Annotated in this window: 106 protein-coding genes and 1 tRNA gene (1 of these 107 only partly in view); 77 read left to right on the top strand and 30 right to left on the bottom strand. The window is 44.8% G+C overall.

Features of this window, described 5'->3' with window-relative positions:
• Positions 1 to 183: 183 nt before the first annotated feature.
• A complete protein-coding gene (locus JT26_RS04830; RefSeq protein WP_052110359.1) occupies positions 184 to 945 on the bottom strand; it encodes a DUF5715 family protein in 762 nt (253 codons plus the stop codon).
• A 272-nt stretch (positions 946 to 1,217) separates the two neighbouring features.
• On the opposite strand from JT26_RS04830, the gene JT26_RS04825 reads away from it, so the two are divergent.
• The 8 genes from JT26_RS04825 to pyrB all read left to right on the top strand — a co-directional run bounded on the left by JT26_RS04825 (position 1,218) and on the right by pyrB (position 11,248).
• Positions 1,218 to 2,522 carry a dihydroorotase gene (locus JT26_RS04825; RefSeq protein ID WP_036846920.1) on the top strand — a complete coding sequence of 435 codons (1,305 nt, stop codon included), beginning with the start codon at positions 1,218 to 1,220 and terminating at the stop codon, positions 2,520 to 2,522.
• 20 nt (positions 2,523 to 2,542) lie between these two features.
• On the top strand, positions 2,543 to 3,631 hold the full coding sequence (locus JT26_RS04820; protein ID WP_235300021.1) for a carbamoyl phosphate synthase small subunit: 1,089 nt from the start codon (positions 2,543 to 2,545) through the stop codon (positions 3,629 to 3,631).
• A 7-nt stretch (positions 3,632 to 3,638) separates the two neighbouring features.
• A complete protein-coding gene (gene carB, locus JT26_RS04815; RefSeq protein ID WP_036846906.1) occupies positions 3,639 to 6,821 on the top strand; it encodes a carbamoyl-phosphate synthase large subunit in 3,183 nt (1,060 codons plus the stop codon).
• Between the two features lie 14 nt (positions 6,822 to 6,835).
• Positions 6,836 to 7,582, top strand: coding sequence for a dihydroorotate dehydrogenase electron transfer subunit (locus tag JT26_RS04810; RefSeq protein WP_036846903.1), 747 nt, complete (start codon positions 6,836 to 6,838; stop codon positions 7,580 to 7,582).
• Positions 7,576 to 8,487 carry a dihydroorotate dehydrogenase gene (locus JT26_RS04805; protein WP_036846900.1) on the top strand — a complete coding sequence of 304 codons (912 nt, stop codon included), beginning with the start codon at positions 7,576 to 7,578 and terminating at the stop codon, positions 8,485 to 8,487. The genes JT26_RS04810 and JT26_RS04805 overlap by 7 nt, the downstream gene beginning before the upstream one ends.
• Positions 8,488 to 8,525: 38 nt before the next feature.
• Positions 8,526 to 9,227, top strand: coding sequence for an orotidine-5'-phosphate decarboxylase (gene pyrF / locus JT26_RS04800; protein WP_036846897.1), 702 nt, complete (start codon positions 8,526 to 8,528; stop codon positions 9,225 to 9,227).
• A gap of 276 nt (positions 9,228 to 9,503) precedes the next feature.
• Positions 9,504 to 10,145, top strand: a complete 642-nt coding sequence (pyrE, locus tag JT26_RS04795) for an orotate phosphoribosyltransferase (RefSeq protein WP_036847104.1) — start codon at positions 9,504 to 9,506, stop codon at positions 10,143 to 10,145.
• On the top strand, positions 10,130 to 11,248 hold the full coding sequence (gene pyrB / locus JT26_RS04790; RefSeq protein ID WP_369794004.1) for an aspartate carbamoyltransferase: 1,119 nt from the start codon (positions 10,130 to 10,132) through the stop codon (positions 11,246 to 11,248). Before pyrE ends, pyrB begins: the two co-directional genes overlap by 16 nt.
• Before the next feature lie 806 nt (positions 11,249 to 12,054).
• Here pyrB and JT26_RS04785 read toward each other — a convergent pair.
• Complete coding sequence (locus JT26_RS04785; RefSeq protein WP_036846891.1) at positions 12,055 to 12,429, bottom strand: helix-turn-helix domain-containing protein; 375 nt, start codon at positions 12,427 to 12,429, stop codon at positions 12,055 to 12,057.
• Positions 12,430 to 12,716: 287 nt separating this feature from the next.
• On the opposite strand from JT26_RS04785, the gene JT26_RS04780 reads away from it, so the two are divergent.
• Positions 12,717 to 13,460 (top strand): DUF3944 domain-containing protein, encoded by a 744-nt coding sequence (locus tag JT26_RS04780; protein ID WP_036846887.1) that lies wholly within the window; start codon positions 12,717 to 12,719, stop codon positions 13,458 to 13,460.
• A 103-nt stretch (positions 13,461 to 13,563) separates the two neighbouring features.
• Here the strand turns inward: JT26_RS04780 and JT26_RS04775 are convergent, their stop codons facing one another.
• Both JT26_RS04775 and JT26_RS04770 read right to left on the bottom strand, forming a co-directional pair.
• Positions 13,564 to 14,799 (bottom strand): DUF438 domain-containing protein, encoded by a 1,236-nt coding sequence (locus JT26_RS04775; RefSeq protein ID WP_036846885.1) that lies wholly within the window; start codon positions 14,797 to 14,799, stop codon positions 13,564 to 13,566.
• A gap of 3 nt (positions 14,800 to 14,802) precedes the next feature.
• Positions 14,803 to 15,138, bottom strand: a complete 336-nt coding sequence (locus JT26_RS04770) for a cupin domain-containing protein (protein WP_036846882.1) — start codon at positions 15,136 to 15,138, stop codon at positions 14,803 to 14,805.
• A 146-nt stretch (positions 15,139 to 15,284) separates the two neighbouring features.
• Between JT26_RS04770 and JT26_RS04765 the strand changes: the two genes are divergently transcribed.
• Positions 15,285 to 16,823: a PepSY-associated TM helix domain-containing protein gene (locus tag JT26_RS04765; RefSeq protein ID WP_036846880.1), complete on the top strand. Its 1,539-nt coding sequence runs from the start codon at positions 15,285 to 15,287 to the stop codon at positions 16,821 to 16,823.
• Positions 16,824 to 16,833: 10 nt separating this feature from the next.
• Here JT26_RS04765 and JT26_RS04760 read toward each other — a convergent pair whose 3' ends face one another.
• The 8 genes from JT26_RS04760 to JT26_RS04725 all read right to left on the bottom strand — a co-directional run bounded on the left by JT26_RS04760 (position 16,834) and on the right by JT26_RS04725 (position 24,292).
• Positions 16,834 to 17,613, bottom strand: coding sequence for a hypothetical protein (locus JT26_RS04760; RefSeq protein WP_036846877.1), 780 nt, complete (start codon positions 17,611 to 17,613; stop codon positions 16,834 to 16,836).
• A gap of 109 nt (positions 17,614 to 17,722) precedes the next feature.
• Entirely contained in the window at positions 17,723 to 18,790 is a 1,068-nt protein-coding gene (gene mutY / locus JT26_RS04755; RefSeq protein ID WP_036846875.1) for an A/G-specific adenine glycosylase, read from the bottom strand.
• A gap of 9 nt (positions 18,791 to 18,799) precedes the next feature.
• A complete protein-coding gene (locus JT26_RS04750) occupies positions 18,800 to 19,741 on the bottom strand; it encodes a ribose-phosphate pyrophosphokinase (RefSeq protein ID WP_036789478.1) in 942 nt (313 codons plus the stop codon).
• 538 nt (positions 19,742 to 20,279) lie between these two features.
• Entirely contained in the window at positions 20,280 to 21,692 is a 1,413-nt protein-coding gene (locus JT26_RS04745) for a Gfo/Idh/MocA family protein (RefSeq protein WP_036789481.1), read from the bottom strand.
• A gap of 122 nt (positions 21,693 to 21,814) precedes the next feature.
• The gene (locus tag JT26_RS04740; protein ID WP_036789482.1) at positions 21,815 to 22,399 is read right to left on the bottom strand and encodes a Maf family nucleotide pyrophosphatase; all 585 of its coding nucleotides are present in this window, start codon (positions 22,397 to 22,399) and stop codon (positions 21,815 to 21,817) included.
• 17 nt (positions 22,400 to 22,416) lie between these two features.
• Positions 22,417 to 22,938 (bottom strand): HAD family hydrolase, encoded by a 522-nt coding sequence (locus JT26_RS04735; protein ID WP_036789483.1) that lies wholly within the window; start codon positions 22,936 to 22,938, stop codon positions 22,417 to 22,419.
• Complete coding sequence (locus JT26_RS04730) at positions 22,931 to 23,734, bottom strand: Rossmann-like and DUF2520 domain-containing protein (RefSeq protein ID WP_036846871.1); 804 nt, start codon at positions 23,732 to 23,734, stop codon at positions 22,931 to 22,933. The genes JT26_RS04735 and JT26_RS04730 overlap by 8 nt, the downstream gene beginning before the upstream one ends.
• Positions 23,735 to 23,746: 12 nt before the next feature.
• Positions 23,747 to 24,292: a nitroreductase family protein gene (locus tag JT26_RS04725; protein WP_036846867.1), complete on the bottom strand. Its 546-nt coding sequence runs from the start codon at positions 24,290 to 24,292 to the stop codon at positions 23,747 to 23,749.
• 789 nt (positions 24,293 to 25,081) lie between these two features.
• Here JT26_RS04725 and JT26_RS04715 point away from each other — a divergent pair.
• The 38 genes from JT26_RS04715 (at position 25,082) to rplQ (ending at position 52,780) form a co-directional block, all read left to right on the top strand.
• On the top strand, positions 25,082 to 25,861 hold the full coding sequence (locus JT26_RS04715; RefSeq protein ID WP_036846865.1) for an SDR family oxidoreductase: 780 nt from the start codon (positions 25,082 to 25,084) through the stop codon (positions 25,859 to 25,861).
• 221 nt (positions 25,862 to 26,082) lie between these two features.
• Entirely contained in the window at positions 26,083 to 27,729 is a 1,647-nt protein-coding gene (locus tag JT26_RS10160; RefSeq protein WP_081966388.1) for a DNA/RNA non-specific endonuclease, read from the top strand.
• A 48-nt stretch (positions 27,730 to 27,777) separates the two neighbouring features.
• Positions 27,778 to 29,451, top strand: coding sequence for a fimbrillin family protein (locus tag JT26_RS04705; RefSeq protein ID WP_036846862.1), 1,674 nt, complete (start codon positions 27,778 to 27,780; stop codon positions 29,449 to 29,451).
• Positions 29,452 to 29,753: 302 nt separating this feature from the next.
• Complete coding sequence (locus JT26_RS04700) at positions 29,754 to 32,183, top strand: hypothetical protein (protein ID WP_052110357.1); 2,430 nt, start codon at positions 29,754 to 29,756, stop codon at positions 32,181 to 32,183.
• 60 nt (positions 32,184 to 32,243) lie between these two features.
• Positions 32,244 to 33,419, top strand: a complete 1,176-nt coding sequence (locus JT26_RS04695; RefSeq protein ID WP_036789508.1) for an OmpA family protein — start codon at positions 32,244 to 32,246, stop codon at positions 33,417 to 33,419.
• Positions 33,420 to 34,513: 1,094 nt separating this feature from the next.
• Complete coding sequence (gene rpsL / locus JT26_RS04690; protein WP_036789510.1) at positions 34,514 to 34,894, top strand: 30S ribosomal protein S12; 381 nt, start codon at positions 34,514 to 34,516, stop codon at positions 34,892 to 34,894.
• A 244-nt stretch (positions 34,895 to 35,138) separates the two neighbouring features.
• Positions 35,139 to 35,615, top strand: coding sequence for a 30S ribosomal protein S7 (gene rpsG / locus JT26_RS04685; RefSeq protein ID WP_036789512.1), 477 nt, complete (start codon positions 35,139 to 35,141; stop codon positions 35,613 to 35,615).
• 159 nt (positions 35,616 to 35,774) lie between these two features.
• Entirely contained in the window at positions 35,775 to 37,898 is a 2,124-nt protein-coding gene (fusA, locus tag JT26_RS04680) for an elongation factor G (protein WP_036846859.1), read from the top strand.
• Positions 37,899 to 37,931: 33 nt separating this feature from the next.
• Positions 37,932 to 38,243 (top strand): 30S ribosomal protein S10, encoded by a 312-nt coding sequence (rpsJ, locus tag JT26_RS04675; RefSeq protein ID WP_036789519.1) that lies wholly within the window; start codon positions 37,932 to 37,934, stop codon positions 38,241 to 38,243.
• A gap of 27 nt (positions 38,244 to 38,270) precedes the next feature.
• Complete coding sequence (gene rplC / locus JT26_RS04670) at positions 38,271 to 38,888, top strand: 50S ribosomal protein L3 (protein WP_052079362.1); 618 nt, start codon at positions 38,271 to 38,273, stop codon at positions 38,886 to 38,888.
• 2 nt (positions 38,889 to 38,890) lie between these two features.
• The gene (gene rplD, locus JT26_RS04665; RefSeq protein WP_036846856.1) at positions 38,891 to 39,520 is read left to right on the top strand and encodes a 50S ribosomal protein L4; all 630 of its coding nucleotides are present in this window, start codon (positions 38,891 to 38,893) and stop codon (positions 39,518 to 39,520) included.
• Positions 39,521 to 39,539: 19 nt separating this feature from the next.
• Positions 39,540 to 39,833, top strand: coding sequence for a 50S ribosomal protein L23 (rplW, locus tag JT26_RS04660; RefSeq protein WP_036789532.1), 294 nt, complete (start codon positions 39,540 to 39,542; stop codon positions 39,831 to 39,833).
• An 8-nt stretch (positions 39,834 to 39,841) separates the two neighbouring features.
• Positions 39,842 to 40,666 (top strand): 50S ribosomal protein L2, encoded by an 825-nt coding sequence (rplB, locus tag JT26_RS04655; protein WP_036789534.1) that lies wholly within the window; start codon positions 39,842 to 39,844, stop codon positions 40,664 to 40,666.
• Between the two features lie 23 nt (positions 40,667 to 40,689).
• On the top strand, positions 40,690 to 40,959 hold the full coding sequence (rpsS, locus tag JT26_RS04650) for a 30S ribosomal protein S19 (RefSeq protein ID WP_036789537.1): 270 nt from the start codon (positions 40,690 to 40,692) through the stop codon (positions 40,957 to 40,959).
• A gap of 48 nt (positions 40,960 to 41,007) precedes the next feature.
• Entirely contained in the window at positions 41,008 to 41,415 is a 408-nt protein-coding gene (rplV, locus tag JT26_RS04645; RefSeq protein ID WP_036789539.1) for a 50S ribosomal protein L22, read from the top strand.
• 6 nt (positions 41,416 to 41,421) lie between these two features.
• The gene (rpsC, locus tag JT26_RS04640; protein ID WP_036789540.1) at positions 41,422 to 42,153 is read left to right on the top strand and encodes a 30S ribosomal protein S3; all 732 of its coding nucleotides are present in this window, start codon (positions 41,422 to 41,424) and stop codon (positions 42,151 to 42,153) included.
• A 23-nt stretch (positions 42,154 to 42,176) separates the two neighbouring features.
• A complete protein-coding gene (gene rplP / locus JT26_RS04635; RefSeq protein WP_036789542.1) occupies positions 42,177 to 42,608 on the top strand; it encodes a 50S ribosomal protein L16 in 432 nt (143 codons plus the stop codon).
• Positions 42,609 to 42,614: 6 nt separating this feature from the next.
• Entirely contained in the window at positions 42,615 to 42,812 is a 198-nt protein-coding gene (gene rpmC / locus JT26_RS04630) for a 50S ribosomal protein L29 (RefSeq protein ID WP_036789544.1), read from the top strand.
• Positions 42,813 to 42,824: 12 nt separating this feature from the next.
• Positions 42,825 to 43,079: a 30S ribosomal protein S17 gene (gene rpsQ, locus JT26_RS04625; protein ID WP_036789548.1), complete on the top strand. Its 255-nt coding sequence runs from the start codon at positions 42,825 to 42,827 to the stop codon at positions 43,077 to 43,079.
• A 2-nt stretch (positions 43,080 to 43,081) separates the two neighbouring features.
• Positions 43,082 to 43,447 (top strand): 50S ribosomal protein L14, encoded by a 366-nt coding sequence (gene rplN / locus JT26_RS04620; RefSeq protein WP_036789550.1) that lies wholly within the window; start codon positions 43,082 to 43,084, stop codon positions 43,445 to 43,447.
• A gap of 38 nt (positions 43,448 to 43,485) precedes the next feature.
• Positions 43,486 to 43,806: a 50S ribosomal protein L24 gene (gene rplX / locus JT26_RS04615; RefSeq protein ID WP_036789556.1), complete on the top strand. Its 321-nt coding sequence runs from the start codon at positions 43,486 to 43,488 to the stop codon at positions 43,804 to 43,806.
• The gene (gene rplE / locus JT26_RS04610; protein ID WP_036789559.1) at positions 43,806 to 44,366 is read left to right on the top strand and encodes a 50S ribosomal protein L5; all 561 of its coding nucleotides are present in this window, start codon (positions 43,806 to 43,808) and stop codon (positions 44,364 to 44,366) included. Before rplX ends, rplE begins: the two co-directional genes overlap by 1 nt.
• A gap of 11 nt (positions 44,367 to 44,377) precedes the next feature.
• Entirely contained in the window at positions 44,378 to 44,647 is a 270-nt protein-coding gene (gene rpsN, locus JT26_RS04605) for a 30S ribosomal protein S14 (RefSeq protein WP_036846851.1), read from the top strand.
• An 87-nt stretch (positions 44,648 to 44,734) separates the two neighbouring features.
• Positions 44,735 to 45,130, top strand: a complete 396-nt coding sequence (gene rpsH / locus JT26_RS04600; RefSeq protein ID WP_036789571.1) for a 30S ribosomal protein S8 — start codon at positions 44,735 to 44,737, stop codon at positions 45,128 to 45,130.
• 16 nt (positions 45,131 to 45,146) lie between these two features.
• Positions 45,147 to 45,698 (top strand): 50S ribosomal protein L6, encoded by a 552-nt coding sequence (gene rplF, locus JT26_RS04595; RefSeq protein ID WP_036789573.1) that lies wholly within the window; start codon positions 45,147 to 45,149, stop codon positions 45,696 to 45,698.
• Between the two features lie 26 nt (positions 45,699 to 45,724).
• Positions 45,725 to 46,069, top strand: coding sequence for a 50S ribosomal protein L18 (gene rplR, locus JT26_RS04590; protein ID WP_036789575.1), 345 nt, complete (start codon positions 45,725 to 45,727; stop codon positions 46,067 to 46,069).
• 20 nt (positions 46,070 to 46,089) lie between these two features.
• Positions 46,090 to 46,596, top strand: a complete 507-nt coding sequence (rpsE, locus tag JT26_RS04585) for a 30S ribosomal protein S5 (RefSeq protein WP_036789577.1) — start codon at positions 46,090 to 46,092, stop codon at positions 46,594 to 46,596.
• A gap of 5 nt (positions 46,597 to 46,601) precedes the next feature.
• Positions 46,602 to 46,781 (top strand): 50S ribosomal protein L30, encoded by a 180-nt coding sequence (gene rpmD, locus JT26_RS04580; protein WP_036789580.1) that lies wholly within the window; start codon positions 46,602 to 46,604, stop codon positions 46,779 to 46,781.
• Positions 46,782 to 46,793: 12 nt separating this feature from the next.
• Entirely contained in the window at positions 46,794 to 47,243 is a 450-nt protein-coding gene (rplO, locus tag JT26_RS04575) for a 50S ribosomal protein L15 (protein ID WP_036789582.1), read from the top strand.
• Between the two features lie 6 nt (positions 47,244 to 47,249).
• Positions 47,250 to 48,584, top strand: a complete 1,335-nt coding sequence (gene secY / locus JT26_RS04570; RefSeq protein ID WP_036846844.1) for a preprotein translocase subunit SecY — start codon at positions 47,250 to 47,252, stop codon at positions 48,582 to 48,584.
• A gap of 9 nt (positions 48,585 to 48,593) precedes the next feature.
• Positions 48,594 to 49,379 carry a type I methionyl aminopeptidase gene (gene map / locus JT26_RS04565; RefSeq protein ID WP_036846842.1) on the top strand — a complete coding sequence of 262 codons (786 nt, stop codon included), beginning with the start codon at positions 48,594 to 48,596 and terminating at the stop codon, positions 49,377 to 49,379.
• 15 nt (positions 49,380 to 49,394) lie between these two features.
• Entirely contained in the window at positions 49,395 to 49,613 is a 219-nt protein-coding gene (infA, locus tag JT26_RS04560) for a translation initiation factor IF-1 (protein ID WP_036789590.1), read from the top strand.
• 24 nt (positions 49,614 to 49,637) lie between these two features.
• A complete protein-coding gene (rpmJ, locus tag JT26_RS10435; protein ID WP_081964525.1) occupies positions 49,638 to 49,754 on the top strand; it encodes a 50S ribosomal protein L36 in 117 nt (38 codons plus the stop codon).
• A gap of 44 nt (positions 49,755 to 49,798) precedes the next feature.
• Positions 49,799 to 50,179: a 30S ribosomal protein S13 gene (gene rpsM, locus JT26_RS04555; RefSeq protein ID WP_036789593.1), complete on the top strand. Its 381-nt coding sequence runs from the start codon at positions 49,799 to 49,801 to the stop codon at positions 50,177 to 50,179.
• 14 nt (positions 50,180 to 50,193) lie between these two features.
• The gene (gene rpsK, locus JT26_RS04550; RefSeq protein ID WP_036789598.1) at positions 50,194 to 50,580 is read left to right on the top strand and encodes a 30S ribosomal protein S11; all 387 of its coding nucleotides are present in this window, start codon (positions 50,194 to 50,196) and stop codon (positions 50,578 to 50,580) included.
• Positions 50,581 to 50,695: 115 nt separating this feature from the next.
• Complete coding sequence (gene rpsD, locus JT26_RS04545; protein ID WP_036789600.1) at positions 50,696 to 51,295, top strand: 30S ribosomal protein S4; 600 nt, start codon at positions 50,696 to 50,698, stop codon at positions 51,293 to 51,295.
• A gap of 8 nt (positions 51,296 to 51,303) precedes the next feature.
• On the top strand, positions 51,304 to 52,299 hold the full coding sequence (locus tag JT26_RS04540) for a DNA-directed RNA polymerase subunit alpha (RefSeq protein WP_036846841.1): 996 nt from the start codon (positions 51,304 to 51,306) through the stop codon (positions 52,297 to 52,299).
• Positions 52,300 to 52,303: 4 nt separating this feature from the next.
• Positions 52,304 to 52,780, top strand: a complete 477-nt coding sequence (gene rplQ / locus JT26_RS04535; protein ID WP_036789603.1) for a 50S ribosomal protein L17 — start codon at positions 52,304 to 52,306, stop codon at positions 52,778 to 52,780.
• A gap of 198 nt (positions 52,781 to 52,978) precedes the next feature.
• Here the strand turns inward: rplQ and JT26_RS04530 are convergent, their stop codons facing one another.
• On the bottom strand, positions 52,979 to 53,314 hold the full coding sequence (locus tag JT26_RS04530; protein WP_160217636.1) for a hypothetical protein: 336 nt from the start codon (positions 53,312 to 53,314) through the stop codon (positions 52,979 to 52,981).
• A gap of 238 nt (positions 53,315 to 53,552) precedes the next feature.
• Between JT26_RS04530 and JT26_RS04525 the strand changes: the two genes are divergently transcribed.
• Positions 53,553 to 57,413, top strand: a complete 3,861-nt coding sequence (locus JT26_RS04525; protein ID WP_152566990.1) for a zinc ribbon domain-containing protein — start codon at positions 53,553 to 53,555, stop codon at positions 57,411 to 57,413.
• A 284-nt stretch (positions 57,414 to 57,697) separates the two neighbouring features.
• Here the strand turns inward: JT26_RS04525 and JT26_RS04520 are convergent, their stop codons facing one another.
• The 3 genes from JT26_RS04520 to JT26_RS10815 form a co-directional block, all read right to left on the bottom strand.
• On the bottom strand, positions 57,698 to 57,952 hold the full coding sequence (locus JT26_RS04520) for a hypothetical protein (RefSeq protein ID WP_036846829.1): 255 nt from the start codon (positions 57,950 to 57,952) through the stop codon (positions 57,698 to 57,700).
• Complete coding sequence (locus tag JT26_RS10820) at positions 57,952 to 58,137, bottom strand: hypothetical protein (protein WP_152565484.1); 186 nt, start codon at positions 58,135 to 58,137, stop codon at positions 57,952 to 57,954. The genes JT26_RS04520 and JT26_RS10820 overlap by 1 nt, the downstream gene beginning before the upstream one ends.
• Before the next feature lie 76 nt (positions 58,138 to 58,213).
• A complete protein-coding gene (locus JT26_RS10815; protein WP_160217635.1) occupies positions 58,214 to 58,375 on the bottom strand; it encodes a hypothetical protein in 162 nt (53 codons plus the stop codon).
• Positions 58,376 to 58,663: 288 nt separating this feature from the next.
• Here JT26_RS10815 and JT26_RS04515 point away from each other — a divergent pair, with 288 nt between their 5' ends.
• From JT26_RS04515 to JT26_RS04435, 16 genes are all read left to right on the top strand, one after another.
• Complete coding sequence (locus JT26_RS04515; RefSeq protein ID WP_036846823.1) at positions 58,664 to 59,395, top strand: energy-coupling factor ABC transporter permease; 732 nt, start codon at positions 58,664 to 58,666, stop codon at positions 59,393 to 59,395.
• Positions 59,382 to 59,657: an energy-coupling factor ABC transporter substrate-binding protein gene (locus JT26_RS04510; RefSeq protein ID WP_036846821.1), complete on the top strand. Its 276-nt coding sequence runs from the start codon at positions 59,382 to 59,384 to the stop codon at positions 59,655 to 59,657. Before JT26_RS04515 ends, JT26_RS04510 begins: the two co-directional genes overlap by 14 nt.
• Complete coding sequence (locus JT26_RS10155; protein ID WP_052110356.1) at positions 59,654 to 61,660, top strand: ATP-binding cassette domain-containing protein; 2,007 nt, start codon at positions 59,654 to 59,656, stop codon at positions 61,658 to 61,660. The genes JT26_RS04510 and JT26_RS10155 overlap by 4 nt, the downstream gene beginning before the upstream one ends.
• Positions 61,661 to 61,662: 2 nt before the next feature.
• Positions 61,663 to 63,186 (top strand): uroporphyrinogen-III C-methyltransferase, encoded by a 1,524-nt coding sequence (gene cobA / locus JT26_RS04500; RefSeq protein WP_036846819.1) that lies wholly within the window; start codon positions 61,663 to 61,665, stop codon positions 63,184 to 63,186.
• Positions 63,187 to 63,217: 31 nt separating this feature from the next.
• Positions 63,218 to 63,928 carry a dipeptidase PepE gene (gene pepE, locus JT26_RS04495; protein ID WP_036846812.1) on the top strand — a complete coding sequence of 237 codons (711 nt, stop codon included), beginning with the start codon at positions 63,218 to 63,220 and terminating at the stop codon, positions 63,926 to 63,928.
• Positions 63,894 to 66,806, top strand: coding sequence for a pitrilysin family protein (locus JT26_RS04490; RefSeq protein ID WP_052110355.1), 2,913 nt, complete (start codon positions 63,894 to 63,896; stop codon positions 66,804 to 66,806). The genes pepE and JT26_RS04490 overlap by 35 nt, the downstream gene beginning before the upstream one ends.
• A gap of 833 nt (positions 66,807 to 67,639) precedes the next feature.
• The gene (locus JT26_RS04480) at positions 67,640 to 70,936 is read left to right on the top strand and encodes a DUF2723 domain-containing protein (protein ID WP_052110354.1); all 3,297 of its coding nucleotides are present in this window, start codon (positions 67,640 to 67,642) and stop codon (positions 70,934 to 70,936) included.
• A gap of 10 nt (positions 70,937 to 70,946) precedes the next feature.
• Positions 70,947 to 71,582 carry a polysaccharide deacetylase family protein gene (locus JT26_RS04475; RefSeq protein WP_036789624.1) on the top strand — a complete coding sequence of 212 codons (636 nt, stop codon included), beginning with the start codon at positions 70,947 to 70,949 and terminating at the stop codon, positions 71,580 to 71,582.
• A 15-nt stretch (positions 71,583 to 71,597) separates the two neighbouring features.
• On the top strand, positions 71,598 to 72,575 hold the full coding sequence (gene queG / locus JT26_RS04470) for a tRNA epoxyqueuosine(34) reductase QueG (protein WP_052089685.1): 978 nt from the start codon (positions 71,598 to 71,600) through the stop codon (positions 72,573 to 72,575).
• A gap of 652 nt (positions 72,576 to 73,227) precedes the next feature.
• The gene (locus tag JT26_RS04465; RefSeq protein ID WP_036789626.1) at positions 73,228 to 74,157 is read left to right on the top strand and encodes a dihydrodipicolinate synthase family protein; all 930 of its coding nucleotides are present in this window, start codon (positions 73,228 to 73,230) and stop codon (positions 74,155 to 74,157) included.
• A gap of 11 nt (positions 74,158 to 74,168) precedes the next feature.
• Positions 74,169 to 75,347: an AGE family epimerase/isomerase gene (locus JT26_RS04460; protein WP_036846802.1), complete on the top strand. Its 1,179-nt coding sequence runs from the start codon at positions 74,169 to 74,171 to the stop codon at positions 75,345 to 75,347.
• Positions 75,348 to 75,397: 50 nt separating this feature from the next.
• Positions 75,398 to 78,652 carry a TonB-dependent receptor gene (locus JT26_RS04455; protein WP_081966387.1) on the top strand — a complete coding sequence of 1,085 codons (3,255 nt, stop codon included), beginning with the start codon at positions 75,398 to 75,400 and terminating at the stop codon, positions 78,650 to 78,652.
• Between the two features lie 20 nt (positions 78,653 to 78,672).
• On the top strand, positions 78,673 to 80,169 hold the full coding sequence (locus JT26_RS04450; protein ID WP_036789630.1) for a RagB/SusD family nutrient uptake outer membrane protein: 1,497 nt from the start codon (positions 78,673 to 78,675) through the stop codon (positions 80,167 to 80,169).
• Positions 80,170 to 80,261: 92 nt separating this feature from the next.
• Positions 80,262 to 81,524 carry an MFS transporter gene (locus tag JT26_RS04445; protein ID WP_036846799.1) on the top strand — a complete coding sequence of 421 codons (1,263 nt, stop codon included), beginning with the start codon at positions 80,262 to 80,264 and terminating at the stop codon, positions 81,522 to 81,524.
• Positions 81,525 to 81,545: 21 nt separating this feature from the next.
• Positions 81,546 to 81,998 (top strand): YhcH/YjgK/YiaL family protein, encoded by a 453-nt coding sequence (locus JT26_RS04440; protein ID WP_036846796.1) that lies wholly within the window; start codon positions 81,546 to 81,548, stop codon positions 81,996 to 81,998.
• 223 nt (positions 81,999 to 82,221) lie between these two features.
• Entirely contained in the window at positions 82,222 to 83,235 is a 1,014-nt protein-coding gene (locus JT26_RS04435) for a hypothetical protein (RefSeq protein WP_152566989.1), read from the top strand.
• A 626-nt stretch (positions 83,236 to 83,861) separates the two neighbouring features.
• On the opposite strand, the gene JT26_RS04425 is transcribed toward JT26_RS04435, so the two are convergent.
• Both JT26_RS04425 and JT26_RS10810 read right to left on the bottom strand, forming a co-directional pair.
• Positions 83,862 to 83,932 (bottom strand) — tRNA-Cys (locus JT26_RS04425).
• Positions 83,933 to 84,184: 252 nt separating this feature from the next.
• Entirely contained in the window at positions 84,185 to 84,322 is a 138-nt protein-coding gene (locus tag JT26_RS10810; RefSeq protein ID WP_160217634.1) for a hypothetical protein, read from the bottom strand.
• A gap of 156 nt (positions 84,323 to 84,478) precedes the next feature.
• On the opposite strand from JT26_RS10810, the gene JT26_RS04420 reads away from it, so the two are divergent.
• From JT26_RS04420 to JT26_RS04400, 5 genes are all read left to right on the top strand, one after another.
• Positions 84,479 to 85,522 carry an NAD(P)-dependent oxidoreductase gene (locus JT26_RS04420; RefSeq protein ID WP_200879742.1) on the top strand — a complete coding sequence of 348 codons (1,044 nt, stop codon included), beginning with the start codon at positions 84,479 to 84,481 and terminating at the stop codon, positions 85,520 to 85,522.
• A 598-nt stretch (positions 85,523 to 86,120) separates the two neighbouring features.
• Positions 86,121 to 87,740, top strand: a complete 1,620-nt coding sequence (locus JT26_RS04415) for a PL29 family lyase N-terminal domain-containing protein (protein ID WP_081966386.1) — start codon at positions 86,121 to 86,123, stop codon at positions 87,738 to 87,740.
• Between the two features lie 34 nt (positions 87,741 to 87,774).
• On the top strand, positions 87,775 to 89,250 hold the full coding sequence (locus tag JT26_RS04410; RefSeq protein WP_081966385.1) for a BACON domain-containing protein: 1,476 nt from the start codon (positions 87,775 to 87,777) through the stop codon (positions 89,248 to 89,250).
• Between the two features lie 9 nt (positions 89,251 to 89,259).
• On the top strand, positions 89,260 to 91,992 hold the full coding sequence (locus tag JT26_RS04405) for a S8 family serine peptidase (RefSeq protein ID WP_036846782.1): 2,733 nt from the start codon (positions 89,260 to 89,262) through the stop codon (positions 91,990 to 91,992).
• 4 nt (positions 91,993 to 91,996) lie between these two features.
• A complete protein-coding gene (locus JT26_RS04400; RefSeq protein WP_036846779.1) occupies positions 91,997 to 92,950 on the top strand; it encodes a hypothetical protein in 954 nt (317 codons plus the stop codon).
• 270 nt (positions 92,951 to 93,220) lie between these two features.
• Here JT26_RS04400 and fabD read toward each other — a convergent pair whose 3' ends face one another.
• Positions 93,221 to 94,102, bottom strand: a complete 882-nt coding sequence (gene fabD, locus JT26_RS04395) for an ACP S-malonyltransferase (RefSeq protein WP_036789652.1) — start codon at positions 94,100 to 94,102, stop codon at positions 93,221 to 93,223.
• Positions 94,103 to 94,289: 187 nt separating this feature from the next.
• Here fabD and JT26_RS04390 point away from each other — a divergent pair, with 187 nt between their 5' ends.
• Entirely contained in the window at positions 94,290 to 95,189 is a 900-nt protein-coding gene (locus JT26_RS04390) for a mechanosensitive ion channel family protein (RefSeq protein ID WP_036789831.1), read from the top strand.
• Between the two features lie 83 nt (positions 95,190 to 95,272).
• On the opposite strand, the gene JT26_RS04385 is transcribed toward JT26_RS04390, so the two are convergent.
• Complete coding sequence (locus tag JT26_RS04385) at positions 95,273 to 96,154, bottom strand: 4-hydroxy-3-methylbut-2-enyl diphosphate reductase (protein WP_036846776.1); 882 nt, start codon at positions 96,152 to 96,154, stop codon at positions 95,273 to 95,275.
• Positions 96,151 to 96,876 (bottom strand): (d)CMP kinase, encoded by a 726-nt coding sequence (cmk, locus tag JT26_RS04380; protein ID WP_036846773.1) that lies wholly within the window; start codon positions 96,874 to 96,876, stop codon positions 96,151 to 96,153. The genes JT26_RS04385 and cmk overlap by 4 nt, the downstream gene beginning before the upstream one ends.
• 58 nt (positions 96,877 to 96,934) lie before the next feature.
• Between cmk and JT26_RS04375 the strand changes: the two genes are divergently transcribed.
• A complete protein-coding gene (locus tag JT26_RS04375) occupies positions 96,935 to 97,651 on the top strand; it encodes a hypothetical protein (protein WP_036846770.1) in 717 nt (238 codons plus the stop codon).
• An 8-nt stretch (positions 97,652 to 97,659) separates the two neighbouring features.
• Here the strand turns inward: JT26_RS04375 and JT26_RS04370 are convergent, their stop codons facing one another.
• The 3 genes from JT26_RS04370 to JT26_RS04355 form a co-directional block, all read right to left on the bottom strand.
• On the bottom strand, positions 97,660 to 99,603 hold the full coding sequence (locus JT26_RS04370; protein ID WP_036846767.1) for an ATP-dependent DNA helicase RecQ: 1,944 nt from the start codon (positions 99,601 to 99,603) through the stop codon (positions 97,660 to 97,662).
• The gene (recJ, locus tag JT26_RS04365; RefSeq protein WP_036846764.1) at positions 99,603 to 101,354 is read right to left on the bottom strand and encodes a single-stranded-DNA-specific exonuclease RecJ; all 1,752 of its coding nucleotides are present in this window, start codon (positions 101,352 to 101,354) and stop codon (positions 99,603 to 99,605) included. The genes JT26_RS04370 and recJ overlap by 1 nt, the downstream gene beginning before the upstream one ends.
• A 759-nt stretch (positions 101,355 to 102,113) precedes the next feature.
• Positions 102,114 to 103,076 carry an endonuclease/exonuclease/phosphatase family protein gene (locus JT26_RS04355; protein WP_036846758.1) on the bottom strand — a complete coding sequence of 321 codons (963 nt, stop codon included), beginning with the start codon at positions 103,074 to 103,076 and terminating at the stop codon, positions 102,114 to 102,116.
• 145 nt (positions 103,077 to 103,221) lie between these two features.
• Here JT26_RS04355 and rfbD point away from each other — a divergent pair, with 145 nt between their 5' ends.
• From rfbD to JT26_RS04340, 3 genes are all read left to right on the top strand, one after another.
• Entirely contained in the window at positions 103,222 to 104,118 is an 897-nt protein-coding gene (gene rfbD / locus JT26_RS04350) for a dTDP-4-dehydrorhamnose reductase (RefSeq protein WP_036847074.1), read from the top strand.
• 74 nt (positions 104,119 to 104,192) lie between these two features.
• The gene (locus JT26_RS04345; protein ID WP_036846755.1) at positions 104,193 to 105,773 is read left to right on the top strand and encodes a peptide chain release factor 3; all 1,581 of its coding nucleotides are present in this window, start codon (positions 104,193 to 104,195) and stop codon (positions 105,771 to 105,773) included.
• A 96-nt stretch (positions 105,774 to 105,869) separates the two neighbouring features.
• Entirely contained in the window at positions 105,870 to 106,346 is a 477-nt protein-coding gene (locus JT26_RS04340; protein WP_036846751.1) for a Dps family protein, read from the top strand.
• A gap of 159 nt (positions 106,347 to 106,505) precedes the next feature.
• Here the strand turns inward: JT26_RS04340 and murI are convergent, their stop codons facing one another.
• From murI to JT26_RS04310, 6 genes are all read right to left on the bottom strand, one after another.
• Positions 106,506 to 107,360, bottom strand: a complete 855-nt coding sequence (murI, locus tag JT26_RS04335; RefSeq protein WP_036846745.1) for a glutamate racemase — start codon at positions 107,358 to 107,360, stop codon at positions 106,506 to 106,508.
• A gap of 7 nt (positions 107,361 to 107,367) precedes the next feature.
• Positions 107,368 to 108,615 carry a nucleoside recognition domain-containing protein gene (locus JT26_RS04330; protein ID WP_036846736.1) on the bottom strand — a complete coding sequence of 416 codons (1,248 nt, stop codon included), beginning with the start codon at positions 108,613 to 108,615 and terminating at the stop codon, positions 107,368 to 107,370.
• 25 nt (positions 108,616 to 108,640) lie between these two features.
• A complete protein-coding gene (locus tag JT26_RS04325; RefSeq protein ID WP_036846733.1) occupies positions 108,641 to 109,468 on the bottom strand; it encodes a nitrilase-related carbon-nitrogen hydrolase in 828 nt (275 codons plus the stop codon).
• Between the two features lie 36 nt (positions 109,469 to 109,504).
• Positions 109,505 to 110,074, bottom strand: coding sequence for a 1-acyl-sn-glycerol-3-phosphate acyltransferase (locus JT26_RS04320; protein WP_036846730.1), 570 nt, complete (start codon positions 110,072 to 110,074; stop codon positions 109,505 to 109,507).
• The gene (locus JT26_RS04315; protein WP_052110351.1) at positions 110,071 to 110,862 is read right to left on the bottom strand and encodes a YjjG family noncanonical pyrimidine nucleotidase; all 792 of its coding nucleotides are present in this window, start codon (positions 110,860 to 110,862) and stop codon (positions 110,071 to 110,073) included. The genes JT26_RS04320 and JT26_RS04315 overlap by 4 nt, the downstream gene beginning before the upstream one ends.
• Before the next feature lie 71 nt (positions 110,863 to 110,933).
• Entirely contained in the window at positions 110,934 to 112,547 is a 1,614-nt protein-coding gene (locus tag JT26_RS04310; protein WP_081966383.1) for a DUF4139 domain-containing protein, read from the bottom strand.
• Positions 112,548 to 112,699: 152 nt separating this feature from the next.
• Here JT26_RS04310 and JT26_RS04305 point away from each other — a divergent pair, with 152 nt between their 5' ends.
• A complete protein-coding gene (locus tag JT26_RS04305) occupies positions 112,700 to 115,210 on the top strand; it encodes an outer membrane beta-barrel family protein (protein WP_036846722.1) in 2,511 nt (836 codons plus the stop codon).
• Between the two features lie 36 nt (positions 115,211 to 115,246).
• On the top strand, positions 115,247 to 115,343 hold the 5' portion of the coding sequence (locus JT26_RS04300) for a hypothetical protein (RefSeq protein WP_036846718.1). Its footprint extends 536 nt past the window's final position; 97 of the gene's 633 nt are visible here — the first part of the coding sequence; the start codon lies at positions 115,247 to 115,249; the stop codon falls past the right edge of the window.

Raw genomic sequence — 115,343 nt, 5'->3', positions numbered from 1 at the left:
CTCGTTTAGCGTTTTGGCTTAACGAGTATCGGAATTTGTGTTAATAAGATGAGGTGAATTTAACAGTTCGGCCGCGCTCTGAAAACGAGGGGTGCGAACAAAATAGAGAGAGCAAAAACAGGGGAGAAGCACCGGGATGGAATATATAAAAATGAATATCCCCTCGTTTTTCTCATCGGGTTGTCATCGTACCGTGATATGGAAGCAGGGTTGTTTGCGTTCGTGTTTCACGAAACAGCGATCCGCTTGCCGAAGTTCATCGAGCACTTGTGCCAGCACTCCTTTGAGTTGTTCCGGCGAGAGGTCTTTCTCTCCATTGATCGCTGTGTAACCGGAGGGCGGATCCACGAACGTAGCCCACGAAATATCTATGGTTGTCCCGTAGAGGTGCGTAGAGTTTGGGGTGGAGTTGACATTGTTTTTCGCCAGACTTTTGACATCCGCAATGGTACGAGTGATACTTGTTATCTGAAGGCGATACGGTTTTTGCCCATAGAGATAGAGCTTTTCCGAAAATCTTGCACCGATTTCGTCCAACAGATTTTTGGCTTTCGGCACCAGGAACGGTACGGAGTGGGAGAGAGTGGCAAGGCTGTAGTTTTGGGTGTCTTTCACCTCTACCAGATCGCTCCTTCTGCTATCCAGATCCTCTCTGCTCTGCATCGGCTCTATGCCCAACCGCTGTGCCACGATCAGCTGCTCTTCATTGAGGTCGTTAAAGGCGGTGTTGTACCGTCCCTTGTAGCTCATCAGCTTCAGCCCTTCTTCGGGAGAGACTCTCTCCATCTCCTTATAATAGTAGGGCGTGATAGAGCTGGTCGAAACCTTTCTCACGACATAAATGGTGCCTGTCATAAGGAGAATGAGCGGGAAGATATACCTTAAAATGTATGGAGACCAACGGATTTTCCGTAGGGTGGAATAGTCCATTATTTTCGTCATCATGAGCTAACTCTTTTTGTCCTTTCACAAAGATAATGAAAAGAGTATTTCAGGCTTGCGCAACCCAAAAGTTTGCACTACCTTTGTAAGAGCAAATCATATAGTACACAATGGAGAGACTAAGGAGTCATACAGGGATGCAGTGTAGCCTTGCCCAAGTCTGTAACACGGGCGGATCTTGCTCCTTTTCCTTTTTTACTCTTACGATATTTCCTCAATTTACTGTTAGGGTAGCCGAGTTGTTCGGTTACCCTTTTTTGTATTAAAGAACCAAGATGAAGAGATCAAGAACAATCTACAAGAATGCAACTGTGTACCGCACAGATAAGAAAGAGCTGGGACGCTTCGACGTAGCAGTGAGAGACGGAAAGATAGAGGCTGTGGAGGCGGTGATAGAACCTATGGAGCCGGAAGAGCAAGTGATAGATCTTTCCGGTCTTACGCTGTTGCCCGGCTTGGTGGATGTGCATGTGCACATGCGTGAACCCGGATTTTCCGAGAAAGAGACCTATGCCACCGGAACGGCAGCTGCGGCTCATGGCGGATTTACCGCTGTCTGTCCGATGCCTAACCTCAATCCTGCTCCGGACAGCAGCGAGACGCTGGCGGTACAGGAGCGCATGATAGAGGAGCAGGCTGTGGTAAAGGTCTATCCGATAGGTTGTATCACGATGGGACAGAAGGGTGGAGGAACTCTTGTGGACTTTGCCGGGATAGAGGCCAGAGTGGCAGGATTTTCCGATGATGGCAGAGGCGTGCAGGAAGATGCCTTGATGGAAGAGGCGATGCGCCGATGCGCCGTGGTGGACAGACCCATTGTGGCTCACTGCGAAGTGGAAGAGCTGATAAAGGGAGGATATATCCACGATGGAGAGTACTGCAAAGCTCACGGACACAAAGGGATCTGCTCGGAAAGCGAGTGGCTTCAGGTCAAGAGGGATATAGAGTACAGCGAACGCACCGGCTGTCAGTATCATGTTTGCCATGTCTCTACAAAAGAGAGCGTGGAGCTTATCCGACAAGCCAAAGCAAAAGGTTTGCGTGTGAGTGGAGAGACGGCTCCGCACTACCTTCTTCTTACCGATGTGGAGATAGAAGAGGATGGAAGATTTAAGATGAACCCGCCTATCAGAAGCAAAGAAGACCAAGAAGCACTCTTCAAAGGTGTTATGGATGGCACATTGGAGTGTATTGCCACGGATCATGCACCGCATACGGCAGAGGAAAAGAGCCGTGGACTGGCAGGAAGCAATATGGGTATCGTCGGACTGGAAACGGCATTCCCTCTGATGTACAAATACTTCGTCGTTACCGGAAAGATGTCTCTCGAACATCTTATGGACTTGATGGCAAACAATCCTCGCCGTCTGTTCCGCATAGATGGCGGTACAGCCGTGGGAGACAGCGCAGACTTTGTGGTGATGGATCTGGAGGCGAAGTACAAGGTGGACCCCGAAATATTCCTCTCCAAAGGTAGAGCCACTCCGTTTACCGGATGGGATGTACAGGGTAAAACGATGCTCACCGTAGTTTCGGGTAAGCATGTCTATGTAGATAACAAGATGTCAGAAAGACTTTAACAGATATATTTTTTCAGAAGATGACGACAACGATAAAGCCATACACCGCAAAGATCGTCCTCAGCGACGGCAGGGAGTTTTATGGTTACGGCTTTGGAGCCAAAGTAGAAGCAATCCGGGAGTTGGTCTTCGATACTGCCATGGTTGGTTATCAGGAGATCCTCTCCGATCCGGCTTACGTGGATCAGGCGGTGGTGCTTACATACCCACTTATAGGAAACTATGGCGTGGCGGATGAAGACTATGAAGCAAAGTATCCTGTAGCAGGAGGATTTGTGGTAAGAGAGTACAACGACTCTCCCAGCAACTTCAGATATACCAAAACGCTGAGTGAAGTGATGGAGGAGTACAATATTCCCGGAATAGCGGGAGTGGATACCCGTGCCCTGACACGCATAATAAGACAAGAGGGTGCACAGAAAGTGCTCTTTACTTCACCCGATACACCGGTAGAAGAGGCTAAGGCAAAGTTGGACGCTTGGGCGCTTCCGACAGACGGTGTTTCTCGTGTAAGCTGTAAGAAAAGATGGCTGACCCGTACACCCGGACATATCTACGATGTGGTCGTGCTCGATTTGGGTGTTAAGTATAACGTCATCAGAAGTCTTAACAGACGAGGCTGCAATGTTACGATAGTGCCTTTCGATACAACGGCGGAAGAGATTCTCGCCTTTGCTCCGGACGGTATAGTCCTTGCCGGCGGACCCGGTAATCCTGCCGATCTTCCAAGTGTGCTGGAGACGATAGAACAGCTCAAGGGGAAAGTGCCGATGCTGGGAATCTCTCTCGGACATACGCTCATCGGACACGCTTATGGTGCAACATCTTACAAGATGCGTGTGGGTCATAGAGGATCTTTCCCGGTTAAGGATCTACGAACAGGCAGGGTAAAGATGGCAGCGGAAAATCATGGATATTCCATGAGAGAGGGTAGCCTGATGGGCACAAAGCTTGTGGCTACTCACCGCAATGTGGTACTGAAGGATATTGAGGGGATGATCTGCGAAGAGGATAAGGTGATGACAACACAGTTCTGCCCGGAAAGTAATCCGGGTCCAACAGATTACAGAGAGGTGTTTGACGGTTTTATAGATCTGATGAAAAAATAAGTAGAAGATGCCAAAGAGAACAGACATAAAGAAGATAATGGTGATAGGCTCCGGTCCTATCGTGATAGGTCAGGCTGCGGAGTTCGACTACGCAGGAACACAAGCCTGCATCGCCTTGAAAGAAGAGGGGTATGAAGTGATTCTTCTCAACTCCAATCCGGCAACAATCATGACGGATACCAACATGGCAGATAAAGTCTATATGGAGCCTCTTACACTGGAATATGCCGCAAAGATTATTCGTTACGAGAGACCCGATGCCCTTCTTCCAAGCTTGGGAGGTCAGACGGGGCTTAATCTTTCCATGCAGCTTGCCAAGAAAGGTATATTGGACGAGTGTAAGGTAGAGATGCTCGGCACTTCTCTCACCTGTATAGAGAGAGCGGAAGACAGGGATCTCTTTAAGGAGTTGTGCAAAGGGCTGGGTGAACCGGTGCTTCCGTCCAAGATCGCTCACACGATAGAAGAGGGAGTGGAAGTGGCTGCGGAGATCGGATATCCGGTGGTGCTTCGTCCTGCATTCACACTCGGAGGTACCGGCGGTGGTTTTGCGGATGATGAAGATGAGCTTAGAGAGCTTATGCGCAATGCACTGTTCCTCTCTCCCGTTCATCAGGTTCTTATAGAGAAGAGCATCAAAGGCTACAAGGAGATCGAGTTTGAAGTGATGCGAGACAGCAACGACACCGCAATGGCAATCTGTAGCATGGAGAATATAGATCCGGTAGGCGTACACACGGGAGACTCTATCGTGGTAGCACCAAGCCAGACACTGACCAATAAGGAGGTGCAGATGTTGCGAGACAGTGCCCTTCGTATCATCCGCGAACTGAAGATAGAAGGAGGATGTAATGTCCAGTTTGCTTTGGATCCACTCTCTTTCAACTACTATTTGATAGAGGTCAATCCTCGTGTTTCTCGCTCTTCGGCTTTGGCTTCCAAGGCAACAGGCTATCCGATAGCTCGTGTTACGGCAAAGGTTGCTGTGGGAATGCATCTGGATGAAATCCTTATCAAGGATCTGCCGGCTTGCTGTGAGCCTACGATAGACTATGTTGTAACAAAGGTGGCTCGCTTCCCATTCGATAAGTTCAGCGATGCTTCCAATGTACTCGGTACGCAGATGAAAGCCACCGGAGAGGTGATGAGTATCGGACGTACCATGGAAGAGTCTTTCCTTAAGGCTATCCGCAGTTTGGAGCAGGGCGTATGCCACGTTCACAAGAAAAGCTTCGACGACAAAACCTCTGCGGAACTTCTTGAATACATCAAGACTCCGACCGATGAACGTATCTATGCCATAGCTCAACTTATCCGAAACGGCGTAGACCTTTCTCTTATCTACAACAATACGAAGATAGACTTGTTTTTCCTTGAGAAGTTCAAAAACATAGTGGAACATGAGGCTTTGGTCCGTAATAATGTCAGGGATGCCGCTGTTCTGAAAGAGGTGAAGAAGCTGGGCTTTAGTGATCAGTATGTGGGAATGCTCTGGAACATGAGTCAGGAAGAGATGTATCTTTTCCGCAAAGAACACCGCATCTATCCGGTCTATAAGATGATGGATAGCTGTGCAGGGCAGACCGATAGGGATATTCCTTACTTCTATTCTACTTATGAGAACGAGTCGGAATCCACTCCGAGCGACAAGAAAAAGATTCTCGTATTGGGTTCAGGTCCTATACGTATCGGGCAAGGAGTGGAGTTTGATTACTCTACCGTTCATGCCGTGTGGTCTATCAGAGAAGCCGGTTATGAGGCTATCATCATCAACAATAACCCGGAAACCGTATCTACGGACTATACTACAAGCGATAAGTTATACTTTGAACCGCTCACGGTGGAAGATGTCATGAATGTGTACGATCTGGAAAAACCTGTCGGCACTATCGTGTCTCTCGGAGGACAGACAGCGATTAACCTTGCAGAGCCACTACATAAACTTGGTGTGCCCATTATCGGTACCGATGTGGAGGCAATACGCAACGCAGAAGACCGTGGATGCTTTGAGCGCATCATGGAAGAGCTGAAAATCCCTCAACCGGAAGCGGAAGCCGTAACCAACATAGAGGATGGTGTGAAAGCAGCAGCACGCATAGGCTATCCGGTACTCGTGAGACCGAGCTACGTTCTTGGTGGTAGAGCCATGCAGATAGTATCCAATGAGGAGAGACTGCGCCACTATCTCCAAAATGCGGTAGAGCTTAACACCGATCAGCCGGTGCTTGTGGACAGATATATTATAGGTAAAGAGCTTGAGATAGATGCCATCTGTGATGGAACGGATGTCTTTATACCGGGTATCATGGAGCACGTGGAGAGAACAGGTATCCACTCCGGAGACTCCATTAGTGTCTATCCGACATTTTCGGTGAGCCAGAAAGTGAAAGAGACCATTCTCGAATACTCCAAGGAGTTAGGCTTGCGAATAGGCATAAAGGGACTGTTCAATATCCAGTTTATCGTGGACGATAAAGAAGAGGTTTATGTCATCGAGGTTAATCCTCGCTCTTCACGCACCGTGCCGTTCTTGTCCAAAGCAACCGGAATCCAGATGGCTCACTTGGCTACACAGGTTATGCTGGGCAAGAGTCTGAAAGAACTCGGATTCAGCTCCGAGTATCCGGCGGAAAAGAAACGTTGGTATGTGAAAGCTCCGACATTCTCCTTTGCCAAAATAAGGGGTATGGACTCTTATCTCAGCCCGGAAATGAAATCCACCGGCGAAGCTATCGGATACGACAAAACGCTTACTCGTGCGTTGTATAAAGCTCTCCAAGCTACGGGAATGAATGTGGCAAACTACGGAACCGTGATTGTTACACTTGCCGATGCCGCTAAAGAGAAAGCTCTTCCACTCATAAGACGTTTTTATAACCTTGGCTTTAACATAGAAGCCACTACCGGTACGGCAAAATATTTGAGAGAAAACGGAATCCGGACACGCACACTGCACAAGCTGAGCGAAGGCAGCACAGAGATTATAGACTCTCTAAGACAAGGTTATGTGAGCTATGTGATCAACTCGATAGATGTAAATCAGCACAATACCCGTCTGGATGGCTACGAAATACGTAGAGCCGCTGTGGAGAACAACGTTACCGTCTTCACCGCATTGGAAACCGTGAAAGTGTTGCTGGATGTGCTGGAAGAGATCACTCTTAAAGTTTCGACCATAGATGCCGAATAAATAAAACGAATATAATGTACAAGAAAGGAAGATATACTATCCTTAGTAATGTCAATATCGCCAAGGATGTCTGGCAGATGATATTGGAGGGAGATACCCGATACCTTTCCCGTCCCGGTCAGTTCGTCAATATCCTTGTTCAAGGGCATTTCCTGCGTCGTCCCATCTCTATATGCGACTATGATGACGGCACTATGACCCTTATATATAAAGTCTTTGGCTCCGGTACGGAGGCACTCTCCAAGATGAATGCAGGAGCCGAGCTTGACCTCCTGACAGGTCTTGGTAACGGCTTCGATATATCTGTATCTGCTTCCCGTCCGCTTCTTGTGGGGGGGGGAGTGGGTGTACCTCCTCTTTACAGGCTTTGTAAGGATCTTTCCGATAATGGAGCTGCGCCAATCGTAGTGCTGGGCTTTAATACGGAGAAAGAGATCTTCTATGCCGATAAGTTTGCCGAGATTCCCGGAACAACGGTATATGTCGCCACGGTGGATGGCAGCCATGGATTCAAAGGATTGGTTACGGAGCTTATCATGGACAGCCCGGAGTGTCGGAGTGCAGACTATCTTTTCACCTGCGGACCGACACCCATGCTGAGAGCTCTCCATGCTCTGCCTTTCACCGGACAGTTCTCTTTTGAAGAGAGAATGGGCTGCGGCTTTGGAGGATGTATGGGATGCACACACAAGACAACAGAAGGATACAAGCGAGTTTGCTTGGAAGGTCCTGTATTCAGAAAGGAGGAGATCGTATGGTAGACTTATCTGTAAATCTTAGCGGAGTGGAGTTGGATAATCCCATCATTCCTGCAAGCGGAACATTCGGGTTTGGTCAGGAGTACGCTCTTTTCTATGATCTCAACATTCTTGGCTCCATATCTTTCAAGGGAACTACGAAAGAACCTCGATTCGGTAACCCTACCCCTCGCATTGCAGAGTGCACGGAGGGAATGCTCAATGCGGTGGGGCTGCAAAATCCCGGTGTTCACAAGGTGATAGAAGAGGAGCTTCCCCGATTGGCAAAGATCTTCAAGAAACCAATGGTGGCTAATATCAGCGGATTTTCATTGGAAGAGTATGTCTACTGCACCGAGTTGATGAGCGAAGTGGAGCAGGTCGGCATCATCGAGATCAACGTCAGCTGCCCCAACGTCAAGCATGGAGGGATGAGTTTTGGCACTTGTCCCGATCAAGCCGCACTCGTAACCAAGCATGTGAAAGCCGTAAGCAAAAAACCGGTTTATATCAAATTGAGCCCGAACGTTACGGATATCGTCTCCATCGCAAAGGCATGCGAAGCGGAAGGTGCAGATGGTCTTTGTCTGATCAATACGCTTTTGGGCATGCGTTTCGACCTCAAAAAGCGTCGTCCTGTCCTTGCCAACGGCACGGGCGGATTCTCTGGCCCTGCGATATTTCCCATAGCTCTTCGCATGGTGTACCAGACACACAAGGCGGTCTCCATCCCCATCATGGGATGCGGAGGCGTGATGACGGCGCGAGATGTTCTGGAAATGATGATGGCAGGAGCTACTGCGGTGCAGGTCGGATCCGCCAATCTCATCAATCCCTATGCCTCTAAGGAGATCATCGAAGCGCTTCCGGCGGAGATGGAGAAGCTGGGCATCTCATCCCTCAGGGAGATTATCGGTGTGGCAGAATAAGAGTAAAAGAACACTATTATAGTCAGAAACAGAACAACATGGCAAAAGATGTAATCATAGCTTGCGACTTCGAGAGCGCAGAGGCTACGCTCCGTTTCCTGGATCTTTTCCGGAACGAGAAGCCTTATGTCAAGATCGGGATGGAGCTTTACTACGCTGCAGGTCCCGAAATCGTAAGAGAGATAAAGAAGCGCGGACACAAGATTTTCTTGGATCTCAAGCTCCACGACATACCCAACACCGTAAAGAAAGCGATGACTGTCCTCTCCAAGCTGGATGTGGATATGACCAACGTGCATGCCGCCGGCACGGTGGAGATGATGTGTGCTGCCGTTGAAGGTCTCACCAGACCGGATGGTTCTCGTCCGCTGCTCATTGCTGTAACGCAGCTTACATCCACTTCGCAGGAACGCATGAACGAAGATCTGCTCATACAAGGCGACATCAACGACGTCATAGCTCACTATGCAAAAAATGCCGAGCGTGCCGGACTCGATGGCGTGGTCTGCTCTCCGCTCGAAGCGGCGGGTGTGAAAGAAGCAACACACCCCTCTTTCCTGACCATCACGCCCGGTGTACGCTTTGCTGATGGGGATAAAGGCGATCAGGTACGCGTAACCACCCCCGAACGTGCTCGCGAAATCGGGTCGGACTATATCGTGGTGGGGCGTCCCATCACTGCAGCTCCCGATCCGGTGGAGGCTTATCGGAAGGTCTGTCGAGACTTCTTGCAGCGATGAAAAAAGTCGCATCCTAAAAATGTGTGCAGCATTTTGATTTTTAGCTTGATGTAAAGGAATTGAAGTCTCCTTTCGGAAAAGGCGAAATTTCTATGCGAACGAAAATAAATTTCTATGTGGAAAGAATTTTTCTCCTTGCAAAAGAAGAAAAAAACGGAGCTGCCCGAACGATAAAAAACAGCAATGACAATCTCCAAATTCGGAGAGACCTACTGCACGCTTTTTCACCCTCGGCACAACATATACATTCACCTCAAAACAGATATTAAAGAAAACATGGAAAATCTATCAAGAGATATAGCGGAAAAACTCCTCTCTATCAGAGCAGTTTTTTTGAGCCCGAAAGCTCCTTTTACATGGGCAAGCGGCATCAAAAGCCCCATCTACTGCGACAATCGCCTCACTCTGAGCTATCCGAAGGTTAGGGAAGCGGTGGAGGAAGGACTCGCAACTCTCATCCGCGAACACTATCCGGACGTGGAGGTGCTCATGGGAACATCCACCGCCGGCATCGCTCATGCAGCCATCACAGCCACCATTCTCGATCTGCCCATGGGCTATGTCCGCAGCGGTGCCAAGGACCACGGACGCACCAATCAGATCGAAGGACTCCTTGAACCGGGGCAAAAAGTTGTCGTCGTCGAAGACCTTATATCCACAGCCGGCTCCTCTTTGGACGTCGTAGAGGTATTGCGCCAAGCCGGAGCAGACGTGCTCGGCATCGTGAGCATCTTCACCTATGGGATGAAGAAGGGCATCGACCGCCTCGAAGCCGCCGGCGTCAAAAATGTCTCCCTCTCCAACGTGGACACTCTCGTGGAAGTTGCCGTGGAGAAAGGGTACATCGCGCCCGAAGAGAAGGAACAGGTGATCGCCTTCCGTAACAACCCTTCGGACGAATCTTGGATCAGACAGTAATCCCTAACCTCTCCTTTCTCATGAGACACTGTATAGAACCTACCGATTTTACTTCGCAAGAAGTGCGAGACCTCATCGCCCTTGCCGAAGATATGATAGCCCGCCCGGCTGCCTATGCCGAAGTGTGTAGGGGAAAGAAGTTGGCAACGCTCTTCTACGAGCCGAGCACACGCACCAGACTCAGCTTCACGGCTGCGATGATGGAGCTTGGAGGAAATGTTCTCGGCTTCTCCGATGCGCGCAACTCCTCCGTCTCCAAAGGCGAGACCGTTGCCGACACGGCTCGTGTCGTATCTACCTATGCAGACATCATAGCCATGCGACACTTTAAGGAGGGTGCCGCCCTGGTCGCATCGCAGTACGGCTCCATCCCGGTCATTAACGCCGGAGACGGTAGCCACTCTCATCCCACACAGACACTAACGGATCTTCTGACGATTCATCGTGAACTGGGCAGACTCGACAAGCTCACCATCGGTCTTTGCGGAGACCTCAAGTATGGGCGCACGGTGCATTCCCTCATCAAAGCAATGTCCGGATTCGAGAACATACACTTCGTTCTCATCTCGCCCGACTCGCTCCGCCTGCCGGACTATATGCGGAAAGAACTGGAGCGTCAGGCAAGTCTCTCCTATACCGAAAGCGACAGCATCGAAGCCGTCATCGGGACGTTGGACATTCTCTACATGACACGCGTACAGAAAGAACGCTTTTCGGACATCGCCGAATACGATCGGGTTAAGGATCTCTACATCTTGGACGAAGAAAAGATGGCGCTTGCCCCTGAAAGGATGATCGTCCTGCATCCACTTCCACGCGTGAACGAAATATCACCGGAGATAGACAACGACCCTCGAAGTGCCTACTTCCGACAAGTGGCAAACGGCAAATACATCCGCATGGCACTTATCCTTACACTCCTCCGAGCCGCCGAAGGTATCGCCTTGGAGCCTAAAGTGCCACGCATTGCACATGGAACGCACAGAGGAGATCACCGCTGCTCCAATCCGGTCTGCATCACTGCCTCCGAGCCGCTTTATGCTCAGTACATCGAGCACAACGGCGAAAAGCTCTGCGCATACTGCGAAAACTTTATCGGGTAGCATTCCCACCGAAAAATATACAAAAGAGCATCCTAAGTTTTGGCTTGGGATGCTCTTCTGTTTTTGGGGAGCTTTTATATAAAAACGACCTCTCCGAAATTCGTCCTAAATCTCCTCTTTCTTCCCCTTTTTCCTCCTCCTAAAATTTGAAGATCGCAATAAGGTTCTAATAATTAGGTAGATATGAAAAATCGCGAATTTGGAAAAAATTTTTTCTCAGTCCATTTCATGGGGCTTTTTCGCGTTAATATATGCGAATTTTAACAGGGCAATATGTAAATAAACTCTAACTTGATTTTATACCCAAAAACGGCAAAAAGAGGGTGAGAATGCTTAATATTCTAATTATCAGTATTATAAGCGAAAATTCTTAACACGTTAATCGAATCCGGTAAACGTGTTTAATGAAATCGGTAAACGTGTTCGTTGAAAAATTAAACACGTTAAGCCGGAAGAATATGCTCGTTTAGTGTTTTGAGTGAACAGGTATCGGAATTTGTGTTAATAAAACGGGGTGGATTTAACAATTCGGTCGTGCTCTCAAAACACCTCCTCCGAGTGAAATAGAAAGAGGGAAGAGAGGAGGGATGGAATATATAAAAATGGGTTCCGATTCGGGGCTATAAATTTCCTTCTTCCTATTATTAAATGATATTTTTGGATATTTATGCTCGCTTTTTTTTATGGATAAATGTATAACAAGACAAAGCCGTTCATTGAGAAAGAAACTTAAAATAAATGAGGGTTATCTGTTTGATATTTTTTCTTCTTCCTCCAATGAAAGATAATAAGTAGATGTGATCCTCTTATTCCTTTTCTTGTAAGATTTGTTTGAGCAATGTAATCTGACCATTCAATGCTTCGATGGTTGCTTCGTACTGCTCTATAAGCTTTTCAGAAGGAGAGTTATGGTATTCTTCATAGTTGTGCCATGTGCTATTGGGAGCTGTATTATTGAAATTGAATATTTTCTTATCATCAAATCCCAATATTTGTATTGGTTCTACTTTAAGGATTTCGCTGATTTGATTTAAGCGTCCAATAGTTAGTTGAGTCTCTCCTGTTTCTATCTTAGAATACGCACGAGTAGAAATACCAAGATTATCTGCCATGTATTCCTGAGTAATGTCTTGTAATTCTCGAATCTGCCTAATTTTTCGTTCGGGATGTTCTATTGCCATAGTTATAAATATTGTTTCTGAGAAATTGATATTTTGTTCAAAAATAGCAGAAATAGTTCATAAAAAGAAATATTATGGCTGCTTTGTCTAATTCCCAGGCTTTATATTTGTGAATAAAGTTAAATCAATTACAGAAAATGCTTCTGTTGAAAAAAATTACAGCAACTCAACCTGTAATGTCGGTTTTGATTTTTTTCTTTTTCTATTGCCTGTCGTAGGCCTATACTCTAAGTTAGGCAAAGAATATGGCAGATGTGATACGTATAACTAATGAAAAATAAAATTTTATGGCTACAAAAAAAGACTTGGAATTTCTTTATCATGCGGAGAATGAAGATCTTCGCATTTTGGTTGACTATTTAACCAAAAATAAAAATGGAGATGCCAGACTGACGGAATGTCTGACAGAAACAGAGGAATATAAGAAGTATTATCCTCACAACCTGAATCTCATGGTGGATTCAATTATTGATGAATTGCAACGATTTGGAGGAAATACGTTTCTTAATATAATAAGAGGAGGCGGAGTTGAGTATAGAAAGATTCTGATTAAGGTTGCAAAAAAGAAAAAAGTAAACTTCAAAAAGGAATCTTCAGTAGAGGTTATTGAAACATATCTTCTCCAAAAGATCTTGACGGATTCAATAGAAAATGCAAGTATGGAGGATCTGGAGAAGATGGCTAAAGAAATGCAGATTCATACTGCAGGATTAGAGAAGGAAGCAATAATAGCACTCATACAAGCTGAAATAAGAAGAAAAGGATTCTACTATTACAAGATGGTTGTTGTGATTGCCAATAAGATTGCAAAGCTTATTCTTGGTAGAGGACTTCCTCTGATTCTTAATGCTACTTTGACACGTGCTTTAAGTATTTTTTCCGGACCAATAGGTTGGACAATTCTTGCGATATGGACAGCCTTTGATATAGCAGGACCGGCTTATAGAGTCATTATTCCATCTGTTATTCATATTGCTTATATGAGAATGAAATACTTAAATCCCTCTTTTTCTGAACAAATGAAAGAATAGGAGAAGATAGTTTTATAGTCTTTTGAATCAATAAGAAAAGAGAGAAAGTAGCTCATCCGGTTTGATACTTTCTCTCTTTTCTATTTTTTTTATTATGAATAGCTTACTTCTCCGAGTATGATAGCAGGCGTTGATCGCCTTCCAGTCTGCGCAGTTCGGTAATATCTTGCGTTACTTCCACTACTCCGAGATACTCTCCATCTGTTCCTCGCAGAGCGGTGTACTCTATATAGATAAATCTGCCCATGAAGTTGGAGAGCCAGAAAGCGGCTTTGTTCTCGGCTCCGGACTTGAAGTCGTTGATGATTTGTTCTACTATGTGAACGCTGTGAGGAGGATGACACATTCGGACATCCCTGCCTATGATGGAACGGTTACGCTCAAAGACACGCTTCGGACTATGGGAGAAGAACTTTACTTTATCCTCTTTGTCCACAAAGGTGATATCTATCGGTAGGGTAACGAAGAGGCTTTCGAGCTCTTTCATATCGAAGCTACCGGATGACAGTCTTATGGCATCACCGGAAAGGTAAGTGGGTTCGTTTGCTACTTCTTCCGTGGGTTGCCATTCGGTTGTAGGGTCATAAAGACAGAAGCCGAACTGGGGAGTTTCGATATAGATACTGTACCACTCTTTTTCCGAAAGGGTGTCCATGCACATCGGGAGCAGGATCTCTTCCTCTTTCATGATCATTCCTTGTATTGCCTCAATAGCGGGTACGATAACGTCCGGTACTGCTGCGCAAAACTCCTGAATGGTAGGCATCGGTTTGCGACCCAATAGTTCGTGTGCGGCTTTAAGGTAGGCACGAGTTTCGTCATGCTTGCCCCACATTACTTTTGGAGGCCCTGTGATGCCGGCTTTTTCGAGGTAAGGGAAGAGGGCGTACTCTTTTCGGAGGTAGTGTTTATTTACATCGGAGAGTTCGTTAAAGAGTGCATGTATCTGCAAGAGACTCTTTTCCCAATCGTTTGGATCGAGTTTGGGCAGATTTTCCAGTATCTCTTCTATCTTCACTATCCGAGCTTCCAACGCTCTGTTTTCTTGCTTGAACGTGTCTACCGGATGCCCCGGAGGAACATTCTTAGCGTGTGAAGTGTCTATGCTGCCATCGAGTACTGCGGCGTGTATATCGCATAACTTCAAGATCTCACTCTCAGGGAGACCTTCGGCTATCAGCTCTTGCTCTACCTCCACAACCTCGTTGTAGGGAACGGCTTTCAGCATCTCCATGAGTCTTTTCTTCACTTGTTCGGGTGCTGTACCTCGGTGAAGTTCGAGGATAAGATGCTTGAGCATCTCTTTTCTTTGGGATGAGTTGTTGATATATTCGCTCATGGTTTACTTTCCTTTAATCATTGTCAAAACCATCTTAAAGCTTTCCACCGCTTGCAGAGCGTGCGGAACGTTGGCAGGCATGATGATGATCTCACCGGCTTTCACGCTATGAGGTTTTCCGCCTATACGTATCTCTGCTTCTCCTTCTATGATCTGTACCAAAGCGTCAAAGGGTGCAGTGTGTTCGCTTAGTCCTTGTCCTTTGTCGAATGAGAAGAGTGTAACGTTGCCTACATCGTTTTTGAGTATCTGCTTGCTTATGATTCCTCCTTCGGAGTATTCGATTTCGTTAGAAAGACCAAATACGGTTGCAGAGGGAAATGTTGCTCTTTTTTCCATAATTCTAATTGGTTTGAGTGTTTGTTTATGCAAATATAGGAGACTTCTTTATTGTTTATCGTGATTTATGTTACAGCTTTTCGAGAGATTTATTTGCTACTTTTGCACGAAAACAGATACTCATCTAAAAACAGATTTCTACTGATATGAACAGGGCTTTTAAGAAGTACCACAAATGGATAGGGCTGTTTGTTTGCTTCTTTATTATTCTGTCTGCTCTTTCCGGCATTGTTCTCAATCACCGGAGAGCGGTTTCACGCATAGATATTCCAAGATCGGCACTGCCGGCGAGTTATGGTTACACCAACTGGAACAACGGAGCAGTGAAAGGGACTATCAGGCTTGGTGGAGACTCCGTACTGCTCTACGGCACTGCCGGGATGTTGTTGTCCGACACATTGCATCGCTCCTTTGCGGCGTTTAATGCCGGTCTTCTCACGGGCGCAGATAATAGAATCGTGAACAGAGTAGTATCCACACCGGATGCGCAGCGGTATGCAATCACCACATTCGATCTGTACAGACTTGGCGCAGATAACCGATGGGAAAATCTCACAGCACGTGCAGGGATAGATGAACGTATATCCGACCTCACGGTCAAAGGTGATACGCTGGTTGTGCTGACCCGTTCCAAGGTGTATCATGCTGCTTGTCCTTACCTCTCTTTTCACTCTCACGAAATCAAAGAGCCGGAAGGATACGTTGCGAAAACCTCTCTGTTCCGTACATTTTGGCTGCTACACAGTGGCGAGCTATTCGGTCTGCCGGGACAGCTATTGGTTGATTTTCTTGGGGTACTGCTTATAGTGATGTGCTTGACCGGGATAGCATTCACCTTCATCCCGAAACTCGTTCGTTACAGACGCAAGAAACAGCTGGCGATAAAACCTGCAATGAATGCTCTCAAGCTCTCTATCAAGTGGCACAATAAGGTTGGCGCACTCTTCTTGGTGCTCTTCCTTGTTCTGGGCATTACGGGTACTTTTTTGCGTCCTCCGCTTCTGATTGCCATTATCCGCTCTGACGTGAAACCTCTGCCCGGCTCTGTGCTGGACGATCCTAACCCTTGGAGGGACAAACTGCGCAATTTGCGTTACGATGCCAACACTTCCGACTGGCTGTTGTACACCTCTTCCGGATTTTTCTCTCTTGCTTCTTTGGATGCTGTTCCTCGCCCTGTCGCTTACACTCCTCCTGTCAGTGTGATGGGTATAAACTGTATGGAGCCTGCTCCAAACGGCTGGACGGTGGGATCTTTCAGTGGACTTTTTTCCTGGGACAGGGTCAATGGTGTTATCACGGACCGTCAGACCGGAGAGGTGGTACCGAAAAAGAGAAAGCCTGCAGGCAGACCTGTATTTAATAATCAGGTCAGCGGATACAGTAGAGACTTTTCTGCCGGCAAAGAGATTGTGTTCAGCTATAATACCGGAGCGCAAACATCGGACGGATCAGCCTTTGCAGAGATGCCGGAGATCCTTAAAAAAGGAAGACTCTCACTATGGCATACTGCTTTGGAGATACACGTTGGGCGTGCATACAATCCGGTGATCGGGCCTTTCTCGGATCTCTTTATCTTTCTGTTCGGACTCCTTTTTACCTTTATTCTTATCTCAGGTTACATCGTTTACAGACACTCTTACAAGCGCAATAGAAAGAGAGGAGCAAAGAGCCGGAAGCCGTAATGGTCGAATTTCAGGAGCGTTTCTCTGTCGGGAAATTGATACTGAGCTGTTTGAATGTCTTCGTTCCGTCTTCAAACAGAATCTCTATCTTGATGATGTGTTTCAGCTCTTTTGTCGGTTTTTGGGCGATCTTCAGACGGCATAGCGTCATCTCGCCCAAGCCAAGAAGACGGCAAGAGGAGAAGTCGAACTTGGACAATAAACACTCTATCCTGCCTACAAGCTCCTCTCTATCAGAGTCATCTTTTTTGATCGGCTCGAATTTTTGTTTCTTCTCATCCCAGGTGAACTCTTCCTTATACCCCGATTGGATGAACGGATCAAGAGCATTGGAGTAGAAGATTATAATATCATTCAGAGAAGCTCCTGCCGGATGAGCATCGTCCCATGCCGCATCACTTGTTACGTTTATCCCGGTAATGGCATTTGAGTTATAGTAGTATCTGTAGCTGCGACCAAAGGATCGGAAAGCATCTCCTTTGATAGTATAGGTAAGAGCATCGTACTTTGTATCCTTGTTTTTATTGCATAACGCCTTGTATCCGGCGAGATCTTCACCTTTGGAATCCCAGCCCAAAACCAGCACGCTATGTGCCCATCGGATGTTGATGGAGTTCTCATAGGAGTAGTAGGTCGCTTCCAGATTTTTTGCATTATCCAGATAGCCCAATACGTAATGGGGGATATGTATCTTTCCTTCCTCGAATTGTCCGCGTCTGAATAGCCAATCACATCCTTGAAACATCAGTGCCACAAGAGCGGAAAGGAGTATAAAATATGCTTTTTTCATAGGTTGTTCTGTTGTTTTGAGACTGTTAGTTCTCGAATAAAACTCTCATACTCCACAAAGATACTATTTTATGCATTAGATGCTGAATCTTATATAGGGGAAATCTATCCTATTCCGAAGAGAGGTGTAGTGGAAAGTGTCTGTCCAGAAACTCTCTCAGCGGTTTTGGAAAAGCTATTCTGTTGTGCGACTCAAGGGGAATGGAAAAGAACGGAAGCATTGGCAGTTCTTCCTTTTTCTGCTCCGAAGTATATATCTGTATGTTCAGTCTACGGTGTGTCAGCTGGTGTGTCGTCTCCCATAACAGCTCATATCCCGGAGAGTCTATATCCTCCGGAGAAAGTGTTGGGAACTCATGCAACGCCTTCCAGATGCTCTTCTTGTCTCGCTGCCGCACTATCAGCTCCCCATCTTGAGAGAAGCAGAGAAGGTACCGGATGCTCTCCTCCTTTACCGCCACACGCTTCTCCTTTCTGGGCAGAAGATCCACCAGATCTGCTTTGCGAGCCAGACACTCACGCTCTAAAGGGCACTCTTCGCAGACAGTCCCTTTGGGGCGACACTGCAATGCACCGAAGTCCATGATTGCCTGGTTGTAGAGAGCCGGCTCATCCTCATCCATGTACTCCTGAGCCATATCTGCAAAGAGCTTCTTCCCTGCTGTGGTGTCTATCGGAGTATCTATGCCGTTGAAGCGGGAAAGCACCCGATAAACATTTCCATCCACTACGGCGACAGCTTCACCGAATGCAATGGATGCAATGGCCGCTGCGGTGTATGCCCCCACACCTTTAAGCGTGAGCAGCTCTCGGTATGTGGAGGGAAAGATGCCCCCTTTCTCGTTGCAGATCTGCCTTGCTGCCTCCATCATGTTGTGCGCACGAGAGTAATAGCCCAACCCTTCCCACAGATGTAAGACCTCTTCTTCGGGAGCTTCCGCAAGCGATCGGACTGTCGGATAACGCTCTACAAAACGGAGATAGTAGCCCCATCCCTGCTTTACCTGTGTCTGTTGAAGGATGATTTCGGATATCCATATCTTGTAAGGATCTTGGGTCTGTCTCCAAGGCAGATCTCTACCGTTTTCCGAGTACCACCGTAAAAGAGAAGAGCGAAAGAGGCTTGCCCTTTCGCTCTTCTCTTTTGTTCTATTTTTCTCTACTCCTTTAAGGAACATCGGACAGACTTAGATGTTGTACAATGAACTTATGGACTCGTGGCAGGATACCCGCTTGATGGCTTCCGCAAACATATCCGCAACGCTGAGGATGCGTACATTATGGCACTCTTTACGGTATGGAATGGAGTCTGTGAAGATCATTTCCGACAGTGCAGATGCTGCAACACGTTCAGTTGCCGGGTCGCTCATCACGGCGTGGCTGGCTATCGCACGGACGCTCTTCGCTCCATTTTCCAGCATGAGGTTGGCTGCCTTGGTGATTGTTCCTGCTGTGTCTACGATGTCATCGATAAGCAGAACATCTTTTCCTTCTACTTCCCCTATGATGCGCATCTCTGCAACCTCATTGGCTTTAAGCCTGCTCTTGTGGCAGATAACCATTGGGACTCCCAGATAGCGGGCATAAGAGTTGGCACGCTTGGTACCACCCACATCCGGAGTTGCGATAACGAGATTGTCCATGCTCAATGTCTCCTGAATGTAGTTGGAGAAGACATTCGATGCGTAAAGGTGATCCACAGGAACATTAAAGAATCCCTGAATCTGATCGGCATGAAGGTCCATGGTGATCAAGCGACATATTCCGGCAGCACAAAGCATATCGGCTATCAGCTTGGCACCGATGGAGACACGAGGTTTATCCTTACGGTCTTGACGCGCCCAACCGAAGTAAGGGATGACAGCCACGATATAGTGGGCACTTGCACGCTTTGCCGCATCTATCATCAGCAAAAGCTCCATAAGATTATCCGATGTCGGTACCGTACTCTGTACCAAATAGACATCTTTTCCACGAATGGACTCTTCATAATAGACACTGAATTCTCCGTCTGCGAATCGGTCTACTTGCATCTTTCCAAGTTCACAACCGAGGCTTTGACATATTTTTTCTGCCAAGTATCGGGAGTTTGTTCCTGAGAAGATCAGAAAATCTCGTTCTTTACTCATATTCAGATTTTAATAGGTATATGTAGAATATATGGGGTGTCCCAAATATGTTACAAAAATACAAACAATTTCTATAGGAGCAAGGCGGGAAGAGAAAAGCCTTGCAGGGTAAACAGCCTTCGGACAAAAGAGCTTTGTTTCCCCTCTTGGATAGTAGCTTTCTTGCCGGTTTGCTCTTCTCTTTTTCTCTTATTCCATGGTAAAAAAAGGGTCTGAGAGCATATAAAACTTCTTCTGAACAGGTAAAAAAGTCTCTTTGAACCTTATCAAATCCTCACTTCAAGGCTTGAATGGTAAAAATCAAGGCTCACTTTCTGCAATTCAGGTCTTGAATCTTGCTGTTCCAACCTTGATTTTCTTGTTTGAATCTGTTCAGACTCTTTTTTTATTACTATAAGAGAAAGTTTTGAACGGGATAAGAAAATAATTGCGCAGCGGATACAACCATAAAAAGAGAGGGCTACCCGATGAAAATATCGGATAGCCCTCTCTTCTGTTTGCGAATACGGAGTGTCGAATCCGCAGATATTTTAGAGGTTTACTTCTTAAACTCCAGCTTGGATAGCTTATTCCAGTGACCGCGAGTAAAGTCCGGAATCTCTACTGGAGCAGAACCGTTGTCGAGAGAAATCTCTGTAAGCGGAATCAGACAGCACCACTCTGCAAGGTCGTACACGTCCATATCCAAAGGAAGACCCTTTTGCAGACAGTAGATCAAGCGATAGTCCATGATGAAGTCCATACCACCGTGTCCTCCGACACGCTTTGCAGTCTCTTCAAGTTCTACATCCACGATCGGGTGGCGGTATTTTTCCATCAACTGCTTGCGTACTTCGTCCGGAACAAAGTTGTGTGTGTCGAGATCTTCGTGGTTCAGGGTAGTCTCCTTATCCAGATCCTTTCCGCTAAGAGCAAAGCCCGGAGTGGGATATTTATTGGCAAATCCTTTTGTCCCGGAGATTTGATACAGACGGTTATATGGTCTTGGAGAAGCAACGTCATGCTGAATCATGATGGTCTTACCCTTTTCAGTGCGGATCATTGTCATCGTATGGTCGCCGTTGCGGAAGTCTTTTACCTCTTCTCCTGTTCTCTCTTTGATAAGAGCCGGAATCTGCAAAGGCTTTGTGTCCATGCTGACAAGATAGTTGAGTTTATCTCCACGGTGAATATTCATCGCCTGACAAACCGGGCCGAGACCGTGTGTAGGATATACATCGCCTCTGTGCTTGCGGTTGTAGTCCAGTCTCCAGTCGTTCCAGTATGCGCTCCAGAAGTCGTTCAGAGAGTGGATATACGCGCCTTCGCCATGTATCACCTCACCAAGCAGACCTTGTTGAACCATGTTCAGAGTAGTAAGCTCGAAGAAGTCATATACGCAGTTTTCAAGCTGCATACAGTGTTTCCTTGTGCGTTCGGAAGTGTTGATAAGATCCCAAATCTCTTCCATGGTCATCGCAGCAGGTACTTCGATAGCCACGTGCTTGCCATCGTTCATCGCCTGAACACCCATCTTCGCGTGTGAAGACCAGTCTGTGGCGATGTAGATAAGATCCAGATTTTCCATTGCAGAGAGCTTACGCCATACCGCAGTGTCTCCATAAAATTCTTGAGCCTTGGGCAAGCCTGCTTCCACAAGCTTTGCATTGACCTTCTCTACACGATCCTGCTCTACGTCGCATAGTGCCACGATCTCCACTCCCGGTATGTTCATCATGCGATATACGGCACCGGGGCCTCTCATACCAAGTCCTATAAATCCGACTCTTACGGTAGGAAGCGGTTCGGTGGCAAGCTCCAATACGTGCTCCTGACCTGCCGGTCTTTCCGGGACTTCGACTTTAATGATGTTGTCTTTTTCGGACGTCGATTTCTCCGAAGGCGTACAAGCAAACATGGCTACTCCCATAAGAGCTGCCAACACTAAGCTTGTGAGCTGTTTAATCTTCATGTTCTTATAAGTTTTATGTGTTATGGAATATACGATTCTATGTTTGAGCCTCGTGGCAAAACATCCTCCCAAAGGTACAAAATAATGTTGAATAATAGCCTTTTAGAGGTTTTGCCTGCTTTTTATTTGGATGCCCCGGAAAGGCATTTCTCTATCTCATGACGGAGTAGAGAGGTTGGCAGCCCCATCACATTGTAGAAAGATCCTTCCACTTTCTCTACCGCTATGAGCCCTATCCACTCTTGTATGCCGTATGCACCGGCTTTGTCCAGAGGGGAGTAGGCGTCCACATAGTAGCGGATGGTCTCTTGGGAGAGGGGGCGAAAATATACTTTTGTTACGGCACTTGTCTTACAGACCCTCCCTTTATAGGATAGCACCACGCCGGTAATCACTTCGTGCATTTTCCCGGACAGGAGTGAGAGGATGCGTACAGCGTCTTCTTTATCTTTCGGTTTGCCTATGATCTCTCCATCGAGGAGGACTATCGTGTCTGCCGTAATGAGCAGCTCGTCTTTTGAAACCAACGGACCTATGGCACGAGCCTTTTTCTCTGCCAAAAATTCAGGGACTTTTCTTGGGTCCATCTCGGGAGAAAAGTCCTCTTGACAGGGTGCGGTGCGAACTTCTATCTTATACCCCATTTTCCGAAGAAGGTCTTTTCTTCTTGGGGAGCTGCTTCCAAGTATTATCTTAGTACGTGGCATATTTTGTTATTCTATATTTACCATCCAAAGGCATCCCCGGTTAGCCATAGCCCTTTGGCTTTCATCAACTGTTCCAATACGTCTCTGGCAACTCCCATGCCTCCTTCCACCGGAGAGATGTAGTGCGCTATTGCTTTCACTTCAGGAGCAGCATCGGCAGGTGCAACGGCGAGTCCGCTACGCGACATTACCGGTATGTCCGGAATATCATCGCCTACATAGATCACCTCATGAGGCTGTAGCCCGGTCTTTTGTAAGAAGTCTTCCCACTGCTCTGTCTTGTTGGAGGCTTTCATATAGACGTGCGTCATGCCGAGTGCATTGTATCGCAACGGCAGGGAGGGAGAATAGCCTCCTGTGATGATACCTAAAATGAGCCCTTGATCTGTGGCTTGCTTGATGGCATAGCCATCTCGAACATTCACGGTACGCTTTGGAATGCCACTCTCATCCATATCGATGGTGGTCTTGGAAAGTACTCCATCGACATCGAATATGACTGCTTTGAATGGTCTTAGGTCTTCTAAAATTCTACTCATCTGAATCTTTTGTGTGGTGCGACAACTGTTGGATGTTATGGCTAACGCTCCGATACACTTCGGTAAGCGAAGGCAAGCCCTCCTCTTCCAGCAGTGAAAGGTGGCGCGAAAGCACGTTATGGTCTCCTCTTACCGCCGGTCCGGTCTGGCTCTTATCCGCTCCCATCTCCATCGCTTTAGCCATGGTCTCTTGTATGAGAGGGTTCAGAAGGGTCTCTTCCAGTCCATACCTCTTGAGCAGAAGGGCTGCGGAGTGCAGCATGTTATTGGAAAAGTTGCAGGCGAAAACCGCAGCGAGGTGCAGGATGAGCCGTTCGCCGGAGCCGGTTTCCCTGATCTGCTTGCTCTGAAGAGCAGAGGTAAGTGTCTGTATAGTCTCCTTTGCTTTTTCGTCGGAAGCCTCTACGAACAGAGGAACATCGGACATATCCAACGCTCTGGAGCGTGAAAACGTCTGCAACGGATAGAGCACACCGATATGGGGATGGGGAGAAAGTGTCTGCATGGGAATGCTTCCTGCCGTGTGCAGAAGCACAGCATCGGGAGAGATATGCCGGCAAAGCTGCCCGGCAAGAGAGGTTAAAGCGGTGTCCGTAACGGATAGAAGGTAGATGTCTGCCGTTCGGGGAAGCTCCTCCACTCTTGTTACTCCTTTGGTGTCGAGCTTCCGAGCCAATGCTTCTGCGTGCTTTGCCGTGGCACTCATCACGCCCAAACATCGGAGATTTGCCTTTGAGAGAGCTGTCCCTATATGGGTCGCAACATTGCCGGAGCCGACAAGACAGAAGGTGTACATGGTGTAGTGAAATCAGTCTTCTATATCCTTGAACGTGTCTATGGATACACGTCCCCAGTCTATCTCTATATCACGGAATGCGAGATCTTCATCATTGGCAGGGACACCGAGTGCAAGGATGCAGAGGACTCCTATGCTCGGAGGGGTGTTCAGTACTCTCTTCACGATGGCTTCGCTCTCTTCTCCTTCGGGAGAGGTGGAGTCTGCCACGTGTATCCAGCATGAGCCAAGCTCCAGATCGGTAACGGCGAGCTGCATCATAGTGGCAGCGATGGCGGCTTCTGCTTCCGGACGGCGCGACTTATTGAGATCCACAGCCACAACGATAGCCAACGGAGCTTCTGCCAAAAACTTACTGCCCATCTTCTTACTCTTGGACAACGCTTCCAGCGTGCTCTTATCTTCTACTACAATAAAACGTGTGGCGTTGGTACTCATCGAGGATGGCGCACGAAGCCCTACCTCTAATATCTCCTGTACAGCCTCTTGAGGGACAGGGACGGGAGCAAACTTGCGAATGCTTTTACGCTTGGAGGATATAAAATGTACGTGACTCATATCTTTCTTCTTTTGTTGTCTGTTAGGTGTCTGATGCCTGACACAAAACCTTGTTGTAAAGGCTTCACGAAGATAGTTATATTTTCCGTAAAAGAGGGAAGAGATGTTCCCTCTTCAGGTACTCTTTTAGGCTCTTTTAAGGAGAACTTTTATATAAAAACGGAGAGCCGGAGTTCCTCTTTTTTGCTCCGCTTTTTCTCCCGGTTGGAGGGCATGAAAAAATGAAGAGGTGTATTAACTCTTTTATATTCAAATGTATATGGAAAATCGCGAATTTGGAAAAAATTTTTTCTCAGTCCGTTTCATGGGCGCTTTTCGCGTTAATAGGTGTAAATTTCAATGCCTGCGCCTGTGAATATTTCCTAATAAAGAAATCTGCCTTTTTAGGTACATTTTAAGGTGAAAATGCTTAATTGGTTGATATTGAGAGTTTTGATGTTTTTGGCTAAATACTTTAATTGAAACCGGTAAACGTATTAAATGAAATCGGTAAATACGTTTACCGGTTTCGTTTAATACGTTAAGCCGACAAAATATACTGCTTTATCGTTTTGGATGAATAGGTATCGGAAATTGTGTTAATAAAACAGCTCCGATTTAACAGTTTGGTCGTGCTCTGAAAACGACCCCTCCGATCAAAATAGAGAGAGGGAAAAAAGAGAGCTTTTTTTGGTACTAAATATATAAAAACAGAGCTGTGGTGCGGAATGGAAACATAGGTTAAAAATAGGAAATTCGGGAAAGGTATCATCGTTTTTCTTTACATTCGTATATACAAACTGTTGTTTTATGTCGGATAAGAGAAGAACATTGATAACGGGAGCATCCGGAGGTCTTGGTATGGAGATTGCGATGCTGATGGCGAGCAATGGTCATCACCTCGTTTTGGTAGCAAGAAACGAGGAGAGATTGCTTTCTTTGAAGCTCTACATAGAGCAGTCCTTCGGGGTCTCTGCCGATATCGTTGCCATGGATCTTGCTCTTGTCGAGTCTCCTCGCAGGCTTTACGATCTGGTTAGAGAGCAAGGCTTCGAGATAGAGATCCTTGTAAACAATGCGGGGTTTGGCGATTTTGCTCCGTTTTGTACCTCCGATCTGAAAAAACAACAGGAGATGATCGCTCTGAACATCTCTGCCGTGGTGGAGCTTTGTCATCTTTTCGGACAGGAGATGGTATGGCTCAAGAAGGGGCGGATACTGAATGTTGCCAGCATTGCGGCTTTTCAGCCCGGTCCGTACATGAGTATTTATTATGCGACAAAGGCGTTTGTCCTCTCTTTTTCCGAAGCTCTTGCAACAGAGCTGGAGGGAACGGGTGTTTCCGTGACGGCTCTATGCCCCGGACCTATACGGACGGGCTTTGAGGCGAGAGCCGATCTCTTGGCTTCGGGACTGTTTAGGAATCTAAAGGTGAGCGAGCCTCAAGATGTGGCGCGATTTGGTTACGAAGCAATGATGAGAGGGCAGGTGGTTGCCATTCATGGCGTATGGAACCGGCTGTTGGTCTTTTCGGGAAGATTTGCTCCAAGGAGTTGGGTACGGAATATGGTACGTCGCATACAAGCATAAACAGAACGGAAAAAAGTGTTACTATTGTCTCTCGAAAAGAGATAAGGCGTGAAGAAACGAAACGGAATAGAAAATAAGGATTAGAAAACAGACAGAAAGTTTTACACAATAGTCGCCCTTCGTGATAAAGCACCGACCTGTCGGTGGATCTTTGAGCATATAAAGTATGGAGAGCTTGTGATAGAAGAAAAGGGCGATGGTGGCAAAAAGATACTTTAGGTATGATGTACACAAAAGAAGAACATAGGGCTTCCCTGAGTGGAGCCATGCTACTTCTCTTTTTGGTCGCTTTCGGAACGGTTTCTTGTAAGCAGGAGAGCGGTATTAAAGTGCCTCAAAAGAAAGAGCAGATCGGACTTACTTTTTCTGCAAACTTTGCAGACGAGAGTTTACGTGCCCTTGATGGAGAGTGGGCATCCGGAGATAAAATCGGAGTCTTTACGAGAATGAGCCGTCCGGAAGCTGTATGGAACAAAGGAGAGCTGATAGCAGATAATAATCTGTTTATAAATGAGACAGGCGGCAGCCGTGCCATTTTCCGCCCGGCTTCGAGTTCGGACGAGATACATCTGATGGAAGGGCAGAAGATAGACATACTTGCCTACTATCCGCATAGAACTCCCCTCGATGAGAAGAGTGTTTCGCTTTCCGTTTCGGATCAGTCTGCTCCGGAGCAGATCAATCTTCTATATGCCGATAATCTGAATGGTATCACCAGTAAAAGCAGTGCAGCGGATCTGGTCTTCCGCCATGCGTTGTCCAAAGTGCGTTTTAATGTGCGCTCTACCGATGGCTCTTCTCTTGAAGGATTGCAGGTAACTCTGCAGGGATTTCCTACAAAAGGGCGTTTCGACCTCCTCTCTCGCACATGGAGTATAGAGCCGGCAGCCGGAGAGACTGTTACGGCCAAGATAGACGGAACAGGATCGGAGGTGAGAGCCGAAGCGTTCATACTGCCTTCGGAAAAGAGTAACGCAATGCGAGTGCTGTTTAGGCTGCCTTCCGGAAAAGAGTATATATGGAATATCCGTGTGGATAGTCATGCTTTTCAGATGGGATATGAGTACAGTTATGGTATCAATCTTAAGCCGGGAGGACTTATCCCGGACGACAAGGTCGGTTATCGGGAGCTGCCCCAAAAGCGTTCTTTGCCCAATACGCTCGTCCATACTCACTTCTCAACCGAACTGAATGGTGCAAGAAACTACACATTCCTGCTCGACACCAAGCTTAAGTTTGCCTATTGGGTGGCTTATCCTCTCCACGGATTCTATTTGGGCAACTTCAAGAGACTGAATAACTTTGACTTTGACCCCGATGTCCCGAAAGAGTATCAGGCTCGTCTTGATAAGAGAGGGTATCAGAGCAAGGATGGAATAAGGTATGATAGAGGGCATCAACTCCCAAGCGGAGACAGGACAGCAGGTCGAAAGCTGAACGATGCTACCTTCTATGCAACCAATATGACACCTCAAGCTAGCTATCTGAACCAACAGATCTGGCAGAGATTAGAGGGACAGATCAGAACATGGCAAGCCGGACTGGTTACCAATGGAGTGGGAAAAGATACGCTATATGTGGTTACCGGAGCCGGCATGGAGGATGGCGAACCGGTACATATGGCTCAGGATAATGACGGACGCGATTGTCCTGCTCCACACTACTACTATAAGGTGCTGGCTAAAATGGACAAACATGGAGAATTTCATACGATAGGATTCATCATGAAAAATACTTCCGAGATTTCAGGTGATAATTATATGAAATACAAGTGTACGGTAAAGGAGGTGGAAAGAAAGACCGGATTTACCTTTTTCCCATTCTTGAAAGATGAAGTGAAGAATAAAATAGAAGATCATCTTTGGTGATATATACAGAGTATTTATTGAGTTTTAATCCCATAAAATGAATTAAAAATGAAACTTAAACAACTACTATTAGGAGCTCTGGGCGTATTTGCCCTTGCTGCTTGTAACAGCAAGCCGGATATGCCGACGAATGGATTTGGAAAAGAACCTGTGGCTTTCAAATCGTCCATCATCGGTTCTACTTCTCGTGCAACAGAGACGGCTTTTGAAGCGAAAGATCAAATAGGCGTTTATATGCTGCCTGCTGCCGGAGAAGCAAAAGAAAATGCGGCATATATTACTGCCGAAGGTGGAGCAGAGGCTCTCTTCATCCCGAAGACGGAAGGCGATAAGATTCTTCTGCCAGAGGATGGAACGAATGTCGATTTCGTGGCTTATCATCCTTATCGAGCTGATGTGGAGCAGAAAAAGATCAAGTTGAATGTATCTAATCAGTCTGACCAAAAGGCTTTGGATTTGATTTATGCCAACAATCTGAAAGGAGTAAACAGTATGACTCCTACATCTCAGTTCAAACTCTCTTTCCGTCATCAAATGAGTTTTGTACAGTTTGTATTCACTCCGAAGGCTAAAGAGAAAATTGTAAAGATTCTTTCTGTCGGTATCTCCGGCTTCCATAGAAAGGGACAGTTCAACCTCCAAGATGGAGCATTCTCCGATTATGAAGAAGCAGAGGTGGTATGGGCAAAACTTTCTGAAGACGGCTACTCGTTCTCTTCAATCCTAATCCCTCAAAATGATGTGGATATGATGCTGTATCTTTCTGATACCGGAGGTAAAAAGTATCACTGCAATTTTAACAAGATGAACTTTGAGAGAGGTAAGAGATACACCTTTACACTGAATATCACACCGGAAGGAAATATTGAGGTAAACGAATTGGGTACTGTAATAGAACCATGGAGCGATGTAGATGGCGGTACTCACGAGCTGCGTCCGGAAAAGAAAGAGTTTGCAATAACTCCTTCCGAAGCTACGATAGAAGCTGCTTCGACCTCTCCGATAACTGTGAATGTAACCGCAGGAGAGGGTGTTGCCTGGAATGCTTCAACATCGGAAAGCTGGGTGTCTGTATCTCCTCTTTCCGGTATCGGAAACGGACAGTTTGTGGTTTCTCCATCTCCCAATACCGACAGTCAAGAGCGTAAAGCAATCATCCGTGTACAGGCAGGAGAAGAGACATTGCAGTTTACTCTCACTCAAAAAGGTGTCAATCCGGGTCCGTCTCCTGAAGGAGCTCTTTTCAAAGAAGGGTTCGGCAATATGCCTAAAGGCTCAAAGGATAAAGCTGAAACGTTGGATGACCTATTGAAGTATATAGATACAGAAAACAGAGATAAGGGGTATCTTTATGAGATCTCCGGTGCAAATATTCGTGCTACCTCTCATTTGGATGGGCATATCTGGCTTCCTAAGGAGCGTGATACCTTCTTTCAAGTCGGCAATATTCCTGTTCCGCCAGATGCAAATACGCTTGTATTGACATTCGATCTCGCTACAAATAAGTCGGGGGATACAGAAAGTGTTTTGGAAGTGATAGTAGGAGGTAAAACTCAAAAGGTATCTCTCACCAATCCTAAGCAGAACGAGTATCAGCAGAAGAGTGTCGAGATAGTCGCTCCGACACTGACAGAAGGAAAGATCTCCATTAAATTCAATTCAAAAGGAGCCGAAAATAAAAATGGTTTTAGAGTGGATAATATTGTTCTCAAGAAGAAGTAATAGATCCATCTGAAGAGAATATAATGATAGGGAGAGGTGTATAAAAAACGCCTCTCCCTATTTTTTATTCAAAATATGCTCTATATTGTCTTTTGTGTGCATTTATTTGAAATGATGAATCTGTTTTTGATGATTTTTCTGCCTTTATTTTGATATTAGTGTGCTTGTTTATGTAATTATTGGTCCTGTTTTTGGTTTTTTATCATTTTGATTTTTGATTATTGTGTCCAAATATATTATCTTTGCGCTCGAATTTAAGAAAACACACACAATAAATATTATTCAATAGATTTAATTAGTTCATGAAAAGGCAATTTTTTTATTTGTCGCTATTGCTTGTGCTCATCACCAGCATAGTGGGGGCATGTACGCAAGTAGATGTAGTAATGCCTAAAGGTCCAAAGGGAGATACAGGTTTGTCTGCCTTTGAATTTTGGAAAGAGAAAGTAGCAGATGGTACTATAAACTGGCCTAAAGATCAAGTAGGCGTAGCCGACTATTTCAAATTTTTGAAAGGTAAAGATGGTCAGAATGGAAAAGACGGAAAGAATGGTCAAAGTGCATACGAACAGTGGAAGGAAGCGGTAGCAACCGGAACTGTTGATGATCCGCACAATCCAGGAAAGAAGTGGGATGCTAATAAGAATAGTGTAGTTGACTTCTGGAGATTCCTTACAGGCGCAACAGGAGAAGCGGGAAGAACACCGCATATCGGCCCTGACGGCAACTGGTGGATAGGAGATAAGAATACCGGAGTTGCTGCAAAAGGGAAAGACGGTCAAGATGGTAAGGATGGACAAGACGGCAAAGATGGTGTCTCTCCACATATCGGTCCTGATGGTAACTGGTGGATTGGAGATGTAAACACCGGTGTTCCTGCCAAAGGTAAAGATGGTAAGGATGGCCAAGACGGTCAAGATGGTGTTTCTCCACGTATCGGTCCTGATGGTAACTGGTGGATCGGAGATGTAAATACCGGTGTTCCTGCCAAAGGTAAAGATGGTCAGAATGGTCAAGATGGTCAAAACGGACAAGATGGAGTCTCTCCACGTATCGGTCCTGACGGTAACTGGTGGATTGGAGATGTAAATACCGGAGTTTCTGCTCGAGGTAAAGACGGTCAAAATGGCCAAGATGGCAAGAATGGCGAAAATGGTAAGAGTGCTTATGAAATGTGGGTTGATACCGTAAAAGCCGGTTGCGAAGGTAGCGCAGCACCTGTTATGGACCCTCATAATCCGGGCTATGAATGGCCATGCGAAAAGACAAGCCTTGCAGACTTCTGGCATTATCTTCGTGGTAGAAATGGTGAAGATGGTAAGGATGGTAAAGACGGTAAAGATGGTAAAGACGGAGAGAATGGAAAGGATTCCAGCGGTCTTGTAACTGGCAAGGCTAACGTCGTAGCTCAATACTATAATGCATCTTTGAAAGAGTATGTAGATCCGGAAGATGGCGGTGTATGGTACATCGTTTATGACAAGGAAGGAAAGCCTGCTCCTGCGGGAACAGAGGTAGATAATATGCCTGCTATGCCGGGACAAAAGTTTGTTACCGATACCGATGGCCGATTCAAAGTTTCGGTAGATAAGTTGCCATATAAGAAGCCGGAAGCAGAAAGACTTGGTTCTACTCGTGTTAAGATTGGAGGAGAAGCCATGGAGTCTGCAAAGAACACACTTGTGCCAAACAAGATAAAGACCAGAATATCCACAGACCTTGTTTACCTGCGTCAGCAGACTCATGTCAATCTTGGAGGTGGTAGCTATCCTTTTGCACACTTTACTGCAGTGCATTACAAGTACGAGCGTGAAGTAGATGGTGTTTGGGGTGAATATCCGGCAGAGTTGCCGAAACCTGAGTTTGGAACAGGTAAAGTAAATGATCCTACTCAACTTCCAACGATCGAAAACATCACATTCAACGATGAGACGAAAAGATGGCTCGTATCTAAGGATGGTTACTATGCAGACTTCAATCAAGCAAGAGATAAGAACATTGTGATGATTATACGTCCTATCGTTCTAATGGATATAGAGAAGACAGGACCACTTCCTAATCCTGCAATTCATGACTATAATAAGAGAGTGTTGCAAGTAAGACAGTATGAGTGGAACGGTCAGAAGAACTACTTTACTATTGTCGGTGAAAGATACTTCTACGGAGAGAAGCCGGTTCTTCCTGAGCCTATACACGTTCCGGAAATCCATCCTACTCCGGTCTTTACCGGATCGAAGATAGCTGTCGTACATGGCCAGACTACTATCTGGGGAGAACTTGATGTTATAGACCGTTTGCCGGACTTCTATTTGAAGTACAAACTGGAACCAACTCCTGTAAAAGTTTGGACATCAGACAAACTTCCGGGCAGCTTGTTAAGAGATACTCCTTCATACAGAAACAACTTCAAGTATAAGATCGTATCATTCAAGCGAGAAGGAAACAACAATGTTACGACCGAAACAGATATCTCTCTTAAGGATAACAATCCTCTTTACAAGCTTCTTGCACCACGTGATGGCGGTGTTTGGTCTGTAATGAGCTATCTGGAGGGAGACCGTTATGGACAGTTGACTCAGGTTAAGAAGGATGAGAGAATCCTTGGTGCCGGATATTCTCCTTATAGAGCTCTTCCATACTACATCACTACTATTCAAGATCCGAAGTTTGAGTTCAAAGACTTCTATGGTGTAAATGCTCCTATTGTTATTCCTCAGCAAGATCTTCCTTGATCATAAACGAACAAGTGTGGGATATCACCATCAGGATGTAATAGATAAAACAACAAGACAATGAAAATAAGATATACAATATATACACTTGCCGCTTTGGCTCTTGGGTTCTGCAGTACTACGCTGCAAGCCCAAGAGGCTAAGCCTGCGAAGAAAGCGTGGGAAGTAGGTGTCGGAGGTGCTCTTATCAACTGGAACAGAGTCTCTATCTCCGGATTTGAAAGCAGACAAGACGACTACTTCTACAACTTCAGAGTAGATCATCTTATGGGAGGCGCAAAGCTATACGTAGCCAGAGAGCTGAACAAGTGGTTCTATCTCGATCTTCAAGGAACTATGGGTATCACATACAACAACCCCGAACAGACAGGAAAGTCGGGCAAGCACAGCTTCTTGTTTATGGGAGGTCCCGGTTTGCAGTTCAGACTTAGTCCGCTATTCGGATCCGAGTATGTAGAACCCTATTTAAGAGTCGGAGCCAACTATCTTTGGAAAGATTTTCAAGCGAGAAACATAGGACGTTTCAGTCAGGATCCTACAGGACAGGCAGGCTGGTCGTCTAAAGACACTTGGAATGGCAAGGATAAGTTGGAGGACAAGAACCAATTCTTCCCCATCTCAGTTGGTGCCGGTGTCAATGCCTGGCTTAACAACAGCGTGGGTCTTGGGCTTCAAGGAGAGTATATCATGCCTATACGCAAGGAGCTTCCTCGCTTTGCACAGGTTTCTCTCAATGTCCTTTTCCGCTTCGGAGGCAAAGACAAGCGTCCGCAGCCACGTATAGAATATGTGGAGGTAGAAAAACCGGTCGAAAAGATCGTGGAGAAGATTGTAGAGAAGAAGGTCTTTGTGGAGGCAGAACCACAAGTAGGTAATCTTTTGGAGAATATCAACTTCGGTTTCGACAGATACGACTTCACGCCGGAATCTGAAAAAGCATTGGATAATGCTGCTAAGATGTTGAAAAAGCAGTCCGGTCAATACTTCCTTATCACCGGTTATACCGATGCTCAAGGCAATCAGGCATACAATCTTGAGCTTTCTCGCAAGCGCGCACAAGCTGTGGTCAATGCTCTTATCGAGAGAGGTGTACCTGCAAGCATGCTGAAGTGGAGAGGGGTAGGCAAGAAAGTGAATGCCGTACCTGCATCCGAGTCTGACGATGTTCGTGAAGGAGACAGAAAGATAACCATAGAGCGTGTTTCTAACATCGCTTTCTGGAACAAACTCCCATAACAAGAAGATAATAAGAACCGGTGGAGCGCGCTGCTCCGAACTGTTCTTTAGCAATAGGAGAGCTATGCCAAGCGTAAGTTTGGCATAGCTCTTTTTTTTGTGGCAAAACGTCAAGATCTTTCATGTTTGCTGCCAAAAAAGGAGAGATAAAAAGGGCTTTCTTTTTACGTCTTGTCTTTTCCAGATTCTCGGCAACATTAAAGCTTAAATTCGGACATCCGATATTCGGTTTTTCCTGCCTTGAAAGAGGACTGTTTTTGCCGGAATTTTTATATAAAAACGGAGTTTGAGAGAGATCGAATATTTCTGTTGGAAACAGTTGCTCTCTGAATATATCTCCTTCGGGTTGTCGCTTAATCTGTTTGTTTTCAGTGAGATGTGAGAAATCGCGAATTTGGAAAAATTTTTTTCTCAGTCCGTTTCATGGGGCTTTTTCGCGTTAATAGGTGTGAATTTTAACACTCCCTTCTGTAAACGTTTCCTAATAAAGAAATCTGCCTTTTCAGGGGTATTTTAGGGTGAAAACAGATAATATGCTGATAGTTAGTGTTTTAATCATTTTAGCTAAACACGTTAATCGAATCCGGTAAACGTGTTTAATGAAATCGGTAAACGTGTTCATTGAAAAATTAAACACGTTAAGCCGGAAGAATATGCTCGTTTAGTGTTTTTGCTTAACGAGTATCGGAATTTGTGTTAATAGAATGGGGCGGATTTAACAATTCGGTCGCGCTCTGAAAACGACCCCTCCGATCAAAATAGAGAGAGGGTAAAAAGAGGCTCTATCGGCGGTATGGAATATATAAAAATCGCTCTCTTGAAAGGGCGGTTTTAGAGCAGTTTTAACAGGGGTATATTACCTCAAAAAGAGTATCGTTTTTTCTCTTCAGGATAGAGAAAAGTATCTCCCTTCCGGAAGTCTTCTTTTCTCAAAAGAGTTGAAATGAGGGAGCGAAAATAATTTATCTGCTTGATTTATTGTATAATCAGATAATTATGCTTACCTTTGTGCGTTCAATCGTGTATCCTATGGCGGAGATACGATAAAAGAAGTATCAAATACGATATAACACAGAAATAAAAACAGTTTTAAAATGCCTACAATTCAACAGTTAGTTAGAAAAGGAAGGAAAACAATCGAAGAGAAAGGAAAGTCTCCTGCTCTTGACTCTTGTCCGCAGCGTCGTGGCGTTTGTGTGCGTGTGTACACCACAACACCTAAGAAGCCAAACTCGGCAATGCGTAAAGTGGCACGTGTGCGTCTGACAAATGGTAAGGAAGTGAACTCTTACATACCGGGAGAAGGACACAACTTGCAAGAGCACTCAATCGTACTTGTTCGTGGTGGTCGTGTAAAAGACCTTCCGGGTGTTCGTTACCATATCGTTCGCGGTACATTGGATACTGCCGGCGTTAATGGTCGTACCCAACGTCGTTCTAAGTACGGAGCAAAGAGACCTAAGGCGTCTAAGTAATCCATCGCCTTTGTCTTGAACTCCTATACATATATAACATAGGAGGCTTCAGAAAAGCTCTCACGAGAGAGCAAAACAAAATTTCCCCTTTTCTACTTCGCTCGAAAGACGAAGAGACAATTATTACTAAACGATGTTTTGAGTAATATTGGATAGGCTCCCAAGGTTGAGTAAATGCTACGGCGGTAGTGTTGAAGACAGAAGAAGGAACAACCAATGACAAAACGAAAATTTTTAGACCAAAATGAGAAAAGCTAAACCAAAGAAAAGACAGGTGTTGCCAGATCCTGTTTTCGGTGACGTAAAAGTAAGTAAGTTTGTAAACCATCTTATGTACGATGGAAAGAAAAACTTGTCTTACGATATTTTCTATTCAGCATTAGAGATCGTAAAGACAAAGCTTCCTAACGAAGAGAAGTCTGCTCTTGAGATCTGGAAGATCGCTTTGGATAATATCACTCCTCAAGTGGAAGTGAAGAGCCGCCGTGTGGGTGGTGCTACATTCCAAGTGCCTATGGAAATCCGTCCCGAAAGAAAAGAGTCTCTTTCAATGAAGAACCTTATCGGCTACGCAAGAAAAAGAGGTGGTAAGACTATGGCGGATAAGCTTTCTGCAGAGATTGTAGATGCTTATAACAACCAAGGAGGTGCATTCAAGAGAAAAGAAGATATGCACCGTATGGCTGAAGCTAACCGTGCATTCGCTCACTTTAGATTCTAAGTTCCACTCTTATATAAAAGAAAAAGACACAGCTCACGTAATAACAATAGAAAACATTCAGAAAAACTTCTATATCTAATGCCTCATTTTGGTATGGTTACAAAAGGAATGAAGAGCACGAAGATTGCGTAGAGTTTGTGGATAGATAAGGAAAAGACAATGGCAAAAAAACAAGGAATAGAACTTACAAGAAATATCGGTATCATGGCTCACATCGATGCCGGTAAAACAACAACCTCTGAACGTATCCTGTTCTATACCGGTCTTACACACAAGATTGGTGAGGTGCACGATGGTGCAGCCACTATGGACTGGATGGAACAAGAGCAGGAAAGAGGGATAACTATCACATCTGCAGCAACAACTACATCTTGGAACTATGACGGCGATAAGTACAAAATCAACCTTATCGACACTCCGGGACACGTTGACTTTACTGTGGAAGTGGAGCGTTCACTCCGTATTCTTGATGGTGCTGTGGCTGCTTTCTGTGCGGTTGGTGGTGTTGAGCCTCAATCCGAAACAGTTTGGAGACAGGCAGACAAGTACGAAGTGCCTCGTATCGCTTATGTAAACAAGATGGACCGTAGCGGAGCCAACTTCTTTGAAGTGGTTCGCCAACTAAAGGATGTATTGGGTGCCAATCCATGTCCTATCCAAATACCTATCGGAGCCGAAGAGACTTTCAAAGGCGTTGTCGATCTTGTAACAATGAAGGCGATCTTGTGGCACGATGAAACAATGGGTGCAGACTACTCGATAGAGGATATCCCTGCAGATCTTCAAGCTGAAGCAGAAGAGTGGAGAGATAAGCTCCTTGAAACTCTTGCCGATGTTGATGATGCGATCATGGAGAAGTACTTTGAAGATCCATCAACAATCACAGAGGAAGAGATTCGTGCGGCTATCCGTAAGGGAACACTCTCAATGCAGATCAACCCGATGCTTTGTGGTTCTTCTTTCAAGAATAAGGGAGTACAAACACTTCTAAATGCTGTTTGTGCTTATCTTCCAAGTCCGGTAGATACTCCTGAAATCGTGGGGACTCTTCCGGGTGATCCTGATACAGAAGTAGTAAGACCGACATCGCCTGATGCCCCTTTGTGTGCTTTGGCATTTAAGATTGCAACTGACCCTTATGTGGGCCGTCTATGCTTCTTCCGTGTCTATTCCGGACAGTTGGATGCAGGCTCTTATGTTTATAACACAAGAAGCGACAAGAAGGAGAGAATCTCTCGCTTGTTCCAAATGCACTCTAACAAGCAAAATCCAAAAGACTTTATCGGTTGTGGAGACATTGGCGCCGGTGTAGGATTTAAGGATATTCGTACAGGAGACACACTCTGTGCAGAAGGACATCCGATGGTGTTGGAGTCTATGGACTTCCCCGATCCTGTTATCGGTATTGCCGTAGAGCCTAAGACTCAAAAAGACCTTGATAAGCTCGGTGTCGGTCTTTCCAAGCTTGCAGAAGAAGACCCGACATTTACCGTTCAAACAAACGAAGAGACAGGTCAGACCGTTATCTCCGGTATGGGTGAGCTTCACCTTGAGATCATCATCGACCGTCTTAAACGTGAGTTTAAGGTAGAGTGTAACCAAGGTAAGCCTCAAGTGTCTTATAAGGAAGCTATCTCTAAGAGCGTAGAACTTCGTGAGACTTATAAGAAACAAACCGGTGGTCGTGGTAAGTTTGCGGATATGATTGTCCGCGTAGAGCCTGCCGATGCTGAGTTTGAAGGCGAACTTCAATTTATTGACGAAGTGAAAGGTGGTAACATTCCAAGAGAATTTATTCCATCTATTCAGAAGGGATTCCTACGTGCCATGAAGAACGGTGTGCTTGCAGGGTATCCGCTCGATAAGTTGAAAGTAACCGTGATAGATGGTTCTTATCACCCTGTGGACTCTGACCAGCTTTCTTACGAAATCTGTGCTATTCAGGCGTTCAAGAGTGCTTCTGAAAAGGCGGGACCTGTACTTCTTGAGCCAATCATGAAGATAGAGGTTGTAACTCCTGAAGAGAGCATGGGTGATGTGATCGGTGACCTTAACAAGCGTAGAGGTCAGGTAGAAGGTATGGAAAGCCATCGTACCGGAGCAAGAATCGTTAAGGCTAAAGCTCCTCTTGCTGAAATGTTCGGTTATGTAACAGCTTTGCGTACTATCACTTCAGGTAGAGCAACATCTACAATGACATTCTCTCACTATGCAGAGGTTTCTGCTAACATCGCTAAAGAGGTGCTTACAGAAGTACAAGGCCGTGTAGACCTTATTAAGTAATTAGAAATAGTTCATTTTTGAATCATACATATTATGAGTCAGGTAATAAGAATCAAAATTAAGTCTTACGATCATCAACTCGTAGATAAGTCGGCTGAAAAGATCGTAAAAGCAGTGAGTGCAACAGGTGTAACTATCTGTGGTCCTATTCCATTGCCAACACACAAGCGTATATTCACTGTAAACCGCTCTACTTTCGTAAACAAGAAGAGCCGTGAGCAGTTTCAGCTTTCTACGTTTAAGAGATTGATCGATATCTTGAATGCTACTCCTTCAACTGTTGACGCTTTGGCGCGTTTGGAGTTGCCAAGTGGTGTTGAGATCGAGATTAAGACAAATATTTAATGTTCATTATTTATATATTCAACTGAAATGCCAGGATTATTAGGAAAAAAAATCGGAATGATTTCCGTTTTCAGTGCCGAGGGTAGAAATGTACCATGCACTGTTATCGAAGTAGGTCCTTGTGTTGTAACCCAGGTGAAGACTGTGGAGACAGATGGTTATGAAGCTATCCAACTTGGCTTTGTGGACAAGAAGGAAAAGCACACATCCAAACCTCTTCAAGGTCACTTCAAGAAAAGTGGTGTTACACCCAAGAGATTCTTGGCCGAGTTCAAAAACTATGAAGAAGAGTACAAGTTGGGCGATGTCCTTACTGTCGACTTCTTTGAAAATGCAGGCTTTGTTGACGTAATAGGCAAGTCTAAAGGTAAAGGCTTCCAAGGCGTCGTGAAGCGTCATGGTTTTGGTGGTGTGGGTCAAAGTACTCACGGTCAGCACAACCGTTTGCGTGCTCCGGGTTCTATCGGTGCTTGTTCTACTCCTGCAAGAGTATTCAAAGGTACTCGTATGGCTGGTCAGACAGGAAATAAGAGAGTAACTATGCAGAACTTGGAAGTAGTTAAGGTCCTTCCAGAAAACAATTTGCTTCTTGTGAAGGGTTCCATACCGGGAGCTAATGGTTCAATCGTATTAATAGAAAAGTAAACATGGAGGTAAAAGTTTTAGATATCAACGGTGTAGAAACCGGCAGAACAGTAACTCTTCCGGAGAGTCTATTTGGCATTGAACCTAATGACCATGCTATCTATTTGGCTGTAAAGCAGTATAGAGCAAACCAACGCCAAGGAACACATGCCACTAAGGAAAGAAGCATGCTCAGCGGTAGTACTCGCAAGCTGATCCGTCAAAAGGGTTCAGGTGGAGCACGTAGAGGTGATATTAACTCTCCTCTTCTTCGTGGTGGCGCTACAGTGTTTGGCCCTCAACCGAGAAGCTACCGTCAGAAGTTGAACAAGAAGGTGAAAAACCTTGCAAGAGCTTCTGCTTTGAGCTATAAGGCAAAGAACCAAGAGGTGATTGTTGTAGAAGATTTCTCTTTTGAATCTCCTAAGACAAAGCAGTTCGTGGGTATCCTTAAAGCCCTTAAGGTGGATGCTGCGCGTACATTGATGGTTTTGAATAATGCGGATAATTTTGTATATTTGTCCGCTCGTAATATTCCCAATGTGAGCCTTATGAATGTTAAACTCTTGAACACTTACAAGGTTTTGGAGTCTAAATATATGGTCATTACAGAGAGCGCACTTGGTGAAATGGTTAATGTTTTGAACGCATAATAATAACACGACGTAAGCAATGAGTATTCTAATTAAGCCTATCATCACTGAGAAGCAAACAGAAATTACTGAAAACATGCCTAACAGGTATGGCTTCCGTGTTTCTCGTGATGCGAACAAGATTGAGATTAAGAATGCCATCAAGAAACTTTATGGTGTGGACGTTAAGAGCGTTAATACCATGAACTATGATGGTAAGAGACAAGTAAGATATACAAAAGGTGGAGTAATCCGCGGTAGAAAAAGTGCATTTAAGAAAGCTGTTGTTACCATTGAAGAAGGTCAAACAATAGACTTCTATAGCAATATCTAATTTAAGAAATGGGAATACGTAAATTGAAGCCCACTACCCCTGGGCAGAGACACAAAGTTATTGGCGCATTCGATAAGATCACTGCAAGTGCGCCAGAGAAATCTCTTGTTGTGGGTAAGAAGCGTACCGGTGGTCGTAACAACACCGGTAAGATGACAATGCGCTATATTGGTGGCGGTCACAAGAAGCGTTTCAGACTTATTGATTTCAAGAGAAATAGAGATGGTATCCCAGCAACCGTTAAGAGCATCGAGTACGATCCAAACAGATCTGCTCGTATTGCCCTACTTTACTATGTAGATGGTGTGAAGACTTATATCGTTGCACCTGACGGCTTGCAAGTGGGACAAACAGTGATGTCAGGTAGCCAGGCAGCTCCCGAAGTAGGAAATGCCTTGCCACTTCAAAACATTCCTATCGGTTCTGTAATTCACAATATCGAACTTAGACCCGGTCAAGGTGCTAAGCTTGTGAGAAGTGCCGGTGCGTTTGCTCAACTTACCTCCAGAGAAGGTACTTATGCTGTGATTAAGATGCCTTCAGGAGAGACTCGTAGAATTCTTTCTGCTTGTAAAGCAACTATTGGTGGTGTCGGTAACTCCGACCACGCTCTTGAACGTTCCGGTAAGGCCGGTCGCTCTCGCTGGTTGGGTAGAAGACCGCATAACCGTGGTGTGGTAATGAACCCGGTAGATCACCCAATGGGTGGTGGTGAAGGGCGTGCTTCCGGAGGTCACCCTCGCTCTCGTACAGGTCTTTATTCTAAGGGCTTGAAGACAAGAGCTCCTAAAAAGCACTCTTCTAAGTACATCATAGAAAGAAGAAAGAAGTAAACTTATTTTAGAAAAGAAAAACTATGAGTCGTTCATTAAAAAAAGGACCATATATCAATGTGAAGTTGGAGAAGAAGATTCTTGCCATGAATGAAAGCGGTAAGAAGTCTGTGATCAAGACGTGGTCAAGAGCTACGATGATTTCTCCGGACTTTGTGGGTCATACAGTTGCTGTCCATAATGGTAACAAGTTTATCCCTGTTTTCATCACAGAAAATATGGTAGGGCATAAGCTTGGGGAGTTTTCTCCAACACGTACGTTCCGTGGACATGGTGGCAATAAGAAGCGTTAAGCGATCCCAAAGTAAGTAATAGTAATATAGAACAACTAAGAACACATTATGGGTAAAAGAAAACAAGTGTCGGCAAACGCACGTAAAGAAAATAATAAAACACTCTACTTCGCAAAGCTTAACAATGTTCCTACATCTCCTCGTAAGATGAGATATGTAGTGGATATGGTAAGAGGAATGGAAGTAAACAGAGCTCTGGGTGTGCTTCAGTTTTCAAACAAAGAAGCCTCAAGAAGAGTTGAAAAATTGCTCCGTTCTGCTATTGCCAACTGGGAAGCAAAGAACGAACGTCGTGCCGACGATGGTGAGCTGTTTGTGAGTAGAGTATTTGTTGATGAGGCTGTGACTCTGAAGAGATTGAGACCTGCTCCACAAGGAAGAGGTTACAGAATCCGTAAGAGATCTAATCATGTAACTCTATATGTAGATACACTTAATTCATCTGTAAAAAACTAATTTTAGATGGGACAAAAGATTAATCCAATAAGTAACCGTTTGGGTATCGTACGTGGATGGGATTCTAACTGGTTTGGTAAAAAGAAAGATTTTGCCGATACAATTTATGAAGACAGTAAGCTACGTAAGTACCTCGATGCTCGTTTGGCTAAAGCAAGTGTATCTCGTATAGTTATAGAGCGTACATTCAAACTTATCACAATAACAATCTGTACTTCTCGCCCCGGTTTTATTATCGGAAAGGGAGGTCAAGAGGTTGATAAGTTGAAAGAGGAGCTTAAGAAGATCACAGATAAAGATGTTCAGCTTAATATTTTTGAGATAAGAAGACCTGAACTTGATGCTGTTATTGTAGCAAATACTATTGCTCGCCAGTTGGAGGGTAAGATGGCTTACAGAAGAGCTATAAAGACAGCTATTGCTTCTACTATGAGAGCCGGAGCAGAAGGTATCAAGATTCAAATCTCCGGACGTCTTAACGGAGCGGAAATGGCTCGCTCGGAAATGTTCAAAGAAGGACGTACCCCACTTCATACTTTGAGAGCGGATATTGACTATTGTCATGCGGAAGCTCTTACTAAGGTAGGTCTACTTGGTATAAAAGTTTGGATCTGCAAAGGTGAAGTGTACGGTAAGAGAGAGTTGACTCCTAATTTTACAGCTGCTAAGGAATCCGGCAGACGTGAAAATAATAGAGGTGGTAGAGATGCTCGCCGAGGAAGAAGACAGAACCGTTAATGTAAGAAGAAAGATTTATCATCATGTTACAACCTAAAAAAACTAAATTTAGAAGGCAGCAAAAAGGTCGCATGAGAGGTGTGGCTCAGAGAGGTAATCAGCTTTCTTTCGGTTCTTTTGGTATCAAATCGCTTCAAAGCAAGTGGATTACCGGTAGACAGATTGAAGCTGCTCGTATCGCTGTAACAAGATATATGCAACGTCAAGGTCAAGTTTGGGTACGTATTTTCCCTGATAAGCCTATTACTAAGAAGCCAGCCGAAGTGCGTATGGGTAAAGGTAAAGGTGCTCCGGAAGGTTTTGTGGCACCAGTTACTCCCGGTCGTATGCTGTTCGAAGTAGAAGGAGTTCCATTTGCCGTGGCTAAAGAAGCTCTTCGACTTGCAGCACAGAAGTTGCCTGTAACAACAAAATTTGTTGTTCGCAGAGATTATGAACACAAAACTAATGCGTAATCGAAAATGAAGAGTAAAGAAATAAGAGAGCTGAGCATAGAGGAGCTAAAGGAAAGACTCCAAGCTGAAGAAGAAGCTTACAATAAGATGCTTCTTGTTCATGCTGTTACTCCACTAGACAAGCCATCGGATATTACAGCTAAGCGTAAATTCGTGGCAAGACTTAAAACTATTCTTCACGAAAGAATATCAGAAACTAATTAATGTCCCTACCTTATGGAAAGAAATTTAAGAAAAGTAAGACAGGGCGTTGTCTCTAGCAATAAGATGGATAAAACCATAACTGTTGCTGTAAAGTGGAAAGAGAAACACCCCATTTATGGTAAGTTTGTAAACAAAACTAAGAAGTATCACGCTCATGATGAGAAAAATGAGTGCAACATAGGCGATACTGTAAGGATCATGGAAACAAGACCTTTGAGTAAGACTAAGCGTTGGAGATTGACTTCTATAATTGAAAGAGCGAAATAATCATGATACAGCAAGAATCAAGACTAGTCGTAGCCGACAATAGCGGCGCAAAGGAAGTCCTTTGTATTCGTGTTCTTGGGGGAACAAAGAGACGATATGCAGGTATAGGAGATGTTATTGTTGTGTCAGTGAAGAGTGTGATCCCATCTTCAGATGTGAAGAAGGGAGCTGTATCGAAAGCTCTTATTGTTCGCACAAAGAAGGAGATCAGACGTCCGGATGGCTCATACATTAGATTTGATGATAATGCATGTGTCCTTCTTAATGCAGCCGGCGATATCCGTGGTAGTCGTATCTTTGGTCCTGTAGCTCGTGAGCTTAGAACTAAAAACATGAAAGTGGTATCATTGGCACCCGAAGTGCTATAACTCTTTCACTATTATATACACATATATACATAAAGACAATGAGTAAGCTACATATTAAAAAGGGCGATACTGTGTATGTGAATGCTGGTGAAGATAAAGGCGCAACCGGACGTGTACTCAGTGTAGATCCCACAAAAAAGAGAGCTATAGTAGAAGGCGTAAATGTTATTACTAAAGCTACTAAGCCTAATGCAAAACAGCCACAAGGCGGTCTGGTTAAGATAGAAGCTCCTATCCATATTTCAAACCTCAATGTGGTTGATCCATCTACGGGAAAACCTACTCGTATAGGTCGTAAGGATGATGGTAAAGGCAATTTGGTTCGTTATTCTAAAAAATCTGGAGAGCTGATAAAGTAATGAGTACTGTAAATAACCTACAAAAAGATTATAAGGAGCGTATTGTTCCTGCTCTTATGAAAGAGTTTGGCTACTCCACAGTAATGCAGGTTCCTGCTATTAAGAAGATTGTTATCAATCAAGGAATCGGTCAGGCTGTGGCAGACAAGAAGCTCATAGATGTTGCTATTTCTGAACTCACAGCTATTACAGGACAGAAAGCAGTTGCAACTCTTTCTAAGAAGGATATCTCAAACTTTAAGTTGAGAAAGAAGATGCCTATTGGTGTTATGGTAACTCTTAGAAGAGAAAAAATGTATGAGTTCCTAGAAAGACTTGTGCGTGTTGCTCTTCCTCGTATCCGTGACTTTAAGGGTATTAATAGTAAGCTTGATGGTAGAGGTAATTATACTTTGGGTGTGAGCGAACAGATTATTTTCCCGGAAATTAATTTGGATTCTATCACTAAAATAATGGGTATGAATATTACCTTTGTAACATCGGCACAAACTGATGAGGAAGGTTACGCTTTGTTGAAGCATTTTGGCCTTCCATTCAATAATGCTAAGAAAGAAGACTAAATACTAAGAGCATGGCAAAAGAATCAATGAAAGCCCGTGAAGTGAAAAGGGCAAAATTGGTAGCTAAATATGCTAATAAACGTGCTCGCCTTAAAGCAGAGGGCGATTATGAGGCATTGCAGGCTATTCCTAAAAACGCTTCACCAGTACGCCTTCATAACAGGTGTAAGATTACAGGAAGACCTAAGGGATATATGAGACTATTCGGTCTTTCTCGTATTCAATTTAGAGAAATGGCTTCAAAGGGGCTTATCCCCGGAGTAAAGAAGGCAAGCTGGTAATTAACTGGCTGCTTTCTTTTCGTCTGAGTATTTGAAGCAAGTGTTAAATATTGTCCGATTGTTCGGATCAATTTAATTAAAAGTTTTATGACAGATCCAATAGCAGATTATCTGACTAGATTGCGTAATGCAATCAGCGCTAATCACCGAGTGGTGGAGATCCCTTCGTCTAAACTTAAACAAGAGATGACTAAAATCCTTTTTGAAAAAGGCTATATTCTCAACTATAAGTTTGAACAAGATGGCGCTAGAGGTACTATTAAAGTTGCCTTGAAATATAATATGGCTACTAAAACTAATGCCATAAAGAAGCTACAAAGAATATCTAAGCCAGGTCTTAGACGTTATGTGGGTTATAAAGATCTTCCTCGTGTTCTTAATGGTCTTGGTATCGCAATCGTTTCTACTTCTAAGGGAGTTATGACAGACAAGGAAGCACGCGAACTTAGAGTTGGCGGAGAAGTATTGTGTTACGTTTATTGATTAGGAGGAAAGTATTATGTCTAGAATTGGAAAATTACCTATATCAATACCCGCTGGTGTAACCGTAAACGTAAATGACGATCAGATTGTGGTAAAAGGTCCTAAAGGGGAGCTTTCACAGAAGATGGATAGTAGAGTTGCGGTAGAAATCAATGACGGTCAACTTACTGTGAATAAGACAGGAGAGACAAAAGAACACAATGCATTTCACGGTCTTTACAGATCTCTTATAAATAATATGGTTGTTGGAGTATCTCAAGGATATACTAAAACATTGGAACTTGTTGGTGTGGGCTATAGAGCCGCAAATACAGGTCAAGTTCTAGAGTTGTCCCTTGGCTTTACTCACATGATATATCTTCAACTTCCTTCTGAGGTTAAAGTCGAAACTAAGATGGAGAGAAATAAAAACCCTCTAATTATTCTTGAATCGGCAGACAAGCAACTTCTCGGACAGGTTTGTGCAAAGATCCGTAGCTTCAGAAAACCTGAACCATACAAGGGTAAGGGTGTTAAGTTTGAAGGAGAAGTGATCAGAAGAAAGTCTGGTAAAACAGCAGGTAAATAATCTCTCTACGTAAACTAAACATTGTTATGAATACAAAAATTCTAAGAAGACAAAAAATAAAAAGACGTGTGCGTAGGAATATTTTTGGTACTGCTGAAAAGCCTCGCTTGACCGTTTTTAGAAGTAATAAGCAGATTTATGCTCAGGTAATAGACGATGCAACTGGCAAAACTCTTGCAGCTGCAAGCTCTCTCCCGATGGAAGAAAAACTCCCTAAAAAAGAGATCGCAGCCAAGGTGGGTGAGATAGTTGCTCAAAATGCAATGAAAGCAGGTGTGAGCACTGTTGTGTTCGATAGAAATGGCTACCTTTATCATGGTAGAGTAAAAGAACTAGCAGATGCTGCGCGTAAAGCTGGTCTTAAGTTTTAATAGTAAAAGTCTGTAACGAAATGAATAAAGTGAAATCTGCAAATGGCTTGGAGCTTAAAGATAGGCTTGTGGCAATAAACAGAGTAACAAAGGTCACCAAGGGAGGACGTACATTTACATTTTCTGCAATTGTTGTTGTTGGAAATGAAGATGGTATCGTTGGTTGGGGACTTGGTAAGGCTGGAGAAGTTACTGCTGCAATAGCTAAGGGAGCTGAAGCCGCAAAGAAAAATCTCATCCAAGTTCCTGTATATAATGGTACCATCCCTCACGAACAATATGCTCGCTTTGGTGGTGCTCGTGTTTTTATCAAACCTGCTTCTACCGGTTCCGGAGTAAAGGCCGGTGGTGCGATGCGTGCTGTTCTTGAGAGTGTTGGGGTAACTGACGTCTTGGCGAAATCTAAGGGATCTTCTAACCCTCATAACTTGGTGAAAGCTACGATAACCGCACTTTCAGAACTCCGAAGCCCATTGGATGTTGCACAGGCCAGAGGTATATCAGTAGAAAAAGTATTTAAAGGCTGAGAAAGATGAAAACAGTAAAAGTTAAACAAGTCAGAAGTCGTATTCGTTGTCCGAAAGATCAGAAGGCGGCTCTAGACTCACTTGGTCTCAATAAGTTGAATAGAGTGGTTGAACTACCGGACAATGATGCTACAAGGGGGAACTTGCATAAAGTGAGACACCTCATAGAGATCGTTGAGGCATAAAATATTGAAGATATGAATTTATCAAATTTACGTCCTGCAGAAGGATCTACAAAGTCTCGTAAGCGTGTTGGTCGTGGTCCAGGTTCTGGTAAAGGTGGTACTTCTACCAGAGGTCACAAGGGGGCACAGTCTCGCTCTGGATACTCTCGTAAGATCGGATTTGAAGGGGGACAGATGCCGATACAGCGTCGCCTTCCTAAATTTGGCTTCAAGAATATCAACAGAGTGGAGTATACTCCAATTAATCTCGATACTCTTGCCGAGATCTCACAAGAGAATAATATCAAAGAATTTAATATAGACACACTTGTAGCTAGAGGTTTGTGTGGAAAGAATGACAGAGTTAAAGTCTTGGGACGAGGAGAACTTTCTATCTCTATCAAGGTTGAAGCTCATGCTTTCTCTAAAAGTGCAAAAGAGGCTATTGAAGCCCAAGGCGGAACAGCTACAGTGATAAACTAATATGCAATGAAGGCAGTACAGACAATCAAAAATATCTGGAAAATTGAGGATCTTCGTACTAGAATCCTTACCACTGTTTTCTTGGTAATTCTATACCGGTTGGGAACATTTGTTGTTCTTCCCGGTATAGACCCTAACGCACTATTAGCCTTGAAGAACTCTACATCAGAGGGCCTTTTGGCGCTATTAGATATGTTTTCCGGAGGGGCATTCTCAAATGCATCAATTTTCGCGTTAGGTATCATGCCATATATTTCTGCATCCATTGTAATGCAGCTTCTGGCAATAGTGGTTCCATCATTCCAAAAGATGCAGCGTGAGGGAGAAAGTGGTAGAAGAAAGATAAATCAATATACTCGTTATCTTACCATTTTAATTCTTCTTGTTCAAGGTCCTGTTTACCTTATTGGTACTCGAAATACATTGGCGGCAGAGGGGGTGATTATGCCTTCAACGTTAGGATTTATGGTCGTTTCAACGGCAATCCTTACTGCTGGCTCTATGTTTGTGTTGTGGCTTGGAGAGAAGATCACAGATAAAGGTATAGGCAATGGTGTCTCTTTTATCATTCTAATAGGTATCATAGCTCGTTTCCCTGAAGCGGTCATCAATGAGTTTTCTCTAAGACTTGGAGGCGAAGGAGGTCTGTATGTCTTCATCCTTGAGATTGTATTCCTTCTGCTTGTTATTGCAGGAGCTATTTTGTTGGTACAGGGAACACGTAGAGTTCCGGTACAATATGCCAAGAGAATGGTAGGAAATAAGCAATATGGTGGTGCACGTCAGTACATTCCTTTGAAGGTTAATGCTGCAAATGTGATGCCGATCATTTTTGCTCAAGCTATTATGTTTTTACCGGTGAGTTTGTACTCTTTTGCTTCTTCAGAACCATCCGCTTTGCTTACTGATTTTATGCATGGTAGAGGAGTTTTGTACGCAGTTGTTTTCTCTCTCTTGATCATTCTGTTTACGTACTTTTATACAGCAGTTACTATAAATCCGACTCAAATGGCAGAAGATCTTAAGAGAAATAATGGCTTTATTCCCGGAGTAAAACCAGGCAAGGCTACAAAGAACTTTTTGGATGATGTGATGAGTAAGATTACTCTTCCCGGAGCTATTTTTCTCGCTGTTGTAGCAATACTACCTACATTTGCAATGTCTGAATCTATGGGTATAAATCCCGCTTTTGCACAGTTTTTTGGTGGTACATCTCTAATTATTCTTGTCGGTGTTGTTCTTGATACTCTTCAACAGATAGAGTCTCACTTGCTCATGCACCATTATGACGGATTTAGTGAGAGTGGACGTATCAAAGGACGCTCAAGTGCCATGTACTGATCTCAGACTATGGTATATCTAAAGACAAAAGAAGAGATAGAGCTTCTGCGAGCAGCCAACCAGCTTGTTGGTCGGACGCTCGCGGAGGTTGCTAAACATATAAAACCGGGTGTTTCAACTAAACAGCTCGACACCGTAGCAAATCAGTTCATTTGTGATCATGGAGCTACTCCTGCTTTCTTAGGATATGCAGGCTTTCCCGGATCCATTTGTACGTCTCCCAATGAGTATATAGTACATGGTATCCCTTCCGATAAGGTAATACTTAAAGAGGGAGATATTGTATCCGTAGATTGTGGAACAAAGTTAATGGGCTTTACGGGAGACAGTGCTTTCACCTTTCCAGTTGGAGAAGTTTCTTCTGAGGTTAAGAGGCTTTTGAATACAACTAAAGATTCTCTTGTTTTGGGGATTGAGCAGCTACAAGTCGGTCATCGTCTCGGAGATATAGGCTATGCTATACAGAGCTACTGCGAAAAAGCGGGTTTTTCTGTTGTTCGTGAGTTTGTTGGGCATGGTATTGGTCGAGAGATGCACGAAGAGCCTCAGGTTCCGAATTATGGGAGAAGAGGCACCGGGTTTCAAGTGAAAGAAGGGCTTTGCATCTGTATAGAACCTATGATTAATATGGGATCCAAGAATATTGTTAACGGCGATGATGGCTGGTCTGTTTGGACCAGAGACCGGAAATATTCTGCTCATTTTGAACATTGTGTGGCTGTTGTAGATGGTAAGGCAGATATCCTTTCTACATTTGATTATATATATGAAGTCTTAGGTTACCAAACATTTTAGTTATCATTATAGTTCATGGCAAAACAGGCGGCAATAGAACAAGATGGAGTCATCGTAGAAGCTCTTTCCAATGCGATGTTTAAGGTTGAGTTGGACAACGGTCACGTTGTTACGGCTCATATTTCCGGAAAGATGCGTATGCATTATATCCGGATCCTTCCGGGAGATAGAGTGAAGGTTGAGATGTCTCCATATGATCTTACAAAAGGTCGTATATCATTCAGATACAAATAAAACAAGACAAAGATACATTTCATCATGAAAGTAAGAACATCCCTAAAAAAACGCACTCCGGAGTGTAAGATTGTCAGACGTAAGGGTCGCTTATACATTATCAATAAGAAGAACCCAAAAATGAAACAACGTCAAAAATAATTCGTACTTTTGCACTCCTAAAACGGAATTAATATACTCATATTATGGCAATAAGAATTGTAGGTGTTGACCTACCACAAAACAAGAGAGGCGAGATTGCTCTTACCTATATTTTTGGTATAGGTAGAAGTAGTGCTAATTCCATTCTAGACAAAGCCGGTATCAACAAGGATATCAAGGTGAAAGACTGGACAGATGATCAGGCAGCTAAGATCCGTGAAATTATAGGGGCCGAATATAAGGTAGAAGGAGATCTTAGAACAGAGGTGACTCTTAATATCAAGAGACTTATGGATATAGGTTGCTATAGAGGTATACGTCACCGTCTTCATCTCCCTTTGCGTGGTCAAAGCACAAAGAACAATGCCCGAACTCGCAAAGGAAAGAAGAAAACAGTTGCGAATAAGAAGAAAGCTACTAAATAATACGTTAAGATAATATGGCAAAAAAGACAGTCGCAAAGAAGAGAGTTGTTCGCGTTGATGCTATTGGGCAAGCGCATATCCACTCTTCTTTTAACAACATCATCATCTCTCTTGCCAATGCAGAAGGTCAAGTTATCTCTTGGTCAAGTGCAGGTAAGATGGGTTTTAGAAGCTCCAAAAAGAATACTCCTTATGCAGCTCAGCTCGCTGCTCAAGACTGTGCTAAGGTTGCATACGACCTTGGTTTGCGTAAAGTGAAAGTTTATGTAAAAGGACCGGGTAACGGCCGTGAGTCTGCTATCAGATCTATTCATGGTGCAGGTATAGAGGTTATGGAGATTATAGACGTAACTCCTCTACCACATAATGGATGCCGTCCTCCTAAGAGAAGAAGAGTATAATACACTTTACTTACTTAAATCATTAAGAATGAAGGCTGCGTATAAATATAAATGGATTGAGCATCTCTCACAATCGCGGCTGTATGCGTACGCTTTCATGTAATCAAATTTTATTATGGCAAGATATACAGGCCCTAAGGCGAGAATTGCTCGCAAATTCGGAGAGCCTATCTTTGGCTCCGTAAAGTCTAAGAAGAACTATCCTCCGGGACAACACGGCAATAGCAGAAGACGTAAGACTTCTGAGTATGGTATTCAGCTGCGCGAAAAACAGAAAGCAAAATACACTTATGGTGTTTTAGAAAGACAGTTTAGAAATCTTTTCGATAAAGCGTCTCGCTCTAAAGGTGTAAAGGGTGAGGTTCTTCTTCAATTGCTGGAACAACGACTTGACAACATAGTGTATCGTCTTGGTATCGCTAAGACTCGTGCTGCTGCACGTCAGTTGGTTAACCACCGTCATATTATCGTTGATGGAAAGGTCGTAGATATCCCATCTTATAGCGTAAAACAAGGTCAAGTGATTGGTGTTAGAGAAAAATCTAAGTCTCTTGAAGTGATTGTTGACTCTCTTGCATCAAGCGGCGGAAGTAAGTATCCATGGTTGGAATGGGATAAGGCTTCTTATTCCGGTAAGCTTCTTAGCATTCCTTCCAGAGAGGATATCCCTGAAAATATCAAAGAACAACTGATTGTAGAACTCTATTCAAAGTAACGTAGTATATGGCTTTATTGGCATTTCAAAAACCTGAAAGGGTAGTCATGCTTGAAGATTCCCCTACATACGGGAAGTTCGAGCTAAGACCGCTGGAGCCGGGGTACGGTATTACTGTGGGTAATGCTTTGAGAAGGATTCTTCTATCGGCTCTGGAGGGTTACGCTATCAACTCAATCAAGATAGACAACGTTGAGCACGAGTTTGCTACCATTCCCGGTGTGATCGAGGATGTTACCAGCATCATTCTTAATTTGAAAAAAGTGCGTTTTAAGCGTATTGTCGAAGGGGAAGAGGGCGAAACCGTTAGTATAAAGGTTCAAAATACAGAGCAGTTTACCGCAGCAGATATTTCTGCAAAGCTAAGTAGTTTTGAAGTGCTCAACAAGGATCAGGTTATCTGCAATCTGGATAAATCTGTATCCTTTACCATCCAACTTACCATTATAAAAGGACGCTCTTGGATTCCTGCGGAAGAGATGATGGGAATGTTTGATGACCCTCAACAGATCGCGATTGACGCTATCTTTACACCCATCAAACAGGTCAAATACCAAGTGGAAAATACTCGTGTGGAGCAACGTACAGACTACGACAAGCTAACATTAGAGATTACCACAGATGGTTCTATCTCTCCCAAAGATGCCTTGCAAGGTGCAGCACAGATTCTTATCTCTCATTTCGCTCTTTGTGCAGAAGATTATGTCGCATTAGAGAGTGATGTCGCGGATGATAACTCCGAATTTGATGAAGATGCGATACACATGCGCCAGTTGCTCATGTCTCCGCTATCTGAACTCGATCTTTCCGTTCGTGCTCTCAACTGTTTGAAGGCAGCGGAAGTTGAAACTCTTGGAGAACTTGTTGCGCACACTAAGGCAGACCTTCTAAAGTTCCGCAATTTTGGTAAGAAGTCTCTTACAGAATTGGAAGACCTTCTTGAACGTTTGGAACTCTCGTTCGGTATGGATGTAGCCAAGTACAAATTAGATAAAGAATTATAAGAAGATGAGACATAGAAAAAAATTCAATCACCTTGGCCGTAAGACAGCTCACAGACACGCAATGCTTTCAAATATGGCAACTTCTCTTATCATGCATAAGAGGATTCAGACCACTCTTGCCAAGGCAAAAGCACTAAGACAGTATGTAGAACCGATTATCAATCGTTCTAAAGAAGACACAACACACTCTCGTCGTACTGTTTTCTCTTATTTGCAAAATAAATATGCGGTAACAGAGTTGTTCCAAAATATATCTCAAAAAGTTGCGGATCGTCCGGGCGGTTACACTCGTATCCTCAAGACAGGGTTCCGTCTTGGTGATAATGCTCAGATGTGTATTATAGAGCTTGTGGACTACAACGAAAACATGCTTAAGGAAAAGAAAGAGACTGCTAAGCAACCTCGTACACGTCGTTCACGCAAGAAGGCAACAGAGTCTGCTCCTGCAGCTCAACCTCAATCTGAGGCAGCAGAAGCGTAACTCTTACGATAAACTATATTTAGATATACATTCAAAGGGGGTATCAGATTCATCTGACACCCCCTTTTTATTGTTATTCTTGTATCGTTGTCAGGAGGAGTGTAAAGAGGGAAGCGTTCTTAATCATCTGGAGATCAATTCTTGCACACTTTCTCGATTAGACATTTAAGAATAGTGAATAGAGGTAAAGTCAAATCTCTATTCAGAGAACAGAACCAAAGGGGGGGATTTTCTCTCTTTTTCTCTCGTCCTCGGTGCTTCTATTCCTCTTTTATACGCGGTTTTGGCTGTGGAAATGTTTGTATTTATGATAATATTTCCTACCTTTGCTCTTGTAGAGTAAGACGAGAAGAAGTCTGCTTTGGCGTAAGTATGAGATATTAAGGAGATTAGCGTCCATCTGTGGCCACATTTATGGTTCGTTTTTGTCGTCTTTTTATCTCCCTTATCTTTGGGTTTTGTTGCTTTTTGCCTAAAATTTTCTTCTTTTTTTCTTTCTCTCATTGGTGAATATGTTAAAAGTGGATGTCTCATTGTCTATCATAAGATTTTTGTCTTAGAAGCGTGGTGTGGCATCTTTTAGAAAGATCTTCAGGTGTTGAAATAACTGATCTCTCAAAAGGATCGAATTGATATTGATAAACTAGAAGTATTAACCCAATACAGCATACGAATCAAATTTTTATTTACTAACTCTAAATGTTATTGTTTTATGAAAAGAAACTTTTCTTTCAGATTCATTATGCTTGCGCTTGTTGCTGTGCTTTTCACTGTGACAAGTTGTAAGGATTATGATGATGATATTAAGAAAATCGAGGCAGCTCTAGAAGCTTACAAGGCTGGTGCTGCTAACGATCTTAAGGCTACGAAAGCTGAGCTTGAAAAGAAGATCACGGACCTTAAAGGCGATGTGACTACTGTTGCAGGCAAGGTGAAAGCTCTTGAGGAGAAGGTTGCTTCAGTGGAGGCTAATGCCGCTACAAAGAAGGAGCTTGAAGATGCAAAGAAAGAGCTTATGGCTAAGCTTGTTTCCCTTGAAACATTCAATGCTTACAAGGCTCAAGTAGATGCTAAGTTGGCTGATCTCGAAGCTAAGCTTGCTAAGGCTGCCACAAAAGACGAAGTTAAGGCTTTGGAAGATAGACTTAATGCAAAGATCGCTAAGGTTGAAGATGAACTTGGTAAGAGAATTGCTGCCTTGGAAGGAGTCTTGAAGCTTGTTAATGGCGAGTCTGAAGTGCTTAAGGAAATCAATGCCAGACTTGATGGTATCGATAAGTCTCTTGAAGATCACCTTGCTAAGATTAACGAAAACAAGGCCGCTATCGAAGCTCTTAAGACCGAATTGCAAGAGAAGTATGACGAACTTAAGGGTCTGATCGAAGCAAACAAGACTGCTATTGAAAATTTGGATGCTAAGGTTGAGCGTTATAAGAAAGAATTGGACGATAAGGATAAAGAGTTGGAAAAGATGATCGGATTCAACGCTGCTAACATCCTTACACTTTCTAAGCAACTTGAAGGTCTTACATTCATCCCAACTCGTGGTCTTCCTTCTGAAAAGACTATGAAGTTGTACTATTTTGCAGGTGACTATACAGCTGATCACGTGTTGATGTATCGCGTTAGCCCATCTAATGCAAAGCTTGGTGAAGACTTTACTATCGAAAGCTTGAACTTCCAAATCACTACTCGTTCTGCTGATGACGGTGTAGAAGATCACTCCTCTAAGGTTGATGTTCACATCAATGGTGAGGTTACTCAAAAGGGTGATATCATCTACATTCCTGTTCATATTAAGGGAGCAGAAGCTTGTGAAGTGTTTGGTAACGACACTTGGTGGGGTAATGAATTCTTCCATGGTGAGAATGTTCTTACCTCGGGCAACTTCACTGAGCGTATCGTTATGACCGTGGACGAAGACGCTACTACTCCTAATGTTAACTATGGAGCAAAGGGTGGCAAAAGAGGTCTTTCTATCGTTGTTACAGCTCTTACTAACGATATTAAGAGAAAAGAAGGACAAACTCCTGCTAAGCTTCGTGTGAAGTCTACAGAACACGTTAATACTCAACTTATCCCTACTCAAATCAAACTTGCTGAAGTTGTTGGTGAAAAGGGTCTTGTAGAGTTGGGTAAACCGGGTAAGCCTGTTTTGACATCTCGTCTTCTTAAGAGAACTCTTGCTGAGGCTACTACTTGGGCAAATGAGGACGAAGCCGTTCTTGGAAACGATGAAAAGAACTGGAACGTTCTTATGTGGTCCGGTACTCCTATTGCAAATGCTGCTCCTATCCAAGGAGAGATCGATCTTTATGACTATGTAACATCTTTCTACTATCCTCAAGATGGCGGTGATTATAAGAATGAAAAGGTTGTTACTGGAGATCCATTCCGCCATTTCTACAATGAGTTTGGTGCATTTGGTGAACCATACACAGACAAACCGGTTTATGCTAAGCCTGTTTACGAATTTGAGCAAGTAGCATACGAAGATGATAATCACAATATTGTTATCATTGATGGTAATACAAACACTACTCACGTTTATACAACTATCGAAGGTAGCAAGCTTAAAGTTAAAGCTGATCAAATCTCTGCTTCTAACAACAAGAAGGTGATTGTTAAGGTTACACAAGTTAACTCTAAGTGTGACGTTCGTCAGCCTGTAGGTTATTTGGTTGTTAAGATTGTAGAATCTACAACAGGTTGGAGCGATGCTCGCTGGACATTTGACTTCACTCAAGATAAGCCTGAGGAAGATGCAGATGAATTCACTTCTTACAGAAACATTCCTTACTATCACAAGATGTTTGGTACTGATAAGCCTGTAGGAGGTCAAATTGTAAACTTCGAAAATGCTAATGATAACACTGTGGTTGCACGCTGGATGAACCCATTGAATGCGAAGAATTCTTGGGGTATTTCTAATGCTCTTCCTAACCCTGGTGACATCAATCCTATCTTGAAGCAGTTGCCTACAATCAACTCTGCAGCAGAGTTCAAGAGTGCTTACATTATCAATGGTGATAACTCTGAAATAATTGAGCAATCTTTCGAGGCAGCAGATTATAACCATGTAAATGATACTGAAAATGTTGATGCTACGGGTGTTGATGAAGTTGATGCCTTCGACCATGTTCTTATCAGATATGAATTTGATGCTAACTCGTTTATCGTTTATGTAGACGATAAGGCTCCGGCCGGTGATTATAGCATCACTTACAAGCTACAATACAAGACAGGTAATGTACAACAAGGTCGTGACCTTTACTTGACATTCAAGTTCCGTGTTGCGCTTCGTGAAATCTCTGTTAGCAAGGCAGAAAATGCTCATAACTGGATCCCGAATACAGATATCATCAGAGCTCAATATGCAAGAATCCAAAACACTATTGCAGGTGGTTATGAATTCTTGTCTGAAAATGGCTATAAGGTAGACCTTACTGAAGCATTCAAGTTGGTTGAAAATGATAAGTCTAACATCCTTATAACTACTGAAAAGATTGTTGACTCTAATAGCGTAGAACCAGGTGAGGCTCCACAATACAGAGCAAGATTCGAGTTCGTTTATGATCAAGATCTTGTTGACGCTGGTTTCGTATTTAAGCGTGATGATAAGAACTATTTGACTCAGATCTACGTGAAAGATCAGCCTTCTAATATAGCTGCTTGGATCGCAAGAGATGCTGACGGATGGGAACGCTTGCGTATTTCTATCTCTACAGGTGGAGACCGTCTATACAGTTACTTGATGAGCAACCACAGACCTCACTCTGTAGGTTATCCTCACAATATGCTTACTACCGATGCAGAAGACTCTTCTCTTGAACGTGTAGACGACATGGAGAAACTCTTGAAGGTGCGTATGGTTACAGACATCAACCATGAGGCTCCTGATACAGATCCGAATCCTGAAAAGTTTGCTAATAACAACTATTACTACATTAAGGACTTCGCTGTGAAGTTTGAAAGAGCTCTACGTGTTAAGTTTACTACTGTTGTGTTGACAGATAAGCAAGATAAGCAAACATTCGAGTTTAACTTCCATACAAGAGATACTTCTGCTAAGATTTATCGCGGTCTATTTGACCATGGTGATGCAGGAGTTACAAACTCTCAAGGTATTGGTCACTTGGTAGCAAGATTTGATCCTTCTGAAACTATCAATGGAGATGCTAAGTTTGCTCCTAAGAAACTTGCTCAATGGTATGGTCTTGAAGAGCGTCTAACATTCCCATTGAGAGATGATACTCATATTGACTACAAGTACATGGAAGTATCTAACGATAAGGGTGCTACATGGCAACCAATTCCGAAAGATATGACATCTATTTCTACACACCATCCGAGATTCATTGATATCGTAGGAGCATATGATAGTGCTACTCACGAGGATACTTGGACTGTAGAATGGCAAGGAAACTTGACAGGTATTACATCTGAAATCTGGTTCCGTATTCCTGTCCTTAACAAGACAGCAATTGAACAAGGCTTCAATGGAATAAAGGGTAATCCGGCTACACTTGTAGTAGGAGAAGCTCCTAATGGCTTGTGGGCTACATTCAGACGCGGTTATGCCGGAGTTAAGGGTTATGCAGTCTTCAAGATTGTTCCAAGACCTGGTATCTAATAGACTTTGAGATCACAGTTGGGTTCTAAATCTAACTTGAATATATTGAGAGGTGCGAGTGATGCTTGCACCTCTCTTTTTTTGTGAAATAGAGGTTTGGAGGCGAGTATGCTATAAGAAGGGTGAGTACTATTTTGTTGGGATAGTAAAAAGGGGCTGAATTGAAGGATTATGGGAAAACCTCACTGAAAAACTCATTGATACCCATCTTATCGGGGGTCATTTGAACTGAAGGGGTATAAGTAAACTTCATGATATTGCTTAGAAAATACAAGAGGAAAGTGTTATTGCTGATAGAGGGTGAATACAAGGATAGAAAGATAAATAGATAGACCATAACAAGAGAAAAGATAGGAGGGTGAGCTGAAGCTGTTTTGGGATGAAGGGTTGTCGTGGTTATAGAACATCACGGGATTCTTTTGGGGAGAGCTGAAGCTGTTGTGGGATGATGGATTGTCGTAATTATAGAGCATCACGGGATTCTTTTGGGGTGAGCTGAAGCTGTTTTGGAATGATGGGTTGTTGTGGTTATAGAGCATCACGAGATTCTTTTGGGATGAGCCGATGCTGTTTGGGGATGGTGGTGGTTGCGTTCTGTTTTCGGAGTATCGGGAATCGGTTGGGGGATGCGATAGGTGTTTTGGGGAAGATATTGTTGTGGAGATTTGGAGTTGTGGCGATGAGATTTGTTCGGAACGGGTTCAAAAGAGCAGCTAAAAGGCATTAAAAGAACGGTTTATCATGTTTGGAAGATGAAGTCAAGGCTTGGTTTTTGCTTTTCAAGTGCCGATTTGTACACTTCATGGCTTGGATTTGTACACTTCACGGCTCAATTGCCACATCTCGAATCTTGATTTGTACACTTCATGGCTTGATTGCCACACTCTACGCTTTGATTTCCACGCTTCAAATCCGGATTTTGAGATATTAAAGGGATCGGAGCAGCTTTTTACTCCATTCATCAGAACTATTTATAGGGTTTATCCGAATTGTGTAACGAAGAAAGGGGAGTGCTCCGGAGCTTTGGACTGCTCTTAAAGAAGTGAAGAGGGTGAGAGTTGTCGGGTATCATCCTGCCGAAAGAATCCGTAAACTTTTCGTATCTTCGTTTATCTTTTTGGTTTTAAGACTTTTTCTAAGACGGAATGACACTTTCCCGGTGTGGAGATGCCGAAGAGAGTGAGGTTTTTTGAGCTTGAAAGAGACTGCATTGCAACTAACAGTATAAACAGAAATCAACATTACAACAGATGAACAAACTTTTTTATGCTCTTCTTTTAGCGGTGCTCTTTGCCACGCCTGCACACGCTATGCACATCATGGAGGGCTATATGCCGTTGAATTGGTGTGCCGTTTGGTATGTGTTATCCCTTCCATTTGTGGTGTGGAGCTTTATCTACATTCGTAAGCGAGTGGCTCAAGATCCCAAAGCAAAGCTGACGCTTGCTCTCTCCGGAGCTTTTGTCTTCATCCTGAGTGCGCTCAAGCTGCCTTCTGTCAATGGTAGCAGCAGCCACCTTACGGGTACCACTCTCGGTACGGTACTTGTAGGACCGCAAGCCATACCGCTGGTGAGTGTCATCGTTCTGCTGTTTCAGACCCTTTTGCTTGCGCATGGCGGTCTCTCCACATTGGGAGCGAACGTCTTTTCTCTCGGTATTGTAGGACCTTTTGTAGCCTATGGCGTGTACAAGGGTGTTAAGAAGATCGGTTTGTCCGATAGTGTCGGCATTGTTCTGGCTACCTTTATAGGCTCCATGTCCACGTATGTTACCACATCGTTTCAGCTGGCTCTCTTTTTGCCGGAGTCTGCCACCGGAGTCTTTGGTGCGGCGATGAAGTTTTTGGGCATCTTTGCCGTTACTCAAGTTCCGTTAGCCATAGTCGAGAGCGTTATCACCCTTTTTGTGTACCGCATACTGGTACGTCAGGGTGTTTCCACCTATTTCACATCAAAAGCCGTTAGTCATGAAAAAGCATAAGTACACCATTCTTCTTGTCATCCTGAGCATTCTGTTTCTTCTTGTACCTGTAGTGGGCAACTTTGTCGACTTCGGAGAGGGAACGGATGATGCCGCCGGAGAAATGATCTCTACATTGGTACCGGGCTTCGAGCCTATGGATTTCTCTTTCGGTTATGAGCCTTCGGAAACGATGGAGCCGGTGCTGTTCTTTGTTCAGATCGTGATAGGCATCGCTATTTTTGCCATTGCATATAAGAAGTTGGTGAAAAAAGGTTCGTGATCTTACCTGACCGACATAATAGAACGATACTTCTGCTTGCACTGCTGCTGATAGTCGTGGTGGTAGCTGTCCCATGGATAGAGATGCTGTTGGCGGTGTTTGTCTCCATGCTCGGCGTGCTTCTCTTTGTCCCGGTAAAAGGGCAGAGCAGATCCAAGAGAGGGCTTATCCTTGTCCCTCTGTTCATTCTTTTGGGAGTCTTGCCGGTACTCATAGAGCGAGTTCCTCCCGGAAGCGTGGCGGACGAAGTGGTATGGAGCAGATACGGGTGGGGGATAACCTCTTCCGGCATTGATATGTTTCTTCTGCTTTTGGCGCGTTGCTTTGCCGGCTATTCCGTGCTGCTGGCTCTGCTTCATCTCGTCCCGTTCTACTCCATGATCCAAGAGATGCGACGGCTTAAAGTGCCTGCCCTGGCTGTGGAGCTGATGGAGTATGTTTACCGCTATATTCATATCCTCATGGAGACGGCTCAGCAGATCTTTACGGCTCAGAAGTTGAGAGGCGGATATGCTGTTCGGAGCGAACGCCCCGGGCATGCGGCTCTTCTCTTGGGGCAGACCGTTGTGCTGGCTCTGCACGAGTCGGACAAAATGATGGACGGGCTTTACTCTCGCTCTTACGGGATGTCCGAACCGGTACAAGGGGGCAGGCAGTCCGGGATGACGCTTCGGCTCCAAGATCTTGCCATTGGCTACGAAAAGGGCAAAAGGGTTGTGGAGCATCTTTCACTCTCTGTGGAGTCCGGCAGAAAAGTGGTGGTAATGGGGCGCAACGGTGCGGGGAAGAGCACGTTATTCAAGACACTTACGGGTCTTTTGCCTCCTCTTTCGGGGGCTATCCTGCTCGATGGAGAGGAGATTCCGCATGGAAAACGGGGGCAGGAGGTGCTCCGGCAGAAGGTTGCCTTTGTTTTTCAAAACTCCAATCACCAGCTTTTTACCCCTTCGGTCAGGGATGAGATCGCTTTCGGACTCATCAACAGCGGAGCGGGAAGACGGGGCGACAAACGGTTTGAATCTCTTTTGGATGAGATCCTTGAGCAGTACGAGCTTACCGCTTTGGCAGAAAAACCGCCTCATTTGTTGAGTGACGGACAGCGGAAATGGGTTGCCATCGTTTCGGTTTTAGTGCTTGATCCATCGTTTGTCATCTTTGACGAACCTACGGCAAACCTCGATCATCTCTACACTCAAAAGGTGATGGCTCTGATAGACAGCCTTGTGGCAGAAGGCAAGGGCGTACTTCTCTCCACTCACGATGCCGATCTGGCGTATGCGTGGGGCGATGAAGTGTGGGTGATTAACAGAGGCGAACTGGCGGCAAGACTCTCCCCCGAAGAGCTTTTTCTGCATCCGACACTGCCGGAAGAGGCGCATCTGGCAAGGCCTTATGCGCTACATGGAAAAGTGTGGAAGCATCCGGTGTTCGAGCCGGAGCCGTGCGAGAGGGGCTATCTTCCCTTGATGCTCAGACCGGACAGGCTTTCGGCTCTGGTGATAGGCGGGGGCGAAGGGGCAGCCATAAAGGTGGAGACGCTGTTGCGTTACGGTGTGGCGACCACGGTCATGGCTCCTGCTTTTTCGGAGAGACTGCTCCGGCACCGTTCGGACAACGCATTGAGACTGGAGCAGAGAGCCTATCGGGGAGAAGCATTGGATGGTTTCGAGATTGTGATTGCCGCAACAGACGATCCCTCTTTGAACGAGTCCGTCTGTCGGAGAGCAGCCATACACTCTCTTCTCTATATGGATCTTAGCAGGGCGGACTTCTCTCCCGTTCAGTTTCCACTCTCTTTCGAGAAGGAAGGATTGCAGCTGGCTCTGCGAACAAAATATAAGCAGCCCAGAGTGCTTCAGGCTTTTGCCAAGCATTTCAAGGCGACCATCCCGGAAGAGATGGAGGAAGATTTGAACCGCCTTTCCTCTTTGAGAAGAGAAGATAAGGCAGCTTACGAAGTAGAAATAGAGCGATTTATAAATGCCCTTGAGGCTAAAAAGTAGAAATGATAAAGAAAGGAAAGATCTATCTGGCAGGCGCAGGTCCCGGCTCCATAGGGCTGCAGACCGTCCGTTGTGCCCAACTGGTAAAGGAAGCAGACGTTATAGTGTATGACGCATTGGTGAATCCGGCTATTCTGGATGATGCCAATCCGGAAGCGGAGTTTATTTATGTCGGGAAGCGTTCCGGTAAAATCTGCTTCAAGCAACAGGAGATCAACAATATATTGATAGAGAAAGCGCAAGCCGGATATAGCGTCCTCCGCTTGAAAGGAGGCGATCCCTTTGTCTTCGGAAGAGGGGGAGAGGAGATGATGGCTGTTCATGCTTCGGGATTGGAGTACGAAATCGTGCCGGGCGTAACGGCAGGAGTGTCCGTGCCTGCCTTCTTCGGCATCCCGGTTACACACAGAGGTGTCGCCACTTCGGTCTCTCTCATCACCGGGTTTTCCAAGCATCACGGGGTGCCGAAACTCAACTGGGAGGCTCTCGCAGGCATGAAAGGGACATTGGTGTTCTATATGGGGACCAACACCGCTCCCATTATTACCGAAAACTTGATCAAGGCAGGTATGGATCCTGCTACCCCTATGGCGATCATTTCGGAGGGAACATTGCCTACGCAGAGAATCATCAGCGACCGGCTGGATGCCTTTACACCCGATTATGCAGACTATTCGACACTTGCTCCGGGTCTTATCGTGATAGGCAATGTGGTAGATTTTCACAAAGCGTATGAGTGGGTCAAGCCGGGCAGTTTGGCAGGCAAGCGTATCATCGTTACTCGTTCTTACAATCAGTCGTCCACACTGGCAGATACGTTGGAAGGGCATGGAGCGGAGGTATTTGTGCTGCCTACCATGAAGGTTGCTCCCGTAACAGAGAGCGAAGAGATCACGTCCGCACTATCCGATCTATCCCGTACGGACTGGGTGATATTCTCTTCCGTCAGCGGTGTGGAGCTTTTCTTTAAGAGACTCCGAGAGGCAAAAGTCGATTTCCGGAGCCTGTCTCATCTTCGCTTTGCGACCATCGGGAAAGTAACCACAGAGGCATTGGGACACTTCGGATTCCTGCCCGACTTTACGCCTCCATACCATAAAACAGAACATTTTATACGTACATTTGCGGAGACGCATCCGGAAATCCGCTCGCAACGAATACTTGTCTCCGGCTCTCTGCTGACGAAAAACCTTTTCGTGGAAGAGCTTAACGCCCTCGGTGCAGAGTGTCGCTTCGTGCCACTGTACGATAATGTCCCCATCGAGTATTACAGTGAGCGTATAGAGATGATGCACTCCTCTGTTCCGGACTGGATACTCTTCTGCAGCTCTTCTGCCGTAGAAAACTTTGCGTCACTGGTAGAAAGGCACGACCTTAGAGCATGGGCGGAGAAGTGTAAGATGGCTTCCATAGGACCGCAAACATCCAACGCTTTGAGAAAGCATGGCTACACCGTGGCTCTCGAACCGTCTAAAGCCAAGATCGAGAGCCTTGTGGATGCCTTGATAGAAGCATCGAAAGAGTAAAACGAATATAAACCAATAAAAACTACAGAGTATGAAACTTCTTCTTATTTCCAATTCAGCCTCTCCCGGAGAGAGCTATCTCGAAAAACCTTTACAGGATATCAAGCGTTTTCTTGGCGCAGTAACAGATAATATCATCTTTATTCCATTTGCCGGCGTTACCGTAGAGTATGACGCTTATACGGCTAAGGTGAACAACGCCCTTGCGGCTATCGGTGTGAAAGTAACGGGCATACACACTTGCTCCAATCCGATAGAAGCCGTCATGAAAGCGTCTGCCATCTTCGTGGGAGGGGGTAACACGTTTATGCTGACCAAGATGATGCAACAGATGGGACTCATACAAGCCATCCGCGAAAGGGTATTGGCAGGAGTGCCATATATCGGTTGGAGTGCCGGCAGTAACGTAACATGTCCGACCATCTGCACGACCAACGATATGCCTATCGTAGAACCGGAGAGCTTCCGTGCCTTTAATCTTATTCCTTTCCAAATCAATCCGCACTATCTTGATGCTCATCCCGACGGTCACGGAGGAGAGACAAGAGAGCAGCGTATCTTGGAATACATCAAGGCTAATCCGCACATGTATGTCGCAGGACTGCGTGAAGGCTCTCGTCTATGGGTGGAAGGAGAAAAAATCGAACTCTTGGGAGAACGCACCATGCGCCTGTTTAAGTATGGAGAAGAGATTAAAGAGTTGAGCCATGAAGACGATATTCGCTTCCTCCTTGCGCGTTAAGCAAGTCTTACTTCTACTGCTTATGACCATTCCCTCACTGAATGCACAAAACTCCAAAGTAACAGAGCATCGTCTCTCTAACGGTCTTACCGTCTGGCTCAACGAGGATCACTCCCAAAACAAAGTGATCGGCACCCTCGTTGTACGTATCGGTGCGAAAGACTCTCCCAATACCGGTATTCCTCATTACTTTGAACACATCATGTTCAAAGGGACGGATAAGATCGGTACGGTAGATTACGAGAAGGAGAAACCGCTACTTGACGAAATCAAGAAACAGTACAGCCTGCTGAGCCAAACATCGGATCCGAAAGAGATCGAAGATATTCAGAAGCGCATCAATACGCTATCCATAGAGGCAGCCAAATATGCTATCCCGAATGAGTTTACCAATCTCATCTCGAAGTATGGAGGCTCCGGACTGAATGCCTATACGAGTTGGGACCGTACGGCTTACTTCAATACCTTCTCTCCTCAATACCTTGAGCACTGGTGTTATCTCAATAGCGAGAGACTCATCAACCCGGTATTCAGACTTTTCCAAAGCGAACTGGAGACCGTCTATGAGGAGAAGAATATGTACTCCGATGCCATGGGAAGAGAGGCTATGGACAGAGTGATAGCACGAGTAGCCGCTCCACACCCTTACCAGTACACCATCATCGGAAGTACGGAGAACCTCAAGAAGCCCGACTTGGCGAAGATGGAGGAGTTCTACAACACGTACTACGTTGCAGGCAATATGGGTCTTATCCTCTGCGGAAGCTTCTCGGAGGAAGAGGTGCTTCCTGTCTTGGAAAAGACATTCGGGCGCATCCGTCCCGGCAATCCGCCTCGTCCGGTGTGCGAACAGCCTCGTCCGTTCAATGGGGTAGAGCAGTTTTCCGTCAAATTCCCTATACCGTTCATTCAGGGGCGTGTCCTCATTTGGCGAGGAGTACCAAGCGGACACGAAGATGAGGCTGCCATGGAGGTTGCTATCCGTATATTCTCCAACAAAGGGGAGACCGGGCTTTTGGATAAACTCTATCGGACGGGCAAGGTAATGACTGCCGGCGCACAGTTTAACAATATGAACGATATGGGAGCCGCGGCTATCTTCTTTGTTCCAAAGCTTCCGTTCGGCACCATATCCTCTGCACAGAAAGAGGCAACAAAGATCTTGGAGCAGGTCAAAAGAGGAGAGTTTGGCGATGATCTCTTCCAACAGCTCAAGAATGAGATGTTGCAAGACTACACAACCCTTTTGGAAGATCTCACAAGCAGGGGCAGGACATACGCTTCTCTCTTTGCCGCAGGAGAGCATTGGTCTTCTCACCACCAAAAGCTGGAGAGAGTGCGCAGCCTTACCAAGCAGGATGTGGTGGATGTGGTGAATCGCTACTTCACCGGAAACTATCTGCAAGTCTCCAAGAAGACGGGCAGATACCCCAAAGACCGGATACAGAAACCTCCTTTTGCGCCTCTACCTCTTCACAACAAGGGGGCTAAGTCGGAGTTTGCACGCTTTCTCGAAACACTTCCGGTAGGCAACAGCGATCTTCGTTTCCTCGATTTCGAGACAGATGCGAAGCCGGTAAGCGTGATAGAGGGCAACGATCTGGTGAAGCTCTATACGGGAGCGAATCCTATAAACGACCTGTTCACGCTCAAGCTGAACTATCAGGTCGGAATCTACGAACGCCCTGTTCTCGAACAGGTTGCCTTGTATCTCTCTCTGCTGGGCACGTCTCGGCACGGCAGCGACCACTTTAAGGACAAGCTCCAACAGCTTGGAGCGACACTCTCTTTCGAGGCATACAACGAAACCTTTACGATTAACGTGAGAGGGTTTGACGCACAACTGAAACCGACTCTTGAGCTTCTCGGACACTTCCTGACCGATGTGAAAGGAGAAAAGAAGGCTTTGAAGAAGTTGGTGGAGAATAAGAAAATCTCCCGAAAAGCCATCTTGAAGTCTTCGCAAGATATGGGTGAGGCGCTCTCCGAATGGGTTCGCTTCGGAGATAAATCGACCTACGCAACACAGCTGTCCCTAAAAGAGATAAAAGCCCTTAAAGCTGACCGCCTTGTGGGAGAGCTGAAAAGCGTTCTCTCCAAAGAGTGCGACATCCACTATGTGGGTAATGAGTCTGCGGAGCAAGTGGCTTCATTGCTGAAGCAGTACCTGCCTTTGGATAAGGTCGAAGAGCGGACAGCCAATCCCATAGACCTTGATGCCGTTGTGCCTGAGAAGCCCTACCTCTACATCTTGCCCGACAAGAAGAGCACGCAGACCATTATCAAAGGTTATCTCTTTGCTCCTCCTTTCGAGAGCGACAAGGAGCGTGCTTATCTCGAACTTTACAGAGTCTATTTGGGAGGCGGTATGAACTCTTTGCTTTTCCAGGAAGTGCGCGAGTTGAGATCGCTTGCATACGGAGCATACTCCGTGAGCTATCTCCCCTCCAAACGTGCTCAGACAAGCAAAGCAACCATATTGGAGGCGCATCTCTCCACGCAGGGAGACAAGGCTACGGAGGCTTTGCTGCTGCTCGACTCCCTATTGAGCGTCAAGCCCGAAGATGCAGGGCGGATAGAGTATGCACAAGAAGCTCTCAGAAGTGCCGCATCCAACAACTATCCTACATTCCGTAAAAAGAGTGAGATGGCGGTGAGAGCCGTAAGACGCGGCTTCGATGAAGATCCGGCTCTTTGGTTATTGAACCGGATAGAGAGTGTGGACAGACCGGAGTTTGCCCGGTATATATCGGAGAAGTTACAGCAGAGTCATCCGAGGGCTTATGTCGTAGTGGGCAATCCTAAGAAGCTCGATATGAAAGCTCTTGCAAAGCTTGGAGAGGTGGTTGTGGTAGATCCCAAGAAGATTTACAGGTAGGACACCTACCGAACGATATGTTATGGAATGATCCCGGAAAGAGATGCTCTTTTCGGGATCATTTTTTATGCTCCGAAGCATGCCTTATACCTCCCTCTTCAACTCTGTTTTTATATATTCCATCCCGAAAAATGCTCGCTTTTTTCGGTCTCTCTATTTTGCTCTGAGGGGTCGTTTTCAGAGCGCGACCGAATTGTTAAATCTACCCCGTTCTATTAACACAAATTCCGATAGCTGTTAAGCCAAAACAATAAAGCAGTATATTTTGTCGGCTTAACGTGTTTAATTTTTCAATGAACACGTTTACTGATTTCATTAAACACGTTTACCGGATTCGATTAACGTGTTTAGCTAAAATCATTAAAACGCTAAACATCAATCGTTTATGTATTTTTGCCCTAAAAAGCCCCTGAAAAGGCAGATTTCTTTATTAGGAAACGTTCACAGGAAAGGGTGTTAAAATTTACACCAATTAACGCGAAAAAGCCCCATGAAACGGACTGAAGAAAAATTTTTTCCGAATTTGAGATTTTTCATATTGCTCTGGAAACATGATGTTTACGGAACTGTCTTCTCCTTTGAGTACAAAAATCGGATTTCGGAACGATCTTTTCGGAGAGATTTTCAGGTATCCGTTTTTATATAAAAGCTCCCGTCTCGAATGCCCTATTGCGGTCGGGAAATCGGGACATGGTTTTGACTTTTTTGAGGAGAGGCGAATGGAAGAAAAGGGGAAAGGGATAGGCATAAACGGAGAATAGATGTACCAAATGCGTCAAAATGATTAACTTTGCGGCTAAACTACTCTGAAACGTAGTAAAAACAGCAGAAGTATGAAACAACAGATATTCAAGAGAATAGAGATGATAGGAGCAGTGGTGGTGATGCTACTCTCTTCTATTGTTTATATCCTGACTATGGAGAAGAGTTCCAGCCTTTGGGACTGTCCGGAGTTTATTACCACATTCGACCGTTTGGAGGTCGGACACCCGCCCGGAGCACCATTCTATATGTTGGTGTACAACTTCTTCTCTACCATTCTTCCCATCGGCTCCAATCATGTAGCCATTGCAGCCAATACGGTGAGCGCACTGATGAGTGGTGCCACCGTGATGCTGCTCTTCTTGAGTATCTCTCACCTTGTGCGCCGATGCTTTGTGCGCTCGGAAGAGGAGCAGGCTGAGGGTCGCATGGGAGGCTATATGAGCTATGTGGCATTAGGGTCTGCCCTGGTGGGTTCTCTGCTCTATGCGTTTACCGATACGTTCTGGTACAGCGCGGTGGAGGCAGAGGTTTACTCTTTTTCATCCCTCTTTACGGCGCTTGTATTCTATCTCATGCTCAAGTGGGAAGCGGCTGCGGACAGCAGTACGGCGGATCGCTGGATTGTGGGTATCGCTTACCTGATGGGGCTTAGCATCGGAGTACACTTGCTCAATCTGCTTTGCTTGCCGGCGATGGGGCTTATCTACTATTACAAGAGATCTCCTAACCCAACCTTCAAAGGCTCTATCGGGGCTCTGTTGGGCTCTTTTGCGCTTATCGCTATCGTTATGTTCGGTATCGTTCAGGGTGCTCCGGCTGTGGCGGGAATGTTTGAGCTGTTTACCGTGAACCTCTTGGGATTGCCGTTCAACAGCGGTCTTATCCTCTATCTGATAGTACTTTCTCTACTGCTCATCGTGGGTTATGTGGAGAGTATCCGCATCGAACCGAGAAGACGATTGATGCAGGCAATCTTCCTTGTTGTGGTGATCCTGATGGGTATCCCTTTCATGGGAAGCAGCTGGATAGTGCCGGTGCTTATCATTGTGCTTATCGCATGGTGGGCATTTACCCGTCCCTCTTTCACCTCAAAGCTGATGAATCTGGCAATGCTCTGCCTTGCGGTGTTTTTTGTCGGTGTATCCACTTATGGGGTAATCCTTATCCGTGCCAATTCGGATATTCAACTCAATCAGAACAATCCGTCAGATGTCTTTACTTTGAAGAGGTATCTTTCTCGTGAGCAGTATGGATCCACTCCGCATCTTTATGGTAAAACCTATGCGTCTTTGCCGGAAAGAAACAGCGACGGCTCCACTAAGTTCAAAGAGTCGGTACAGTGGCAGCGCGCTTCAAAGAGCTCCGAGACAGACAAAGACCGCTACGAAAAACTGACAGTACAGGAGCCGGTATACAGATCGGATATGAATATGCTCTTCCCTCGTGTCTTTAACAGCACGCAGGCACACTTTCCACAAGGTTACAAAATGTGGAGCGACCACAAGGGAAGAACGATGAGCGTGAACGATGGTGGGCAGATGAAGACCGTGGTGGTGCCTACTTTCGGAGACAATCTTACCTATTTCTTCCGTTACCAAGTGGGTTACATGTACTGGAGATACTTTATGTGGAACTTCAGCGGAAGGCAAAATGACCTTGCCGGACAGGGTGAAGCGACAAGAGGAAACTGGATCACCGGTATCACTCCGCTGGATAACATTTTGCTCGGTATAGATCTGGATAGCATGCCGGAGCACATGAAGCAGAACAAGGGACAGAACAAGTATTTCATGCTGCCGTTCCTTTTGGGTCTGCTGGGTATATTCTTCCTGCTCGTTTCCAGGAATGCGTCCAAGAGTCCGAAGAGCCTGGAAACACTCTTTATCGTATTCATGCTCTTCTTTATGACAGGTTTGGCCATTATCCTGTACATCAATCAGTCGCCTTACCAAGTACGTGAAAGAGATTATACTTTCGCCGCTTCTTTCTACGCTTTCTCTATTTGGATTGCGTTCGGAGTGGCATATATCAGTGAGATTATAGACTATTACGTTTTCAAGGGAACAGAAAGCAAGAAAGCTCCGATCATAGCAACGCTGCTCTGTATGTTCGTTCCGGCTCTTGTCTTTGCGCAGAACTATGATGATCACAACAGGCATGGGCGTACGCTGGCTTCGGATTTCGGATACAACTATCTCGAATCTTGCGACCCCAATGGCATAATCTTCTGTAACGGAGACAACGATACGTTCCCACTTTGGTACGCTCAAGAGGTGGAAGGAGTACGTCGAGACCTCAGGGTATGTAATACTTCGTACTTGCAAGCAGACTGGTACGTGGATCAGATGAAGAAGGATATGTACGACAGTAAAGCGCTTCCGATAAGCTGGCATCCGAATCAGTATGCCGGGGAGAAGCTCTCCGTGATTTATGTGGTGCCTATCCTGCAAGATACCGTTGCGCTCGACAAGGCTCTCGATTTCGCTACAAGCACAGATCCGAAGAATAAAACATTGCCGAATGTCAATCGTCAAATAGACTATATCCCCACCGAAACGTTCAGCTTACAATATGATCCGGATGATCTGATCCGTAAAGGCGCGATCTATCCTGCCGATACCGCATTCATCCCGACCTCTCGAAAGATGATCTTCAACATGAAAGAGAAACAGCTTTTAGGTAAACACGAGAGTGTGATATTGAATATCATGGCGAACAACAACTTTGAACGTCCTATCTACTATTGCACTACCGTACCGGACAGTGAATACGTTGGCATGAAGCCGTACTTCCGTCAGACCGGTCTTGCATACAGGGTACTTCCTTTCCGTGCAGGCGACAGCATCGCTACCCAAGTGGATACGGAGAGAATGTATGACAATGTCATGAACAAGTTCAGATGGGGTGGCGCGGATCGCAAAGGCGTCTACATGGATGAGAATGCGAGACGAATGTTTGAAGGATACAGGACAGAAGTGTTTGCCGTACTTGCCAATGCTTTGGTGGCAAAGGGCGATACCGTTCGCGCTCAAGAGGTTCTCAAGAAAGGCTTGCAGGTGTTGCCGGCTGAAGTGATACCGCACACACGCACCTCTATCCCGATGGTGGATGCGCTTTATAATGCAGGCATGGAAGAAGAGGCACTTGCTCTTTCCAAAGAGATGGTATCCCGCTCTCTTGATATTCTGCGTTGGGCGGCTTCGCAATCCATCGACGGACAGACCGGAAGCTCAAGAGAGATAGACGAAGCCCTTCTTGTCTCTACTACGATAGCTCGTATCAGCAAGATTTATAACGAGGAATACTACAAGTCCATAGAGCCGGACGTTCTTAAATATCTCAGCTATTTCGGTGGAAACTCGTAGACGTAAAGGGATGTGGCCTGCTTGGTGTACTGCCTTGGTCGAGCATCCTCCCCGGCTTTATCGTGCCCTTTTTCCGGGCGCATTGTGGCGTCTTCCTCAAAGAGACAAGAAGGTCGTTTATCTTACATTCGATGACGGACCCATACCGGAGGTTACACCCTGGGTGCTTTCCGTGCTTAGAGAGAAAGGGGTAAAGGCTACATTCTTTTGTGTAGGGGATAATGTCCGGAAATATCCGGAGGTGTTCCAACAGGTCAAAGCGGAAGGGCACGACATCGGTAACCACACCTTCAATCACTTGCAGGGCTGGAAAGTGGGCTTCAATGCTTTCATCGAAAATACGGAGAAGGCAGACAGATGGCTCAACACCTCTCTCTTCCGACCTCCTCACGGACACCTCAGATGGAGTCAGTTTTTCCGTCTTAGGAGGAGATATAAAATGGTGATGTGGGACATCGTTACACGAGATTACAGCAAGTGTCAGACTCCGGAGGGAACACTCGAAAGCGTCCGCAAGTACGTGCAGAACGGCTCTATCATTGTCTTTCACGACTCCATCAAAAGCGAGGCAAATCTGAGATATGCCCTGCCTAAAGCCATAGACTTTCTTCTTTCGGAGGGATACACATTCTCTCTTTTCCGGTAGATCAGGCGTTAACAGATGTCTTTCCCAACCATTTCTTTTTCAGACCTCAAAGCTCTGGCAGAGGAGATCAATGTATTCAACATCGGCGTAATAGACCTTGAGGAAAATCCCGATGTGGATTCATGGTATCAGCAGCGCTTCGATCGCTGGATAGAGGAAGGGCAACACGCGGATATGGAATACCTGACCCGCTACGAAGATGTACGGCGAACCCCCAAAGCCTTACTGCCCGAAGCCAACTCACTTATCATCATCGCACTGAGCTACGCTCCTCTTCAGAAGCAGGCGGCATCCGCTCCGAAGATTACGAAGTACGCCTTAGGGCGAGACTACCACAAGGTGTTGAAAAAACGGATAGAGATGCTTGCCGAAAAACTTTCTCAGAGATTTCCCCACACTTACAGGGGTGTAACGGACACCGCACCCATACCCGAAAGATATTGGGCAGCACGTGCAGGGGTGGGGCAGATAGGAAAGAACACCTGCCTGATAGTACCCGGCATGGGCTCTTGGTGCGTGATAGGATCTCTGCTTACCTCCGTAAGGGTAACCGATCTCCCTCGAAAAGAGGCACTCTCTTTCCCCGATACCGGAGCGGACATCTGCTTGGAGTGCGACCGCTGTGTCCGTGCCTGCCCCACGGGAGCCTTGTCTCCCTTTTCGTTGGATGCCAGAAAGTGCATCAACTATTGGACGATAGAAAACCGCTCGGAAGAGATCCCCGAAGAGATCAACAGCAAAATGGCTTCTCGTCTTGTGGGTTGCGACACCTGTCTGGATGTGTGTCCCTATAACAAGAACGTACCTCCGACGACGGAGTTGGAGCTGCTGCCCAAAGAGTCGTTGCTCGATCTTTCGCTGGAGATGCTCTCCAAAATGGAGGAGAAAGAGTATGGAGACATGTTCTTCGGCACCTCTCTCACGCGCACCAAATGGAGTGGAATGAAGCGGAATATCCGCTACTTCATCCAAAGAAAAAATAGAAAGAAGTAGCCGGGAACCATTCGGCTGTTCCTATGAACCTTGAAGGCAGGAGACGAGACTCTGTTTTCAAGGTTTTTTTTGTCGCTTTTTCGGGGAAATATACCGCTTGACAAACTTGTGCCGACTGCTTTAAGAACATTGTTTTAACAGGGATATAAATTCGGTTTAATCCGCTCAAATCTCATTTTCACGGCGTGACGGACAGAAACCGAGCCTTGATTTTTATCAATCAAAGTTTGAATCGCAACCTTTAAGCCTTGACTTGAACTTCCGAACCTTATGAACTCATTTTCTAAACGGGATAAAATCAAATAGTCTTAACGTTTATCAAAGAAATAATGAGTGGCGAGCATCGCGTCTCTGCCGATAAAATCAAATAGTCTTAACGTTTATCCCGATTTCTATCCGATATTTGCTTCTCTGCCAATCGCTTTTTTCTGCTTTTCTATCTGTCTATATTTTTAGAAAATATGCCGGCTGGCTATAATAATATTCGATTTGACTTAAAATATTTACTAATTAAAATTTACAATCAAAGTTTGTTCTCAAATTGGGAGATAAAATATAACGATTGAATAAAAACTATACTTATCTTTGCGTCATAATGGTTTCACAAAGAGAGAATACACCTTTTATAGAAGAATAGACAAACTTTATTACCATGTTTTTTGAGAAAATAAAGGGGCTTATAGATGCTCCATTTACACCGTTCCACAAGGATACGCACGAAGTGAACTACGAAAAGATCCCGGCTTATGCAGAGATGCTGCATAAGAACGGACTTTCAGGTGTTTTCATCAATGGCTCTTCCGGCGAGGGCTATATGCTTACGGAAGAAGAGCGCATCCAGCTTGCGGATGCTTGGAAATCTGCCATAAAGTGGGACGATTTCAAGTTGATTGTACACGTCGGATCCACTTGCGTGAAGAGCAGTCGCAGATTGGCGGAACATGCCCAAGCGATCGGCGCGTTCGGTATCGGTGCCATGGCACCTCCATTTCCGAAGATCGGCAGAGTGGAAGAGCTGGTACAGTACTGCAAGGAGATAGCTGCCGGAGCACCGGAGCTTCCTTTCTACTATTATCATATCCCTGCATTCAACGGAGCATTCCTGCCTATGTTGGAGTTTATCAAGCAGATGGAGGTGGAAGTGCCTACGTTTGCCGGAATCAAGTACACCTTCGAGAGCCTTTACGAATACAACCAGTGTATGCTCTACAAGGACGGAAAGTATGATATGCTGCATGGTCAGGATGAGACTATCCTCTCTTCTCTTGTCATGGGAGGTGCGCAAGGCGGTATCGGTGGTACTACCAACTACAACGGCAGATGCCTTGTGGGTATCATAGAAGCGTGGAAAAAGGGAGACATTGCAGAGGCTCGTCGCTTGCAAAACTATGCTCAGGATGTGATCAATGTCATTGTAAAGTACAGAGGAAACATTGTGGGCGGAAAGCGTATCATGAAGCTTATCGGGCTTGATCTCGGTCCGAACAGAACTCCATTCCGTAACGTAACGGAACAAGAAGAGAAGCAGCTTCTTGCGGATCTTGAAGCCATAGACTTTTTTACTCACTGCAATAAGCTGTAACGGAGTAGAAAATGGAGATACAGCAGTATAGAGAGGTTTATTCCTCTCAGTTGAAGGAGGATATACTTCCTTTTTGGCTAAAATATGGTCTGGATCGTGTTCACGGAGGGATATATACCTGTGTGGACAGAGACGGCACACTGATGGATGGTACAAAGTCTGTCTGGTTTCAAGGACGGGGAGCATTCTCTTTTGCCTATGCCTATAATAATATAGAGAAAAGGCAGGAGTGGCTCGATGCATCCAAACATATCATCGCTTTCTTGGAAGCACACTGCTTCGATAAAGATGGACGGATGTTCTTTGAAGTAATGGCGGACGGGACTCCCCTGAGAAAGAGAAGATACATATTCAGCGAGTCGTTCGCCGCAATCGCTTTTGCAGAGTATGCCAAGGCTTCCGGAGATCGGGAGTATGCGGAGAAAGCGGTGAGGTTGTTCAAGAAGATGCAGGAGTGGCTATCTACTCCGGGAGTCTTGGAACCGAAATATCTTCCGGTGATGGACTGCATAGGACACAGCCCCACAATGATCATGCTTGGTGTGGCAGGTGTCATAAGCGATGTTTCGGACGATCCGGCTCTTGCGGAACAGGTTCGCACTTCGTTTGATCTGATAAAGAACAAACTCTATAAACCGGAGTACCGCACGCTGCTGGAGGTTGTAAACCGCGACGGAACGATGATAGACAGCTGCATGGGGCGCACCATCAATCCGGGACACTGCATAGAGACGGCATGGTTTCTTATGGAAGCCGCAGCATTGTTCCCACAACTCTCCATCGCAGAGGAGATGAAAGAGTTCGGGCTTACCATTCTCGATGATGCTTTGGTGTGGGGATGGGATGAGGAGTATGGTGGTATCATCAACTTCAAAGATGCCAAGGGATTCCCTCATCAGGACTACTCTCAGGACATGAAGTTCTGGTGGCCTCAGACGGAGGCGATCATAGCCCTGCTTTATGCCTATAAGCTGACAGGTGATAGGAAGTATCTCGACTGGCACAAGAAGGTACACGACTGGACATACGCACACTTCCCCGATAAAGAGTATGGAGAGTGGTACGGCTATCTGCATCGCGATGGTACGGTGGCACAGCCTGCAAAGGGAAATATCTTCAAGGGACCGTTCCATATCCCCAGAATGTTAGTCAAGGCATCGCTTCTGTGCGATGAGATAAGTAAGCAATAGAAAAGACATAAAAATACTGTTTAATTCAAATCAATAATTTTTGCAAGATCATGAAACAGATTAAATGCACGCATCATGCGTTCCGAAGCATGTTGCTCATGCTGCTCATGCTCCTTCCTCTTTCCCTTTATGCACAGGGTATCACCGTGTCGGGAAAAGTGGTAGGTACAAACAAAGAACCATTGGCTGGCGTTACTGTCCGTGTGATGGGTACTGCTCGTGGTATGTACACGAATGTGAAAGGAGAGTTTAAGCTCGAAAACGTTGCCAAAGATGCCGTTTTGAGATTTACATACGCCGGAATGGAAGAACAGCAGGAACGTGTGAACGGACGCACGATCATCAACGTTGTTCTTAAGGAACACTCCACGGTGTTGGACCAAGTAGTCGTAACGGGCTACTCTACGCAGAAGCGTGCCCAGATGACCACTTCCGTATCGAAGCTCGACACAAAAGTATTGGAGAGTGCACCCAGATCGAATGCAGCCACAGCGTTGCAAGGAACTATTCCGGGTCTTAAGGTAACTCAAAATACAGGGCAACCCGGTTCTACTCCTTCCATGGTATTGCGTGGTGGTACCAGCTTCGATGGTTCCGGCGCACCTCTTATCCTTGTGGACGGAGTGCCAAGCTCATTCTACGCACTCAATTCGGACGACATCGAGTCTATGGAAGTGTTGAAGGATGCTGCTTCTACCGCCATCTATGGTGCTCGTGCGGCAAATGGCGTTATCCTCGTTACCACAAAGAAAGGTAAGGCAGGACGCTCCAGTATAGTCTTTCGTACCAAGTACACTTTCAATAATCGTCCGATAGACCCGATGACTTATTTGAGTGCGGAGGACTATGTTCGCTTCAACCGTTTGGCGATAAAGGATACTCAGATTGTTCGTAACGACCCGAATGTTTTCTCTGCATTCTTGAACGGAAGCAATGGTGCCGGTGTAGGAAACAACGCAACCAACAGCATCTACACAACCATGTATCTCACTCCGGAGAATGAACACCTTCTCGGTAAAGGTACTTGGACTTCTATCGAAGACCCGTTGGATCCTACCAAGAAGCTCATCTTCCAGGCGAACAACCACTCTCAGCTCTTCTATCAAAACAGCTACGCTCAAGACTATACGCTCTCTTTTGACGGTGGTAACGATAAAGCGACTTACTATCTCGGTCTTGGTCTTTTGGATGATAAGGGTCTCGTTGTAGGGTCGGGCTTTAAGCGTGTATCCGGAACATTTAACGGCTCTTATAAGATTACGGACAGAATCAAGGTTTCTTCCAGTGTGGCTTATGCACATTCCAACTTGAACAACCCTTATACCGCAATATACGATCTGTTCCAACGTTCTGCCGGTATGGCTCCGACCACTCGTATCTGGTACACCAATCCGGATGGAACAGACTCGGATAAACCGCATCCGGGAACAAGCTACAACTTCGGTAACCCGCTTTATTACCATGACAAGTTCCCTGCAACCAACCTGGAACAACGCTTGAGTGCGAATGTTCAGTTGGACTACAATCTTACCGATAAGATCACATTGACTGCAAAGGGCAGCCACTTTACGGTAAACGACTCCGACGAGGCCTTCAACAAGGCTTATCTTGAAGGTGGAACACTCAGAACAGACAGAACATCTTCGGTAGGACATAACCGTTTGTTGCGTAACCAGTTTACGGCTCTTGCAAACTATCGAGACCGTTTCTTCGACAAGCACAACGTAGCTGCCCTTTTAGGGTCAGAGTATTTCATCAACTCCGGATTTGCCTTCGATGCTTCTACAAGACTTTCGCCGACAGACCTTATCCACACCATGAATGCAGGAGCAGAGGCTTCCGGCAAACCATCTTCTTCAAAAACAGAGTATGCTATTGCTTCTATCTTCGGACAAGTGAACTACGACTACGACTTCCGTTATCTGTTCGGCTTCACATTCCGATACGATGGAACATCTCGTTTGGGTACAAATAAGTACGGCTTCTTCCCCGGTGTTTCTGTGGGATGGAACCTTCACAACGAACAGTTCTTCAGAGAAAACGAGTCTCTTGTTCGCTACCTTTCTCGCGTGAAGCCACGTTTGAGCTATGGTGTTAATGGTAATATCGACGTTCTTGGCAACTATACGGTTCAAGGTTTGTACAGCTTGACAAACACTTACAACTCGGAAAAGGGATATGTCAATACAGCTCTTCCAAACCTCGGACTTCGTTGGGAAAGATCTACTACACTTAATGCCGGTCTTGATTTAGGATTGTTCAACAACAGAATTACCTTGATCGGAGACTTCTTCATACGTGATGTTATGGATAAGTTGGCAGACCAAACGCTTCCTATATGGACAGGTTTCTCAGGCATTAAGACCAACAACGGTACGCTTCAAAACAGGGGATTCGAGCTGCAAATCAATGCAGAAGCAATCAAGACCAAGGATTTCAAGTGGAACATCAACGCCAATTTTGCGTCTGTTAAGTCTTACGCAAAGTCTCTTCCGAATAATGGTCTTGATAAGAACAGACAAGGCGGTAGAGAGATCTGGTCTCCTAACGATCCTACAAAGACTATCTACGTGGGAGGACTACAAGAAGGAGAACGCCTTGGCTACGATCTTGTTACTGCTTATGTCTTTGACGGTGTGTATAAAACACAAGCCGAACTTGACGAACACAAGGATCGCAGAGTAGAGTTTGCCTATAACAAGACAAAACGTTTCTTGGGAGACACTCGCTGGAAAGACCTTAATGGAGACAATATTATAGATAGCCGCGACCGCATAGTGGTTGGACGTACTACTCCATGGCTTGTTGGAGGTCTTTCTACTGACCTTAACTACAAAGGCTTCTCTCTTTATGTGAAGACGGACTTTGCCGTAGGACACTATCTTGTAAACGGTCGCCGTATGAAGGGGTTGGCTCAGACACAAGGTAATCAGAATGGCCCTGTGGAGATTAAAGATACATGGTCTCCTACCAACCCGGATTCCAATATCCCTCGTTACGGATTTACCGACCCGCAAAAGAATCACCTTGCAGCAGGGTCCGACCAAGGAGACTTCGTGAACAGCTCTACAAGAACATTGGAAAAGGGCGACTATCTCGCTCTACGTGAAGTAACACTCAGCTATACACTTGGTAAGCCGATCTTCAACAAGCTTATCAAAGATGCGAGATTCTATATTACAGGAGCTAACCTGCACTATTTTACCAAGTATTCCGGTAGCATTCCGGAGGAAAACAGAGGATCTGATACCGGAAGGTATCCGCTTCCTAAGACATTCACCTTGGGTCTAAATCTTACTTTCTAACTTTTGAGACTGATTAAAATATGAAAAAGTATATATATACACTTCTGATTGCAGTCATCGCTACGGCTTGTAACTTGGACTTCAAGCCTAAATCAGAACTTACGTACAACGGATTTTGGGAACAAGAAGAAGGAGTACGAAGCGCACACGTTGGTTTGGCTGCGCAGTTCAGAAATTTTGTATCGACATTCTATTTAATGGGAGAAGCAAGATCGGATATTTGGGGTGGTATAACCACAGAGTCTGCCCAAAATCAGATACTCATCGATAACGATTTCAATGCAACGAATACCGTCTTTACCAATTGGGCTGGCTTCTATGGCTATATCCACCAGTTGAATGACTTTATTACCAATGCACCGAGAGCGCCATTCGGCAACGAGTCTGAGCGTTCCAACATGATGGCGCAGGCTTACGGTATGCGTGCTTTTATCTACTACACCATGCTTAAAGCGTGGGGAGATGTCATCATCACTACAGAACCTCTGAACGAAGAGCAGCTTAAGGATGTTTCCAAACTGCGTAGAGCACGTTCGCCCAAAGCGGATGTTATGGCTCTTATCCTCAAGGATATCGAAAAGTCTTTAGAGCTTTATGCCGGCACAAATGGTAAGTGGAAAAACAACCAAGTGTATTGGTCAAAAGCTGCGACTCTTATGCTCAAAGGCGATGCTCTCCTTTGGAAGGGTCAGGTATTAGGCGGTGGAGATGCAGACTTCCGTGCTGCGAAAGAAGCTTTATCTGCCATAGAGGGTTACTCTTTGGTTTCTTACGAGAGCCTTTGGGGTCTTTCCAATGAACGCAATAAGGAGTTTATCTTCACGATAGACTACCAACAAGATCAGGCTCAACACTTCTACTTCACGTTTACGGCACGTAACACAGACGTTGCCAATTTTGTGGATTTGAATGGTGAAAAGCTTGAGAAGTACAAGTTCAACGGACACAACAGAAACGGTGTTTCCTTTGATATTATAGAAAAGCTCTACTCAACTCCGGACAAGAGACAGGATACTTTCATCCTCTTCTTCTCTCAACAGGGAGAGTATGACCCGAAGAATCTTAAGGATGAAAAGAACTATCGCGGTGCTATCCTCGCTAAGTTCATGGGTGTATTGGAGAGCGACGGATCTCGTAAGTACTACGAAAATATTCCGATCTACCGTTATGCCGATGCTCTGCTCCTACTTGCGGAAGCGAAGAATCAGCTTGGAGAAGATCCTTCAGCAGAGATCAACCAAGTGCGCCAACGTGCTGCAAAGGAGAGCGATTTCGAGAAGTATGTTCACAATGGAGACAAGCTTCAAGGCAAGCGAGCCATATTGGATGAGCGTCTGAAAGAGTTCATCGGAGAAGGCAAACGTTGGTGGGATCTTGTTCGTGCAGGAGACGATCTTGTGTTCGAGTATGTCAAGAAGCTCGACAAGAACAAAAAACACCTCATCTACTATCCTATCTCCAGAGAAATGATAGCAGAAGACCCTGAGTTTATCAAGCAAACCGAAGGGTACGAATAAGATAAGAATATGACTAACTTTAGGGTCGCTCCTTCGGTCTTTGCCGTTAGAAGGGGCGGCCCTAATGCTTATATCACAGACATTATACTCTTATGACAACATCAAAACAGATCACAGGAAAGATATATCCCTGGATAGTGGTCGCACTCCTTTGGGTTGTGGCTCTGCTCAACTACCTTGACAGACAGATGTTATCCACTATGGCAGACAGCATGAAGGTGGATATATCCGAGCTTCAAGACCCTAAGTATTTTGGCTATCTCATGGCAGTTTTCCTATGGATATATGGTCTTATGAGTCCTTTAGCGGGAGTCATAGCCGACCGCATGAGTAGGAAATGGCTCATTGTAGGCAGTCTCCTTGTCTGGTCTGCCGTTACATTCCTTATGGGGATGAGTTCTTCGTACAATACGATCTTTGTTCTTCGTGCCATTATGGGCATCAGCGAAGCTCTCTATATTCCTGCCGGACTAGCTCTCATCACCGAGTACCACACCGGGCGGACACGCTCTCTTGCCGTGGGAATACACATGACCGGTCTATACATGGGTCAGGCACTGGGCGGCTTCGGGGCTACCGTGGCGCATCACTTCAGTTGGCAGACCACGTTTATCTCTTTCGGTCTTGCCGGAGTCGTTTATGCCTTTGTGCTTGCCATGGCTCTTCGGGACAAGAGAGAGGTTTCAGTCATCGGACAGAAAAGTGCTGTTTCCAATCCTGATGCCATTCCGTTTGGTAAGGGACTGAAAAGACTGTTCGGCAATGTCGCTTTCTGGGTTATCCTCATCTACTTTGCCGCACCGAGCCTACCCGGATGGGCTACCAAAAACTGGTTGCCGACACTTTTCCGAGACAGCCTTGGCATAGACATGCAACACGCCGGACCGTTGAGCACTATATCTATCGCCTTCTCTTCTTTCGTCGGTGTCATTGTGGGCGGTATGCTTAGCGACCGTTGGGTACAGCGCAATCTCAGAGGGCGTGTCTATATCGGAGCCATAGGTTTGGCACTCACCATCCCTGCGCTTATCTTCTTAGGTTTGGGGCATGGTATGGTTACGATCATCGGTGCAGCCCTATGTTTCGGGGTGGGATACGGTATGTTCGATGCCAACAATATGCCTATCCTCTGCCAGTTTGTCCCGGATAATCTTCGCTCTACCGCTTATGGTTTCATGAACATGGTAGGAGTATTTTCCGGCGCACTCATTACTCAGGTACTCGGTGCATGGACCGGAGAGGGCAACTTAGGGCTTGGATTTGCCATGCTTGCCGGTATCGTCCTGGTGGCACTACTGCTACAGATCACCATCCTTCGCCCTAAGTATGTGGACATGAAGAGCGAAAATTTCTAACCTCATCACTTTTTACAAAACATGATTATCACAACGTTAGAACAGCTTGAAAGATACTTCCCGTTGAATCCGCACTTCAAAGCGGTAGCCGGTTGGCTTAGAAGCACCGATCTGTCCGCTCTGCCTACGGGACGAAACGAGATAGACGGGGACAACATATATGCCAACGTCGCAGAGGTAGCTATGTCTCCCGACAGACTTATCCCTATGGAGCAGCATCGGGAGTACATAGACATCCATGTGCCGTTAAGACTCGACGAAAATATGGGCTGGAGTTCGGAAGATCTCTGTAAGAGCATCCGTCAGCCTTATGATGCGGAAGGCGATTATCTCCTATGGGAAGACACTCCGGCTCTTACGCTGCCGATGCCCGTGGGGACGCTTACCATCGTTTTTCCCGAAGACCCCCACTCTCCGCTTGTAGGGGAAGGAGTGCAGAGGAAGATCATCATCAAGGTGAAAGATGTGAGGTAATATCCTGCCTCCATAAGTAGAGGTTTTATGAAGCAAGAGCATATCCTCTCCGGTCGGGACACAGACAGCGTCCTCTTCCGGGGAGGATTTTTTTATATTTAACTTCTTGAATGTGAAAAGAGTGCTTATTTATAATTGTTGTCATTGCCGTTCAACTTATATTTTTCTACCTTTGAACCGATAAGTTGCATCCATATACAATAGAGAATAACTCTTACAAGTGATGAAGTGTAGCCCTTTCCCGAAACCATTCATCTGTTTGGTCTTGCTTGCGATGGCTTTTATCGTTACTACCGCAGCGGCTCAGACGGACGGCTCTATACCGACAGATACTCTCAAACGCAAAGGCATTGAGGGCAACAAGCTCTCTAAAGATCTGGAGGAAGCGCTTCTGAAACAGGTTCGGAAGCAGATAGACGACATCCGCCCTACGGTGGATATTGCCGGCATAAAGCAAGAGGGGAGAAGACCAATGCAGGGACGCTTCTCCGGTTCTCAGTTTGGCATTCCGGCTTTCAACTTTCAGCTCAACAGCCCTAAACTTTTGGAGGTGGACTGGAATGGCTTCCGGCTCGAATCGCATGCCTCAAGCCATCAATGGAAAGATGCCTTTAACACCCGGCACGACTCCCGTACCATCGGCATTGATCTCAAGTTGCGCAAAGAGCTTTCTTGGAACAACGATCTCTCCATGGGGCAGCTCTCTTCTTTTCATCTTCCTACACACCAAAAGTTTGGAGAGATCTACTCCGGCCTTAGCTACACTCCCACGGAGAAGTGGATACTTACGGGAGGTGTTGCGCTCGGCTCTTACATGGGGCAGACCTATATCAATCCCAGACTTCATTCCCAAATCCTTCTCACGCAAAACCTCAGGCTCAACCTTGACGGAGGTGCTTCCTTTTTCACGCTTCCGTATGCATCGCAGTTTTCCGGGCGTGAGTTTTACGGAGGTCTAAGGCTTCAGTACACCATGGATGCCGGAGTCTATTTCTACGGATCGGCGGCAAGCTCTTTCACTTCTCTACCCGGATATTTCCCTCAACGTTACGGGCTGCTCTACTCACCCGTTCTTGGAGGCGGTTTGGGCTATAATATTCCGGGCTGCGGACCGGTTGAGCTGGGAGTGGCATACCGATACAACCCGATAACCAATAAAGCTGCTCCGGAAGTGTCGCTCAATATCGTGGGTGCGTTGATGTGGATCATCAAAGGTATCGGTACTCTTTTGGAGTAACCGTACCCCTATAAAAGCACCTTTTTTGTCGGGAACTTTTATATAAAAATGGAGTCCCGACATTTCTCTTGAATGGCTTCGTCGGCTCTCCTGTTTCAAGAGCAAAAAGAGATTTTTCCTCTATAAGGGGTTGATAATAATGTGATTATGAAAAATCGCGAATTTGGAAAAAATTTGAATCCGGTAAACGTGTTTAATGAAATCGGTAAACGTGTTCATTGAAAAATTAAACACGTTAAGCCAAAAGAATATGCTCGTTTAGCGTTTTTGCTTAGCAGGTATCGGAAATTGTGTTAATAAAACAGCTCTGATTTAACAATTTGGTCGTGCTCTGAAAACGACCCCTCTGATCAAAATAGAGAGGCCGAAAAAAGTGAGCATTTTTCGGGATGGAATATATAAAAATGAGTTTTGGAAACCTCCTCTTTTCGGGTAAGAGAAACGGGGTATAGGCTTGCCCTTTTTTCTCAAAACAGAGAACGTTTTTCTGGGAGGAGATTTACCCTTTGGGGAGAGGGAATAAGAGTACCGAAATAAAAAGCCCAAGAAAATATGCAGACAAAGAGAAAGAGCCAAAAAGAAATACTCCGAAACCTTACTGAAAGATTTCGGAGCATCTGTTGTAGAGGTTCCTGGCGGATTTGAACCGCCGTCTCCGGTTTTGCAGACCGTTGCCTAACCACTCGGCCAAGGAACCATTATTTCCATTTGGTACGCAAAGATAGCAACGATATTTCAATTAGCCAAATCGGATCACGAGGAGCGATGCTGTAAAGAGCCTGTTCGGAGACGAAACGAAAGAAGAAAATGGGGCAAATATTTGGTGCTATTTATTTGATATATTGGACTTAAAATGTTACTTTTGTGTTGTATGTAAGTAAGAGAAAATGATTTGATAGAAGACCGAAACAGATTCGTCGGTTTATTGCTTAGACGATAGAGAGTGCTTTCACCATTGGTATCGTTTGCTCTCCCAAGTAGTATCCCACCTTTGAGAATAGTCCGGAGCTTCGGTGTCTATTCTGTTTTGAACAGGGGAGAGTAGAATCGGAAGAATATTGGTAGATGGTTGTTGCCAGAATGTCAAGCTAAGGCTTCTTCTCTAAGTCGATTTTTTTAGAGGAAAGAGGCTAAAAGCAGAGTTTCTGTCTTGAGACAGAGTATACCACCCCTTTTATCCCCCTTGTGTTGAGCCGATCGGTGAATGATAGAGTCGTAGGAGGCTATAATATGAAAGTGTGTGATGACAAACCAAAAAAATGAAGATGTCAATATGAAGCGAACCATTCTGATTACAGGAGCATCCGGGACGGTCGGAAGTAGGGCGCTGGAGCTTTTTCTGTCCGAGTCGCACAAGTACAATATCCGAGCTTTTGATTTGAAGACTCGTAAAAGCGAGGCTTTTCTGAACAGGTATCGGGATCGTATTGAGTCGTTCTACGGAGATATCAGAAGGCCGGAAGATCTGGAAGAAGCGACCAAAGGCGTAGATGTCTGTATTCATACTGCTTCGGTGATTCCTCCTAAGGCCTATGAAGATCCCAATCTGACATTCAGAGTGAACATCTTCGGCACGGAGAACTTAATAGACTTGCTGACCAAAAACTCCCCGAATGCTTTTGTGGTGATGACCTCTTCTGTGGCTGTGTATGGAGATCGGCTCAATAATCCGAATATTCGTGTCGGAGATCCTTTGCTTCCTCCTTATCCGGACAACTACGGCGAGAGCAAAATCCGAATGGAAGAGTTGCTCCAGAAAAGCAGGCTCGACTGGAGCATCTTTCGCTTGACTATGGTGATGGGTGCAAGTAACCATCACTTCTCCAAGATTATGTTCTATATGCCTTTGTCTACCCCCATAGAGATCATTACACCTCAAGATGCGGCTCGTGCCTTAGTGGCTGCCGTGGCTCATCGGGAAGAGCTTAGAGGACATATCTTTAATCTTGGAGGAGGAGAGTCTTGCCGGACAACGTACAAGGAGCTTTTGGAGAAAAACTTTAAGATAAGAGGCTTGGGCGCTCTCGACTTTCCTGATAAAGCTTTTGCCGAGCGAAACTATCACTGTGGGCTGTATGCGGATGGAGATAATCTCGAAGAGATTCTGCATTTTAGGAGAGACACTCTGCAGACCTATTACGATAGAGTGGCAGCTGATACGCCTTTCTATCAACGTCTTATAAATCAACTTTTTCGGAAATACATAAAAAGGTATTTGCTTTCGCTCTCTAAACCATATAAAGTATGGCATGAACAAAATGAAAATACCAGAAAGCTGTTCTTTTAAAGCGTTGGACAGAGTCGGGTAGAAAGTGTTGCGGTAAAGCCGGAGTAGATATGGTCTGAGGGAGGAGCCGGCTTGTGCTTTTATGATTGATGTGCAGAGGTTGTATCTTCTAAAGCGTTCGCCTTTCAGTCTGTGAATACTTGGCTTCGGACCGTTTCTTTATGCCCCGATGGATGAGTCTGAAATATGTGAAACATTTCAATGTATCCGTTGTAAGGTGTATATCTACGAGGAGTGCTTTTGAACGACTTTTTTGCCAATTATGTGTGCAAATGGATAAAGTCGGAAGTGCCGAATAAAAAAATGGAAAGAAGCTCCTCTTTATTCACAATAAATATTACCTTTGCCGGGAAAAACCATTTATACTTGAATTGTGTTGGTGTAAAGTCTGGTATGGAGATTGTTTGGCTCTCTAAAAAAACAGGAATAGATCTCTTATGAGAGGCTTATCCTCTCGGCATAACTGTACAGGGAGTTCGGACTACTTGAGAACAGATAACCGTTTCTGAAATTTACACTTTATCGGGAGGCTTGAGTTTGAAAGAAGATCGAACAGATCAGACAACTATATTTTAACAACTAAAAAAAGGAGAAGTTAATGAGAACAAAATGCACAACAATGCTTTTTTTATTCCTTAGTATGCTAATGCTATCGGCTTGCAGTAATCTTGAGGATGTTTACAGAAGATTGGATGAAGTTGAAACCAGACTGGCAAAGATTGAAAAATTGACAGATGGAGCTAATAGAGACATCAAGGCGATGAAAACTCTTTTAGAGACCCAAGGCTCCAATATTTCAATTAAAAGCTATCGCCCCCTCGATGACAATAGTGGTTATCTTCTCGAAATGAGTAATGGAGATAAGATTGTCTTGAAAAACGGAACAGACGGAACAAATTCATCAATGGGAGTAAAGCGTGGTGAAGATGGGGTGTTCTACTGGACTATCAATGGTCAGTATATGTATGACTCGGATGGTAATAAGATCAAAGCTTCCGGGCAAGATGGAGCAAACGGAGTAACTCCCATAATGAGAGTAAACAAAAAAAATAACTATTGGGAATATAGTGTGGATGGAGGAGCTTCATGGCATCTGGTATTGAACTCAGACAACGAACCTGTTGAGGCTACAGGAGGCAGCACTTCCGATCTACAGATTACGGAGACAGATAAGTCGATCATCATAGTATTTAAGGGACAGACTTTCGTTATCTCAAAAGAGTCAGGTAATCCTACTCCTAATCCGGTGCCTTCTGAGATCGTTTTGAATCCTACCACAAAAGAGATAATGGAGGGCGAAAGCTTTGTGATTGAAGCCAGAATTACTCCAAATTCTATTTCTACCGATCGTATTGTGTGGACTTCTTCAAACGAAAAAGTTGCTATCGTGGAAAATGGAAATGTTAGAGGAGTCTCCAGAGGCAATGCTACTATTACTGCAGCCATAGGATCAGTAAAGGCTGTTTGCGAAGTTGTCGTAAATCCAAAATTTTCTTTGACTTTTGATATCACGATAAACGGAATACAAGCAATAGATGCGAACTTCTCTATTGTTCCTTCGGATGAAGAGAGTATCTATTACTTCTCTTCTATTTTAAAGGAAGAGTGGGATAAAATAGGTGGCGCTAATGGTATTTTGGAGTATGAAAGACATTTTTGGAACAGTGCCGGTTCTATTGAAGATGCCTTAAGGCAACTTACGACGAAAGGGTCTCGGTTGAATCAGAATTTGAGTTATTCAGGAATTTCACTGGCACGACCGGGAACCTCTTACATTGTGTATGCTTTTGGTGTCAATTATGATGGTACGGAGACTTCTGAAATTTTCTATAAAGAGATTAAAACTCTACCGGAACAATCTGTCAGTGATCTTACGTTTGATGTGAAAATCGAAGAAGTACTTAACAATGGAATCATTGCGAAAGTTACTCCATCAAATAGCAATTATACCTATATGGTCGTTCATGAAAGAAAGTCCTTCATTGACGGAAGAGCCCCTAATAGAACACCTCAGGAGCTGAAAGCCGTAGGGTATGAATTGGCATCAATTCACTTAAGAAAAAAGGACTTTGAATTTAGTCAAGGGGAGATAACTATAACTCCAACGACTCATCCTATGAGAAAAAATAGAGACTATGTGATAATGGTTTTTGGAATTGATAAAGATCGTGGTATTTTTACAGATCCTAAACTCGTGGATGTTAAAACGAAAAATTAAGTTTTTATGTCTGACTAATTAGAAAATACAAATAATGAAATCTAAACAAGTATTATTCATTTTTTCTACTATACTATTGTTGATCCTATCGGGCTGCAACCATTCTAAAATGGATATTCTCGAATTGGAACTTTCGCACTATTCTACATTGGACTTTTCTGTAGAAGGAGGAAGTAAAACAATTGTTATAACCACTAACCAAAAAGAATGGGGAGCATTCTCCAATGCAGAGTGGGTAAAGACAAATCAAACGAGTAGAGAACTAACCATAAATATTGAACCGAACACGACTGTACAGAAAAGAGAGGCGGAAGTATCTGTTGTTGCAGGAGGATTGTTGAGAAAAATCCCGATAGCTCAAGCGGGAGTTCCTACTGAAATATCAGTATCTCAAGATCGTATAGACCTTTTGCAGAGAGAAAGCACCACTCGAATAACCGTTATTACCAATAATAAGGAGTGGAAGAGTGAAACCAACGCAAGTTGGATTCAACTTTCACATGTTCCGGGAGATAATACTCTTGTTGTAAAGGTTGAAGAAAACAACGACCCATCTGAGCGAAATGCAAAAATCTTTTTGAAAAGTGGAGATAAAGTACGTGAGATTGAAGTCCTCCAGAAAGGATTGATTCACTACATCCTTCCTATATTGATCCCGGAAGCTACTATGGCAGAAGTGGAAGAACTTGAGGAAAGGAGAGGAAATTCGGTAGAACATAACTCTTCTTATCTAAATGGCGGATCCCACACTTACAATGTAAAAAGTCCTATTATTCTGGATATTAAATATACTTTCAGCACAAAGCAACTGATAGGTGCTACTTTGCGTACTCGTGAACAATCAATGTTGATTGAACCGGAATTTCATCAGTTGTTTCTTAAAGAGGGATTTGAATTGAAAGGAGATAATGGTAAGGAGAGGGCGTATGCCGTAAGGAAGGAATTGCCCAATGGCACTCGCTATGAAATCGTAGCTAATGTCATTTATGATGTCCCTCGTCAAGAACCCAGAATAGAATTCAATTTCATTCGACGTCAACCGGGACCGATGCCAACCTTTGAAAGGTTGCCATTCGGATACGGAGATCTTTCAAAAAATACAAATCTTAATACTGTAGTGGCATGGGAATCTACTCATGGTGGAAAGTTCTCAGAAAAAAAGTCTGCAAATAATTTTTACTATTTTGATGTAAATGACAATACCTACATCGGTAGATATTACATCTTTAATCAAGATGGTAAAGGGCTTGCCAATATGGTCTGTTTCACTTACGATATTAGCAAGTTTTTCTATAGATCCAATCAGAATAATTATATCCCAACAGATGAGTTTAAGGCTCTTCTTAAAAAAGAAGGCTTTGGGGATCCTATCATTACGGGAGATGAGTTTGGACGATTTTATCCACATAAAGAGAAAAAGCTTCTTTTAGGAGTTCGTGTTAGCTCTGTGAAAGAGGTTAACGGCGGTCTTCCTTCGGTAATGATGATGTTCCTCCCAATGCAAGAATAATAGGCTGCTATGAGAAAGATAAAAATGAAAATGGTATCTCATAAAAATCTTGTAGCAATACTTATTGTATTTGCAGTAGGAGTTATGGGATGTCGGAAAGATGAATATCCGGAGCGTCCCGATAAGGGAGATAATAAACCGGAGGTTGAAAAAATAGAATCTAACAAAGCTTTTATAGAAGAGGGATATCTGAGAGTCATGCTGACTCCTGAGTTGGAGAAAGAGTTTTCCATAACAGGAAATAAGGATGGCCTAAGAACCGGCTCGTCCAGTCTCGATCTTTTTCTCTCATCTATTGGTGCGAAGTCTATGACACCTGTATTCCCCGGAAATGGAGGCGCTTATGAGAAATACAGGCGTGCAGCAGGGCTTCATCTTTGGTATGATATTCAGTTTGACAAAGAGAAAACTACTGTCCTTCGTGCCGGCAGATCCGCAGAAGATCTTAAGGATGTCTTTTCTTACACAGAGCCTATATATAAGCCGATTAAACCAGAGAGTGTACCGATACGAGCCAATAATTCTTTTGCATTAAGATCCGAAAATCCTAAAGCAGATCCCCGCCTCCCATATCAATGGCATCACTCCAATGTTCAACAGCTTCCATTATATGTGAAGGGGATAGATATCAACTCTTTGGCTGCATGGGAGATAGAGACCGGTAAGCCAAATGTTATCATTGCTGTGTTGGATGGAGGTGTAGAGGTAACTCATGAAGACCTTCAAGAAAATATCTGGGTCAATCCTCCGGAAACAAGAGAGTATGGCGATGATGTGAATGGGTATAATTTTGTCCTTAATAATGGGAATATAGAGCCTGATGATCATGGAACTCATGTTGCAGGAATCATCTCAGCTCGTCGGATGAATGGAATTGGTGTCGCGGGAGTCGCAGGTGGAGATGTCTCGTCGAAAGGAGTGAAGATAATGTCATGCCAGGTCTTCTCCGATCAAGGAAATAATCCTGCTGCCGCACCTCGTGCCTTTGTTTATGCCGCGGAGCATGGAGCCGTAGTAGCCCAATGTTCTTGGGGAATGGGAGGCTCTTCGGGTCCTGATGAGTTGCCCAGATCATATAAAGTGGCTATTGACTATTTTATTGATATGGCGGGTATAGATCCTAAAACAGGAGAGCAAGCTTCTGGATCTCCGATGAAAGGAGGAGTCGTAGTTTTTGCCGCAGGTAACAATGCGAAGGAGATCTGGTATATTCCCGGATCTTACAGCCGGGTTGTTGCAGTTTCTTCTATCGGACCGGCAGGAAAACGTGCTGTTTATTCCAATAGTGGAGTTTGGGTAGATATTGCTGCTCCTGGAGGGGATTATGACTATGGAAATCCGGATGCTCTCATTTTAAGCACTGTTACGGACAATCAGTATGGCTATATGCAAGGGACTTCTCAAGCGGCGCCGTTGGTATCCGGAGTTGCCGGTTTGGTTCTTTCAAAATTTGGAGGAAAAGGCTTTACCAATGAAGATTTGAAGAAGCGTTTGCTCTCTTCATTGAGACCGTTTGATCTTTATTCTTTTAATCCCAATTTTGTGGGAAAATTAGGGATCGGGATTATAGATGCCGCAAAGGCCCTTAGCATAGATGAAAACAAGAAGCCGGAGATGGTTGAAAATGTTAATGTCGAAAGAGGACCTAACTATTTAGACCTCACATGGCGAGCAGTTGCCGATGAAGATGACGAAACTGCCATTCTTTACTATCTGTGCTGTCTTAAAGATAAAGAGTTGAATGAGAAAAATATTTTGAAAGCAAAGAGAATTGAGATTTGCCAACCTCAGCTTAAGTCCGGAGATGTTGTAAAGTATAGGCTATCTTCTCTTGAACAAGACTCTGAATATTCAATGGCTATTATTTCAATGGACAGATGGGGACATCAATCTAAACCATACTTTTTTCATTCTACAACTCTGAAAACAATTCCTCCTAAACTTTCCCGTTCTAGCAATAAAGATATCCTTCTCGTGGGATCGGATCCTGCGTGTCTTGATGTTGCAGTCGAAGATTCTGACGGATATGATTGGAAGTATAAAATAGAAGGAGAAACAAAAGGCGTAGAGGCTGAAAGGAAAGGAAATCTTATTAAATTCCGTTTTCACAGAGTGTTGCCTGTTGGAAGATATAACATCAAGCTGATAGTCTTTAATGATTTTAGTCGGAGTGTTTTGGATATTCCTTTCACAGTAGCAGTCAATAAAGCACCTAATGTAGTAGAGAAGATTTCTTCTAAAATAATACCTATTACCAAAGCTTCTTCTTTTGAACTTGAGTTGATGAAGTATTTTTCAGACTTTGAGGGTGAGGATTTAAGCTTTGAGGCACATTCCTATAATCCAACAATTGCCATTCCGGTGATAAATGGAGATAAATTATCAATAAAAGCGGAAAAGAAAGGGCTTGTTCACATGGAGGTTACAGCTAAGGATCCTCATGGAGCGGTAGCAAGAATTCCATTTGATCTCCAACTTGTAGAGGATGATATTGTCTATTTGGTCTATCCGATTCCAGCTCAGAAAGAGTTGAATGTCAGACTATCGGATGATATATATTCTGCCAAAGTCGAAGTTTACTCTCAAAACGGACAAAGAATGCTTTTACAACATGTATCAATAGAGAATGAAGAAGGTAGATTGATTCCACTTCAAATCGGGCATCTTTCTGCCGGAACTTATTTCTTAATTGTGGAGGGTAATGGCAAGCGAGTAAAGCGTCCTTTTATAAAAATCAACTAAGATAATGATACGAATAAAGAATATTTTTGTTGGTCTGCTTTTATTTAGTGGTATCACTCTTTCTGTTCACGCACAAGAAAGACCGATATTTGATCTGTTACAGACAAATGTCAATGTAAAAGGGGCGGCTCTTGGTGAGGCATACTTAGGCTTAGGTAATACTTTAAGTCTATATGGCAGTCAGCCAATTTCTCGCAGTGCTTCCGTTGGACCTTATGCCAATTACTCCTTGGGACTTCTTCCTCGGAGCGATAATGGAAGGCTTAAGACACATGCGATTGAATTAGGTTGTCCCATATCTGATCGCTTCAATATCATGGCTGGGATGAGGTACCAGTCAGGGCTGTTTATTCCCTCTGTCGATATGAGTGGAAGAGAAGGAGCCACTATTCATCCTATCGTTTGGAGTGCGGATTTTGGGACATCAACCATGATTTCCAAACAGCTATCAGCCTTTACCGGAATTTCATATCTTCAGAGTCATTATGGAGATCTTAGCAGGGCTCTTGTGGCTTCAGTTGGTAGTTCCTATAAGGGAAGATTCCACTTAGCTAACAAAACACTGCCGGCGGACTATATTTTTACCGTAAAAATGGCGGATATTGGTGCTTTATTTGCTCCTAAAGCTGAGCAGAAGTGGTTCTTTTCATCAAAAGTTCAGATCGGTAGCTCTGTATCGGTTCAATGTTCAACTAAGTATAAATTGACCTTGGCAGCAATGGGAAGTTACTTACTTCATTCATCAGAACGTTATCCGCTGTATGGAGGGGTAGGCTTAGAAGCCTCAACTTCAAGCGGTATAGCTCTACGCTCCGGCTACTATCGCCAAGGAGTCTTTTCAAAATATACAATGGGAGCCGGGTATAGATACTCTATTTGTTCTTTGGATTTTGCATATCAGATTGCATCGAAAAAAGATTTTAATAATTTTTCATTCTCTGTTCGCATTGATATATAGGATTTATGTGATGGTAAACAAAACTTGGAAGGTTTAGGTTCGACTTCCAAAATTATCCGAAAGGATATAGTGCTCGGGCCAGATCTTACAATTAAAATAAGTCGAGGCTGTGTCAAAGTTGAACTTTGGCACAGCCTCGATTCAAAAACGGGCATCGAATATCAACAAAAAGAAAGAGGGTGTGAACAAATTACTGTTTGGGCACACCCTCTAAGCTTCTATGTTTATGTTACAATTATTGCTGTGTTCTTACCATAAACCGGTTACTATTTATGAGTACCCCTTTGTTGCCATTCCTGATGCAATCTTCCCGACTAAACCTTGAAGGACATTGCCGGGTCCGAATTCTATAAATTCTGTTGCTCCATCAGCTACCATCTGTTGTACGCTCTGTGTCCAGCGTACAGGAGCTGTGAGTTGAGCTATCAGGTTGGTGCGGATCTCTTCCGGATCGGTATGTGGACGAGCATCCACGTTTTGGTAAACCGGTACTTTCGGAGCCTTGAATGTAGCCGCTGCTATCGCTTGCGCCAAACGTTGACGAGCCGGTTCCATGAATGGGCTGTGGAATGCACCGCTTACGGGCAGAGGTAATGCGCGCTTTGCTCCTCTTTCTTTAAGAGCGATACAAGCATCTTCGATGGCTGCTTTAGAGCCGGATATCACGACTTGTCCGGGACAATTATAGTTGGCCGGGATGACGACACCGCTGGAGATACCGGCACAAACCTCTTCTACAACAGCATCATCCAATCCGAGGATCGCTGCCATGGTGCTTGGTTCTACATCGCACGCGTCTTGCATGGCAAGAGCTCGCTCCGACACGAGACGAAGTGCATCTTCAAACTCCAATACGCCCGCTACCGCAAGAGCAGTGAACTCTCCTAAAGAGTGTCCGGCTACCATATTGGGTTGGGTGTCTGCTCCGAATATCTTGGCACAAACATAGGAGTGAGTGAAAACAGCAGGCTGGGTTACCTTGGTCTGCTTAAGCTCTTCGGCTGTTCCTTCAAACATGATGTCTGTGAGGGAGAATCCGAGTACTTCGTTTGCTTTATCAAAGATGGCTTTGGCTTCGGCATTGTTGTTGTAAAGCTCTTTTCCCATGCCTACAAACTGTGCACCTTGACCCGGAAATACAAATGCTTTCATAAGATATAGTTTTTTTGTTGTGAGTGTTTCCTTTATTACTGGTAAACTGAACAAAGATAATCATTTTTAATTCATTTATATAGGCATCATAATGTCTCATATCCGTGATGGAAACAGAATTGAAAGTGGAATATTATTCCTATTTTTGTTTATGACTCTCACGGGAAATTCTCCATTTATTTTTAAGATGATCTTTAACCTTATGAACCTTTCTACTACAATGACTGACATCTGGACAAAGCTTCAGGAGATTATGAACTTTGTCATATTCGATGTAAAGGGAAGCACCTTTACGCTGCTTACGCTACTTTATTTGATAGTAGCATCCACCGTTCTTATCTTTCTTGTACGGAGAATTTCTAAGCTTTTGGATAGCAGACTTTTGGTACGTATCTCCGAGCGGGGAACACGTGCAGCCATTGTTACCATCATTAGATATTTGATACTGTTTTTGGGATTTCTGCTCATCTTTAAGTCAGCCGGTTTCGAGCTTGGTACTTTTAGCTGGCTCTTGGGAGCACTTGGTGTGGGTATCGGATTTGGTCTTCAGAATATCACCAATAACTTTTTGTCGGGTATCATTATTCTGTTTGAACGTCCCATTAAAGTGGGAGATCGCATTCAGGTTGGCGATATCTCGGGAGACGTCGTAGAGATCTCCATGAGAGCCACAACGGTGGTAACGAATGACAATATATCGGTCATCGTGCCGAACTCACAGTTTATAAATGGAAATGTGATCAACTGGTCTCACAGCGACAGACTTGTTCGCTTTCGTTATCCGGTGGGTGTGGCGTATAAGGAAAAGCCGGAGAGAGTGAAAGAGATTGTATTGAACGTTGCTCGCAATCACCCCGGTGTGCTGAGTAAACCGGCTCCGGACTTTTGGTTTGTGGAGTATGGAGACAGCGCATTGAAGTTTGAGTTGATCGTCTGGACTTCTACCTACATCCAAAGACCTACAGTGCTGAAGAGCGAACTCTACTATGCGATATTTAATGAATTTAATGCAAATGGTATAGAGGTGCCATTCCCACAAAGAGACCTGCACATCCGGACAAACAGCAGTAGACATCCTTTTTCTTGAGAGGGGCATAAAGTAAAATCCCTAATGGCTTCAAGGTATGACCTTCTGCCATTAGGGATTTTTTCGTATCGTTTTTATTTCGATTACTGTTCTGCCTGCTCGGGCTTTGTGTTATTGATCTGTGCCACTTTTTCAGCTATCTTTTCCATCAACCATTTGGGTGTAGAGGTTGCACCACATATACCTACGCTATTGACCCATAGTGGTAGCGGTTTTGATATTTGCTCTGCGGAGGAGATGAAGTAGGAGTTGGAATTTGCCGCTTTACAGTGTCCGAAGAGGACTTTGCCGTTGGAACTCTTGTCTCCTGCTACGAAATAGATCCAATCTTTTTTCTTGGCAAACTCCTCGATATTAGGTATTCTATTGGAAACTTGCCGACATATCGTGTCTTTGTATTGGAATATGACATCTGCACCTTTATGGGTTTCGATGTAGGAGATAAGCTCTTCAAATCCAGCTATGGACATCGTGGTCTGAGAGAATAACACGATAGGGCGGTCGAGATCAATCTTGGAAACTTCATTCATGTTCTGCACTACAATGGCTTTTCCTCCGGTTTGCCCTACAAGACCATTCACTTCCGCATGTCCGTGCTTTCCGAATATGACAATCTGTGCATCTATATCTCGTGTTTTCTCAAAGGTGCGTTTGATGTTGCGTTGAAGTGCCAATACGACGGGGCAAGTGGCATCAACCACAGTGATATTGTGTTGGCGGGCAAACTCATATACTGCCGGAGGTTCGCCATGTGCCCTAAACAGAACCTTGCCGCCATTTAGAGTATTAAAATTAGAGTAGTCAATCGTTTTGAGACCTTTCTTTTCGAGTCTGTCCACCTCCTGATTGTTGTGAACAATATCCCCAAGGCATTGGAGTGCTTCTCCCGATTCCAACTCTTTCTCTGCATGCTTTATCGCATTGATTACACCGAAACAGAAGCCGGATCCTTCATCTATCTCTATGCTGAGGGATCTGTTAGAGGAACTTTTTTTTTTAGGGTGTCGTGGAAGTACGACAGCATGATTTCATTTTGTTCGTCTATCGAAAGATCGCTGTTATCGAGCATGATTGCATCTTCTGCCGGTTTAAGAGGGGCTACTGCACGGGATGAGTCTATCCGGTCTCGCTCTTGAACGTTGTGAAGGATCTCCTCAAAAGAGACCTTTTCTCCTTTTGCTGTCAGTTCATTGAAGCGTCTTTCGGCACGGACATCCGCACTTGCCGTTACAAATACTTTTAGTTCGGCATTCGGAAATACCACCGTCCCGATGTCCCTTCCATCCATAACGACTCCCTTTTGAACACCCATGGTACGTTGCTGTTCCAGGAGCAGTGTTCGCACTGCAGGTATTGTGGAGATAAACGAAACCTTGGAAGAGACTTCCATGCCCCTTATCTCCTGCTCAACATCTTGTCCACAGAGAAGCGTGTGTCCGTTCTCGGGGTTAAAGTCTATGGAAATATCGCCGAGGCTTTTCTCCACATCGGAGATGATAGGTTCTGTCCCGTCTGTTCCCCAAAGACCTTTGTGCATGGTGTGCAGTGTTACCGCTCTAAACATGGCACCGGTATCTATGTATCTGTATCCTGTCTCTTTGGCAAGCCATTTAGCCATAGTGCTTTTTCCACAAGAAGAATGTCCGTCTATGGCTACTATAATATCGTTTTGTTGTCTGTTTGTCATCGACTTGTAATTCTGATATAAGTTGAAAACAAAGATAGTAAAATAAGGGAGTAACAGTATGAGTCTTGCAAAGCTCTCCCTTTATTTTTACCTTTGCCACAGAGCGATCGTGAAGAGATCGCATAGAGACCGGAAAAGAAAACCTAACAGTAAACTGTACATAGCCATGAAGAGATACCATTCGATTCTTATCCTGTTTTTTCTTGTGCTTGGAACGACAGCGTCTGCTTATGCTCAAAAGATAGCCGTAACCAGAGATGGCGAAGAAGTACTGCTTCATGCCGATGGAACATGGGAGTATCTGGATGAATGGGATAGGGATGAAGAACCCGACTTTACGTTCGGACCTCGTCCGACCGGAAGGTCTGCACATATCACTATCAATGGTGAAGTTCGCTTTATGATAGTGGAAGGACAGCTGACCAACTTTCAAATCCTTCGTCGCAGAAGGGTCATTTATGATCACGTGATGAGGGAAAACAACGACAGATATGCAAGACTTTCATACGACTATCGCGGTCGTCTGGCTCGGATAGGTAATTGGGAACTGCAGTATCGGTTTAGGGACAACAAGTTGGAGAAGATAGGTCCATACGCGATCAAGTACAAGTTCAGCAACGACAGGGTAGAACAGATAGGACCATACCGGATAGATTATGATTTCAGCTCGGACAGAATCTCCCGTATCGGGAATGTGGAGATCAAGTACGACTTCTTTACCGAAATGCCGGAAGTACGAGGAAAGAATCCGGGTATGAAGATTGTGATACTTTAATCTGTTTCCTATTTCTTTTTCAATATCATATCATCCTCCCGAACCTCATAAGGATGACCTTCCCTCTTTGCAAAAGAGATGCTTTGAAGGATATATTCTTTCGGGGCATTGAGGGATTTGCACACCTTGGACAGGCTTATCGGCAGCGAGGCTTGTGATAGAAAATCCAGAATAACCTCCATTGTGCGAAAGGTGAGTCTGGATGGTTTCCTCTCCCGACACACATCGCACAAACCGCAAGGCAGGGAGTGAGTTTCCCCGAAATAGTTTAGAAGAACCTGCGAACGGCATTTCCTTGCCGAGCCGGAAGCATACGCGATAGAGGCTTTGGCTCTATCGCGTTCTTTTTGTAGTCGTTTTTCGTAGCTGTCGTAGGAGATATGTATGCTTTCCGGAAGGCATCGCGGTCTTTTGTAACGGATATAAGATGCTCGCTTTCCCGGTATATAGTCCAGAACGCCCCACCTGTTAAGATGCAGCATGGCTCCGTAAAAAGTATCTGCATCCATATCCAACTGTGTGCGTAGTTTGGGCTCGTCTATTATGGCATGCTCTGTAAACAGACCGGTATAACTCCTTAGTAGCAGTTCCACTACCCTGTAATGCAGATCTGAAGCCTCGTCCATCACTTGGTACAACTCATGACGGGAGAGGGTGATCTTCACTCTTGATGGCATATTCTGATCCACCTCAAAGTCTATATATCCTGCTATATCCAAGAGCGAAAGAGCGGCATGCACTTCCAGTACAGAGTGTCGGAACAGATGACAGAAGAGAGAAATATTCAGCTCGAACAGGTGCCCTGTCCCGGCTCCTTCCGCTATCTGCAAAAAGCTGGCGATGTCTCCATATATCTTTTGTATCTTTTCTCGAGGGGGAAAACCGCTTGACACTCTTTTCTCTACGGCAGAAAGGTCTGTCGCCGGATCGAATAACAGAACGGCATACGAGGGTTTATTGTCTCTCGCAGCCCGTCCGGCTTCTTGATAGTAGTCCTCCAAAGCGGTAGGAAGTTCAGGATGTACCACGATCCGAACATCTTCTTTGTCTATCCCCATACCGAAAGCGTTTGTGCAGACCATTATTCGGGTCTCATTGTTCATCCATGCTTTCTGTTTCTTAACCTTGCTATCGTGCGAAAGACCGGCGTGAAAGTATGCCGCATCTATACCGTTCTCGTTGAGCAGATCACAATAGAGCTTTGCTTTCTTTCGTGAACGCACGTATACCAGCCCCGATCCCTTGACGCTGTTGAGTATGTTTACCAGATCCGACAATTTGTCTGTCGTGGTTTTGACAACATAGCTGAGGTTTTTTCTGTAAAAGCTCCGCCGGAACAGCTTTGCCGGTTGCCGAAACATCAGTTTATCCTGAATGTCTGCAACCACCTCTATCGTTGCCGTTGCGGTGAGGGCTAAGACCGGCGTTTCGGGGAAGTGAGCGCGGAAGTCGGCTATCTTAAGATAATTGGGGCGAAAGTCGTACCCCCATTGACAGACGCAGTGGCTCTCATCTACGACAATGAGAGAGACATCCATGTTGGCTATTCTGCGCAGAAAAGTTTCGGATACGAGCCGTTCCGGAGAGACGTATAGCAGCTTGTATTCCCCATAGAGACAGTTGTCGAGAGCCTCTATAATCTTTCCGGACGACATCCCTGAGTGGAGATACTCTGCCTTGATCTTCAATGTTTGAAGCCTGCTTACCTGATCTCGCATCAGGGCTACAAGGGGAGTGATAACGACGGTAATGCCCGGTAACATAAGAGCCGGCACTTGAAAGGTAATGCTCTTACCGCCTCCGGTAGGCATGAGTGCCAGAGTGTCGTAGCCGTTCAGTATGGAGCGGATAATATCTTCCTGCATCGGGCGAAACTCATCGTAACCCCAATAGCGTCGCAGTATATCCAAAGGGGATACACTTACAACATCATTGACGGACTGCCGTACCATCAGGAAAGTACTCTAAAATCAAGAAGCAGGAGTTGCGCCATATTCTTACCCATACGGCTATACTCTTCTATGGTATAGACGATGTCGATGCGTGCTCCTCTCTTATATCCTTCTATCTTATATTGGGAGTTGTAGGCAAAAGCATTGAATATCTCATCCGTTCCATCCTCTTTAAGAGCCAGCTTCACGTGGCTCTTTGTTTTTCCCATAAACTTGGGCGAGGAGGCAAGCTCCAGATTTGTGGTGCGGAATACCGGTTTCTCGTTGTGAGGACCGTAGGGTGCCATTTCGCGTAATTGCTTTCTGAAAGTAGGAGTAATATCGGAGAGCTTGATATTCAAGTCTATGTTGATTTGGGGCGTAAGCACTTCATTGCTCACCTCTTTCTCTCCCAGCTCTTCTATCCGTTGTATAAAGGCTTCCACGTTGTCCTTATGGAGCGTGAAGCCGGTGGCATAAGTGTGTCCGCCGAAGTTGATCAGCAGATCTTTGCACTGGTCTATGATGGCATACATATCGAATCCGCCAATGCTTCTTGCCGAGCCACAGACCAAATCTTCTCCGCCTCCGGTCTGAGTGAGGACAATACTCGGACGGTTGAAATGCTCGGTAAGTCTGGAAGCCACAATACCTATCACGCCTCTATGCCATGACGGATCGTAAAGGGCTATAATCTTCTGTTTGGCAAGAGGTTCTCCTGTAGGACTTGTGGCTGTCTCTGTTTCCACTCTTTCCAAAGCCTGTTCGGTGATGGACTTATCCAACTCTCGGCGTTGGGAGTTGTAGCTATCTATGTTTTTGGTCATCTTGCGTGCCTCTCCTGCCGTTGCGGCAAGAAGTAGATCCACAGACTCCCTTCCATTTTGCATTCTTCCCGATGCGTTGATTCGCGGACCTATCTTAAAGACCACTTCGTTCATGGTTATTCGTTTGGTCTTTATCTCACTGACATCCATGATGCTTCGCAGTCCGAGTCTCGGATTTTTGTTCAGAATCTTCAGCCCATGGCAAGCCATTACTCTATTTTCTCCCGTAAGACTTACAAGGTCTGCGCCGATACTCACTGCCACGAGGTCTAATAGATCATAGACTTGACGGAGATCACCTCCATTGTCGATAGTAAATGCCTGTAAGAGTTTGAACCCCACACCGCAGCCGGAAAGCTCATCGAACGGATATGTGGAGCCGGGTATCTTGGGATTGAGAATAGCCACAGCGTCCGGAAGTTCTGCATCCGGGACGTGGTGATCACAGATAATAAGGTCTATTCCTTTCTCCTTTGCATATAGCACTTTCTCTACTGCCTTTACGCCACAATCAAGTGCAATCATTAGCTTACACCCCTCTCTCTCGGCATGGTCTATGCCTTGGAAAGAGATGCCACTGCCTTCATTGTAGCGTTCCGGTATGTAGTAGGAGAGTTGGGTTGTGTATTGCCGGAGAAATTTGTACATCAGTGCCACCGAAGTGGTTCCATCTACATCGTAGTCTCCATATATTAAGATCCTCTCTTTCTGCCCTAAGGCTTTGTTGAGACGGTCCACGGCTTCTCGCATGCCCAGCATAAGGAACGGATCGTGCAGATCCTCTATCTCCGGTTGCAGATACATCCGTACCTGCTCTGGAGTAGTAACACCTCGCTGGACAAAGAGCTTCGCGACCATGGGTAGAAGCATCGAGGACGAAGACAGCTCCGCCGCAACTCGCTCCTCTTCCGAGGTCAAGCTCTTCAAGTTCCATAGATATTCCATATGTGAAATCTCTTTTTTTCATTTTTTTTCTTAGGTCTCAAATATAGCAATAATATCTTGGATTTCATGAGGGATTTATATAATAACTCCTTCTTTATCTTCTTTTTGCTCTCTTTACTCGCTGTTTGGAGGAGATTTTCAAACTTCATTTTTATATATTCCATCCCGAAAAATGCCCCCTTTTTTCTTGCTCTCTATTTTGATCGGAGGGGTCGTTTTCAGAGTACGACCGAATTGTTAAATTAGGGTTATTTTATTAACATAAATTCCGATACTTGTTCACCCAAAACGCTAAACGAGCATATTTTGTCGGCTTAACGTGTTTAATTTTTCAATGAACACGTTTAGTGAATTCATTAAACACGTTTACCGGATTCGATTAACGTGTTTAGAAAATTTGATTACTTGTTTGATTATTAGTGTTTTAGCTGTTTTCTCCTGTTTTTGCCCTCTTTGATCCAATTTTTGTTGTTAGAGAATATTTACGATTAGGAGTGTTGTTTTTAACTTTTATTGTGTGTGAAACGAGACCTAAATCCGACTGAAAGGAGAAAAGTTTGAAAGATGACGTTCTCTTTTATCTCTCTATCTATTAGCTTGTTGTGGTTTTTCAGAGTGTGTTGCGGGAGCAAAAACGATTGAAGAAGAGATTCTGTATTCGGGAAAATTCAGCTCTCGTTTTTATATAAAAGTACCACCCCATATACCTTTTTGAGAAGAGTGTGCCGGCTGGTATTTTTATATTTTTGTACCGAAGGCTTAGAGCTTAAATTCTGCCCACAACGGATAGTGATCCGAAATCATGAATGAGAGTTGCTGTTTGGAGAGTCCTCTATTGTTCAAAGCTGTTGGAACAAAGTCGTAACTACCGCCTCGGACAAACTCCAAAGAGAGTTTCGGCTCTCCATCTTTGCCGTTGAACCATGCGATCTGATCGTAGAATTTGGTTTTATCGAATATGGAACGGGTAACCTCCGGATTCTGCAAATCCTCCGGGACGTAGAGCCCCTCCGAAAGGAAAGTCTTGTTCAGCAGATCTCCACGAGCATCTATATTGAAGTCTCCTAAGACAATGAGGTTTTGGTGATAGGCATTAACGTCCTTTGCCCAACCGGAGAGCCATTGGGCTATCCCTTTCAGCTCTCCGAGTCTGTCCTTAGACTTTTTCCCGTAGATCACGTGCAGAGTGATGAGGATAAAGGTCTGATTCTTGGATCTGAAGCTTACGGCATAAGGGGTGCGTACGAACTGCTCCGTCATTACATTCTCCGAAACACCTTTTCGCCACTGATCCGGCACGACGAGTTCGCCCGCAAGCCCGGAAAGATTTACTCTTCTTGTGTCGAAGAGGTACGCCATCCGTTCTCCGTTGCCGGCATCGCCTTTATTGACATCCGTAAGGATCATGGACCAGTCGCTTCCTAAAACTTTCAGCGTATCCCTTAATGCCCGTATGTTGGCTTTGACCTCCTGCACGGCAACAACATCGAATCTTCTGATGATCTCTGCTATGCAGAGGGTGGAGTGCAGATCTCGTTTGGGGGAGTCGTCCTCTTTGCTTGCCCATTCTCGTGTCAGGTCGCCGAAACCACGAATGTTCCAGCTGGCAATAAGCAGGTTTTTGTCTAACTTTTTGGATGGAATCTTTTCATCCAGATCTCTCTTAAGTGTGTTGAGGTTCTCTTGTACCTCTTGAGGTGGGGTGTCTAATATTTTTGCCATAGTATTGAAGGTTTTTCCAAAGATAGTATTTTCTTGTTTGTTGTACAACTCTCTAATTATGAGTTTTTAATGAGATATTTTTGCGCTCAAAGATGTAGAAAGAATCACGAAAATATCCCTTTCTTTTTGTATTTTTGTGGCAGATATGAGCAGAATAAAGAAAAAGATGAGAGTGTGGCTTACCGGAGCCGCAGGTCAGTTGGGGAACGCTATCATGCGGAACTACTCTCCGAATGATGAGATAGAGTGGTTACCAACGACAAGAGACCAGATAGAACTGAGCGATAGAGCCAATGTCCAACGCTTCTTTGACCTCTATAAGCCGGATGTGATACTTAATGCCGCAGCTTTTACTTCGGTGGATGCCGCCGAGAATAACCCGGACGAATTGCGGAGAATCAACTATGAGGTACCCAAGTTCCTTGCCGAACTGTGTCATAATAAAGGGAAGATTTTGATGCACATCAGTACGGATCATGTCTTTGGCGGTGGAGAGCCGGTTTCTTCACCACTGAAAGAGGAAGATCCTGCCGCTCCCTGCAATGCTTATGGAAAGAGCAAGCATGAGGGAGAAGTTGCTGTGCAGGAGTCTTGTCCGCGTTCGTATGTCATTCGTACATCATGGCTTTATTCCGCTTATGGCAACAACTTTTACACCAAGATACGGCGAGTAGCCCTTAGTCAGGGTGAATTGCGTCTCGTTACGGATGAAGTCGGAAGCCCGACTTCTGCACTCAATCTTGCACACGTTATCATACGCATTCTTTTGCGCATCAAATCCAAAGAGGGAAAGATTCCGTTCGGTCTCTATCACTTTGCCGACAGAGGCGCTGTCTCTCGTTACGATTTTGCTCGTGCCATATTGGATTTGGATCCTAAAACAGCTTCTTTGTCCATGGAGAAGTGTCTGCAAAAAGATTATGACACGGTAGCTGTTCGTCCTCTATACAGTGTATTGGATACAAGTAAGATAGAGGCAATACTTCCGGACTCGGTACACGACTGGAAAAGCTCTTTGGAGCAGGTGTACAATCAGGAATAAGCTACAACCCAAGAGGCTCGGAGAACAAGGTTTTCGAGTAGCCTCATCTTTCCTTTTTGACGAATATTATACAGATGTCTTATATAGAAGAAATAAAACGTCGCAGGACGTTTGCGATAATCTCTCACCCCGACGCGGGGAAAACTACTCTGACCGAAAAGCTGCTCCTTTTCGGAGGCGCGATACATATAGCCGGCGCAGTAAAAAGCAATAAGATAAAGAAGAGCGCAACCAGTGACTGGATGGAGATAGAAAAACAAAGAGGTATCTCCGTAGCGACTTCTGTCATGGGTTTTGAGTATGAAGGGTATAAAGTGAATATCCTCGATACGCCCGGTCACCAGGATTTTGCCGAAGACACTTACCGTACACTTACTGCTGTGGATAGTGTAATCATCGTGGTGGACTCTGCCAAAGGGGTCGAGCAACAGACTCGCCGCCTGATGGAGGTGTGTCGTATGCGACATACTCCCGTGATGGTCTTTGTCAATAAGATGGACCGCGAAGGACGGGATCCGTTCGATTTGATGGATGAAATAGAGGACGAACTCGGTATTGCCGTCTCTCCTCAAACATGGCCAATAGATTCCGGAGAACGTTTCAAAGGAGTCTACAACCGATATGTGGGCGGATTGGATCTCTATAAACCGAGCAAACAGCAGGTGACGGAGTGTGTACACATAGATGATTTGCAGTCCGACGAACTGACCCAACACATTTCTGATGCACAGGCAGATAAGCTCCGGGATGATCTTGAGCTTCTTTCGGAAGTTTATCCTTCGCTTGATGAGGAGGCTTATCTTGCAGGACGGGTGGCTCCGGTATTCTTCGGTTCTGCTCTGAACAATTTCGGGGTGAAAGAGCTTCTCGACTGTTTTGTCCGCCTTGCGCCTTCGCCCCGACCTATTGATGCAATAGAGAGAATCGTAGATCCTTACGAGGAGGCATTGACCGGATTTATATTTAAGATTCATGCCAATATGGATCCGAATCATCGCAGTAGTATTGCGTTCTTGAAGATATGCTCCGGTCGCTTTGAGCGGAATAAACCATACGCCCATATGCGTTTTCTCGGAAAACAGTTTCGTTTTAGCAGTCCTACTGCCTTTATGGCGCAGAAGAAAGAGACTGTGGACGAAGCATTTGCAGGGGATATCATCGGTCTGCCCGATACGGGAAACTTCCAGATTGGAGACACTATCACGGAGGGAGAGATACTTCATTTCAAAGGTCTGCCCAGCTTCTCTCCGGAAATGTTTAAGTATCTTGAAAATGCGGATCCCATGCGCACTAAACAGCTACAGAAAGGAGTTGAGCAGCTTATGGGGGAAGGCGTTGCTCAGATCTTTACCAGTACGTTCAACGGTCGTAAGATTATCGGAACGGTAGGGCAACTCCAGTTCGAGGTAATAGAGTATAGACTTTTGCACGAATATCAGGCAAAGTGTCGCTGGGAGCCGGTAAGCCTTTACAAAGCATGCTGGATAGAGAGCGATGATCTTGCCATCCTTGAAAACTTTAAGAAGCGTAAGGCACAATATATGGCTGTCGACAGAGAGGGAAGAGACGTTTATCTTGCAGACTCTCCATACGTGCTTCAGATGGCAAGGCAGGATTTCCCGGATATTCGTTTCCACTTCACAAGCGAGTTTTAGATTTTGTCTATACTATTATAGACTGTATCTGTTGTATCTGCATGTATATATTTGTATCTTTGCACTATAAACATGATAACTAAATAATTACAAGATATGAAAACAACAAATTTTCTTCACTTGAATGAAGCCTATACTGTAAAGGCAGTAGAGAAGTTGAATCAGCTTGCTGCAAACTTCCACATTTACTACTCTAACCTTAGAGCATTTCACTGGCATGTAGAAGGCCGTTCTTTCTTTCTCCTTCACGAACAGCTTGAGAAAATGTACGATGAACTCGCAGAGAATATAGATGAGGTCGCAGAACGTATCCTCCAACTTGGTGGTACTCCTGTACGTTTGTACAAAGACATCGAATCGTTGGCTACGCTTAAGCAAGCTGTAAACGTAAGCAACGAAAACGATATTGTAGAGCAGGTGTTGGAATCTATCTCTCTATTCATAAAGATCGAAAGAGAAGGACTTGCTTTGGCTGCCGAAAATGGAGACGATACTACTGTAGGACTACTTTCAGAGTATCTTCAAGGACAAGAAAAATTGGTTTGGATGCTTACTGCTTACCTTAAGAAGTAAGAAAGAGAAGAGAGACACTCCAAACTCTTAAAGAATAAAAGTCTGCAAACTTTGTCTATCTGTAGAGATAGAGAGGTTTGCAGACTTTTTTATGTTCTGAACTGATCTTATCGAAAGAAAAACAGTGTGCGAAATAAGCAGTGGTATGGAAAAAACGGATCAGCAATCTCTGTCAAGAGTCATTCCGGCAATATTGACTGTCGTAGCAGAAATGGCTCTTCCGACAAACTGACGAGCTGCCTGCTCAAAGGCATGAGACTCTTCCGTTGTAAAGAAAAGGTGTTGCCCTCCTTTGGAGAGTAGTTGCTCCATTTCGGGATGGCGTTCAAGATAGAATTTAAGAGAGTTCACTATAATCTCTCCCTGTGGCAGAATAGTGATATGAGAAGGAACAATCTTCGAGATCATCTCTTTGATAAGCGGATAGTGAGTACATGCCAGTAGAATGGTATCTATTTCCACATCTTTACTCAAAAGCTCTTCAAGATAGGTCTTGACAAAGAAACGTGTCCCTTCAGAATGGCATTCGCCACTCTCTATAAGGGGGACGAGCATCGGACATGCTTGTTGTATGATAGTGAGATCCGGGGCATACTCTTCTCCTTCACGAAGATAGGTTTCGGAAGCTACCGTGCCTGAGGTTGCCAAAAGACCGATATGTTTCGTCCGGCTGAAAGGTGCAAGCGATTCTATTGTAGGTCTTATGACTCCAAGTACACGGTATCCCTCTTCTGCCCAAGGCTGAAAAGAGGTCTGCTGTATCTGCCTCAATGCTCGGGCGGATGCTGTATTACAAGCTAAGATAATGAGCCTGCACTTCTTTTCTTTAAGGAGAAAGGCTACGCCTTCAGAGGTAAACTTATAGATGGTTTCGAAGGATCTTGGACCGTATGGTGCTCTCGCATTGTCTCCCAGATAGACAAAGTCGTATTGAGGAAAAGCCTTTTCTAAAGCCTTTAATATCGTCAAGCCTCCATATCCGGAGTCGAATATACCTATCGGAAACCTGTTCATATCTCTTTTAAGGAGCAAAGAAAAAGTAGGCGCACAGTACTGAGACAATCATGCCGACAAGGTCGGACAACAGACAGATGCCAAGAGTGTAGCGCGTGTTACGTATTGCAACGCTGCCGGCATAGAGTGCAATGATATAAAAAGTAGTGTCGGATGCTCCCTGACACATGCAAGCAAGTCTTCCGACAAAGGAGTCTGCGCCATAATTTTGCATGGCATCTATCATCAGTCCACGTGCTCCGCTTCCGCTCAGAGGCTTCATCAGCATGGTTGGAAGTGCTCCAACCCAATCGCTTGGTAAGCCGAAGAAGCGAAAAGAAGCCTCTATACCGGAAACAATATAATCCATCCCTCCCGAAGCTCTAAAGACTGCCACTCCGACAAGAATGGCTACAAGATATGGAACAATATTGATCGCTGTCTTGAATCCTTCCTTTGCACCTTCTATGAAAACGGAAAAGACATCCAGCTTTTTCCATAATCCATATACGAGAAATATTACAACGACAGATAAGATAATACCATTGGCGATGAGAGCAGATATTTTTTGAAGAGACTCTCCACTTACTTCTCCATCACCGCCCCAAGGAATAAAATTGAGTACAATGGCGAACAGCAGTATCAATAAGGGTATCAGAAACGCTCGTTGAAAGAGGGAAATCTTCTGTTTGTAAGCTACGGCGCATATAGCAAACAGGGTGCTGGCTGCTGTGGCAATGAATATCGGGATAAAGACATCCGTCGGCACAGCGGCTCCCATGGTTGTCCTGTACATCAGGATCGAGATCGGAATAAGTGTAAGACCGGATGCGTTGATGCAGAGAAACATAATCATGGCATCCGAGATGCGATCCGGTGTAGTGCTGTTCTCTTTTTGCAGATGCTTCATTGTCTCCAATCCGAGAGGAGTAGCAGCATTATCTATTCCCAAAAGATTGGCAGAGAAATTCAGCATTATGGTTCCCAGGGCAGGATGATCTTTGGGTAGAGAGGGGAACAACACTCTAAAGAAAGGATATGTTCCTTTTGCCAAAGCAGAGACCATCCCGCTCTTTTCCCCTACTTTAAGGAGTCCCATCCAGAGTGTAAGTATTCCGGACAGACCGAGAGCAAGTTCAAAAGCTGTGGTAGCACTGCTAAAAAGAGCCTTAGATACCTCATTCAAGGTCTCTATATCGCCCGTAAATATCAGCTTGACAAGGCAGACAATCAGAGCAAGGACGAAAAAACCGATCCAAATATAGTTCAGAATCATTCTCTATATTGCCTTACGGATTAACTCAGAAGTGTAGTGTAAACTCGTCGGCATCTTCCAGAGCAGGAAATTTCTTGCGTAGATCGCTTACCTGTCTCTTGTCTATACGTCCTAATAGTATGCCTATCTCTCCTTTGTTCAGTTTCTTCACCAACGAAAGTTTAGGGTCTATTATCCGGCTATCCCCGCTATACACCTGTCGGTAGCTGTCTACGCCCACACGATTACAAGCCAAAACATAGCAGAGATTCTCAGATGCTCTTGCTCTTAGAAGAGCTTTCCAAGGAGAACGACGCGCTTGAGGCCAGCTTGCCACACAGACTATTGCATCATAATCATGCTTTTTGGTCCATCGACACCATACCGGAAAGCGAAGATCATAACAGATAATCGGGAATAGCTTCCACCCTTTATACTCTACCAACAAGCGTTCAGAGCCGGAAGAAAAGTGTTTGGCTTCTCCTCCCGGGCCGAAAAGGTGCATCTTGTCATAGTATAGAGTCTCTCCGTTGGGATATACCCACACCCCTCTATTCGTACGGACATCATTCTCTATATGTATCATGGAGCCGAAGATAGCGGTGTTGTAGTGTTGGGCTTTTTGCTTCATCCACTCCAGACTTTCGTAAAACCATTCGGACTCGATCTTTTCATCTCCGGTTACATACCCGGTATTCCACATTTCCGGCAGTACGATAAGGTCGATGGGATCATCCTCTATCGGTTCGAGATCTTTGAGTAGAATATCTATGACGTGGGCATTTTCTGCCGGGTTAAGATGTTCCAAAGACATCTGTATAATGGCTACATTGAGTTCTTCTTGTGGTTCCCCTTTATATGTGATAGGTTTCATAAAAGTTTCCGATGTTATCTGTTTGAATGAGTGCATTTAATATTCCGAAAAATATTCCGGAACACGAGCCATATTTTTATTGTAGCGAGAGTGGATATAGGCAATATCCTGTTCGGCATTACCTGTCGGATTGAATATCTCAAATATCCCCACCTCTTTCTGTGCGTAGTCTATTTTGGCAAGCTCTATGGGGACACCTGCTTTCAGTGCCATGTAGTAAAATCCGGTTTTCCACTTTGCCACTTTCGAGCGAGTACCTTCCGGTGTTACTCCCAAGTGAAATCGCTCTGCTTTGCATATGGTTTCTGCCACCTGATCTACCAGTGACATTTTATGTTTTCTGTCTATTGGAATACCGCCCATTGCACGGAAAATATGTCCTAAAGGAAATACAAACCACTCTTTTTTCATCATAAAGTGGCTTCCAACACCGGTAAAATTATGGTAGAGTTTACCAATGATAAAATCAATATTGCTGGTATGCGGGGCTACACAGATCACGCTTTTTAGAGGACGTGATTCGGGCACAAGAGCTTTCCATCCCAGCCACTTCAAGAGTGTTTGTGCTATTCGCTGTTTTAGTGTCTTTCTTTTCTTTTGGGTCATATATTCTGTATTCCTGATTTCATTTTGCTCTTACCGGGAAACCGTACCGAAGTCCGGTGTACCAGTAAACGCATATTGATTGCTTTGATAGCCGGGAGAGCTTCTTGCAGCGATGTTATCTCCGTTACATCTTTCTCTTTCGTAGAAGAGGGGGTGTCGTCGTGCCTGAGCCAGATCGGATGAATGCCGATGCGTAAAGCTCCTTCGATGTCAGTCTCCCAAGCATCTCCTATCATAACTACCTCGTCAGGCTTGCAACCTACCAACGAAAGTGCTTTTGCAAAGATCTGCTTAAAGGGTTTACTCACTCCTACATCTTCAGAAAGTACTACATGATCCACGTAAGGGGTAAGTCCGGCTTTTGCAAGCTTATTGTGTTGAACTTCTATAAATCCATTGCTTACTATCACAACGGGATAGCTGTGATGAAGTTCTTTCATCACCTCCACAGCATGAGGTATAAGTGCTTCTTTGTTATTTGCAATAGCAAAGTACTCATTATGGATCTCCATATAGGTTTCATCGCTATACTCGTACAGCGGAGAAAGGACATAACGAAGGCGATCTATTTTCAACACATCTTTGCTAATCTCTTTCCGTGCATACCTCCCCCATAGCAAATCGTTATAAGGGAGATAAACCTCGTAGAATTTCTCGAATGAGGGATACAAATCTCCGGGTTTACCACCCCAACCATACTTATGAAAAAGCTCCTCTAAAGCCTCTCTATTGTTTTGCTTTGTTGCCCAAAGAGTGTCGTCTAAATCTATGAAAACTGCTTTTATCATAACTGCAAAGATATGAAAAGACGGACAAACTCTCCGATTTGTCCGCTTTCCATACCTTATATAATAGGGGATCAGAATCCTGAAAGATTCATATCCTTAGGGTATCTTACTTTGAAGCTCACCCGAAGTTTCTTCGTAGAGTTACCGGATAGATTCAGTTTCCATGTCAATATTCCTGCTTCTGCATCCAGTTCGGCTCCGCTTTGTTCAAGGAGTTCTACCTTGATATTATTCGCCGTGCTTACCGGTATTCTGTCTTTCACTTCTATTTCTGCACTCTCTCGTTTATTATTTACGACAGAGATTTCATACGTGAGAGTCTCCTCTTTTTCGGATGAGAAGAATTTTGTACCGCTCTTATCCGAAATCTGTTTACGGGAAACGCTTAGGCGAGTATCCTCTCCAAGGGTCAGGTCTAATCCGTTTTCAAACTTCGCCGGATCTATATAAGTCTCGCTTACCTGCATACCTTGCATGATCACTGTTGCCGGAGCCACGACCAGTCCACTCTTACCCAAATCTTTGATATGAGCCATAAGGAAAGCCCGGCTATCACCTTCAGGATAAGCGAAGTAGCGGTAGGAGGCTTTGATGCGCTCGCTGTTTAGAACTATCAGATGGTCTCTGTTGTTACTGTAAATATCATAAGGCGTACTTACGACAAAGCTCTGATTCATCATATTGGACACAGACTGCGCTCCCACATCATACTCCGCATAGGAGATCTCTTCGGCAACAGCATTGTATGCTATCGTTCGAGCAGACTTTTCCATAGATTCCAGCCTCATGTGATTCGGATTTTCCAGGCGGATAAACCATGGGTGTACGGATGGTGCATTCACACGCTTTGTCGGTCTTGCGTCTACAAGTGTCAGGTTTACGCCTTTCCAGTTGATACCGCTGCCTTGTCTCACATTTGCTCTAAGCGACATCTCCACCGGTTCTTTCTCGGATGCAACACGCAGCATATACGATGGACTCCAAGAAGCAGAGCGAGTCAGGTACTCGATATTCAGCTTCACGTTCTGAGCCACATTGCTTGAGACGCGCACCACTATGGCACTTTTGCTGCTATTGCTCTTGTTCTCTTCATCGTCTTCTTGGGTATTGCCTTTAAGGGTACTCAACTCTGCTTTCAGTGCAGCTATCTCTTTCTCCAACTTTTTCACCTCAAGGCTCAGTTGGATACGCTGTGAGGTGTAGAAAGAGAGGAGCTCGCGAAACTGTGCGACATTCGTTGCTCCTTTGTTACCAACAAACTCATTTCCGTCCATCATCTCTATTGCCTTGCTCTTTGTCTCTTTTTCGATGATGGCTTTTTCAAGTTTCTGTTCCAGTGTTGCCACTTTTTCGGCAAAAACTTTCCCTTCCGGTGTATTGACGTCAATGTTAGAAGGCCATTTGTATTCTGAAACAAACTCCGATGATAACACCATCAATCCCGAAGCATTGGTCAATACTCTTAAGGTGGAGATGTCCATCACATTGGATACTTGCCCTATTACTATTTCAGACGCTCCTTTAGGGACGGAAGTGGAGACATGGTGCTTCATCTCGGCACCTGTTCTATATACTTTGGCTTGTTGCAGTTGGGCTGCGGTGTAGATAGGGCTCTGTGCAAACAGACTTGCCACACCCGATAGAAGCAGAACGGATACTGCTATAATGCTTTTGTATTTCATCATATCTCAAAGTTATCAAAAGGTTAGACATTCATGTAGTAGTAACAAAGTTAATCATTTGAACAAGATACTCACCATTTATACTTTATATCCATCTATTTTTAAGAAAAATACTACCTTTGAACTCTACGTGATACAGACAAAAAATCTTTGACATGAAAAAGCAAATCATCACCATACTAACGCTGTTTGTTCTGCTTTCTACCTCCATATCGGCGCAGAATAAGACCTCCTTATCTCGAATTTCGGGCACGGTCATGGACAGCCGGAATGCCCCTATCCCTTACGCGGAAGTATTTGTAGGAGAAGTCAGAGACGGCGAAGAGAAGATCCTGCAACGCACACATACGGATCTTTCTGCGCGTTTCTCGCTCTCGATGGCTCCGGGAAACTATTTTTTCGGCGTCAGTCATTTGGGCTATAAACTCTATGTCTCCAAGATAACTCTGCTTCCGAACCAAGATCTGGATATGGGGAAGATTACCCTTCAAGAAGATCCCACAGAGCTGCAAACCGTTGTGGTACAAGGCAGATCCATGACCGTAAAGAGTACTCAAACCGGATTCAAGGTTGATGTAACGAAGATACGGGAGGAGAGAAACAATGCTCTGGATCTGCTGGCAGGGCTTCCCAATATATTTGTGCGTGGAGAGGAGCTGTTCATTCCCGGAAAGAAGCAGATTATACTCAAGATCGGCAATGTCGTTCAGCGTGCAACTCCGGAGAGCCTGCCCCGTATATTGAAAGGCTACGATGCCCGACTCATAAAAAGTGTGGAGGTTCTTATGCAACCCCCTTTGAAGTATGACAAGGACGGCAACACGGCTATGATTATTCTATCCATGGAGTCAGAGTTTCTGAACTATGTCGGCGGAGTGGTCGGAACGGAGATTATGACCGGAGAGATGCAGAACTCTCGTTATGGAGGATATGCTTCTGCTTTTCTCAATCTGGGTAGATTTTCTTTCGCCGTGAGTCCTTACTCCAACCGGAACGAGACCGAATTTTTTGAGAATGCGGTCTATTATCATCCCAAGTCCTTACACAGTATCAACAATCCAAGTACCGGAGAGAGACGCAATGCGGGTCTCAATCTGAACTTACAGTACGATTACAGCAGCTTGGGCAACATAGGTCTTCATGCCGAGCTTAAACGCACCGGAGTGGAAAATATTTTCGAGAGTACCGAACTTTTCCGTAGCAGAGAAACCCTCCATACAGACTCCACTCTCAACAACCATAACATTTACAGAGATACTGTGCCGAAGTATGCTATAGCCGCCTATTGGGAACACACTCTGTCTCCAAAAGGAGCAAAGATCTGGGCAGATCTTTCCTATTACAGCTATACCGAAAGCAGAGAAACGGATTTCGGAAGCAAAATATCCTACACACCTGCTTCACCCGACCCCGGAAATCCCTCTTTTATAAGCAGAGTGCAGTCGCCCTACTTCGGTTACAGAGACTTGGACAGGGTCAAAACATCCGGAATTGCCTCCAACATAGACCTCTCCATACCGCTTCTCCCGGACAACAAGTGGGTATTGGATGCCGGTTTTGGTGCGCAGATCTCCACAACCGACAACCGCAGATCTCATGCCCATGCCTATTGGAAGCCTGCGAACAACCCATTAGCACCCTACTATCCTTATGCCGATCTGGACAAGTCTGACGCAGAAGAGCAGAGGCAGAAAGCTCTTTTTTCAGTCGTGGAGCGCATCTACTCTCCCTACTTTAGCACCACGTTTGCCGTGAGCGATGAGGTTCTCTTGCGTCTTGGAGCCAAACTTCCCTACACCTCTACGGCAACGTCTCTCGATAATGCTGGCTACAAAGAGGGAAAAGGACGGATGCACCTCCTCCCCTCTGCATATATCGTCTATACACCATCCCGGAGACACAAGTTTTACTACACGCTCAACTCCGATATACAACGTCCGCAGTTTGACAATCTGAACCCGTTCGAGTGGAAGACTACTACGTTCTCCGTCCTCTTTGGCAATCCCGATCTTAAACCGCAAACCGCTTATCGGATGGACTTGGGCTATACATTCAGAGGTGTGCTCTCTCTTGCCGCGCAGGCTCAATGGGAACGAGATATCATTGCATCCGTTACCCGTATAAAGGATGGTGTGATCTATAAAACTCCGATGAATGCCCAGCAGAGTCGCTTCTTGGCTCTAAAAGGCTCTTACTACTTCGATAAACTTTCGTGGATGACCGCATCTTTGGATGCCTATTATGGTCGCACGCTCTACACAAGCCATCTGCCCGAACTCCAAAAGAGCAAACAGAGCGTAAAGTGGGGTGTGGATGGATACCTCAACTTCGTCTTCAACAAATCGAGAACCTTTACGGGATTTCTTTCCGGCTCTTATATGGGCAAGAGATCCACCGTGATAGCGGATATTGATCCGGAATATGAGTTGAGCTGCGGAGTTACGGCATTCTTTTTCAACAGAGCTTTGTCTGTCTCCATTGCCGGTCTCGAACTGCTCAATTCGAGTTACAGCGGTACTGCTTATGTGGGAGACACAAAGTTTGAGTTTGATAACAACTACTCTTTTCCCACGCTCTACCTTTCTGTTTCTTACAAGTTCGGAAAAGCCAAAGAGAGCTCTCCCGGAAGAAAGCTCAGCCATAAGGCAGTGGAACAACGTTTTTAGATACGGGGCAGATATTTTTACTACTTTTGCCGGAGCATGAAACCGTTCGGATACCATACGATTTATGCCATAGATGCTCTGCGTCGATTCAGATACAGAGCCGGGCATGGCGTACACTCTCCCTTGGCATTTA

Source organism: Porphyromonas sp. COT-108 OH1349, assembly GCF_000768755.1.
GTDB classification, from domain to species: domain Bacteria; phylum Bacteroidota; class Bacteroidia; order Bacteroidales; family Porphyromonadaceae; genus Porphyromonas_A; species Porphyromonas_A canoris.
The sequence above is the reverse complement of the archived record's forward strand: the minus strand, read 5'-3'. Positions and strand labels throughout refer to the sequence as shown.

Bases quoted from the DNA above. Each gene is read 5' to 3' on its own strand.
- JT26_RS04830 (WP_052110359.1), bottom strand. From the start codon at position 945: ATGATGACGAAAATAATGGACTATTCCACCCTACGGAAAATCCGTTGG.
- JT26_RS04825 (WP_036846920.1), top strand. From the start codon at position 1,218: ATGAAGAGATCAAGAACAATCTACAAGAATGCAACTGTGTACCGCACA.
- JT26_RS04820 (WP_235300021.1), top strand. From the start codon at position 2,543: ATGACGACAACGATAAAGCCATACACCGCAAAGATCGTCCTCAGCGAC.
- carB (WP_036846906.1), top strand. From the start codon at position 3,639: ATGCCAAAGAGAACAGACATAAAGAAGATAATGGTGATAGGCTCCGGT.
- JT26_RS04810 (WP_036846903.1), top strand. From the start codon at position 6,836: ATGTACAAGAAAGGAAGATATACTATCCTTAGTAATGTCAATATCGCC.
- JT26_RS04805 (WP_036846900.1), top strand. From the start codon at position 7,576: ATGGTAGACTTATCTGTAAATCTTAGCGGAGTGGAGTTGGATAATCCC.
- pyrF (WP_036846897.1), top strand. From the start codon at position 8,526: ATGGCAAAAGATGTAATCATAGCTTGCGACTTCGAGAGCGCAGAGGCT.
- pyrE (WP_036847104.1), top strand. From the start codon at position 9,504: ATGGAAAATCTATCAAGAGATATAGCGGAAAAACTCCTCTCTATCAGA.
- JT26_RS04785 (WP_036846891.1), bottom strand. From the start codon at position 12,429: ATGGCAATAGAACATCCCGAACGAAAAATTAGGCAGATTCGAGAATTA.
- JT26_RS04780 (WP_036846887.1), top strand. From the start codon at position 12,717: ATGGCTACAAAAAAAGACTTGGAATTTCTTTATCATGCGGAGAATGAA.
- JT26_RS04775 (WP_036846885.1), bottom strand. From the start codon at position 14,799: ATGAGCGAATATATCAACAACTCATCCCAAAGAAAAGAGATGCTCAAG.
- JT26_RS04770 (WP_036846882.1), bottom strand. From the start codon at position 15,138: ATGGAAAAAAGAGCAACATTTCCCTCTGCAACCGTATTTGGTCTTTCT.
- JT26_RS04765 (WP_036846880.1), top strand. From the start codon at position 15,285: ATGAACAGGGCTTTTAAGAAGTACCACAAATGGATAGGGCTGTTTGTT.
- JT26_RS04760 (WP_036846877.1), bottom strand. From the start codon at position 17,613: ATGAAAAAAGCATATTTTATACTCCTTTCCGCTCTTGTGGCACTGATG.
- mutY (WP_036846875.1), bottom strand. From the start codon at position 18,790: ATGTTCCTTAAAGGAGTAGAGAAAAATAGAACAAAAGAGAAGAGCGAA.
- JT26_RS04750 (WP_036789478.1), bottom strand. From the start codon at position 19,741: ATGAGTAAAGAACGAGATTTTCTGATCTTCTCAGGAACAAACTCCCGA.
- JT26_RS04745 (WP_036789481.1), bottom strand. From the start codon at position 21,692: ATGAAGATTAAACAGCTCACAAGCTTAGTGTTGGCAGCTCTTATGGGA.
- JT26_RS04740 (WP_036789482.1), bottom strand. From the start codon at position 22,399: ATGCCACGTACTAAGATAATACTTGGAAGCAGCTCCCCAAGAAGAAAA.
- JT26_RS04735 (WP_036789483.1), bottom strand. From the start codon at position 22,938: ATGAGTAGAATTTTAGAAGACCTAAGACCATTCAAAGCAGTCATATTC.
- JT26_RS04730 (WP_036846871.1), bottom strand. From the start codon at position 23,734: ATGTACACCTTCTGTCTTGTCGGCTCCGGCAATGTTGCGACCCATATA.
- JT26_RS04725 (WP_036846867.1), bottom strand. From the start codon at position 24,292: ATGAGTCACGTACATTTTATATCCTCCAAGCGTAAAAGCATTCGCAAG.
- JT26_RS04715 (WP_036846865.1), top strand. From the start codon at position 25,082: ATGTCGGATAAGAGAAGAACATTGATAACGGGAGCATCCGGAGGTCTT.
- JT26_RS10160 (WP_081966388.1), top strand. From the start codon at position 26,083: ATGATGTACACAAAAGAAGAACATAGGGCTTCCCTGAGTGGAGCCATG.
- JT26_RS04705 (WP_036846862.1), top strand. From the start codon at position 27,778: ATGAAACTTAAACAACTACTATTAGGAGCTCTGGGCGTATTTGCCCTT.
- JT26_RS04700 (WP_052110357.1), top strand. From the start codon at position 29,754: ATGAAAAGGCAATTTTTTTATTTGTCGCTATTGCTTGTGCTCATCACC.
- JT26_RS04695 (WP_036789508.1), top strand. From the start codon at position 32,244: ATGAAAATAAGATATACAATATATACACTTGCCGCTTTGGCTCTTGGG.
- rpsL (WP_036789510.1), top strand. From the start codon at position 34,514: ATGCCTACAATTCAACAGTTAGTTAGAAAAGGAAGGAAAACAATCGAA.
- rpsG (WP_036789512.1), top strand. From the start codon at position 35,139: ATGAGAAAAGCTAAACCAAAGAAAAGACAGGTGTTGCCAGATCCTGTT.
- fusA (WP_036846859.1), top strand. From the start codon at position 35,775: ATGGCAAAAAAACAAGGAATAGAACTTACAAGAAATATCGGTATCATG.
- rpsJ (WP_036789519.1), top strand. From the start codon at position 37,932: ATGAGTCAGGTAATAAGAATCAAAATTAAGTCTTACGATCATCAACTC.
- rplC (WP_052079362.1), top strand. From the start codon at position 38,271: ATGCCAGGATTATTAGGAAAAAAAATCGGAATGATTTCCGTTTTCAGT.
- rplD (WP_036846856.1), top strand. From the start codon at position 38,891: ATGGAGGTAAAAGTTTTAGATATCAACGGTGTAGAAACCGGCAGAACA.
- rplW (WP_036789532.1), top strand. From the start codon at position 39,540: ATGAGTATTCTAATTAAGCCTATCATCACTGAGAAGCAAACAGAAATT.
- rplB (WP_036789534.1), top strand. From the start codon at position 39,842: ATGGGAATACGTAAATTGAAGCCCACTACCCCTGGGCAGAGACACAAA.
- rpsS (WP_036789537.1), top strand. From the start codon at position 40,690: ATGAGTCGTTCATTAAAAAAAGGACCATATATCAATGTGAAGTTGGAG.
- rplV (WP_036789539.1), top strand. From the start codon at position 41,008: ATGGGTAAAAGAAAACAAGTGTCGGCAAACGCACGTAAAGAAAATAAT.
- rpsC (WP_036789540.1), top strand. From the start codon at position 41,422: ATGGGACAAAAGATTAATCCAATAAGTAACCGTTTGGGTATCGTACGT.
- rplP (WP_036789542.1), top strand. From the start codon at position 42,177: ATGTTACAACCTAAAAAAACTAAATTTAGAAGGCAGCAAAAAGGTCGC.
- rpmC (WP_036789544.1), top strand. From the start codon at position 42,615: ATGAAGAGTAAAGAAATAAGAGAGCTGAGCATAGAGGAGCTAAAGGAA.
- rpsQ (WP_036789548.1), top strand. From the start codon at position 42,825: ATGGAAAGAAATTTAAGAAAAGTAAGACAGGGCGTTGTCTCTAGCAAT.
- rplN (WP_036789550.1), top strand. From the start codon at position 43,082: ATGATACAGCAAGAATCAAGACTAGTCGTAGCCGACAATAGCGGCGCA.
- rplX (WP_036789556.1), top strand. From the start codon at position 43,486: ATGAGTAAGCTACATATTAAAAAGGGCGATACTGTGTATGTGAATGCT.
- rplE (WP_036789559.1), top strand. From the start codon at position 43,806: ATGAGTACTGTAAATAACCTACAAAAAGATTATAAGGAGCGTATTGTT.
- rpsN (WP_036846851.1), top strand. From the start codon at position 44,378: ATGGCAAAAGAATCAATGAAAGCCCGTGAAGTGAAAAGGGCAAAATTG.
- rpsH (WP_036789571.1), top strand. From the start codon at position 44,735: ATGACAGATCCAATAGCAGATTATCTGACTAGATTGCGTAATGCAATC.
- rplF (WP_036789573.1), top strand. From the start codon at position 45,147: ATGTCTAGAATTGGAAAATTACCTATATCAATACCCGCTGGTGTAACC.
- rplR (WP_036789575.1), top strand. From the start codon at position 45,725: ATGAATACAAAAATTCTAAGAAGACAAAAAATAAAAAGACGTGTGCGT.
- rpsE (WP_036789577.1), top strand. From the start codon at position 46,090: ATGAATAAAGTGAAATCTGCAAATGGCTTGGAGCTTAAAGATAGGCTT.
- rpmD (WP_036789580.1), top strand. From the start codon at position 46,602: ATGAAAACAGTAAAAGTTAAACAAGTCAGAAGTCGTATTCGTTGTCCG.
- rplO (WP_036789582.1), top strand. From the start codon at position 46,794: ATGAATTTATCAAATTTACGTCCTGCAGAAGGATCTACAAAGTCTCGT.
- secY (WP_036846844.1), top strand. From the start codon at position 47,250: ATGAAGGCAGTACAGACAATCAAAAATATCTGGAAAATTGAGGATCTT.
- map (WP_036846842.1), top strand. From the start codon at position 48,594: ATGGTATATCTAAAGACAAAAGAAGAGATAGAGCTTCTGCGAGCAGCC.
- infA (WP_036789590.1), top strand. From the start codon at position 49,395: ATGGCAAAACAGGCGGCAATAGAACAAGATGGAGTCATCGTAGAAGCT.
- rpmJ (WP_081964525.1), top strand. From the start codon at position 49,638: ATGAAAGTAAGAACATCCCTAAAAAAACGCACTCCGGAGTGTAAGATT.
- rpsM (WP_036789593.1), top strand. From the start codon at position 49,799: ATGGCAATAAGAATTGTAGGTGTTGACCTACCACAAAACAAGAGAGGC.
- rpsK (WP_036789598.1), top strand. From the start codon at position 50,194: ATGGCAAAAAAGACAGTCGCAAAGAAGAGAGTTGTTCGCGTTGATGCT.
- rpsD (WP_036789600.1), top strand. From the start codon at position 50,696: ATGGCAAGATATACAGGCCCTAAGGCGAGAATTGCTCGCAAATTCGGA.
- JT26_RS04540 (WP_036846841.1), top strand. From the start codon at position 51,304: ATGGCTTTATTGGCATTTCAAAAACCTGAAAGGGTAGTCATGCTTGAA.
- rplQ (WP_036789603.1), top strand. From the start codon at position 52,304: ATGAGACATAGAAAAAAATTCAATCACCTTGGCCGTAAGACAGCTCAC.
- JT26_RS04530 (WP_160217636.1), bottom strand. From the start codon at position 53,314: ATGAGACATCCACTTTTAACATATTCACCAATGAGAGAAAGAAAAAAA.
- JT26_RS04520 (WP_036846829.1), bottom strand. From the start codon at position 57,952: ATGCTCTATAACCACAACAACCCATCATTCCAAAACAGCTTCAGCTCA.
- JT26_RS10820 (WP_152565484.1), bottom strand. From the start codon at position 58,137: ATGCCTTTTAGCTGCTCTTTTGAACCCGTTCCGAACAAATCTCATCGC.
- JT26_RS10815 (WP_160217635.1), bottom strand. From the start codon at position 58,375: ATGAATGGAGTAAAAAGCTGCTCCGATCCCTTTAATATCTCAAAATCC.
- JT26_RS04515 (WP_036846823.1), top strand. From the start codon at position 58,664: ATGAACAAACTTTTTTATGCTCTTCTTTTAGCGGTGCTCTTTGCCACG.
- JT26_RS04510 (WP_036846821.1), top strand. From the start codon at position 59,382: ATGAAAAAGCATAAGTACACCATTCTTCTTGTCATCCTGAGCATTCTG.
- cobA (WP_036846819.1), top strand. From the start codon at position 61,663: ATGATAAAGAAAGGAAAGATCTATCTGGCAGGCGCAGGTCCCGGCTCC.
- pepE (WP_036846812.1), top strand. From the start codon at position 63,218: ATGAAACTTCTTCTTATTTCCAATTCAGCCTCTCCCGGAGAGAGCTAT.
- JT26_RS04490 (WP_052110355.1), top strand. From the start codon at position 63,894: ATGAAGACGATATTCGCTTCCTCCTTGCGCGTTAAGCAAGTCTTACTT.
- JT26_RS04480 (WP_052110354.1), top strand. From the start codon at position 67,640: ATGAAACAACAGATATTCAAGAGAATAGAGATGATAGGAGCAGTGGTG.
- JT26_RS04475 (WP_036789624.1), top strand. From the start codon at position 70,947: ATGTGGCCTGCTTGGTGTACTGCCTTGGTCGAGCATCCTCCCCGGCTT.
- queG (WP_052089685.1), top strand. From the start codon at position 71,598: ATGTCTTTCCCAACCATTTCTTTTTCAGACCTCAAAGCTCTGGCAGAG.
- JT26_RS04465 (WP_036789626.1), top strand. From the start codon at position 73,228: ATGTTTTTTGAGAAAATAAAGGGGCTTATAGATGCTCCATTTACACCG.
- JT26_RS04460 (WP_036846802.1), top strand. From the start codon at position 74,169: ATGGAGATACAGCAGTATAGAGAGGTTTATTCCTCTCAGTTGAAGGAG.
- JT26_RS04455 (WP_081966387.1), top strand. From the start codon at position 75,398: ATGAAACAGATTAAATGCACGCATCATGCGTTCCGAAGCATGTTGCTC.
- JT26_RS04450 (WP_036789630.1), top strand. From the start codon at position 78,673: ATGAAAAAGTATATATATACACTTCTGATTGCAGTCATCGCTACGGCT.
- JT26_RS04445 (WP_036846799.1), top strand. From the start codon at position 80,262: ATGACAACATCAAAACAGATCACAGGAAAGATATATCCCTGGATAGTG.
- JT26_RS04440 (WP_036846796.1), top strand. From the start codon at position 81,546: ATGATTATCACAACGTTAGAACAGCTTGAAAGATACTTCCCGTTGAAT.
- JT26_RS04435 (WP_152566989.1), top strand. From the start codon at position 82,222: ATGAAGTGTAGCCCTTTCCCGAAACCATTCATCTGTTTGGTCTTGCTT.
- JT26_RS04420 (WP_200879742.1), top strand. From the start codon at position 84,479: ATGACAAACCAAAAAAATGAAGATGTCAATATGAAGCGAACCATTCTG.
- JT26_RS04415 (WP_081966386.1), top strand. From the start codon at position 86,121: ATGAGAACAAAATGCACAACAATGCTTTTTTTATTCCTTAGTATGCTA.
- JT26_RS04410 (WP_081966385.1), top strand. From the start codon at position 87,775: ATGAAATCTAAACAAGTATTATTCATTTTTTCTACTATACTATTGTTG.
- JT26_RS04405 (WP_036846782.1), top strand. From the start codon at position 89,260: ATGAGAAAGATAAAAATGAAAATGGTATCTCATAAAAATCTTGTAGCA.
- JT26_RS04400 (WP_036846779.1), top strand. From the start codon at position 91,997: ATGATACGAATAAAGAATATTTTTGTTGGTCTGCTTTTATTTAGTGGT.
- fabD (WP_036789652.1), bottom strand. From the start codon at position 94,102: ATGAAAGCATTTGTATTTCCGGGTCAAGGTGCACAGTTTGTAGGCATG.
- JT26_RS04390 (WP_036789831.1), top strand. From the start codon at position 94,290: ATGATCTTTAACCTTATGAACCTTTCTACTACAATGACTGACATCTGG.
- cmk (WP_036846773.1), bottom strand. From the start codon at position 96,876: ATGACAAACAGACAACAAAACGATATTATAGTAGCCATAGACGGACAT.
- JT26_RS04375 (WP_036846770.1), top strand. From the start codon at position 96,935: ATGAGTCTTGCAAAGCTCTCCCTTTATTTTTACCTTTGCCACAGAGCG.
- JT26_RS04370 (WP_036846767.1), bottom strand. From the start codon at position 99,603: ATGGTACGGCAGTCCGTCAATGATGTTGTAAGTGTATCCCCTTTGGAT.
- recJ (WP_036846764.1), bottom strand. From the start codon at position 101,354: ATGGAATATCTATGGAACTTGAAGAGCTTGACCTCGGAAGAGGAGCGA.
- JT26_RS04355 (WP_036846758.1), bottom strand. From the start codon at position 103,076: ATGGCAAAAATATTAGACACCCCACCTCAAGAGGTACAAGAGAACCTC.
- rfbD (WP_036847074.1), top strand. From the start codon at position 103,222: ATGAGCAGAATAAAGAAAAAGATGAGAGTGTGGCTTACCGGAGCCGCA.
- JT26_RS04345 (WP_036846755.1), top strand. From the start codon at position 104,193: ATGTCTTATATAGAAGAAATAAAACGTCGCAGGACGTTTGCGATAATC.
- JT26_RS04340 (WP_036846751.1), top strand. From the start codon at position 105,870: ATGAAAACAACAAATTTTCTTCACTTGAATGAAGCCTATACTGTAAAG.
- murI (WP_036846745.1), bottom strand. From the start codon at position 107,360: ATGAACAGGTTTCCGATAGGTATATTCGACTCCGGATATGGAGGCTTG.
- JT26_RS04330 (WP_036846736.1), bottom strand. From the start codon at position 108,615: ATGATTCTGAACTATATTTGGATCGGTTTTTTCGTCCTTGCTCTGATT.
- JT26_RS04325 (WP_036846733.1), bottom strand. From the start codon at position 109,468: ATGAAACCTATCACATATAAAGGGGAACCACAAGAAGAACTCAATGTA.
- JT26_RS04320 (WP_036846730.1), bottom strand. From the start codon at position 110,074: ATGACCCAAAAGAAAAGAAAGACACTAAAACAGCGAATAGCACAAACA.
- JT26_RS04315 (WP_052110351.1), bottom strand. From the start codon at position 110,862: ATGATAAAAGCAGTTTTCATAGATTTAGACGACACTCTTTGGGCAACA.
- JT26_RS04310 (WP_081966383.1), bottom strand. From the start codon at position 112,547: ATGATGAAATACAAAAGCATTATAGCAGTATCCGTTCTGCTTCTATCG.
- JT26_RS04305 (WP_036846722.1), top strand. From the start codon at position 112,700: ATGAAAAAGCAAATCATCACCATACTAACGCTGTTTGTTCTGCTTTCT.